We start from the raw sequence: 99,917 nt of genomic DNA on the forward strand, positions 1-99,917 counted from the left end.
TTTCTTTAACAAGCTGTAGTGATGATTTTCTGGAAGAAAAGAAAGATTATGCAGGGATAAATGATGTGGATGTGTTTAAGTCCCCTGTATTGGCTTCACAATATGTAGATTATGTTTATTTCAATTTTTTGCCAGCGAATAATGCTTCTATTAATACATGGGATTTAGCCTCTGGGGGGAATAATGAATTTTCTAAGACAACTGAAGAGTTGTCTGGAGAGTCTAACTGGAACAAACCATGGGCTTCAATTTCTCCATTAAATGCACATTGCTTGACTTATATTGGAATTAGAATGCCTGAAAGTATTACTAATAATCCTTATACCCGTATTAAACAAATTAATGTTTTTCTGGACGGAATTGATAAATTTGGGATGGCAGATGTTGACAAAAATCCATTGAAAGGTCAAATGTATTTTTGGAGAGCTTTTCAATATTTTGATTTAGTAAAATTATATGGTGGTGTACCACTTATTTTAAAACCACAAAATCCAATTGTCCAGGAAGGATCAACTGAAAATGAAGTTCCAAGAAGTTCTACTTCTGAATGTATTGAACAAATCATTTCTGATTTAGATAAGGCACAAGAATTATTAAAAAATGTTGCATGGTCTAATGCAAATTGGGGAAGGATTACAAGTGAAGCAGCAGCAGCTTTTAAAGGTCGTGTCCTGTTGACCTGGGCAAGTCCAATTTTTAACCCAACTGATGATGTACAGAGATGGAAACGTGCTTATGATGCTAACCTTGAAGCAAAAACACTTCTAGAAGCGAAAGGAAAAGGTCTTTTTACTACAGGAGGTACAGCAAATGGTACAGCTTGGGGAAATATGTGGTTTACAGAGGTCAACAATCCTGAAGCAGTAATTGTTTATGGATTTAATAATTCTGCGACATCTAATCTTCAAAAGAATAATGGATGGGAAAGAGCTGCTCGTTCTAGAGCATCTGGTGGAAATGGTGCAGTATCTCCAACTAAACAAATGGTAGATGCTTTTCCAATGGCAGATGGGAGAAGTATAGTAGGAAACTCTGCTTATAATCCGGTATTGTTTTATAAAAACAGAGATCCAAGATTTGCAAAAACTTTTGCTTATAATGGGGCAATTTGGAAATATGCTGAAAATTCAGCCTTTAAACAATGGACCTATTCATGGTATTCTAAAGCACCTACAACTGCTGCTCCAAATCCTGATAAAACAACAGAATCGTTAGGAGCCAATTCTAGTGGAATATATATTAGAAAAGCGACTAATGAAGGAGCAAGTAATATGACTGGTTACCTAAATAGTGGTACAGATTATATGGAAATGCGTTTTGCTGAAGTAGTCTTGAATTTAGCTGAATGTGCAATCGGTATTAATAACTTGGCTGAGGGTAAAACATTAATAGAGTCTATAAGGATTCGTGCAGGAATTACGAATGGTGACGGTCATTATGGATTAGCAGATGTTACTTCAAGAGATCAACATTTTGCGGCAGTTTTAAATGAAAGAAAAATAGAATTTGCTTATGAAAATAAGCGCTTTTATGATTTACGAAGATGGATGCTTTTTGATGATTCAAAAGGAACTTGCACGAGATTGGGTATAGCGCCTCTTAATGGAACAAGAAGAACAGGTTATTTTATTGTTGCGAAAAAAACAGATGGTGCAAGATATATTGCAGGTACAGACCCTTTCCTCGCTAATGCCTCAGGTGTTGCTCCAATAGTGAACAGAGATCCTGTTTTCCCATACACAATTCCGGCAACAGGAAAAAATCCAGGAACAGTAATTGCAAACTATGACGCATATTTGGAATATTTGTATACAAATTATTTTGATATAGTGGAAAGAGACAACTTAGATCCTACTACTAACGATTGGAAGTTTACCTGGTATAAAGAATATTACTATTTCGGATTATACCAGTCATTATTAGATTCTTCTCCATATTTAGAACAGACACAAGGATGGGGAGGTACGTTTGATCCTCTAAAATAAAAATCATTAAATACAATAACAATCACCTGTATTCCTTCAAAAAGATACAGGTGATTTGTTTAAACCGAATTACCAAATTAAAATTAACATGAAAAAATCTGCATTATTTATCTTGACACTGCTGGTTTTGGGAAGTACAAAGTCTTTCGCTCAATATCCTAAAATTTCACCTGAAGTAAAAAAACGTGAAGACTCGATCAAATCGGCTGCTGAAAAGTTGTCTAATGATGCTTGGGAACGCGCAAAAGTCATTGTAGAGAAAGAAGCAGCGCAAGGCAAACCATTTGTTCCATGGGCGGGCCGTCCTACTGATTTACCACAGGCAAACATTCCTGCTTTTCCAGGTGCTGAAGGAGGAGGAATGTATTCTTTTGGTGGTCGTGGCGGTAAGGTAATTACCGTAACCAGTCTAAATGACCGTGGACCGGGAACTTTGCGTGAAGCTTTAGAAACAGGTGGTGCAAGAATCATTGTTTTTAATGTTTCGGGGATCATTAAATTAAACAGTCCGCTTATTGTTCGTGCGCCTTATGTAACCATTGCCGGACAAACAGCTCCTGGTGACGGAATTTGCGTGGCTGGAGAAACTATCTGGGTTGATACTCATGATGTGGTTATTCGTCACATGCGTTTCCGTCGTGGAGAAACCTTTGTAGGACGCCGCGATGATGCTATTGGAGGAAATCCGGTCGGAAATATCATTATCGATCACGTTTCGGCAACCTGGGGATTAGATGAAAACATGTCGTTTTACCGTCACATGTATGCGGATGGTACCGGTAAAGCAGATGTAAAACTACCAACTGTGAATGTAACTATTCAAAATAGTTTGTTTGCTGAAGGTCTGGATACGTATAATCATGCTTTTGGAAGTACTTTAGGAGGTGAGAACTGTTCGTTTATGCGCAATTTATGGGCAAGTAATACAGGTAGAAATCCTTCTATTGGCTGGAACGGAATTTTTAATTTCTGGAATAATGTTATTTATAACTGGGTAAACCGTTCTATCGATGGCGGAGATTACACAGCTTTATATAATATTCAAAACAATTACTTTAAACCTGGACCGGCTACTAACAAGGATGAGCAAATAAGTTACCGAATCTTAAAACCGGAATCAGGCCGTAGCAAATTGCCTTACTTAGTATTTGGCCGTGCTTATGTGAATGGTAACGTTGTCGATGGAAACGAAAAAGTTTCTAAAGACAACTGGAATGGCGGCGTACAAATGGAAAACAAGAAAGGCGAAGAAATGAGTTTTGCCGAAGCTTCTACTTATTTTCCTAAAATGAGAGTAGATGAACCATTTCCGATGCCTTGGCACCGCGAAATGATGTCTGCTGAAAAATCGTATGATCACGTTCTTGAAAACGCCGGAGCGACTTTGCCTCTGCGTGATGTGGTAGATCAGCGTATCATTCGCACTGTGAAAAACGGAAAAGCGGAATATGCAGAAGGGTTAGACCCGGAATCATTTTATCAGTTTGAACACAGACGTTTAGGTAAAGATTCATACAAATTAGGCATCATCACTGATATTTCACAAGTAGGTGGTTATCCTGAATACAAAGGAACTCCTTATATCGATTCTGATAAAGACGGACTTCCTGATGCCTGGGAGAAGAAACATAAGTTAAATCCAAATGATGCTTCTGATGCAACTATGGATTCTGATAAAGATGGTTATACGAACATCGAAGAATACATCAACGGAACTGATCCAAAGAAAGCAACCGACTGGAAAAACCTAAAAAACAATCGTGAAACTTTAACTTCTGCTTTGTTGAATTAAAATTTTGAAAGTCTCAGGTCAAAGTGGTATTAATTTTGAGTTGAGACTTTTATTAAAAATAAAAAATCATGTCACTAAAAAAAATAAGTTTAAGTCTGTTTTTTGTTCTGATTGCTTTATGCAAAGTCAGCGCACAGCAATACGCAGATCCGGAGTATATCAAAGTTACCAATGAAAGAGCTGCAAAAATAGTTGATAAATTGGCTTTAGATAATAAAGAAAAAGAAACTGCTGTAACGAATATCATTGCACAACAATTTCGTGATTTAAGTAAAATCCATGATGATAGAGATGCTGAAATCAAAAAAATAAAAGACGACAGCAGTTTAGCCAAAGAAAAACAAAATGAGAAAATTGACAAACTGAAAGCTAATGCTGATAAATCGATTGCCAAACTGCACAAGTCCTATCTGAAAAAATTAGGAACACAATTGAACGGTGAAAAAATCACTGAAGTAAAAGACGGAATGACTTATGGAGTACTTCCAATTACGGTTACGGCTTATAATGATATGATCCCTACTTTGACTGAAGTTCAAAAAAAATATATTTATGATGCTTTGGTTGAAGCTAGAGAACACGCGATGGACGGCGGTTCATCCAAAGAAAAACATGCGTGGTTTGGTAAATACAAGGGAAGAATCAACAATTACCTATCTAAAGAGGGTTATGATTTAACTAAAGAAAGAGAAGGCTGGAATAAACGTATTGCAGAAAAGGAAAAGAATAAAAAGAAGGATTAGTCATGTCTTTTTTTATAAGTGTAATTTTAACATTTTTAAATTAAACCTTTTGTGTGTTGCGGTGTCAAACTATTCTAACTCATAATTTCATATCTTATACCCATGCGAAACAATTTTCAAAAGACCACCCTTAGAAGAACAATTATGGCAGTTTCGTTTTGTTCTCTTTTTTCGTCAGCATATGCCCAGTATCCAGATATTCCAAAGTCGGTTCAGGATAAAACCGATGCCGTAATGAAAGCTGAAAGTGAGCGTTTGGATCAGATTTGGAAAGCCAGTGAACACATCATCAAGGCTGAAGAATTACAGGGGCGTCCTTATGTGCCGTGGGCGGCATTGCCTACCGATTTAGTTCATGCTGATATTCCTGCTTTTCCCGGTGCAATGGGAGGCGGAGCCCAGACACCAGGTGGACGTGGCGGTAAAATATTTGTTGTAACAAGTTTAGAAGACACTGGAAAAGGAACTTTTCGTGAAGCACTGGAAGCTGTTGGAGCCCGAACTGTAGTATTTAATGTTTCCGGAATTATTCGTCTTAAAAAACCAATTACGGTTCGCGCGCCTTACATCACTATCGCAGGACAAACTGCACCGGGTGACGGAGTTTGCGTTGCGGGCGAATCTGTTTTATTAGATACACATGATATTATCATCCGTTATATGCGTTTTCGCCGTGGAGAAACTGAAGTGACCCGCCGTGACGATGCTTTGGGAGGAAACGTTATCGGAAACGTAATTATCGATCACTGCTCAATAAGCTGGGGACTTGACGAGAATATTTCCTTATACCGCCACCAGTTTCAGGCAAATGAAAAATCAAAATTAGAAAAACTGCCAGCTGTTAATGTGACGATTCAGAATACCATTTCATCAGAAGGTCTGGATACTTACAATCATGCTTTCGGAAGTACTATCGGCGGTTTAAATAGTATGTTTATCCGCAATTTATGGGCTGATAATATTTCGAGAAATGCGTCGGTTGGAATGTACGGAAGTTTTAACTTTGTGAATAATGTGGTTTTCAACTGGTGGAACCGTACCCTTGATGGTGGTGATTACCGTTCGCAATACAATATTATCAATAATTATTTCAAACCGGGACCAATTACGCCAACAGATCAGCCAATCCGTTACCGAATCATCAAACCGGAATCAGGTTCTATCAGTCCGAAAAGATTCGGAAAGGCTTTTGTGGATGGGAACTTTATTGCGGGTTCACCTGAGGTAACAGCCGATAACTGGAACGGAGGAGTACAATTAGAAGATTTATCGCCTGAAATAACCAAAGACTTTTTGGCACAAATTAAACAAAACAAAGCTTTTCCAACGCCACCAATCTCTATTATGAAAGCGGATAAGGCTTATGATTTTGTACTGGAAAATGCAGGAGCAATTTTGCCAAAACGTGATGCAGTCGATGAAAGAATCGTGAAACAGGTTCGCACCGGAAAAATAGAGGTGAAAGACGGTCTGGAAAATACAATCGGAAAAGAATTTATCAAGAGAAGATTACCTGCAGATTCATACAAAAAAGGAATCATTACACATCCAAATCAGGTTGGAGGTTATCCGGAATACAAAGGAAAAGCCTATAAAGATTCAGATAATGACGGAATTCCGGATGCGTGGGAAAAGAAATACGGTCTGGATCCAAAAGAGGCTTCGGATGCAAATAAAGATTCAAACGGAGACGGATATACTAACTTAGAGAAATATTTCAACGGAATCGATCCAACTCAAAAAACAGACTGGACAAAACCTGAAAATAATAAGGATACTTTATCGAAAATTTTATTACAGTAAAATTTTAAATTTCGATAATAAAATAAGCTCAAAGTTTGTCATTTCGACCTTTTGGGAGACTCGAGCGATAGCGACAGACGAAGTAAATCACACACGTATATCGACAAAGATTGATGATATACTTTGTAGAATTTCTAGTGTGATTCCTCCTTCGCTTCGTCAGAATGACAAAACAGAGCGGTGAGGTTCAATCAAAAATAAACTCATTCAAATAATATTTTAAAGTGAATTTGAATCAACTCAAAAATATCATAACAAAACAGGATTTACTCGTTTTATCCTGTTTTGTTATTTTCTTTAGTGCCAATATCAGTAAGGCACAAACCACATTTCCCGATATTAAAAAATCCAAAGAAGGAAAACTGGAACGTACAGCTGATGCAAAAGGAAACCAGATTCCTGACTTTTCGCACGCGGGTTATAAAGCTTCTTCGGTTGCTATTCCAAATATAGCAATCAAAGTTTTTGTACCATATATTCAGGGTGATGCAACAAAAACAATTCAATTCGCAATAGATTACGTTTCTAAATTGAAAGCCGATAAAAACGGTTTCAAAGGAACGGTACTTTTAGACAAAGGAATCTTCAAAGTTTCGGGCGAAATTTATATAAAGGAAAGTGGAATTGTACTAAGAGGAAGCGGTTCAGGAAATAACGGAACCCTGCTTTTAGGAACTACAATTAATAGAAAAGCGATTATAAATATTAGCGGAATCAACAACCGCGTGTTTAATGAAACTACTCAAATAGCGACAAATTATACCCCACTCGGAGCAACTGTTTTAACGTTAAAAAACGCAACGAATTTCAAAAAAGGTGATCACATCCTAATCAATACACCAATCACTAAAAAATGGATTGATCTTTTGTCAATGAATGATTTTGGTGGAGAAAGCGGTTGGATTGGATGGAAAGCGGATGATTTCGTGATTAGTGCCGACAGGGAAATTACAAATGTTCAGGAAGATAAAATTACCATTGATGCCCCTTTGACAAATGCTTTAGACGAAGAATTATCAAAATCAACTGTAGTAAATTACATTTGGTCAGGCAGAATTAATAACGTTGGTATAGAAAACCTGACTCTGAAATCAGAATATGATACAACAAATCCCAAAGATGAACAGCACAGATGGACAGGGATTTCTGTTGAAAATGCTGAAGATGTTTGGGTACGACAAGTCAATTTTGAACAATTTGCAGGTAGCGCCGTTTCGGTTTTAAAAACAGCCAAAAAAATTACTGTCGAAGATTGTCTGGCGCTAAATCCAATTTCGGAAATTGCAGCGCATAGAAGAAATACGTTTTATACAGAAGGTCAGCAGACTTTATTTCAAAGATGCTATTCTGAATTTGGATACAATGATTTTGTAGTTGGAGGTTATGCCACTGCTGGGCCAAATGTCTTTTTGCAGTGCGAATCACATCTGCCATACAGTTTCAGCGGGTCTGTTGGGAGCTGGGCAACCGGAATCCTTTTTGACGTTTCACTGATTGATGGAAACGCCATCAGTTTCAAAAACAAAGAACAGGACGGAAGAGGTTTAGGGTGGAATGTTGCCAATAGCGTCATTTGGGAAACTTCGGCATCCAAAATAGAAAATTACAATCCGCCAACTGCCAGTAACTGGGCGTTTGGAGTCTGGGCGCAATGGGCAGGAAACGGACACTGGAAAGACGTGAACAATCACATCAGTCCGAGAAGTTTATTTTATGCTTTACTGGAACAGCGTCTTGGTAAATTGCCAATGGATGCACAGATTATGGACTTGGGCACAGAACCTTCTTCAAGTCCTACATTGGAACAGGCGACAGCATTAACAGCCGAAGCCTATAAATTAAATGAAACTTTAAAAGAGTTTATCACTAAAGCATCAGCCCGAAATCCTATTGCGGTTGATTATGCCAAAGCGAAAAGAATTGACGAAGTAAAAGCAGTTGCAGTTACTAATAGAAATACAAATAAAATAGTCCTGACCAACGGATTATTGACTTCCGAAAAAGGTGTTATCACCGGAGAAGTGGTTGATGTGCCGTGGTGGAGAGGAAGTTTGCGTGAATCAGAAGTTTCAAAATCAAGACCGCATATTACACGATTTGTGCCCGGACATTATGGTTTGGGGCTTACCGATAATCTGGAGGAAACCGTAAATTATTTGGTAGAAAATAATAAATCAGCGATCGATCATAATTACGGACTTTGGTACGAACAAAGAATGGCAGATCACGAACGCATCCGCAGAATTGATGCCGATGTCTGGGCACCATTCTACGAACAGCCTTTCGACAGAAGCGGTCAGGGAATTGCCTGGGACCATCTGAGCAAATATGATCTGACGAGATACAACGCCTGGTACTGGAACCGATTGAAAACTTTCGCTGAATTAGCGGGACAAAAAAATAAAATTCTTTTAAACGAAAATTATTTTCAGCATAATATCTTAGAAGCAGGAGCGCACTGGTCAAGTTCACCCTGGCGTCCGGCCAATAATATCAATACAACAGGATTGCCGGAACCACCGCCTTATGCAGGTGATAAAAGGATTTTCCTTGCCGAACAATTTTATGATGTAAAAAATGCTGATATCAGAAAACTGCATGTAGCCTTTATCGAAAAAAACATTGAAAATTTTGCAGCCAATGCCAACGTTCTGCAGCTCACAAGTGCCGAATATACGGGTCCTTTAAGCTTTATGCAATTCTGGATTGATGTGATAGCCAATTACGAAAAGACACACCAAAACGAATCGAAAATAGCTTTGAGTGCTACCAAAGATGTACAGGATGCTATTTTGAATGATGAAGCAAGAGCTAAAACTGTTGATGTTATTGATATCCGATATTGGTATTATAAAGAAGACGGAACGCTGTATGCTCCCGAAGGCGGAAAAAATTTGGCACCACGCCAGCATGCACGCAAAATGAAAACCGGAAAAGAAACAGACGATCAGGTTTACAGAGCAGTTCGCGAATACCGTGAAAAATATCCGGAAAAAGCAGTCTTATATTCAACGATGGGAGCACCACGATTTGGATGGCCGGCATTAATGGCAGGAGCCTCTTTGGCAAATGTTCCAAAAATTGAACTTTCTGCCTTTCATTCTGCCCTAAATGGTATGAAGTTTGCAGAAGGAACTACTTTTTCAGATAAGCTTTGGAAGCTGGAAAACAAAGGCAATGCCTATCTTTTTTATCTGAAAAATGATCAGGATGTTTCAATCGATTTGTCAAATCATAAAGGAACTTTTGAAGTATATACAATCAATGCTTCAAATGGAAATATCACAAAAAAAGCAAATATCAGCGGAGGAAAACAAGTGGTAATTCCACAAGCTGAAATTAAAGAAAAAGTACTTTTCGTAGTGAAGAAAAATTATCACAGATAACAGAGAAAATAAGCGATAAAGATTAAAAAAAAATCTGCGGAATCTGCGAGAAAAAATAAAACACAATTCAAAATAAAAATAAAATGAACCTGAAATATCTATTTGCCCTGAGCATAAGCTTTATGTTGACAGTACAAAGCGGATTTTCGCAATCTGCAAAATCAAAAGCATTACCAAAACTCAAAGTTTCCGAAAACAAACATTATTTTGTTACCGAAGACGGAAACCCTTTTTTTTGGCTTGGTGATACAGGCTGGCTTACATTCGGAAAACTGGACAGAGCAGGTGTAGAAAAATATCTTCAGGACCGAAAATCGAAAGGATTCAACGTAGTTCAGGTAATGGTTTTGCATAATGTAAATGCTGTAAATGCGTATGGAGATCAGGCATTAATGAATGATAACCTGTCTCAGCAAATTACGTCACCGGGCAACGATCCAAAGGATGCTCCCGAATACGATTACTGGGATCACGTAGATTATACTTTGGATGTAGCACAAAAAAACGGAATCTATCTTGCCATGGTTCCTGTTTGGGGAACTAATATTAGTAGTTCTAAAAGTAAAGTAACGAAAGCTGATGTTGAAAAATATGCAAAATTTTTAGCCAGTCGATATAAAAACAGAACCAATATTATCTGGCTGAATGGTGGCGATACCTACGGAGATAAATTTCAGGACATCTGGAACGCACTCGGAAGTACTTTAAAAACCAGTAATCCGGATCAGCTGGTAACTTTTCATCCTTTCGGAAGAACTGATTCTTCTGAGAATTTTCATAACGCAAGCTGGCTGGATTTTAATATGTTTCAATCCGGGCACAGAAGATACGATCAGGATTCGGTGAAAACTAATTTTAAAGAAGACAATTATAAATTCGTTCATAGAGACTGGGAACTTAAACCAACCAAACCAACCTTAGACGGAGAGCCATCTTATGAAGGAATCCCGCACGGTCTGCACGACACCTTACAGCCAAAATGGACTGCTAACGATGTAAGACGCTACGGTTACTGGTCGGTTTTTGCAGGCGGGGCAGGTTATACATACGGGCATAATGCCGTAATGCAAATGTTCAGAAAAGGCGACAATCCGGCCTACGGAAACAAAGAATTATGGACATCAGCCATCAATGCACCTGGAGCAGGACAAATGGTACACATTAAAAACCTGATGTTGGAATTTCCGTATTTAGAAAGAGTTCCGGATCAGTCATTAGTTGCCAATCAGGGCGAGAAATACGATTATCAGGTGGCAACAAGAGGAAATGATTATGCTTTGATTTACACTTATACAGGACGAAAAATTACCGTGAATATGGGTAAAATCGCAGGAGATAAAGTAACCGCAAGCTGGTACAACCCAAGAAACGGCAAAAAAACAAAGATTGGAATTTTTGATAACAAAGGAACTAAAGAATTCCAGCCTTCCGGCAAAAAAGAAGACGGAAACGACTGGGTTTTAATTTTAAGTTCAAAGTAATTAAACACAATCTTGTCATTGCGAGGAACGAAGCAACTTCACTAACAATAAGCCACAAAGTTTAAATTTATAATGTGGTTGTTTCGTTTCTCATGACAAAAAACAATAAATATCTCTCGCAGATTTGGCAGATCAAGCAGATAAAATCCCGCACAATCTGCAAAATCTGCGAGAGCCAAAAATAAACAACACTATGAAAATCAAAAACATCATAATATTACTCTTCTTTTTCACAGGACTAAACACCGCTTTCGCAAATGACGGCTGGCTAAATATCCTGAACGAAGGAGGAAACAACAAAGGAATAAAATGCACCGAAGCCATTCAAAAAGCTATTGATAAAGCATCAGCCAACGGAGGCGGAACCATATTTTTCCCAGCCGGTGAATATTTAACAGGCGCTTTAAAACTAAAAAGCAACATCACCATTCATTTGGATTCAGGAGCGCTTTTGAAATTCTCAGAGAATTTTGATGACTATCTTCCGTATGTAGAAATGCGTTACGAAGGAATTGTGATGCAGTCGTTCTCCCCATTATTTTATGCTAAAGATGTCGAAAATATTACCATTAAAGGAAGAGGCGTAATCGACGGTCAGGGAAAAGCATGGTGGAATGAAGTGTACAGAATCGAAACTGCCAAAGGTCCGATTCCGGAAACGAAATACCAAAAAATGTGGATGGAGCAAAACAAAGGAATCGTTTATGAGCCGTATTACAAAAGAACGATTGACAAACACTTTTTCAGACCTTCTTTTTTTCAGGCTTACAATTGCAAAAATATTTTAATCGAAGGCGTGACCTTCAAAAATTCGCCTTTCTGGACCATAAATCCTGAATTTTGTGACAATGTAACCGTAACCGGAATCTCGATTTTCAATCCGCATTCGCCAAACACAGACGGAATCAATCCTTCGTCCTGTACCAACGTGCACATTTCAAACTGCCACATCAGCGTGGGCGATGACTGTATCACCATCAAATCCGGACGTGATGCAGACGGCCGTAAATACGGAAAAGCAACCGAAAATGTAACCATTACCAATTGTACGATGTTGAGCGGTCACGGAGGTGTCGTAATCGGTAGCGAAATGTCGGGCGGAATCAAAAAAATTACGATTTCCAACTGCGTTTTCGACGGAACCGATCGCGGAATCCGTATCAAAGCGGCTCGTGGCCGGGGCGGAGTTGTCGAGGATATTCGCGTGAGCAATATCGTAATGAAAAACATCAAGGAAGAAGCTATTATTTTGGATTTATTCTACGACAAAGACAATCCGGTTGAACCTGTTACAGAGCGTACGCCGATTTTCAGAAATATCCAAATCAGCAACGTTACCGGCGGAAACGTCAATAAAGCCGGATTCGTTCGCGGAATTGTTGAAATGCCAATCCAGAACATCACGTTCTCAAACATCAATATGGACGGTAAGGAAGGTTTTACCGTAAACACGGCAACTGATGTAGAATTTCACGATGTAAAAGTCAATGCAACAATTGGTTCCTCTTTCAAAATTCTGGATGCCAAAAACCTGATTCTGGACAATGTAGGATCTTCAACGCCAATCAAAGGAGTTCCGGTTATCAAAATAGACAACGCCTCGAATATCATGATCAACAACAATTTTCCGTTCAACGCCACCGATGTTTTCATCGAAGCAAACGGGAAGGATACAAAGAATATTTTCCTTAAAAACAATGTGTTCAGCAACGTAACCACAACCGTTAAAAAAGGAAAAGACCTGGACAAAAAAGCAATTTCAGAATAAAACAATTAGCGTTCCTGCAAGGTTTTCAAAACCTTGTAGGTATTTCGATTTTAAATTTTAGAAGCAGCAACATTAGGCATTTTTAGAAATATCGTCCCGCTCTTCGTTGCAATCTTGTGTGCCGAACCCCGGCACACAAGGATTTTCACTTCGATCGGGGCTAAAGAGAATGATTCGGCTTTTTTGTAAATTAAGAGGAAACGTCTAATCCTGCAAGGTCTTTTTTTGACCTTGTAGGTATCCACATAGCTCTGTGTTTTATAAAAAGTGAAACGCCTTTTTAGACAAACAAAATCTATGTTTCTATGTGTTAAAAAATATTGAACACCTACAAGGTTTTGGAAACCTTGCAGGAGAAAAACATAAAAATGAAAAAAATATTCATCACATTAACGCTTTCACTCTTTGCAATAAGTTATTCCCAAAAGAAGAAAGAAATTTTCCTTTTCACCTCTTTCAGGGAACCCGCTACTGAAGGTTTGTACCTGGCGTACAGCGAAGACGGTTACAACTGGAAAGGTCTGGAAGGATCATTCCTAAAACCCGAAATTGGCGCGAGCAAAATCATGCGTGATCCGTCCATCACAAAAGGAGCTGACGGAACTTATCATATGGTCTGGACGACAGATTGGAAGGGCGGAAACGGGTTTGGATACGCCAATTCTAAAGATTTAATTCATTGGTCGGAACAACAATACATTCCGGTAATGAAACACGAACCCGAAGTCGTAAACGTGTGGGCGCCCGAGATTTTTTATGACGATGTAAAAAAAGAATACATCATTATCTGGGCATCCACAATCCCATTCCGATTCGAAAAAGGAGTAGAAGACGAGAAAAACAACCACCGAATGTATTACGTAACGACTAAGGATTTCAAAACCTTTTCTGATACCAAATTATACTACGATCCAGGTTTCAGCGTCATCGACTGTGTCATCGTAAAAAAAGGTAAAAAGGATTACGTTTTAGTGCTGAAAGATAACACAAGACCCATGCGAAACATAGAAGTAGCTTTCGGAAAATCACCTTTAGGCCCATTCGAAAAAAGATCAAAACCCTTAACAGAGTATTTATCAGAAGGGCCAACGGTTGTAAAAGTCGGTAAAAACTGGTTGTTGTATTATGACAATTACGGATCCAAAAATTATAAAGCCTTAAGCACTACCGATTTTGTAAAATTCGAAGATGTTTCCTCAAAAATAAAATTGCCGGAAGGACACAAACACGGAACGATTACAACAATTTCCGAAGCCGTTTTAAAAGGATTGATAGAAAGAAAATAAAAAATAATCTGCTAAATCTGTTAAATCTGCGAGAGTAAATTTTTTCACGCAGATTTGGCAGATTGAGCAGATAAAAAGTTGAAAACAATGATTGCATTCCAAAACATAAAAACCAATATCGTATCAGCAACAAGCCTTTTGTTGAGCTGTGTCGCAGTCAATTCGGCGCTAGCCCAACAGGACACTATACGATATACAGGCAAAACCCTTTCCAATATCGATTACCACCACGGGCAGTTAAGTCCGGCAGTCGGCGTTCACGCAACGCAGATTATGCGCGCCAGCCGTGAACATCCCGAAAAAGCAGATGGATTTGGCTGGACGTACAACCACCAGTCGATGATGGCATATTGGAACAATACTTTTTACCTGCATTATCTGAGCGACCCGTCAGGCGAACACATTCCGCCGAGCCAGACTTTTATAATGACTTCGAAAGACGGGGTAACCTGGACAAAACCAGCGGTGCTTTTCCCGATTTATCATGTTCCTGACGGATTCAAAAAAGAAGGAGTAGAAGGCGTAGCCAAAAACATAGATGCCATCATGCACCAGCGTATGGGGTTTTATGTTTCGTCTGATAACAGATTATTGGCGATAGGTTATTACGGAGTCGCATTAGACAAAAAAGACGATCCTAATGACGGAAAAGGAATTGGACGTGTTGTGCGTGAAATCTACAAAGACGGAACTTACGGCCCAATTTATTTTATCCGATATAATAAAACCGGAAACCCGTTGCCAACGACTTTTCCATTTTATACCAAAAGCAAAGACAAAAAGTTTATCAAAGCCTGCAATGAATTACTTTCTAAACCATTGTTAATGCAACAATGGTTGGAAGAAGCCGATCGTGATGACGAATTGATTCCCTTAAAAAAACAATACAAAGCCTTCAATTATTACCATTTGCCAAACGGAAACGTAGTTGGTTTATGGAAGTTTGCTTTAACATCTTTGAGTAAAGACAACGGGAAAACATGGGAATACATACCGGTAAGAGCGCCGGGATTTGTAAACAGCAATGCGAAAATCTGGGGACAAAAAACTTCAGATAACCGTTATGCTACTGTTTACAATCCGTCAGAATACCGCTGGCCACTGGCAATTTCAACCAGTGATGACGGACTGAATTACAAAGATTTATTATTGGTTCATGGCGAAATTACACCAATGCGTTACGGCGGAAATTACAAATCAGCCGGCCCGCAATATGTTCGCGGAATCCTCGAAGAAAACGGAACTCCGCCCGACGGAAAACTTTGGGTAAGTTACAGTGTGAACAAAGAAGATATTTGGGTGGCTTCGGTACCGGTTCCGGTGACCAGCGAAGTAAAAGACAATGTTAACGATGTTTTCAATAATTTGCCAAACGGCGAAGAATTAAAATTATGGAACACCTACGATTTGTCCTGGGCATCCACAAAAATCGAAAAGAAAGCCGACGGTAAAAAAGTACTGACTTTAAGAGATCAGGATTATTTTGACTATTCCCGTGCGGAGCGTGTGATTCCGTTTGCACAAAAAATGGAAGCGACTTTCACCGTAAAACCGGAACAAAACAATCACGGTTTATTGCAGGTGGAATTCCAAAACAAACAAGGATTGCCTGCGATTCGTATCGTTTTCGATAAAGACGGGGAAATAAAAGTAAAACACGGAGCCCGTCATGGCGGATTAGGGAAATACGAAGCAGGAAAAGACTATACAATTACAGTTAAACTGGATGTAACTTCCCGTTCGTACACCGTAAAAGTGAATGACGGAAAAGAAACCAACAAAATTTTCTATGCTCCGGTTGATGGAATTTCACGCATTATGTTCCGCACAGGCGATCAGCGTTACACCCCAAATCCGGACACCGAACCTGACACGCCGGATTTCACAGATTTACCGGATACAGGAAAATTAATTCCGGAAGCGGTATTTAATATTGAATCTTTGATAACGAAAAAATTAAATTAAACAATTAAGACCAATAGGCTTTTTATACAATATTGTCATTCCGAAGGAGGAATCTCAGCAAGTAGTTCGACAAACAAAGTCCTCAACGTTGCGGAATAGCGAATGAAGATTTCCCCTTCGCCGGAATGACAACAAAGAGGCCTTGGCATGCTAATAAACTGTTTGAATACTTTTATAAAAAAATAAAATCTGCTCAATCTGTAAAATCTGCGAGCAAAAAAATAAATATGAAGAATTTAAAAAACATATTTTATCTCTTTTTACTGTTAGTAACTTTCATTTCTAATGGACAAATTTCTGCTGAATATTTGACGTGCGAAATGGCAGAAAATCCATTAGCGGTAAATACAAACCAGCCAAGATTGAGCTGGCAATTGGTCTCAAAAGAATTTTATGCCACGCAAATCGGCTATCAGATTTTAGTTTCATCTTCGGAAGAAAAACTAAAAAATGGCGAAGGCGATATCTGGAACAGCGGAAGAGTAAATTCAGAGAAAAATCTTCAGATTATTTACAGCGGAACTCCGCTAAAAAGCGAAACCAAATATTTTTGGAAAGTCAAAGTGTGGAACCAAAAAGGTAAAGCATCCAATTGGAGTAAAATAGCTTCGTTCAGAATGTCACCTTCTGCATCAGATTTGAATCCAGTCTGGATTGGAGCTATTACAAAAACCAACAGTCATTTGCCGCAGAAATTACCACACCGCCACTTTCAACAGACAGAAAAAAGATGCTTTGATCAATGCTTCGGATTCGTTGTCACGCAGGAGTATTATGCTTCGCAAACCATTTTCGGTAAACAAAGAAATCAAAGAAGCGGTAGTTTACATTTCAGGTTTAGGACATTATGAACTGTCAATTAACGGAAAGAAAATTGGCAATAGTGAATTTGCGCCTTTGTGGACAGATTACGATAAAACCGTTAATTTCAATACTTATGAATTGACTGCAAAAGAACTTCAAAAAGGGGAAAACGCAATCGGCGTGCTTTTGGGCAACGGAATGTACAACACACTTGAAGCAAGATATACCAAGTTTTTTGTGAGTTTTGGCCCGCCGACTTTGTTTTTCAAAATGAAAATTACTTACAAAGATGGTTCTGAGGAAATTGTAAAATCTGATGCAAGCTGGAAGTACAGCAAAAGCCCGATTACCTACAACAGCATTTTTGGTGGAGAAGATTACAATGCCAATTTAGAGCAAAAAGGCTGGAATTCGAAAAGTTTCAACGATATCAATTGGAAAAAAGTGGTTGTTCAGGAAGCCCCAAAAGGCGTTTTGAGACCACAGACAACAACACCAGTTACGATCCAAAAACGATACGAAGTTAAGGAAGCCAAAGAGCTGAAACCTAACTTTTACATTTTCAATATGGGGCAAAACCTATCCGGATTTACGACCATAAAAGTCAAAGGAAAAAAAGGGCAAACCGTTCGCGTTTGGGTAGGCGAGAGCCTGAATGAAGACGGTACAGTGAGTCAGGGAAAAACCGGAAAACCGTATTATTACGATTATACGCTGAAAGGCGAAGGGATTGAAGAATGGCAGCCGAAATTCAGCTTTTACGGGTTTCAGTACGTGCAGATTGAGAACATCAATTATAAGAAAACCAAGGACAAAAATCTGCCAACTTTGTTGGATTTGAAGTCGAATTTCATTTATAATTCGGCTGGTGAAGTGGGAACTTTTGAATGTTCTAACGAGATTTTCAACAAAACCCATTGGCTGATCAATAACGCTATCAAAAGTAATTTCCAAAGTGTTTTCACCGATTGTCCGCAACGTGAAAAATTGGGCTGGCTCGAAGAAATTCATTTAAACGGCCCTGGATTATTATTCAATTACAATCTCCAAAGTTTCATTCCTGCGACAATGCAGAACATTTCAGATTCACAGCGCGAGAACGGATTAATTCCGAACATCGTTCCTGAATATGTGATTTTCGGAGGCGATTTCACCGATTCACCGGAATGGGGTGTAACCGGCGTAATTTTGCCGTGGATGTATTACGAATATTACGGAGACGCTTCGTTAATCGAAAAATATTATCCCGTAATGAAAAGATATGTGGATTATTTAGGCACAAAAGCTACCAATCATATCCTTTCGCACGGTTTGGGCGATTGGTATGATTATGGCACACACGCAGCCGGATATTCCAAAAACAGTCCGATTTCGCTTTCGGCGACTTCACATTATTTTTATGGAGCCAGTTTGGTTGCAAAAGCTGCCAGATTATTGAATAAAACAGATGATCTTGCAAAGTACGAAACTTTGACTTCTGATATTAAAAAGGCTTTTAACGATAAATTTTTCAATGCTGAGACCAAACAATACGGCACCAGCAGTCAGTTTAGTAACGCCGTTCCGGTTTTTATGGATATCGTAGAACCGCAATACAAACAGGCGGTGATGCAGAATTTATTGGCCGAAATCAAAGACAAAGGAGACCGACTGACGACTGGCGATGTGGGAAACCGTTATTTGTTTCAGGCATTGGCACAAAACGGCGAAAATGAAACGATGTACAAAATGAACAATCATTACGATGCACCTGGTTATGGTTTTCAGATTAAATTTGGTTTGACCACTTTAACAGAGCAATGGGATCCGCGCAAAGGAAATTCGTGGAATCACTTTATGATGGGGCAAATCGAGGAATGGTTTTACCAAAGCCTTGCCGGAATTTTACCTGACGAAAAAAATCCTGGTTTCAAACATTTTTTCATTCAGCCGGAAGTGGTGGGCGATATGACTTTCGCGAAAGCGGAATATCAATCGATCTACGGAAAAATTGTCTCGGCATGGGAGAAAAAAGACGGAAAATTAAGTCTGAAAGTGGAGATTCCTGCTAATACATCTGCGACGGTAAAATTGCCAATTGCAAAGAATTCAGAAATAAAAGTCAACGGAAAACCGACTAATAATTTGAAATTAGGTTCAGGAAAATATATAATAGAATGTAAATTGTAAATTTCCTGCAAGGTTTTTAAAACCTTGTAGGTATCACAAGAATTTACAATAAATGGATTGCCTCCAGCTTTAGCTGGAGATTAAAAAGATTAAGACAACACGGCTTTAGCCAAATTAATAAGTTAGGCTAAAGCCAATTTAAAAACAATTTATTTCCCTCCAGCTAAAGCAGGAGGCAACTCAAAAATGGCTTTGATATAAAAATGAAAAATTTAAAAAACATAACATTTGCTTTTTTGGTTTCAATCTTCACATTGACAATGGCAAACGCACAATGCACATCCGATACCAATTTCAGAAAACCCGTAACTGAAACCATCCAAAAAATTGAAACCATTTTTAAGATAAAAGTTATAGACGACCGCGGTTTACTAAAAGGAAAAGAACTCGATTATGCCGATTGGAGAATTGAGCAGGGAAATTTAGAAGTTTCTCTGGCAAATGTTTTAGTACCTTTTGAATTGACTTATTTCAAACAGCCAGACGGAAAATACCAAATCAGAAAATATGAAAACCACAAAGTTTCAGTTGAGAAAGGAAAAGAACGTCTGGATTATCTAACGACTTTGTATTCCAATACAACACAATGGGAAGCACGCAAAAAAGAAATAAAAGCCTGTATGATTACGTCTTTTGGTCTGGACAAAGCACCGCCAATGCCAAAATCAAAACCTATTTTAACACCAAAAAGAATTTACAAAGACTACAGCGTCGAGAATATTGCGTTGGAAATTCTTCCAGGCGTTTACACTACCGGTTCGATTTACAAACCGTATCCGTTAAACAAAAAATCGGCGATTATCTTAACACCTGACGGACATTTCGGCGACGGAAGATACAGAAAAGACGAGCAGTACCGTTGTGCCATAATGGCCAAAATGGGAGCCATTGTTGTAAGTTACGATTTGTTTGCCTGGGGCGAATCACTGCTTCAGTTCCCAACAGAAACACATCGTAACAGCATCGCTTCGACTGTTCAGGTGTTAAGCGGAATCCGATTATTGGATTATTTAGCTACTCAAAAAAATGTGGATATGGCACGTGTGGGTGTGACCGGCGGTTCGGGAGGCGGTTCGCACACGATGTTTTTAGGCGCTTTAGACGATAGGGTTAAGGTTACCGCTCCGGTGGTGATGGTGTCTTCGCATTTCTCTGGCGGATGTCCTTGCGAAAGTGGCCGCGGAATCCACCTTTGTGGCAACGGAACCAATAATGCCGAAATATCAGCGATGATGGCGCCAAAACCGCAATTGATTGTTTCCGACGGAAAAGACTGGACTTTGGCCGTTCCCGAATTGGAATTCCCTTTTATCCAACGCACCTATGATTTGTACGGTAAAAAAGACTTAGTCGAAAATGTACATTTAGCCAGCGAAGGACATGATTTTGGAGTTTCAAAACGTATGGCGCTGTATCCGTTTATGGCAAAATATTTAGGTCTGGATCTGAACAAAGTTAAGAACGAAAAAGGCGATATCGACGAGTCAACTTGTGTGATTGAACCGTATGACAAATTATATGTTTTTGGCAACAAAGCCGAAAATTTGCCGAAAAATGCCCTGAAAGACATCAATAAATTATATGAAATGTTCGGAGAAAAAAATCTGAAGGTTTATGAGATTAAGAAGTAAGAAAAAAATAGACACAAATTAAATTCACACAATATTGTCATTCCGAGGGACGAGGAATCTCCGAAAGTAGCTCCGCAATCAAAGTCCACAACCTTTGTCGATCTTGCACCGGAGATTCCTCCTACGTCGGAATGACAAAACAGGACGGTTTAGACAAGACAAAATACTTGTTTCAATTCGTATCAAAAGAAATAAAATATGAAATTAAAAAGTAAAATAATCGCAATCTGTTTCGGAATTACTTCCTTAGCCACAAATGCGCAAACCAGAAACGAACTAAAATTGTGGTACGACAAACCCGCCACCATCTGGAATGAAGCTTTGCCTCTGGGTAACGGTCGATTGGGCGCAATGATTTTTGGAGATCCCGCTGTAGAGCGCCTACAGTTGAACGAAGAAACCATCTGGTCCGGTTCGCCAAACAGTAATGCGCACAGCAAATCATTGGAGGCGTTGCCAGTTGTCCGCAAATTAATTTTTGAAGGAAAATTTAAAGAAGCACAGGATTTGGCAACCAAAGATATTATGTCGCAAACTAATGACGGCATGGCGTATCAGACTTTCGGGAGCGTTTATATTTCGTTTCCCGGACATCAAAAATATACCACTTATTATCGTGATTTAGATATCGAAAACGCTACGGCAAAAGTCAAATATACCGTAAACGGAGTAGAGTTTACCAGAGAAATATTGACCTCCTTTTCAGATCAGGTGATTGCAGTGAAACTCTCGGCTTCTAAACCGGGACAGATAACCTGCAATGTATTCATGAACAGTCCGATTGACAAAACCGTTCCTTCGACGGAAGGAAACCAAATTATTTTGTCGGGAGTTGGAACTAATTTTGAAGGTATAAAAGGAAAAGTGAAATTTCAGGGAAGACTGGAAGCAAAAAATAAAGGAGGAGAAGTTTCAGCAAACAACGGAATCCTGAGCATCAACAAAGCCGATGAAGTGACGCTTTATATTTCAATTGCGACCAATTTCAAAAACTATCAGGACATTACCGAAGATGAAGTAGCGAAAAGTAAATCGTATTTGGAGAAAGCTTTACCAAAAAGTTTCGATGAAATTAAAAAAGCACACGTTGCCTATTATCAAAAATTCTTCAACAGAGTGGCTTTAGATTTAGGTTCGAATGAAAATGCTAAGAAACCAACCAACGAAAGAATCCGTGATTTCAAGACACAATTCGACCCACAACTGGCGAGTCTGTATTTTCAGTTTGGACGTTATTTATTGATTTCAAGTTCACAACCGGGAGGTCAGCCTGCCAATTTACAGGGAATATGGAACGATATGGTAACACCGCCCTGGGACAGTAAATACACAACAAATATTAACGCCGAAATGAATTACTGGCCTGCAGAAGTAACCAATCTTACCGAAATGCATGAGCCTTTTATCCAAATGGCAAAAGAGCTGAGCGTGACGGGAGCAGAAACTGCAAAGATGATGTACAATGCCAAAGGTTGGGTACTGCATCACAACACGGATATCTGGCGCGTGACGGCTCCGGTTGATCAGGCGGCTTCAGGAATGTGGCCAACGGGTGGTGCCTGGGTTTGTCAGGATTTGTGGGAACGTTATTTGTACACAGGGGATAAAAAATATCTGGCAGAAATTTATCCGATTATGAAAGGGGCCGCCGATTTCTTTTTGGATTTTATGATTACGGATCCAAACTCAGGTTATTTGGTGGTAGTACCGTCAAGTTCTCCTGAAAACACACACGCCGGTGAAGATGGAAAATCTACAATCGCATCAGGAACTACGATGGATAATCAGTTGGTTTTTGACTTGTTTTCGAATGTAATCAGAGCTTCGAAACTGGTTGCTCCGGATGAAAATTATACCAAAAAATTAAGTGAAGCATTGGCAAAAATGCCTCCAATGAAAGTCGGAAAACACAATCAGTTACAGGAATGGCAGGATGATTGGGATGATCCTAAAGACAATCACCGTCATGTTTCACATTTGTACGGCTTGTTTCCGAGTAACCAAATTTCGCCAATTAAAACACCAGAATTATTTGAAGCAGCAAAGCAATCTTTGATTTACAGAACAGACGAATCCACAGGATGGTCAATGGGCTGGAAAGTGAATTTATGGGCCAGATTATTAGATGGAAACCATGCTTACAAACTGATTCAGGATCAATTGCATTTGGTAACCGCTGACCAAAGAAAAGGTGGTGGGACCTACCCAAATATGCTCGATGCGCATCAGCCGTTTCAGATTGACGGTAACTTTGGATGTACTGCAGGAATTGCCGAAATGCTGATGCAGAGTCAGGAAGATGCCATTCATTTACTGCCTGCTTTGCCAACGGTCTGGAAAGACGGAAGGATCAAAGGTTTGGTAACCCGAGGCGGATTTGTAATTGATATGACCTGGAAAAATAATAAAGTTTCGACTTTGAAAGTATATTCAAAATTAGGAGGAAACTGCCGATTGAAACTGGAAAACACTTTGAAAGCAGATAAAGGAATCGTACTTAAAAAAGCAAAAGGTAAAAACCCGAATCCGTTGTTTTATGATGTTGAAGTAAAGAAACCGATTATTGATAAAGAAGCAAAATTGCCTAAAGTGCAGTTGCCAGCTTACAATGTTTACGATGTGGAGATGAGAGCTGGGCAGACGTATAGTTTTTCTGCGAATTAATAGTCATTGCGAGGGACGAAGCAATCTCATTTGCTATATCCGTTTCTATGAGTTACTAGGTTTGCTTAGAATAGTGTGATTGCTTCGTTCCTCGCAATGACTGAACGTAATCAAGTATCCGCGTGAGTGATGGCAGTGGAGCTCTCCCGATTTTTCATCGGGAAGCGGGAACGTACAGCAGGACCCGAAGTTGCGAGAAGGAACGACGAAGCAATCTGGAGGGGCACGCCCAAAAAAATGATTAAATTGTTAAACCATATAAGTTCATTGAGGCTAAACTTACATTTTCTTATATAACTTATATGGTGAATTAAAAATAAATTAAAATGGTTACAAATTTTAAATACAAAATAATTGCTTTCGTAGTCCTGATTGCCTGTTTGAACAGCAGTTGTAAATCGGGTGCGGGGCATTCTCAAAAGGGGAAATCTGTGGTTTTGGAGCAAAAAAACTTCAAGCATTACGTGGATTATTTTAATACCATGGAAGATGAGAATTTGAAATTTGCGATTCCGAATGACAGTGCGTGGGCGTGGATGGAAAAAAACATTCCGTTATTTGAATGTCCACAGCAGAATTTTGAGGAGATTTATTATTATCGTTGGTGGACTGCCCGAAAACACATTAAGAAAACGCCACTAGGTTTCGGAATTACCGAGTTTTTAGTAGATCGTTCGTATGCCGATAAATACAATTTGATTGCTTGTGCGGTGGGGCACCATATTAATGAATTTCGCTGGGTGCAAGATCCGCAGTACATTGAGCAGGATGTGAAAATTTGGTACCGTGGCAATGAAGGAAAACCGATGAACAAATTGTATAAATTCAGTAGCTGGACGGCCGATGCGCTGTACAATCGGTATTTGGTGAATAAGGATGAGAAATTCTTATTGGATATGTACCCGGATATGGTGACGGATTATGCCGTTTGGGAAAAAGACCGTCAGCGTAAAGATGGTTTGTTTTGGCAACACGATGTAAAAGACGGAATGGAAGAATCGTTGAGCGGCGGGAGAAAAGTACAAAATGCAAGACCAACGATTAACAGTTATATGTTTGGAAATGCTGTAGCGATTTCAAAAATGGCATCGATGAAAGGCGACAAGGAAGTAGAAGCTAAATTTAAAGCCAAAGCCGATGTTTTACAACAATTGGTAGAAACCAAATTATGGAATCCGAAAAGTGAATTCTTTGAAACGTTTACCGAAAAAGATACGCTGGCGCAGGTTCGGGAGGCAATCGGATTTATTCCGTGGTATTTTAACTTACCACAAAAAGACAAAGGTTTTGAAAAAGCCTGGGAACAGATTAAGGATGAAAAAGGGTTTTCGGCACCTTTTGGATTGACAACGGCAGAGCGCAGAAGTCCGCGTTTTAGAACTCACGGAACTGGAACCTGCGAATGGGACGGAGCGATTTGGCCTTTTGCAAGTTCACAGACTTTGACAGCTTTAGCAAATGTTTTGAATAATTACAATCAGAATTTCGTTGCGAAAACCGATTATTTCAAGCAAATGGATTTGTATGTGCAGTCGCAATATTACCGAGGAAAGCCATACATTGGAGAATATTTGGACGAAACAACCGGTTATTGGTTGATGGGCGACAAAGAAAGAAGCCGTTATTACAATCATTCGACTTTTAACGATTTGATGATTACGGGATTGGTTGGTTTACGCCCAAGAGCGGATGAAAAGATTGAAGTGAACCCGTTGATTCCACAGGAAAAATGGGATTGGTTTTGTTTGGATAATGTGTTATATCACGGGAATATTATCACGATTCTTTGGGATAAAACTGGGGAGAAATATGGTAAAGGAAAAGGTTTCAGAATCTTTAAAAACGGAAAGGAAATTGCTGTTTCTGAAAAATTAGAGAAATTAGTGACGAATTAAATTTTACTGTTTTTCCGTCTATTTTGTCATTCCGAGGAACGAGGAATCTCCGCAAGAAACTAACACAAAGCTTATTTAACATGTCGAGCTACTAACGGAGATTCTTCCTTCGTCTGAATGACAAAAATGAGAAAAAAATCTGCTTGATCTGCTAAATCTGCGTGAGAAAAAATTATAGCAAATCAGCTTAAAAAATATAACAATGAAAAAGTTTTTTTTACATCTTACATTAATCATTACACTTTTTACATTTTCGGCGAAAGCCCAAACAAAAATCAGTGTTACAAATCTCCAATGTGAAATGCTGACAAATCCGGAAGGAATTGATGTGCTGAAACCTCGTTTGAGCTGGCAGATAAAAGCAGATGTGAATGATGTAAAACAAACGGCGTATCAAATATTGGTCGCTTCGACTTTAGAAAATCTGAATGCGAACAAAGCCGATTTATGGGACAGCGGAAAAGTAACAAGCAACGAATCAGTTAATATTATCTACAACGGAAAAGAGCTGGGAGACCGACAAAATGCATTTTGGAAAGTAACCGTTTTTACCAATAAAGGTGAAATCAAATCGGCTGTAACTGCTCATTTTAGCATCGGAATTTTAACCTATGCCGACTGGAAATCGACTCGCTGGATTGGCTATGAAAAATTATCGAAAGATGATAGTGTTTCGCAGTATTCCAGATTGTCAGCCCGTTATTTGCGAAAAGAAATCAATCTGAAAAAACAGGTCAAAAGCGCCAAAGTTTATATTATGGGGATGGGCTTGTACGAGCTGTACATCAACGGAAATAAAATTGGCGATCAGGTTTTGGCACCCGTTCCGACGGATTATACCAAAAACGTAAAATACAATGTTTTTGACGTGACTTCACAATTGAAAGAAGGCAAAAATATGCTGGGAACGATTTTAGGAAACGGACGTTTTTTTGCGATGCGTCAGGATTACAAACCCTATAAAATTAAATCATTTGGTTTCCCGAAAATGGCTTTGCAGTTGTTTGTCGAATATACCGATGGAACCAAAGACATCATCCGCACAGACGATACCTGGAAACTAACCACCGACGGACCGATTTTGTCGAACAACGAATACGACGGCGAAGAATACGATACCCGCAAGGAAATGAATGGCTGGGCTACCACCAATTTTGACGATAAAAACTGGGTAAATGCCCGATACGTTCAGGAACCGGGCGGTTTTTATGAAGCGCAGATGTCGCCGTATATGAAAATAATGGGAGAGGTAAAACCGATTTCTATTAAAGCGACTGCCAAAGGAACATATATTTTGGATATGGGTCAGAATATGGTAGGCTGGTTGCAACTGAAAGTAAAAGGGAAAAGCGGTGACCAGATCACAATGAAATTTGCTGAATCTTTGCAGGCTGATGGTTCGTTGTACATTGCCAATTTGCGTGATGCCAAAACGACTGATGTTTACACGCTGAAAGGCGAAGGCGAGGAAATCTGGGAACCCCGGTTTATATTTCACGGTTTTAGATTTGTAGAAATTTCAGGTTTTCCGACCAAACCAACATTAGATAATTTCGTTGGAAAAGTAGTGTATGACGATTTAAAAACGACAGGTACTTTCGAATCTTCGAATGCAACGATGAACCAGATTTTCAAAAATGCCTGGTGGGGCATCAGCGGAAATTACAAAGGAATGCCAATCGACTGTCCACAACGAAATGAGCGTCAGCCTTGGCTGGGCGACCGAACTACAGGTGCTTATGGCGAAAGTTTTTTATTCAACAACCAAACGTTGTATGCTAAATGGCTTGATGATATTAAATACTCTCAAACGCAGGATGGAGGATTGCCGGATGTGGCGCCGGCATTTTGGCGTTATTACGGTGATAATGTGACCTGGCCGGGAACGTATATCACGGTGGGCGATATGCTGTACCAACAATTTGGCGATGCAGAAGTAATCAAAAAGCAATATCCGTCTATGAAAAAATGGATGGTGTATATGGAGGAAAATTATCTACAAAATGATTTAATGGATAAGGATAAATACGGTGACTGGTGTGTACCGCCGGAATCGCTGGAATTGATTCGTTCCAAAGACCCTGCCCGTTTGACTGATGGACAATTGCTGTCGAGTGCATTTTACTATCAGCTTTTGACAATCATGAAAAAGTTTGCCAAAATCGCAAATGCCGAAGCTGATATTGCACATTATGATGATTTGGCAACAAGAATAAAAAAAGCATTCAATGCCAAATTTTTTAATGTTGACAAAAACACTTACGCCAATAATACGGTTACGGCTAATCTCTTGCCTTTGGCTTTCGGAATGGTTCCTGAAGATGTAAAAGACAAAGTATTCCAAAATATGGCTCACGAAGTTGAGGTAACCAAACAAGGTCATATCAGTACAGGAGTTATCGGAACGCAATTTTTGATGCGAACACTGACGAACTTTGGAAGAGGAGATTTGGCTTTCAAATTAGCTTCAAATAAAACGTATCCAAGCTGGGGCTTTATGGTCGAAAACGGTGCCACAACCATTTGGGAATTATGGAACGGAAATACCGCAGACCCATCGATGAATTCACAAAACCACGTGATGCTTTTGGGTGATTTATTGATCTGGTACTACGAAAATATGGCGGGAATCAAAAGTAATCCCGAAACTCCGGGTTTTAAACAAATTATTATGAAACCGGATTTTAATGCGGGACTGACTTTTGTAAATGCATCTTACGAATCGATTTACGGACTAATAAAAAGCGACTGGAAGAAAACCAAAAACACTTTAGAATGGAAAATTACCATACCAGCCAATTCATCGGCTGTGGTGTATCTGCCAACAGCTAATGCTTCATTAGTAACCGTGAATAAACAAAAACTGATTCAATTCTCATCTTCTTATAAAACAGAAAATAACAACATTGTCCTGACTTTACCATCGGGATCATATATCTTGAATGTAAAGTAAAATACCCAATAAAACAGGACGGTACAGGTCACTTTGCTATTTTTTTAGTGTTATTTTTACACTTAATAAAATTTTATATTCGGATATTTATATAATTCATTGAAAATAAACATTGTAAATATTTAAAAGAAATAAATAATGAAATTGAAACACATAACAATTGTCTTTTTTGGACTGCTACTTTTAGGAAGCTGTAAATCGGCTTTGGAAAAAAAGACATGGAAAGAAGGAATTTTGGTAGATGAATTCATTTACGAAAAAGCACCTTATCCGTCGTGCCATTCCGTAACGATTGTGGAAGCAACCAATGGGGATTTAGTTTCGGCCTGGTTTGGAGGATCACACGAAAGACATCCGGATGTTTGTATTTATTCGGCTATAAAACCTAAAGGAAGTGATAAATGGGGTGAAGCCATTAAAGTAGCTGATGGTGTGATGCCAGATGGTACAAGATTTCCAACCTGGAATCCGGTTTTGTACCAAATTCCGAACGGAGATCTGATGTTATTTTATAAAATCGGTCCAAAACCTTCTGAGTGGTGGGGCGTTTACAGAACTTCTTCTGATGGAGGAAAAACCTGGTCTGATAAAATTGATATGCCAGGTAAAGATTTTCTGGGGCCAATTAAAAACAAGCCGGTTTTATTAAGCAACGGAACATTATTACTTCCTTCAAGCACCGAAGGAAATGGCTGGCATTTGCGTATGGAATCCACTCCGGACTTCGGAAAAACCTGGGTGATGGGCGATACCATTTCGAGAGGCAAACAAAAAATAAATGCTATTCAGCCAAGTATTTTGTTTCATAAAGACGGAAGCATTCAGGCAATCGGGAGAACCAAAAACAGAGCTATTTTCAGTACATTTTCTAAAGACAACGGAAAAACGTGGTCAGATTTAGAATTAATCGGATTACCGAATAATAACTCGGGAACAGATGCTGTAACGCTTAAAAACGGAAAACACTTATTAGTTTACAATCATGTTTTGCCTCCCGGAAATGAAGCTAAAGGTCCAAGAACACCTTTAAATCTTTCTATTTCAGACGATGGAATCAATTGGAATGCGACTTTGGTTTTAGAAGATTCAAAAATCAGCCAGTATTCGTATCCTTCCATCATTCAGAGTTCAGATGGAATGGTGCATATCGTATATACCTGGAGAAGACAAAAACTGAAATACGTAAAAATTGACCCGGACAAACTGGTAGCACTTCCAATCAAAAACGGAATCTGGCCTGGACAGGAAGGCGTTGAAGTAAAAGCTGTTAAAGCCGAGGAAGAATAAGGAATTCACACAGAAAGAATTTTAATCTCCATAATCTGCTAAATCTGCGAGAGTAATTTTTCCCGCAGATTGAGCAGATTTAACAGATTGTTTTTAATCTGCATTAATAAAATAATAATTATGAAGTTAACAAATTTTAAAAGAAGCATGTTTATTGCAATGCTGGTTGTTTTATCAGGAACATTCAGTAATGCAGTTTCAGCACAGTCCGGTAAAAAGCAAAAATACAAAGTTGCCGTTTGCGACTGGATGATTTTAAAAAGACAAAAACTCGGTGCCTTTGGTTTGGCAAGCGAAATAAAAGCAGACGGAATCGAACTGGATATGGGTGGTTTGGGAAAAAGACCAACATTTGACAGCAAGTTAGGCGACCCGGTTGAAAGACAAAAGTTTCTCGATAAATCAAAAGAAACAGGTGTCGGAATCAGTTCTATCGCAATGTCCGGTTTTTATGCACAGTCTTTCGCCAAAAGAGATTCAATTAATTTGATGATTAACGATTGCGTTGCAACAATGAAAAATATGAAGGTAAAAGTTGCGTATTTACCATTGGGAACTGAAAGCGATTTGAAGAAAAATCCAGAGTTGCGACCAATTGTAGTAGAGCGATTAAAATGGGCAGCTAAACAAGTGAAAAAAGTAGGCGGAATTATCGCTATCGAAACTTCGTTGAGCGCTACAGAAGAAGTAGCTTTATTGAAAGAAATTGGTTGTAAAAACATCAAAATATCATACAATTTTGCCAATGCGGTGGATAATGGCAGAGATATTGCTGAAGAATTAAAAATTTTAGGGAAGAAAAATATCGGGCAAATTCATGCTTCAACAACCGACAGAGTTTGGCTGCAAAACGATGAAAACGTTGATATGCCAAAAATCAAAAAAACCTTAGACGATATGAACTGGAAAGGCTGGTTAATCGTGGAGCGTTCCAGAGACGTAACTATGGTTCGTGATGTAAAAGCCAATTATGGAGCTAACGTAGCCTATTTGAAGAAAATTTTTCAGAATTAAAATAAAAAAATCTGCTAAATCTGCAGTATCTGCGTGAGAAAAATTAGCACGCAGATTTAAAAAGATTCAGGCAGATTCTTAACAGATTTTTTAATCTGTGACAAAACAAATACGATTATAATTTGCGAAAATTTACTTCGTCAGTTCGCTGTCGCTCGTGTGCGCAATTTGTGGTCTAAAAATAAAAATACAATGAAATATTTAAGCATACTTTTTTTAGGATTAATTACCACTTTTGCATCAGCACAGAACATCACCATCGTTCGTGATGCCAATGCACCAAGAGCAAAATATGGAGCTGAAAAACTATCCGAAACAGCAACAGCAAAAGGACTTAAAGTAGTTTTTGCAGACAAAGCACCGAAAAAATCAAAAGACAAAGTAATTATAATTGGCGAAAAAGGAACAGACTTTTGGAAGCAAAACACCAAAACCGCTAAAATCGACGACAGCAAATTAACTAAGAAAGAAGGCTTTCAGATCCGCACACAGAAAAACATCATTTTCATTGAAGGAACCGATGCAACCGGAGCATTGTACGGAGCATTGGAATTGTCGGACCGAATCAGAACTTCCGGTGAAATCCCATCCGAAATTAATATTGAAGACAGTCCCGAAATGGTGTTAAGAGGAACATGTATCGGAGTGCAGAAGCCGGTTTATCTTCCGGGCAGGGACGTTTACGAATATCCGTACACACCGGAATCTTTCCCATGGTTTTACGACAAAGAACTCTGGACAAAATACCTGGATATGATGGTCGAGAACCGACTAAATTCCCTGTATTTATGGAACGGACATCCTTTCGCTTCTTTGGTAAAACTAAAAGATTATCCATTTGCTTTGGAAGTAAGCGAAGAAGATTTCAAAAAGAACGAAGAAATTTATAACTATCTAACTGTAGAAGCCAACAAAAGAGGAATCTGGGTGATTCAGATGTTCTACAATATCATTGTTTCCAAGCCTTTTGCGGAGCATTACAATATCAAAACACAGGACCGTTCACGTCCAATTACGCCGGAAATCGCCGATTACACTAAAAAATCAATCACTGCTTTCATCGAAAAATATCCAAACGTTGGATTGTTAGTTTGTTTGGGAGAAGCGATTAATACCATCGATGATGATGTTGAATGGTTTACCAAAACAATTATTCCCGGAGTTCAGGACGGACTGAAAGCTTTAGGAAAAAAGCAGGAACCGCCAATCATCCTTCGTGCACACGATACCGATGCACCATTGGTAATGGAAAAATCGCTTCCGTTGTACAAAAACCTGTACACGATGCACAAATATAATGGTGAATCATTGACGACTTACACGCCTCGTGGGCCTTGGGGAGAAATTCACAAAAAGTTAAGTTCACTGAATTCGGTTCATATTTCAAACGTACATATTTTGGCGAATCTGGAACCTTTCCGTTACGGATCTCCTGACTTTATTCAAAAAACGGTTCAGGCAATGCATACCGCTCACGGTGCCAACGCGCTTCATTTGTATCCGCAGGCATCCTATTGGGACTGGCCTTACACGGCTGATAAAACCGACAAACGACTGCTGGAAATGGACCGTGACTGGATTTGGTACAAAGCCTGGGCAAGATATGCATGGGAAAGCAAAAGGGACAGAACCGCCGAAATTCAGTTTTGGGACAAGCAATTGGGAGATAAATTCGGAACCGATTCTGAAGGTGCCAACAATATTCTGAAAGCTTATGAAGAAGCAGGAGAAATTGCCCCAAAAACCTTAAGACGCTTCGGAATCACAGAAGGAAACCGCCAGACTTTATTATTGGGAATGTTCGAAAGCCAGCTGGTAAACCCGGCGAAATGGAGAGTATATCCGGGATTCCATGAATCTTGCGGACCTGTTGGTGAATTGCTTTTGGAATACGCTAAAAAAGAATGGAACAAAGAGCCGCACGTAGGTGAATTGCCAACGCAAATCATTGCCGAAATTACACAACACGGAAAATTAGCGGTTGAAGCCATCGATAAAGCCGAACCAAAAGTTACTAAAGACAAAGATGAATTCCTGCGTCTGAAAAACGATATGCATGCTTACAAAGCCTTCGCCGATTTCTTTTCAGAAAAAGTAAAAGCAGCCATTCTGGTATTGCGTTACAGCTATTCCAACGATATTGCCGATCTGGATAAAGCACTTCCACATCTTGAAGAAAGCATCAGACATTACGAATTATTGGTAAATCTGACCAAAGATCACTATTTGTATGCCAACAGTATGCAGACAGCACAACGCCGAATCCCGATTGGAGGAGACGACGGAAATAATAAAACATGGGCAGAGTTATTGCCTCATTATGAAAGAGAGCTGGCCAATTTCAAACGAAATCTGGATCTTTTGAAATCATCTAAAGATGGTAAAATCGTAACCAAAGAAGGCAAACCGTGGAAAACCGCTGAGGTAACTTTGCTAAGCGAAAGCAAAGGAACTTACGCTGTCAAAAACGGAACAAAAGTGTACGGAACGCCTATTTCAGAGTTCACGAAAGTAGCTCCGGAACTGCAAAACCTAAAAGGAATTGCTTTCGATGAAACATTGCAAAACGAAAACGGAACGCACCTGAAATTCAAAAACACCAAAGCCGTAAAACTGGTGGTGGGTTATTTCAATTCCGATCAGAAAAGATTTTTGTTTCCGCCAAGTTTGGAAACAGACGCAGCCGGAAATGCTCACGGTCAGGCCGAAGTAATTTTGGCAAGTGCGATGAATTTAAAAGAATTGCCAAGGATCAATATTCACACTTACACTTTCCAGCCGGGCGAAAACAAGCTCGATTTAGGCAAAGGAAGAGTACTGATTTTAGGCTTCATCGACGCCGATCAAACCATCACCACACGTGATGTAGGTTATATCGATGCAGGCGAAAAAGGAGCAGTAGACTGGTTGTTTTATTAAAAGAAAAAATATTTCACGCAGATTTTGCGTATTGAGCAGATCAAATTAACTGCACTATCTGCTAAATCTGCGGGAGAAAAAAAATAATGATATTTTGGGCGTGTCCCTACGGGTCGGGCTTTCGGCTTTATCTTTTATTTCGCTATCGCTTCATAAAAGGATATCGCCTCTATCCCTCACGCACACCAGAGTTGATAAGATATTTATTTCCTGCAAGGTCTTTTTTGACCTTGTAGGTATTTCAAATTAAAAATTATACCTGCAAGGTTTTGGAAACCTTGCAGGATAGTAAATAAAATAACCAGCTTAAATGACCTTATATAACTTATATGGTTAAAAAAAGGTTTAAAAAGTATGAAGAAAATAGTTTTTTTTATTTTTTGTTTTTTTGTAGGTGCTTGCTTTGTATGGAGTCAAAGCAGCAAGGGGCAGGCGAAGTTTCGTAAAGAAGTTTCGCTGAATTCCTCCTGGCAAACCATTGTTCTGAATCAGCTTCCGGAAAAGGAAGAAACTTTTGTGCAAAATCCAAAAGTCGATACACAATGGCAAAAAGTAAATGTACCCCACAACTGGGATCAGTATTACGGTTTTCTAAGAACCAAACACGGTAATTTACACGGAACTGCCTGGTATCATAAAACACTGCAATTAGACAAAAAAGACAGTTTCAAAAGACTTTTCCTTTTTTTTGAAGGCGTAAGTTCGTATGCAACAGTTTGGGTAAACGGCAAAAAAGTCGGAGAACACAAAGGCGGAAGAACTACTTTTACAGTCGATATTACAAAAGCCGTTTCTTTCGAAAAAGAAAATCATATAATAGTAAAGGCATCGCATCCGTCATTCATTGCTGATTTGCCCTGGGTTTGCGGAGGCTGTTCCGGAGAATGGGGATTTTCCGAAGGCTCCCAGCCGATGGGGATTTTCAGACCTGTAACTTTGGTTGTTACTGATGATGTTCGAATAGAACCTTTCGGCGTTCATATCTGGAATGACAAAACTACTTCTAAAGAAAAAGCGATTCTGAACGTTACTACCGAAGTCAAAAACTACGGGACTTCAAGCCGAAATCTAACTATTGAAAACATTCTTTTGGATAAAAGCGGAAAGAAAGTTGTTGGTATAAAAAGTGATATCAAAAACACTTCAGGCGAAATAAAACAAATAGCACAGACCCTTCCTGAGATTGCAAATCCAAAATTATGGTCGCCGTCTAATCCGTATTTGTATCAATTGGTAACGACCATTTTTGAAAACGGAAAGAAGATTGACGAACTAAAAACACCTTACGGAATCCGTTGGGTAAGCTGGCCGGTAAGCCGTGACGGAAAAGACAATCGTTTTTTCATTAACGATGAACCACTATTCATCAACGGAACCTGCGAATACGAACATTTAATCGGGAACAGTCATTCGTTTTCGAATGAGCAGATTCATTCGAGAATCGAACAAATAAAAGCCGGAGGTTTCAATGCCTTTCGCGAAGCGCACCAACCGCATAATTTAGAATACCAAAAAGAACTGGACGAAAACGGAATCTTATTCTGGAGTCAGTTTTCAGCTCATATCTGGTACGACACACCCGAATTCAAAGAGAATTTCAAAACTTTATTGCGCGAATGGATTAAAGAACGTAGAAACAATCCATCAGTCGTAATGTGGGGACTGCAAAATGAAAGCACAATTCCGAAGGAATTTGCTGAAGAATGTACCAAAATCATCCGCGAAATGGATCCAATATCGGCTCAACAACGTATCGTGACTACCTGCAACGGAGGCGAAGGAACCGATTGGAATGTCGTTCAAAACTGGTCAGGAACCTATGGTGGCGATCCGTTCAATTATGATGTCGAAATGAGCAAGCAACTGCTGAACGGCGAATACGGTGCCTGGCGTTCACACGATTTACATACCGAAGGCGAATTCGACCAAAAAGGAATTTTGAGTGAAAACCGTTTTTCTCAATTAATGGAAATCAAAGTCCGCGAAGCCGAATCGGTAAAAGACAAAATCGCAGGACAGTTCAACTGGCTTTTTGCCTCGCACGAAAATCCGGGACGTTCGCAAAACGGCGAAGGTTTTAGGGATATCGATAAGGTTGGACCGGTAAATTACAAAGGACTTTTCAGTATTTGGGGTGAACCTTTGGATGCATATTATATGTATCGCGCCAATTACGTTTCGAACAAAACCAATCCGATGGTGTATATCGTTTCACACACCTGGCCGAGTCGTTGGGATGCGCCGGGAATCAAAAACGGAATCGATGTCTATTCGAATTGTGATGAGGTAGAGTTGTTCAATGATGTGAATAAATTATCTCTCGGAAAACTAAAAAATCCGGGAATCGGACAGCATTTTCAGTTTAATAATGTCAATATTCAATACAACATTTTGTATGCTGTTGGTTATGTAAACGGAAAAGCAGTTGCCAAAGATTATATCGTTTTGAACAGTTTGCCGAAAGCGCCAAACTTCAATGCTTTAGAAACCAAAAAAGAAACGATTCTAAAACCTGCAAAAGGCTACAATTATATTTACAGAGTCAATTCCGGAGGAAGTGAAATCAAAGATTCTAACGGAAATGTTTGGAATGCTGATGTTCACAAAACCGGAGAAAATACCTGGGGTTCTTTGTCGTGGACAGATAATTTCAAGCTATTACCTGATTTTTATGCAAGCCAAAGAAGTACTTTTGACCCAATTATAGGAACCAAAGACTGGAAATTATTTCAAAGTTTCAGATACGGAATCGATAAACTGCGTTACGAATTCCCTGCTCCGGATGGAGAATATTTGGTAGAATTGTATTTCACAGAACCATGGTACGGAACCGGAGGCGGACTCGACTGCAAAGGCTGGCGTTTGTTTGACGTAGCCATCAATGAAAATGTCGTTTTAAAAGATTTAGATATCTGGAGTGAAGTCGGACACGATGCTGCTCTAAAGAAAACATTTGTTGTAAAAAGTAATAACGGAAAAATCACGATTTCGTTTCCAAACGTAAAAGCGAGTCAGGCCATCATTTCGGCAATTGCCATTGCAACCAAAGACAAAACTATAAAAGGAGCTCCGGCATCGCCTCGAAATATTCAGAATGTTGCAGGAAATTCAGAAGCTAAAATCGGTTCGTGGCTGGATATTAATTCGAAACAATATTCAGATTCAGAGGTTGTTTTTACGCAATTGCCTTCGGAAGTTTATGGAGCGGATTATTTGCAGACTACATCAAAATCTTCTGGTGCTTTTATAACCAAAGAAGATTCTGAAATTTATCTGTTTAGTACATCAAAAGATTCGATTTCGGGTTACAAAAAGTTGACGGAAACGGCTAAAAATTCGGATAAAGTTGAATTTTCGGTTTTCCATAAAAAAGTAAAAAAAGGAGAAAAAGTGCTTTTTGAAAATAGCACAATAGCTGTCGTTCCAACTTATGATATGGGCGAAAAAGACGATTCAAGACCTGTTGTACTTTTAGAAGCCGAAACCGCCAAAACAACCGGAACCGGAATCGAAAATGGCAATTTCAAAAAAGCCGATTATATCGAATTCAAGGAAAAAACAAACAACAGCGTTCAGTTTGAAGTGAAACCGGGCGTTGCCGGAATTTACCTGATGCGTTTCCGTTTTATGAACCGAAATGAAACCCCGTTGAAAGTCAAATTCAAAATGGAAGACGCTTACGGAATTATGATGCGAAATGATACGATTGAGTTTCCGTCTGCAACAGAAAAATGGAAAGTCCTCAATACAACTTCCGGTGGTTACATCAACGCAGGAACGTATAAAATCACGATAGAATCTGATGATATGAAAGGGCTACTCCTGGATAATTTCGAGTTTCAATAATCATCATTTTTGTCATTCCGACGAAGGAGGAATCTTCGTTGCCAGATCGACAAAGGTTGACTTTTGATTGTGGAGTTATTTGCGGAGATTGCTTCGCCAATTCGCTTTCGCTCGTGTCCTCCTTCACCGGAATGACAAACTGGACGTAATTGGATTATAATAATAAGTTTATGAATAAAAATATTTTACAAAAAATTACAATCGCTTTAGCAATACTGCTTTCAACAGCAAGTTTCGCACAAACCAAAAAAGCAAGAATCGTTGAAGATTTCAATAAAAACTGGAACTTCAAATTAGGCGATCATCCACAAGCCATCAATGCGAATTTCAGCACTGCAGATTGGAGAAATCTGCAATTGCCACACGACTGGAGTATTGAAGGCGCCTTCAATAAAGATCTTCCAACAGGAACCAAACAAGGATTTTTGACGGCAGGAAAAGGCTGGTACCGCAAGACATTTGTCTTGCCGAAAGATTGGGCGGACAAATCGATTTCAATAGAATTTGACGGAGTTTTCAAGAACAGCGAAGTATTTATCAACGGTCATTCGCTGGGAATTCGACCTAGTGGGTACATTTCTTTTGCTTATGAAATGACTCCTTACCTGCATTTCGGAAAACAAGAAAATGTTATTGCCGTAAAAGTCGATAACGATGCACAGCCCAATTCCAGATGGTACACAGGTTCCGGAATTTATAGAAACGTACGTTTAGTGGCTGTCGAAAAACTCCACGTAGCACATTGGGGAACGTATGTAACCACTCCAAAAATCAGCAAAGAAAAAGCATCGGTACATTTTGAAGTGACCGTAGAAAATAAAGCAAATACTGAAAAAGAATTCAAGTTTGTTACTTCCATTGTTGACGCTAAAAACAAAGAAGTAGCTAATACAACGTCAACAGAAAAAATTGGCGCCAATTCCAATTCTAAAAAAACACATAATCTGGAAGTGAAAAATCCAAATTTATGGGATACTGAAAATCCGTATTTGTATAAAGTGCTTACCAAAATTTACGAGAATAAAAAATTGGTTGATACTTATGAAACACCATTAGGAATTCGGTTTTTCTCTTTTGATGCCGAAAAAGGATTTTCTTTAAACGGAAAACCAACCAAAATACACGGAGTCTGTCTGCATCACGACAACGGTGCTTTAGGAGCTGTAGAAAATATTCACGCCGTTCGCAGAAAACTGACTTTACTGAAAGAAATGGGCTGCAATGCCATCAGAATGGCGCACAATCCGCATTCGCTGGAAATGATGCAATTGTGCGATGAAATGGGCTTCATTGTTCAGGACGAGGCATTTGATGTTTGGAAAAAAGCAAAAGTAAAGAATGATGCTCACAAAGAATGGGATGCCTGGTACAAAAGAGATTTAGAAGATTTGATTTTGAGAGACCGCAACTATCCGTCGGTGATGATGTGGAGCATCGGAAACGAAATCCGTGAACAATTCGACAGTACCGGAATTGCGATTACTAAAGAATTGGCGCAAATCGTAAAAAATCTGGATACCACTCGTCCGATAACAAGTGCGTTGACAGAGAATGTTCCGGAGAAGAATTTCATTTATCAGTCGGGTGCTTTGGATTTATTGGGATTCAACTACAAACACGAAGATTACGCAACCTTTCCAGCGCGTTTCAAAGGACAGAAAATAATTGCTTCCGAGACTGTTTCAGCTCTCGAAACCCGTGGACATTACGATCAGCCTGCGGATGTGATCAAAGCCTGGCCGGTTAAATACGGAGAGAAATTTGATGGCAATGCAGACTGGACGGTTTCGGCTTACGATAATGTAAAATCATTTTGGGGTTCGACGCACGAAGAAAGCTGGAAAGCGATAAAAAATTCTGATTTCATTGCAGGTACTTTTGTGTGGACTGGTTTTGATTATATCGGCGAACCCGACCCATATCCATTTCCGGCACGCAGTTCGTATTTCGGAATCATCGATTTGGCTGGACTTCCAAAAGATGTCTATTATATGTATCAAAGCGAATGGTCGAAGAAAGCCGTTTTGCATATTTTTCCGCACTGGAATTGGCAAAAAGATCAGGAAGTCGACGTTTGGGCATATTACAACAATGCCGATGAAGTGGAATTATTCCTAAACGGAAAATCATTAGGCAAAAAAGCCAAACAAAATGATGATTTGCATATTTATTGGCGTGTAAAATTCGAACCCGGAACGATAAAAGCTATTTCAAGAAAAGACGGAAAAGTGGTTTTAGAAAAAGAAATTCATACCGCTGGAGCAGCTTCCAAAATTGATTTGAAAGTAAATAAATCAACCATAAAAAATGATACTTACGATTTGGTTTATGTAACGGTTTCTATTGTTGATAAAGACGGAAATCTGATTCCGAATGCCGATCATAAAATAGATTTTGAAGTTACAGGTGGAGGAAAATTAGTGGGTGTTGATAACGGTTATCAGGCGAACCTGGATTCTTTTAAAGCGAGTTCCTGTAAAGTCTATAACGGAAAATGTATTGCTATTATTCAATCCAACGGTAAGCAAGAAAATATTCAGTTAAAAGCTTCTGCAGAGAATGGAATGTCATCTACAGTAATTGTAAAAGTAGAATAAGCACTTCACGAAATAATTGTAATTCAAAACTCCATTAGCGATAATGGAGTTTTTTTGTGGAATCCCGTTTGTTATTTGGGCATATCCCTACGGGTCGGGCTGTCCATTATATCTTTTGTTTTCCTAAAGAAGGAAAACAAAAGGATGCCATTTCCATCCCTTATGCGGGCTTGGTTTCAGAAGATGTTTAGGGTTTAAATTGATGTTTGATAATTGTAGTAAAAATAATGTTATATATTTAGGGATAAACTATTTGCTATAATTTATACTATTTAAATTTGGGAGTACTTTGTGCTAAATTATAGTAAAAAAGGCTAAATTGCATAACTAATTTATCAATAAAAAATGTACAAAAGAGAATACGAACCTCTACTGGAAAATGGGTTTAAGGAAATTGCTTTGTGGCAGTTAGATACTTTTTTCTTGGAACCTTTTGGAGAAAATGATCAAAGAAAGGAATTGATAAATCGCTTAAATGCTTATTTGAGTGAGTTCTTATATTTGGGTTTGAATGCAGAACTTTGGATAGATGGTTCATTTTCAACTCATAAACCAGAACCAGAAGACATAGATGTTGTGTTTTTATTAGATGTAAGTGAAATAAATAATTTGAAGGACAGAAAACTAAAGTTATTTGAAGAATTATTTCAAAATAGAAAAATTGTTAAGGCCAGATATTCAGTTGATGTTTATTATATAGATAGAAACGATGAAATTGAAAAACAAAAATGGATAACAACTTACGGATTTGATTCAAGGAAAATAAATAGTAAAGGAATATATAAAATACAATTATCAAAAGATGTATAGTATAGAACGGATAGAGGAATTATTAGCAAATTCAGAAGATACTTTACTGAAATATGAGAATTTGCTTAAGGACAATCCAAATAGTTTGTTCAATAAAGGTATGGTAAAAAATACCCTAGAACAAATGGTAGAATTGCGTTCTAACCTTGCTTTCGAAAAACAGAAAAGAGAAAAAGAAATTATTGATATACGCTTAAAAGGTAAAGTTGCAAAAGTAGGAAAGCTACCTTTGGATTTATTGGGAGAGTTTGCTAAAAGTTTGTCTGACTGTATTATAGAATCATCTAGAAAATATCAATATGGTAATAAAGGTGGAGCTAAAATATTAACCTCTATTAAAAACACTGTAGATTTACGCTTCGACAGATTAGTTCCGGGATCAACACATATTTTAGTTACGGGTAATAATAGTCCTGATTTATTTGGTAATAGCATGATTGAAAATGCTTTAATCAATACTTTTGAGTTATTAAATGTGCATAACGATTCTGAATTAATGGATAAATCTGAAAAATATGGTGGAGCTGGAATTAAAAAATTAAACAAAATATTAAACTTGAGTATTAATAACCATTTAGAATTTGATTTAGAGTGGTCTTCACCAAACTCAAAAGTTTTTAAATGGGAAGGAAATTTTGATAGAATAAAGCAACTTAATAATTCTATTTCAAAAATAGAAACCATTACTCCAGAGGAGATTGAAATTTCTGGCACATTAGTTATGCAAAGTTTAAAAGGACAGCTTGAAATTGAAGATAATGATGGTAAACTTTTTAAAGTTTCATTTCCAATGTCTTTTTTAGAGAAGATAAAAGAATTCCAAATTGGAGAAGATTTTTCTGCAACAATTATTAAAAACACTCTTAAAAATAGTATCACTAAAGAAGAAAAAGCATCATTTGAATTGACAACAATAAATTCTTAAAGGGATTAATAAAGTAATATAATTTGTAGATATATTTACAATTATTGAATCAATATTGAGATGAAATCTTTTTAAAAAACATTATTATACTGCGCTTTTTACATTGTTTTATGTTTATTAAATATTCCTACTTTTCATCTATTTTAAGATAAAAATATATAAATGATGAAAAAACGTCACTCTATAATTTTTCTAATTTCAATCCTCCTAATTTCCTGCGAACAAACGCAGATAAATTTGAACGAAATAAATGGAAAACCCTTGATGATATAAATTACAATCATCGTGAATTTATGATTCAGGATTTAAAAGCAAATTATTTAAAACCCGGAATAAAATATAAAGAAGTAGAGAAGTTACTTGGAGGAAATTATAATGAACGTTCAGAAGATTCAATCCAGCTTCAATATGAAATTTATACTGATTTCGGAACCGATATTGATCCTGTAGAAACCAAAACGTTTATTGTAAATTTTACTTCCGATTCCGTTTTTGTTAATACAAGAATTGATCATTGGAGTAAATAATCCAAATTCATAGTGATCTAAAATATTTAAGAATGTTTACAACGAGGACTAATTTAATCAGTTTTAAAACCTCGTAAAATGTTTTTAAGGTAAGTTTAAAAATAGGTGCACAAGAAATATTGATATATTTTGTATATTTGGAAAAATAATTATTCCACAATTATGAAATCACAAACAGCATTGCTAATTGACTTGGCGAAAAAACTTGAAAAAAGACAAAGCTCTAAAGAATCAGCTATTAAATCTTTGAGTTCTGCTGGTATTGTTACTAAAGAAGGAAAAATGACTAAATCTTTTCCTAATTTGGAACGAGTACTATCTGTTGCTGAATAGATGTACAGTTCGAGGTCTAATCTTTTAATTGGATTTCATGGTTGTGATGAATCTGTCGCACAACAACTTCTTACCAAACCTAAAAACATAAAAATTAGCGAAAAACCATTTGATTGGCTCGGTCACGGATTTTATGTTTGGGAAAACAATTACGACAGAGCTTTACAGTGGGCTAAAGACAAAGAGAAAAAAGGCATGATTAAAAAAGCTTCTGTAATTGGCGTTGTATTTACATTAGATTATTGTCTTGACTTGATTGATAGTGAATTCATTAAAATGCTTTCGGTTTATTATGAATTGATGCAAAAGGATTTTCATAGCATCGAAAAAGAACTTCCAAAAAATAAAGATGTAAAAGAAGACGAGCACAAGGATTTACTGATACGTGAATTAGATTGTGCTGTAATTCAGTATCTCCATCAAAAAATAAAGGAAGAAATAGAGCAGGATGATACAACTTCATTAAAAGAGTTTGACTCCGTAAGAGGTGTTTTTACAGAAGGAGGTCCTGCATTTCCGGGTGCTGGTGTACAAAAGAAAAGTCACATCCAAATATGCATTCGCAATATGGACTGTATTAAAGGATTCTTTTTGCCTCGAAAATAGTTGTCATGAGCCCACTATCGCATATCGTATCAGAGTAATGAAATGGCTGTATTTGCATTTACAATCTATTCAAAGTCAAATTTTAATTTCTTAAAGTCACTAATTTTTCAGGATTCTTTTACTTAAAACCTCAAACCTCACTCCCCTTCAGTCATATCAATAGTTTTTGGATGCAAACTAACAAGTTGTAAAACAATCGCAGTAACCACTACAAATAAAAGCAATACAAAAACGTGTCTCATTCCCCCATTATCAGCAGCTTTTCCTAAAAATTCCGTGATAACAGCTCCGGCTGAAATACCTACGAAATTCATAATTCCGTATCCGGTAGCACGGTAGCGAGGCGCAACAAACTGACAAAGAATAGGCATATTGTTGGTATCGTATATTCCAAATCCAAGTCCGAAAAGGATAGCGCCAAAAATAATAGCTGCTGTGTCGCAGCAGTAGCCAAATAAAAACAAAGCGGGAATGGTAAGAAATAGTCCAATGGCGCTGGTGTAAATCCTTCCTTTAAGATGTTTCATCACCCATCGGTCTGAAACGGCACCACCAATTAAAACACCAAAAAATGATGACATCGAAATGGTTACCGTTGCAATTGGTCCCGCCAAAGCCATGTCCAAATGTAACGTTTCGGTAAATAAAGTAGGCAACCAATTTTTTGCAGCCCAACCCGGTAAACTTGGTGAAGCGAAATAAAACAATAAAACCCAAAAGGAGATATTGCCAAATAAGATTCCCAATCCCTTGAACATCTGTCTAAATTCAGTGCTGACAGATGATTTTTTTGTGGGATCAAAAAAGTAGGTTTTCTTTTCCTGTAAAAAAAAGATCAGTACCAAACTGTAAAGTACACCAAGTAAACCTACGGAGTGAAAACTGAAATGCCAGGAAAAATGCTTAGAAATAGTGGCTCCAAAGCCACCCAGCGCCTGTCCTAAATAAATTCCGGTGGTATGAATAGCAATAGCAAAAGAGCGTGTTTTTTCCTGATGGTAATCGGCAATTAAAGATAAGGCAGCGGGAATATAAAAAGCTTCGCTAAAACCCATAATCCCACGCAAAATATAAATCTGATTGAAAGTGGTAGCATAACCCATCGCCATAGTAACCCCTGACCAGATAAAAAGACTTGCTATGATGATTCTTTTTCGGTTAAAACGATCCGCTATAATTCCGGAAACTGGGCTCATCAGTGCATATATCCAAAGGAAAATAGCCATTAAAAGACCGAAATTTTCAGCTTTCGCCAATTCAGGAATGTCATCCATCATCGCTGATTTCATAGTGGAAAGCATTTGTCGGTCTAAATAATTCAATAAAGCCACAAACCACAACAAGCCTACAAGAATCCATGGATAGGATTTTTTTTCATTCAATTTTGCAATCATTTTCTTTTTTCAAAATAATGGGCGAATATACGAATTCAAACACAACAGGAAATAATTGTTTTTTGATCTGATTTGTTTACAATGTTTGCTATTCGATTGGTACTTGTTTTCTTTTTTGAATGTTTATAAAAAGGTAAAATGTTGTTTTTTGGCCCCGATCGCAGTGAAAATCCTTTTGTGCCGGGGTTTGGCACATAAGATTACTTCACTATACTTCTATTTTCAGCGGAGTTTAGTGAACTTCGTTTGCAACGAAGAGCGGAACAATGTTTACTGATAATGCCTAATCTTTCTGCTCCTGAAATTAAAATATCGGATTCAGGTTATTAACTTGACTTCAAAATAAATTCACAATACAGTACACAGCAGGACACTTACTCACTATAAATTCATTTATTTAGAATTTCTTAATAAAATGTAGGACAATGGAAAGAGTATTTGCGGAGTATCTTATTGAAACCCCTTATGAGGTAGAACAGGCGGCAGCAGTTTTGGCGGGTGAGCAGTCATCGGGCACATTTGTGTCGGTGCCGGGTGAAACCGAAGAATTGAAAAAACGCTTTGCTGCACGTGTTGAGGCTATTCAATTATTGGATGTTTCTGACGAACCATCCATTCCGGGAGGAAGTATTCCGGGGAAAAAATACCAGAAAGCAAGAGTAAAAGTAAGCTGGTCGATAGAGAATTTCGGTTATAACCTGCCGGTTCTGATCAGCACTTTACAAGGAAACCTATACGAAATCACACAATTTACGGGTTTGAAACTCATGGATTTTGAAGTGCCGGATTCTTTCGCAACTCATTATAGCGGACCAAAATTCGGAATCAAGGGCTCTAAACTATCTTGTGGTGTAGGAGACCGACCAATGATTGGTACGATTATAAAACCAAGTATAGGGATGAGCGTTGATGAAACTGCGGCTTTGGTAAAATCGCTGATTGATGCGGGAATTGATTTTATTAAAGACGATGAGCTGATGGGATCTGCGGCTAATTCACCTTTTGACGAAAGGGTAAAAGGAATTATGAAAGTCATTCGCGACAACGAACAAAAAACAGGTAAAAAAGTAATGTACGCGTTCAATATCAGTGATGAAATTGACGAAATGCAGCGAAAATATGATTTGATTCAGCAGGAACAAGGAAGCTGTGCGATGATCAGCATCAACAGTGTCGGGCTTTCAGGAACAAAAAAAATCTGCGATAGAGGAGAACTAGTTATCCACGGCCACAGAAACGGCTGGGGAATGCTGAACCGTCATCCTTTACTGGGAATTGAATTTCCGGCTTACCAAAAAATTCAGCGTTTGGCAGGAGTTGATCAATTGCACGTCAATGGAATCCAGAATAAATTTTGGGAATCCGATGATTCGGTGGTGACTTCGATAAAATCCTGTTTAAAACCCTTTTTGGGAGGATACGAAATATTGCCTGTAGTCTCTTCCGGACAATGGGGAGGACAGGCTGTTGAAACGTACAGAAGAACCCAAACTACCGATTTGCTGTATATGGCCGGCGGCGGAATTTTGGCACACCCAATGGGACCAAAAGCCGGAGTAAACGCATTACAGCAGGCATGGCAAGGAGCCGTTGACGGTTTGTCTGTCGAAGAATCGGCACAGAAATACCCTGAATTTGCCGAATCGGTTAAAAAATTCTCAAAGTAATGAGTTTAAAAAATAAATTGCTGTTGGCCTTTTACGGCGACGATTTCACAGGATCTACGGATGCTTTGGAATTTTTGACGCTGGCCGGTGTAAAAACAATACTTTTTCTTCAAAAACCGAATCAAAAAGACATTGACCGTTTTCCCGGAATTCAGGCAATAGGTCTGGCCGGAAAAAGCAGGTCGATGTCAACATCGGAAATGGAAACAGAACTTTGTAATGCCTATGAAAATCTGAAAAGTTTTGCCCCCAATCACTTTCATTATAAAGTCTGTTCCACTTTCGATTCTGCACCACACGTAGGGAATATCGGAAAAGCAATCGAAATCGGAAGCGAAGTTTTTAACCAGAAAACGGTTTTGGTTTCGCCATCAGCACCCCATTTGGGAAGGTTTTGCGTTTTCGGAAATCTTTTCGCCCGAATGGGAACTATCGGTAACGGAGAAATCTACCGTATCGATCGTCATCCATCCATGAGCAAACATCCGGTTACTCCTGCCTTAGAGGGCGATTTGACTATTCATTTGGCAAAACAGACAAATAAGTCTATAAATCTTATCAATTTGACTACAATTGAGAAGGGTGTTTCTGCGGTTTTAGAAGAAGTTGATAATAATCAGGCAGAAATCCTGTTTTTTGACGGTTTCAATCTGGAACATCTCAAAACAATTGGAAGTGTTTTTAATCAACTGGCAAACGAAAAAACATTATTTTCTGTAGGTTCATCAGGAATCGAAATGGCGCTGGGATTAGACTGGAAAAGCAACAATGTTATAGCAAACGAAACAGCATTTGAACAGGCAGGAGAGGTTTCTCCTTTATTGGTTTTATCAGGAAGCTGTTCTCCGGTGACCTCCGGTCAAATTGAATATGCATTGAAAAATGGTTTTTTAGAAATTCCATTAGAAAGCAAAGCAGTTGTTAGCGAATATCAAAATGAAATTATAGAAAATGCTGTTTCTGAAATCATCAGGAATTTCAATAACGGAAAAAGCACAATTTTACATACCAGTGCAGGTTCAAACGATCCGCGTATTGCCGAAACCGAAGCCTATTTTTCAGCTAAAGGTTTTTCGGAAAACGAAATTCAGAAACAATGCAGTACTCTTTACGGTAGTGTTTTGGGAAGAATCACCAAAGAAGTTTTAAAGGCAGTTCCGCTAAAGAGAATCCTTTTTGCAGGTGGCGATACATCAAGTTACGCAGCATCCGAACTGGATATTTTAGCATTAGAAATGATTGCGCCAATCGCACCAGGAGCGCCTCTTTGCAAGGCAATTTCGGACAACAAATGGCTTAATGGAATAGAAATGAATTTTAAAGGCGGTCAGGTAGGCACCGCAGATTATTTTATAAAAGTATTAAAAGGAGAAAAATTATGAGCGCAAAAACGTTAGGTTTTGTACACACATCGGCCACTTTGGTTCCGTTGTTTCAGCAGTTAAGCAGTGAATTTTTAAATGGGGCAGAAACCTTCAATATAGTAGATGACAGCTTGATTAAAGATGTAATTAAAAAGGGAAAATTAATGCCAAACACAGCTGCGAGAGTAGTAAGTCATGTTAAGCTTGCTGAATCCGCAGGTGCAGATGTCATTTTGGTTACATGCTCGTCTATTGGTGTAGCGATTGAAACCGCTGCAACATTGAGTACCGTTCCGGTAATTCGTGTAGATCAGGCTATGGCGGATGAAGCAGTACAGATCAGCAATAAAATAGGTGTAATAGCAACATTGCCAACTACATTAGAACCTACAAGTGATCTGGTAAGAAGAAGAGCAGAACTTGCAGGCAAAAACGTAACGATTTCTTCTAAATTATGCGAAGGTGCTTTTGAGGCCTTAATGAGCGGAGATGCAGAAAAACACGACGAAATGGTTGCCAAAGCCCTAAAAGATTTGATGAAAGAGGTTGATGTAATTGTTTTGGCACAGGCTTCAATGGCAAGAGTAGTTGATGGTTTAAGTGCCGAAGAAAAACTGGTGCCAATTTTAGCAAGTCCCGCCATAGCAATGAAAAAACTGGCAGAACTTTATTTCTAAAAAAAAAATCACCATATAAGTTATATAAGTTTATTTAAGCTTTACGCAAAAAGAAAAACTTACATTTACTTATATAACTTAGATGGTTTAAAGAAAAGTTTTGAATAAAATAACATGTTTTAATACTCATTTGTATGCGTAAATATTTTCTTTGGGCTGCCCCGGTATTTTTTATTGTAGCCGGTTTGAGCTGGTTGCAGCAATCGGAAATCATCTGGAAATTGGGACTTATCTTTGGATTTTCGAGTATTGCCATTGGAGCAGGACACGTGAAAATAATAAGCGGTTATCAATATACGTTCTGGATTATTACTGCGGTTTGCGCCGGGTTAATCTATCCGGATTTTTTCCTGCACGTGGGCGGTTTTGATATGCGAAATAAATGGCTTATTCTGATTATTATCCAGATGGTGATGTTCGGAATGGGAACCCAGATGAGCATTGAGGATTTTACAGGTATCAGAAAATCAGGCAGGGGAGTGCTTATTGGACTGCTGGGACATTTTACCATTATGCCGCTAGCAGGCTTTATCATTGCCACAACTTTTGGTTTTGAACCGGAAATCGCTGCCGGGATTATTCTGATAGGTTCCTGCAGCAGCGGACTGGCTTCTAATGTGATGACTTATATCGCCAAAGGAAATCTTGTTTTGTCCGTTACCGTAACCGCAATTTCAACTCTGGCAGCACCAATTATGACCCCTTTTTTGATGAAAATATTTGCCGGGACTTTGGTTGAGGTTCACTTTTTCAATATGATGATGGAGATTATCAAGATTGTTCTTGTGCCTTTGGCGGCAGCCATGATTCACGATATTTTAAAAAACTATGGGAATCTGGCCAGAAAAAGAATCTATTTGTTAACGATTTTGTCTGTATTCTGGCTTGTGATCTTTATTTTTATTCGAAAATCTTTCTACGTTATTGATGATAGTACAGCATTTCATGTCTTCGAAATTATCAATTTTACCTGTGGGGCTTTCATTGTAGGCGTCTTGTATCATTGGCTTTACAAAGCCTATCCAAAAATCGATGCGGTTATGCCTTATTTCTCGATGTTCGGAATTATCTATTTTACTTTGGTCACCACAGCTGCAGGAAGAGATAATCTCATACAGATTGGATTTCTATTGTTCCTTGCTTCAGTATTGCACAACGGAGCAGGCTATTTTTTCGGTTATTGGCTCAGCAGATTAAGCGGTCTTGACAAAAAAAGCAGTCAGACGATCGCTTTCGAAGTGGGTCTTCAAAACGGGGGAATGGCCTCCGGACTCGCCGGTTCTATGGGGAAACTGGCGACTTTAGGATTAGCATCGGCAGTTTTCAGTCCCTGGATGAATGTTTCGGGTTCCCTCCTCGCTAATTACTGGCGAAAAACAGGCAATCCTGAAGACGAAACTCAACCTGATACTCATTAGAAAAAATCAATAACTCCATTTTACCGATGGAGTTTTTTTATGGGTTTAAGTTTGGTAATTTGGGCATAACCACAAGGGTCGGGCTGTTCATTATATCTTTTGTTTCCTAAAGAAGGAAACAAAAGGATGCCATTTCCATCCCTTATGCTTAATGATTTCATTAGAAATTTAAGCTTATTTTAAATTTGGAATAACGACAAAGCGATATCCGTAAATTAATTAAAGTCAATATTGTTGAATTATTTCTGATCCTGATGATTTTTATTTTAAACAGATAAGTTTGCTAAAACAACGCAACTAAATACTTTGATTTACATCTGTATAGATAAACCATAACTCAAAAATTATGAAAACCAAAATTCACTTTATTGCACTTGTACTAATCAGCAGTTTAATAGTATCGTGTTCGTCTGACGATGAATTAAACTATCAGAATGATTTCCAAAAAAGCCAGAAAACCTGGCTGGATTTTAAAAACTCATCAAATAACACTTATAAGTATGTTGTATACAGTGGTTCTGTTTTTCTGAATTATGGTTGGGAAACAACCATAACGGTATCAAATGGAAAAATAATCAGGCGTCATTTTAAATACACAGGAAATACTGAAAATATTCCTGATAGTGTACCATTAGAATGGACTGAAGAAGAAAATCAGATAAACACTCACGAAAATTCAGTTGCGGCGGAGGCTTTAACATTAGATCAAATCTACACCAAGGCAGAAAAAGAATGGCTTATCAAAAGGAAAGACGTCTCTGTGTATTTCGAATCCAAAAATAATGGTTTGATTTCTACTTGTGGTTATGTTCCTAAAGGATGCATGGATGATTGCTTTTTCGGTATCAGAATAAAAAGCATACAGTCTTATAATTTTTTAAATAAAGCAGTTCGATGAGAAACTGTAAAAATGGAAAGCCATCAGCAGAAAAAGTTGCCTCAAACGCAGAGATGTTTGATTTAATTGAAGCTTAATTATTGTTAAAAAAGGTGTTTCTTTTTTTATATTTCAATATAAATAATTGATTTTAAATATTTTGGATGTATTTTTTTTGTAACTTGTTTCCTGTTTAACCTATAATCTAAAAATCATGAAAAAATCTAACTTATTTATTTATGGGATTGTATTACTAACCATATTAATGGTTTCATGTAATGATCGTAATAAACTGGTGAACTCGTGGAAAATTACCGCAGTAGAAGCAAAAATGCCACTTTCGGATTCTGCAAAAACTGCAATTCTGGCCAACGGAATGTTGACTTTTACAAAAGATGGACACGTAACAGGTTTTCTCCAGAGAGAAATAACAGATGGTACTTATGCTTTAACAAAAGGAGGGAAGAGCCTGGTGATTAAAGATGAAACAGGAACGCCTTATCCATGCGAAAGCACAATAACTGATGATAAACTGATATTAGAAAGCAGGGAGATGAAAATTACACTGGATAAAATATAAACAGCAAAACAGAAATTTTAATTGAAACTCCATTTTTTTTAATGGAGTTTTTTTTTAAGAATATAAATTTATACCAACAAACTTAAACCGAGTAGCAGAAAAGATGTTAATTAATTAAACTCGTTGGGTGAAATTGAACAAAATAGCTTCAAGCATTAAACCTAATTTGATCTGCGAAAATCCTTTAAAATCTGCGTGAAATACTTTTGCGTATTAATTTTTCACGCAGATTTACAGAGATTAAAGCAGATTTAGACAGATTTATATCAAGCTGATACGCTAGAATTGGAAAAGGAATAATTTTACCCAACGGGTTAATTAACTATTTTTATAACTTCGGCAAAAGCTGTCAGATGTCAAATTAGTACAGAAAGCTTATCACAAAATAGTATCAAATATTTAAATACAATACAATAAGAAAAATGACTTTACTCGAAATTGTCTTAATGATTATAGCTTACACCTTAATAATTGTTACTATTTTCCTGCAATTAGTTTGCTATAAAAGAAACCTTGAAACCTTTGAAACGATTGCTTTTACATTTTCATTACTATTACTGATTATTGCTTTGACAGTTTCTTCTTTTTTAGAACAAATCAGTCATATCAAAACTACTGATGCCTTTATATTACTAACGATGGTTTTAGTAGGACTAACAACTCCTCTGAATGTACTAAGAGAAAGGCAGTATGCTGTAAAATCAGTTTTTAAAAAAATATTTATTGGTCTTTCAGCTTTTTTGTTCATCTCTGTTATTGCAGCCTGGTTTTTTAATTTCCTGCCTTATATGCAATATGTGGTCACTTTGTTCTTAGGATTTTCGGTTGTATTGTCCATGATTCTCATCAGAACCACTAAACCTCATAAAAGAATAATGCACAGAGAGAAAACCGAACGGATATTTGCTATTGCTTTTATGATACTTGTACCGCTTTCGTTGATAATGAACTATTATTATAAGTCATCCAACGCCGAATTGAAAATTGGTTTTACGATTCCTTTAGTATTCATTCTTTTGTCAGGAAGTAAATTTTTGGATGATTTACAGCGTCTTTCTCTCATGAATCCGCAAATTGAACCTAAAGAACAGAATTTTAAAAATTATGGCTTGTCAGAAAGAGAAAAGGAAATCGCAATGCTTTTAGTAAAAGGCAAAACGTACAATGAAATTTCTGAAGCATTGTACATATCTCTGCCAACTGTTAAAACACATGCAAGCAATATTTATCGAAAGTTTGGAGTAAAAAGCAGGGCAGGATTTACTGCTATTTTAATCAGTTAATCATTGTTTTTTTGTTTTAAAAAGACTCATACTTTTGTATGATTTCTGGTTTTTTGGACTATTTCATACTATTACCCGATTGTCGCCCGTAATTGTGAAATCTATTTTCGCTTCAAATTTATATCACAAAAAATATGAAGCGAAAAATTTTAATGTCAATCCTGACAAGTATTACAATGTATACATGGGCGCAGGAAAATCCTTCGGAGGAAGCCAAAAAAAAGAGGCTGGATTTTGCCAAAACCTATTTTGAATTAGGAGGAACTTTTTTCCCCTCTTTTACAGGAAAAAGTATGGTAAACAATGAAGTTGAAACCTTCAAAAATTCGGCTTCCTTTAATCAATATCTTACCTGGGGCGGATTTCACTTTTGGGGGCATGCAGAATTATATGTAACTTTTCCGCTTAACCAGACAGATTTCAAAAAAAATGATCAAAATAGTTTTGAGCATAAGCATTCTGTTGTAACCGGGGCAAGATTTTTTCCGTGGGTGTATCAGGAAAAGAAAATTATACCTTATGTGGGTGTCAGCTGGGGGGCATTGGACTTTCATCAAAAAAGTAAACCTAATGAAGATCAGCCTTTTATTTCAAAAGATTTCATGATGAATTATGATATAGGGGTGTTGTATGGTTACAGAAATTTCTCTTTGCGGTTGGGGTTGAATTATTTTCCGGATAATAAATGGCAATATCCAATTGATAAAACGAATAAAGAAGAAATCAAAACACCAAATTTTGCTTTTCAGTTAGGACTGCTTTATTCTATGGATACGTCCAATAATGTAGATAAAGAAACAAGGGACAAATGGAATAGCTATCCTCGTTTATCCAAACAGACTCTCGGTTCTTTTAAATTTGGAGATTTCTTTGTGGGAGTAGGTCCTTCTATGTCCTTTTCACTTTCAAAATCCGAATATAACGAAAGCCAGTTTCCGTATCTGAAAAATAAAATAACTTCAAAAAATTATTTTGATATTGCTGCAGGTTATCATTTTTATAAAGCCGGAATATTTACCGCATTGTCATTTAGAAACCCAAAATTTGAAACAGAGGGATATGGTTCAAAACAAGAAATTAAGAAAACTTCACTGGCATTAGAAGGCAATAAATTTTTAACAGATTACACAGGATTTGCGCCTTATATTGGTATAAACTTAGCGTACGATAAATTAAAATACACTGAAAATGCAGACAATTTAAAACAAGAGATTACCTTTAATAAAATTGAACCGGGACTTACTATTGGCTGGGATATAAGGCCAGGTAAAAATGATGAAGCATTGATATTAAGGACAAATTTTCGCTGGTATCCTTTTTCTGAATTTGAAGTTGACGGAAAGAAATTTAAATTCAGTCAATTGGAATATAACCTCATTCAATTGGTTTTTTATCCGGAGAAACTAATTAATAAAAAGAAATAAAAATCTACATTTAAAAAAAACCTCCAAAGGCAGTTGATTTTGGAGGTTTGTGATTATATAGAAAATAGGAAATTTAATCCCATTGATTGCTTTTTGAAACCGCAATATTACCTGCTCCAGTAAAGAACAAAGTAATTGCGCCAAAGAAATACAGACCAATCAGTTCTAGAGCCCATCCTCCGTGTTCTCCCATAGAAAATATTTCAGTGCTGTGAGCCATTAAAACAGCAAATAAACAATTGAAAGCAAATATGGCGGCAGCTATTCTGGTTCTGAAACCAATTAAAATAGCAATAGGGGCAAGTATTTCACCCACCAGTACACCATAAGCAATAAACTCAGGAATTCCTTTTTCTGCAAGCATTGATTTTATAAATTCTAAACCTCCGCTGAATTTGGCAATGCCATGCAGGAGCATTAAAACGCTAATTGTGACACGCAGTATCAATAAGCCTAAATCGTTGTTTTTTCTCATAATTTGTTAATCATTAGAAGTTAATAGACTCAAATATATTGAATAGTTTAATTGATCCCAAATTTCTGAATATCTAATCTTTTTGTTTTCTCTTAGGTTATAGTGTTGATTCTTTGTTTATTCATTCACGAATCTACTTTTATAAAGTTTGTAAAATCCTAAACTGATGATAGAAAAAACAATTAGAGTAATAAATAGATAAAAAATATATTTTTTGATATACTCATCTTTATAATTACATTGATTATTTGAGTCGCAAAAAAACCTCTCATCATATAAAAAGTATTCTTCAGGACATCCGAATATTCTGCAATTTTTCATTTTTACTACGTCAATAGTTTTGTTTCCATTTAGTATAATATTCTTATAGGTTTGTAAATTCATTTTACTATTACCAATAAGGGCAACACAACCGGTTTTCATACCATCTTTAAAAAGTGCTAAATAGTAACTACCACCACTATTTTTTACAAGCACAACTTTGCTAATGGACTCAATTTTAATCTTTTTTACTAAAATATACTCATTAGGCAGGCAAACATTTAGCATATTTCGCGCAACCAAAGAAAATATTGTTAAGATAAATATATACAGGATAACAACGACAGTTTTTAATGTTGTTCTATTTTTCATAGATTTAGAATGTCAATTTTTTCTTATTCAGATTGTCTAAGCTTTTTGTCTAATCCTCAGCTTTTGAACTTGATACTTAATTTTTCCTCCCCACAGGTTTTCGGATTGATCCTTGATCCCGAACTTATGCGATTTGTTTCGTAATACAAAAAAACCTCCAAAGTCATTGACCTTGGAGGTTTGTTAAAAATTGGTGGGCGATGAGGGGTTCGAACCCCCGACCCCCTCGGTGTAAACGAGGTGCTCTGAACCAGCTGAGCTAATCGCCCTATTTTACCAGGTTGCTATCATTTTGTGATTGCGAGTGCAAATATACGCGAGTTTTTGAGTTCTGCAAAGAAAATCAATTAAAAAATAAAACTTTTTTAAAAATAATTTTTATCTCCTTGTTTATGAATTTGTTATTAAAATAGTTTTCCGGAACTTCTTAGACAGAAAAGAACTGTTTTTAATTCAGAGGCAGTTCGGCCACTACAAAAGTGCTGCCGCCAGCGTAAATTAAATCATTTTCGGCAGCATTTTTCTTTGCTTCCGCGAAAGCGATTGCAACCGAATCGTACTTTTCTCCCTCTAAATCGTATTTTTCTGCTGCATTTTTTAAGGTTTCGGCGGGTAAACCTCTCGAAGAATCCGGACTGCAGAAATAGTATTGCGCCTCTTTTGGAAATAAAGGCAGAATAGCATCTAAATCTTTATCATTGACAACACCCAAAACAATATGCAGTTTTTCATACTTTTCATTTTGAAGCTGTTTCATTACAACAGTCAGCCCATGTTTGTTGTGTGCCGTGTCGCAGATGATTTTTGGGTTTTCGCCCAGTTGCTGCCATCTTCCCTGCAGACCGGTATTTTTTACAACATGCAATAAACCTTCTTTTAATTGCTCAGTCGAAATTTTAAAATCAGTCTGATTGTTTAAAATTGAAATCGCCTGCTGAACCGTTTTTTTATTGTGAAACTGATAATCGCCGATTAAGTCAGATAAGTAAATCTGATCAATCAAGTCAGACGCGAAAGAAATTGGAGCGTTGTTTTCTTCGGCTTTTGCTAAAAATACCGGTTTGGTTTCAGATGTATATTCGCCAATAACCACCGGAACATTTGGTTTGATAATTCCTGCTTTTTCTCCCGCAATAGCTTCCAGGGTGTTGCCTAAAAACTGGGTATGATCTAAGCCAATATTAGTAATTACCGAAACCATAGGTGTAATAATATTTGTAGCATCCAGTCTTCCGCCCAGTCCAACTTCGATAATGGCAATATCTACTTTCTCAAAAGCAAAATAGTCAAAAGCCAGACCAACCGTCATTTCGAAAAAACTCATATCATTTGCTTCAAAGAAATCTTTGTGTTTTGCAATAAATTCAATAACAAAATCTTCTGAAATTTCCTTTCCGTTTATTTTGATTCTTTCCCTGAAATCTTTCAAATGCGGTGAAGTGTACAAACCAACTTTGTATCCTGCTTCCTGCAAAACCGAAGCTAGCATGTGAGACGTAGATCCTTTCCCGTTGGTCCCTGCAACGTGTATGCATTTTATCTTGTTTTGAGGATTGCCTAAATGTGCTGCCAGCAGCCTAATGTTAGTTAAGTCTTCTTTGTACGCCGAAGCCCCCTGAAGCTGATACATGGGCAATTGATTAAACATCCAATGGGTTGTTTCCTGATAGTTCATTTTTGAATAAAGTAGCGGTTAATTGAAATAATTTTCGATTTTATTAGTTTAATAATTGAGCGAAAATTATCTTTATTGCAAATTTCAAATATTTTTTAGAATTAATTATTATAAACAAGAATTAATATATGTTTAGCTTCATTCAATTACAAACAGATACCATCGCAAACGCCGCATCTAACGTAGTTATCGAACAAGTTGCACCCAATACCGAAATTTCAGTTTTAGGATTTATTTTAAAAGGAGGTGTGTTTCTTATCCCAATCGCAATTTTGTTATTTTATACCATTTACGTTATCATTGAACGCTATTTATATATCACAAGAGCATCAAAAACAGACAATCGTTTAATGCAGGATGTAGGAGATAAACTGCACGCCGGAAATATCGAACTGGCGAGATCTATTGTAGAAAGAAGCAATACGTCTGCAGGAAATATTTTGAAAGAAGGGGTTTTGGTTATCGGACGTCCAATTGCTGAAATAGAGTCAAATATGGACCGCGCTGCTGATATTGAAATTGCTGAAATGGAAAGGCATTTAGGTCATCTGGGACTTATTGCCGGTATCGCGCCAACGCTTGGATTTGTTGGAACCATTTCCGGAGTAATCAAGATTTTCTACAGCATTTCTGTAACAGAGAATATTAGTATCGGAAACATTTCCGGCGGATTGTACGAGAAAATGATCAGTAGTGGGGCAGGACTTATTGTAGGCATTATTGCCTACAGCGGATACCATATCCTGAATGGTAAAATTGACGATTTTGCCCTCAAAATTCAGAAACAGATATTAGAATTTGTCAATATAATTCAAAGAGCATAAGCCATGTCTATCAAGAGAAAAAGAAGATTTCATGCTGAGGTGGCAACATCGTCGTTAAGTGATATTATGTTTTTCCTGCTGTTGTTTTTCCTGATTATCTCAACGCTTGCAAATCCGAATGTAATCAAAATGACATTGCCGAAAGCAAAATCGAACGAAAAAACCAATAAACAGCTCATTAGTTTATCGGTTACCGAAGATAAAAAATTCTACATCGACAAGCAGCCTGTAGCTTTTGAAGAATTAGAAACCAGCCTGATGTCTAAAATTGGAGACAACAAGGAGCAAACCGTTGTAGTTCGTATTCCGTTTAATTTACAGGTTCAGGATCTGGTAGATGTATTACAAATAGGAGTGAAGAACAATTTGAAATTTGTGATTGCTACGAGTCCGAAGTAAAAGAATCATTTGGGCGTGACCACAATAAAAAAATGGGCTAATCAGCATGATGTTGATACGCCCATTTTTTTATTCCGGTCGGGCTATTCGCACTACTTCGGTAGTTAGCTACAAACGAAGTTCACTGAACTCCGATGAAAATAAAGATTAAGTGAGGTAATCCCTCACGCAAGGGAATTAAGTAATTATAAATCATTGCGAGGTACAAAGCAATCACATGATGCATATCACACAACACACCAACTGATAGTGAGATTGCTTCGTACCTCGCAATGACCAAACTCAACGAACCGAAAAAGACTTTCTGAAAATTCATCAGAAAGCCTTTTTTGATATGATTAATTAAATCCGTGTTAATTCGTGAAATTCGCTTTTTAATTCAAACTAAAATTATAAATAATCTTTCCAACCTGTTTTGCCGGAGCATTACTGTCAGCATCCCATTTGGTATTCATCGCTGCAATTTTTGCCTGGTCTAATAAACATCTGGCTAAGTTAGTGGTTCCTTTTATTCCAGGTGTAGCACTGATTGTTTTGCCACTTTGATCCACTGTAACTTCAACGACTACTTTTCCTGCTTCATTACAGGTATATTTTGGTGCCGGTTTGGACAATGCTCTGCGATTTCCTAAAGAATAACCTGATCCACCGCCTGATCCACCACCGCTTCCTGCTCCGTAACCGCTTCCGGCACCAATGCCGTTTCCGGTTCCATTACCACCTCCGGTTCCTCCACCAGAACCTCCTGAACCATAATATCCGCCAGAACTTAGACTTCCGTTAGCTTTTCCTTTATTTCCTGCCACTTTATCATCGCCGTCTCCGCCTTTGTTTGAACCTTTTAAAATGCTGGATAAGGCATCATTTGTTGAGTTGGAAACTTTAGGTTTTTCAGGAACAGGTTTTGTAACCGGTTTTTCTACGGGAGTGGGTTTTTTAGGTTTTTCTTTTGTTGGAATAACAACATCGTTATCTGCGGTTGTGTTTTCCTGAGTAATGATTGCTTCTTCTTCAGGGGTTGCTTTTGCAGGAGCTTGTTTTACATTGTTTTTTACATCCAGAACTTCACTTTTATAATTGGCACCAGAACCTAAATCGCTGTCTCCAAAATTTACAGTTACTCCGCCACCACCGCCTCCTTCTGCAAGTGCAACATTATTTTCAGGATTATAAGGAGGCCAGAAACGTATAAAAAACAGCAATAGCAATAATACTGCGTATATAGCTGCAGAGATTAATAATGATTTCTTTTTGTCTGAAGAATCGGTCAGGGTCATTTTGATTCTGAATTTTGTAATTGTATTTAATAAAAACGCCTAAAAGTAGTAAAAATTGTTGAGAGTGGAAGTGGAAAATTTAACCGCAAAGGTCGCTAAGGTCTTGTCAAAGAAAGCAAATATTTCCCGCATTGATTAAAATCATACTTTTTGTCATTTCGACGAAGGAGAAATCTTCGTAAGTAACTCCGCAACGAAAATCCAATCTTTGTGGAGCTTCTAGTGGAGATTTCTCCTTCGTCGATATGACATAAAATGAGAAGAAACTTTGTGCCCTTTGCGTAAGAATTTTGCGAGCTTTGCGGTTAAATCTAAAAAAAATGAGCCAAAAATTAATTTGACTCATTTAGAATTTGTACGGACTTATACTAATTGTTTCAGTGCAATCTCAAAAGCAGTTGCACTAATATTTGTTTTTGACGAATTCAAAGCATGCGCTTTTATAATCGCATTTTTTATAATTTCTGAAGTATCATTAAAAATAGCCTCATCCGTCATCTGAACTTTTTTCTCCATAAAATAAGCAAAAACCCTCGCCATTCCGCAATTCGAAATAAAATCAGGGATCAAACTTACTTTACGGTCAACTTCTTCCATAATGGATCCAAAGAAAATTTCCTTATCAGCAAAAGGAACATTCGCTCCGCATGAAATAACTTCTAAGCCGTTTGCAATTAAACTGTCAATTTGAGCCTGAGTAACCAGTCTTGAAGCAGCACAAGGAGTAAATATTTCTGCCCCAATCGTCCATATTTTAGAGTTGATTTCTTCAAACGGAATCATATTATCTGCAATTAATTTGTTTCCGTCTTTGTTTAAGAATAATGTCCTGATTTCTTCAAAAGTAAAACCTTCTTCTTTGATTAATCCTCCGTCACGATCAATAATACCGATAACTTTTGCACCCATTTCGGCCAGATAAAAAGCAGCAGCTGAGCCTACATTTCCAAAACCCTGTACAATGGCTTTTTTATCTTTTATATCTCCGCCATAGGTAGCGTAAAAATGGCGTACAGCCTCAGCAACGCCAAAACCGGTTATCATATCGGCTACGGTATATTTCCGGGTTACATCCGGTGAAAATTTAGGGTTTTCGATAACTTTTATAACGCCCTGGCGTAATTGACCAATCCTGTTGATTTTATCAGCTTCCGTTGGTTTAAAGTGTCCGTTAAAAACACCTTCCTGAGGATGCCATACGCCACATTCTTCGGTCATTGGGATCACTTCATGAATTTCATCTACATTCAAATCGCCCCCGGTTCCATAATAGCTTTTTAACAAAGGTGAAACTGCGTTGTACCAGCGTTGCAGCACTCCTTTTTTGCGGGGATCGTTCGGGTCAAAATTAATTCCGGATTTAGCGCCTCCAATAGCAGGACCTGAAACAGAGAATTTTACTTCCATCGTCTTTGCCAATGATAAAACCTCGTTCATGTCAAGACCTTTTCTCATTCTGGTTCCTCCTCCGGCAGCTCCGCCTCGAAGTGAGTTAATGACAGTCCATCCTTCGGCTTCTGTTTCAGAATCTTTCCAGTTAAAAACGATTTCAGGTTCCTTATTTTCGAATTGCTGCAATAAATCTTTCATTTTGTTGAAATATGTTTAGTTTGTGTAAAAGTATGAAATAGAATAATGCGAATAATGTATTTTGAATCAATTTTCTTTTGCCAAAAAAAAAGCCGAAAAACAAATTGCTTTCGGCTTTAAAAATTTGTAAAATCAGGAACTACTATTGCCCTAATAAATTTTTCTTTAGTGTCTCATCTACCGGTTTGTCTGAAAGCCAGATTCCGAATAATGCTTTTTTGAAATCAAATCCAGGAATTTTTCCTTTAAGGGCTTCGTTTTTGAAAATATTCATGGTTTGATCCAAAGGATTGTAAGCTAATATAAATACATCTTTTTCGGTTATTTTGTCACTCAGAAATGTTTTTAACTGATCAATTCTTGGACGCAGTGACTGAAGTTTGTCTCCCGCTGATTTCTCAAAACCTGTATCCATCGCCTTGCCTAATTTATTGGCAGACACCAAAGCTGAAGTGATTTCAATTCGGATGGCCATTTCGGTATCGCTGTCAATAATGAATTGAGCATCCTGAGTCAATTGAGACAGATATAAAGCCTGAACGTAAACTTCTGTCCACATTTTTGATCTTCCCCCGGCACCATTAACTTGTAAAGTTTTATTGAAAACCTCAATTTTTCGGGGAACCGTAACGCCATTTACATCAAATTGCGATTGAGCAAACGCCGAATATTGTAATGTTAAAAGGAGTGTAAGCAATAGTAAAATCTTTTTCATAGTCTTTCTTGATAAATTGTTTAGTGTTTTTTGTTTTTTTGCAAAATTACTGCTAATTTCTAAATTCCAGCCCTTTATATTCGAAGTTTTTTGTGATATATTTTTGTTTTCTTCTTTCTTATTGAATTAAGGATCAAAATAGTAAGAGTATTTTTACCGCACATTTGTCTCTTTTTATTTCTTTGAAATTAGTCATTGCGATATATCTAACGAGGCTGTTATAATTTTTCTAATCAATAATTTTCTTCTTAAATTTTGAGTAAATTGCTGTGTAATTAATGATTAAATGATTTTTTTGTATTGTATTTGCGAAAACGTTATCGTATTTTTTAATTAAAGCCTAAAATACTATGCATGCATTGTTATTTGGTTTTTAAAATTTATATTTGAAAAGCTTTTTTTAGGAGATTAAGGAAAGCTTTAACAACTAAAGAACCACTATTATGGATTTTAATTTAACAGAAGAGCATTTAATGATTCAGCAGGCAGCGAGAGATTTTGCTCAAAACGAATTATTGCCTGGTGTAATTGAGAGAGACGAGAAACAAATTTTTCCAGCTGAACAGGTAAAAAAGATGGGAGAATTAGGATTTATGGGCATGATGGTAGATCCTAAATATGGAGGTAGTGGACTCGATACAGTTTCATACGTAATTGCGATGGAAGAAATTTCCAAAGTTGATGCCTCAGCCTCGGTAGTGATGTCTGTAAATAATTCTTTAGTTTGTTGGGGTTTGCAGGAGTTTGGAACCGAAGAACAGAAACAAAAATATCTGACGCGTCTGGCTTCGGGAGAAATTCATGGGGCATTTTGCTTAAGCGAGCCGGAAGCGGGTAGTGATGCTACTTCTCAAAAAACGACAGCAATTGATATGGGTGACCATTATTTGGTAAACGGTACAAAAAACTGGATTACCAACGGAAATACGGCTTCTGTATATTTAGTAATTGCTCAGACGAAACCTGAATTAAAACATAAAGGAATAAATGTTTTGATAATGACCAAAGATATGCCTGGGTTTTCGGTTGGAACAAAAGAACAAAAAATGGGAATTCGTGGGTCAGACACCCATTCATTAATGTTCAGTGATGTTAAAGTTCCAAAAGAAAACCGAATTGGAGAAGATGGTTTCGGTTTTAAATTTGCGATGAAAACACTCGCAGGAGGCCGTATCGGGATAGCCGCTCAGGCTTTGGGGATTGCTTCGGGAGCTTATGAACTGGCGTTGAAATATTCAAAAGAGCGTAAGTCTTTCGGAACCGAAATCTGCAATCATCAGGCCATTGCTTTTAAACTGGCAGATATGGCGGTTAATATTGAAGCCGCACGTCATCTGTGCATGAAAGCTGCCTGGGATAAAGACCAGCATAAAAATTATGATGTAAGTGGGGCTATGGCAAAATTATTTGCATCACAGGTCGCTATGGATACGGCCGTAGAAGCGGTTCAGATTCACGGAGGAAACGGTTATGTGAAAGAATATCATGTGGAGCGTATGATGCGTGATGCTAAAATTACCCAGATATACGAAGGAACTTCAGAGATTCAGAAAATTGTAATTTCAAGAGCAGTTATTTCAGAATAATTTTCTCTTTTTTATGCTAAACCCTTTCGGCTTTTTTAGCTTTGAAAGGGTTTTTTACGTTTATTTTTTTTACTTTTCAGAAATTTTCCTTTTTAAATAGTATTACTCAAAATCATTTTTATGAAAAAATTATATTTTCTTCTGCCATTTGTTTTATTAGGATGCAAATCCCAAAATGTTTCAGTAAACGTGAAGGAATCAGCATCTGTATCGCAGCCGGTTGAAATAGCATACAAAGTTGAACAGAATGAAGTTTCTGATTTTTTAAGATACCTGTCTTCAGATGAACTCGAAGGAAGGGAAACAGGTACGGCGGGTATTGAAAAGGCTGCTGTTTTTCTGGAAGATTTTTTTGAGAAAAATAATGTAAAACCTTATTTCACTACGTATCGGGATATGCTCACTAATTTTAAGTCGCCGGCTTACAATATTGTGGGATATTTAGAAGGAAGCGATCCGGAACTCAAAAAAGAATTTGTGGTTTTGAGCGCGCATTACGACCATATCGGTCTGTTAAAAAATAAACAAGGTGATGTGATTAATAACGGTGCAAACGATGATGCTTCGGGAGTAACCGTGGTAGCAGAATTGGCTAAATATTTTGCGAAGACAAAATCAAATAAAAGAAGTATTCTTTTTGTGTTTTTTGCAGGGGAAGAAAAAGGATTATTAGGATCGAAAAGTTTAGTAGAGAAACTTAAAAAGAAAGACTTTAATTTATACGCCCAGCTCAATATTGAAATGGTGGGAGTACCAATGAAACGTGATTATCTTGCTTATATTACAGGTTTCGATAAATCAAATATGGCGCAGAAAATAAATGAATACACTGGTAAGAATACAATTGGCTTTTTGCCTAAAGAAGCAGAGTATAAATTGTTTTACAGATCTGATAATTATTCCTTTTACGATGTTTTCAAAAAGCCCTGCCAGTCTATAAGCACTTTTGATTTTGAAAATTTCGAGTTTTATCATCATCCTTCAGATGAATTTCAGCTGATGAATATTCCGCATATTACTAAATTTACACAGGAATTTTTGCCGGCTGTGACTCAAATTGCGACAACTCCAACACAGGAAATTACGATGACTAAATAAGTATTCCTTTTTATAAGATTTGACTATTTTTGCGGTATGAAATCTCCATTCTTCCAATGTAAAACAGTATTAAAAGAATGGCGATACCATATTCCATTAAAAAGCAAATAGCATCTTCATATGAAAAATATTATTATCACTGGAACCTCAAGAGGAATTGGCTATGAACTTGCATTACAGTTTGCAAATGCAGGATATAATGTATTAGCAATTTCAAGAAAAATTCCGCAGGCTCTTTTAGAACACCAAAACGTAACCTGTCTTTCAGTTGATCTGGCAAATGAATCACAACTCGATATTGTAAGCGATTTTCTTTCTTCAACATGGAAAAAAGTAGATGCTGTAGTGCATAATGCAGGCGCTTTATTATTGAAGCCTTTTGCAGAAACCACTCAGGCTGATTTTGAAAGCATTTATAAAGTGAATGTTTTTGCCGTAGCCAATCTTACCCGAATTTGTTTGCCGTATCTGGAAAAAGGAAGCCATGTCGTAACCATTAGTTCGATAGGCGGGGTGAGAGGCAGTCTTAAATTTGCAGGCCTTGCTGCTTATAGTTCAAGCAAAGGAGCTGTTGGTACCTTAACCGAATTATTGGCTGAAGAATACAAAGAAAAAGGAATTTCATTCAATGTTCTGGCGTTAGGTTCTGTTCAGACTGAAATGCTGAATGAAGCTTTCCCGGGTTATCAGGCGCCAATTTCTGCAGAAGGAATGGCAACTTATATTTATGATTTTACGCTTAACGGGAATAAATATTTTAATGGAAAAGTATTGGAGGTTTCTTCGACAAATCCTTAATTAATTATGAATTGTCAGGCTGAGCGGAGTCGAAGCCTTTTTTTCTTCTTTAAACTAATCAAAAACTCATAACTTATAACTCATAATTAAATTGAGCGAAACTCTTGCAAAATATATCCCCGAGCATGCCGTAAAGCCTGTTTTCGATTTGATAGTTGCCAATCAGGTGCATCTGAAAATTGTAAACGAACGCCAGACACGTCACGGCGATTATAGGAGAGGACCGAGTGGCAAACATGAAATTACGGTAAATGCGAGTTTAAATAAATATCGTTTTTTGATTACGCTAATTCATGAAATATCTCATCTAATCGCTTTTGAGAAGTTTGGACGAAATATAAAACCTCACGGGAATGAATGGAAATTTACTTTTCAGCGTTTGATGATTCCTTTTATCCGTCCGGAGATATTTCCGAGTCAGATTTTGCCACTATTGGCAAGACATTTTAAGAATCCGTCTGCAAGCAGTGATACAGATACGACGCTTTCATTAGCTCTTAAGCAATACGACAAGGAAAACGATAAAAATTATGTTTTTGAAATTCCGTATGGAAGTGTTTTCAGAATAAAAAATGGTAAGATATTCAAGAAGATTGCAGTCAGGACAAAACGTTTTGAATGTCTTGAAATTAGTTCGGGTAAATTATATCTTTTTAATCCGAATGCTGAAGTAGAGCTAATAAATGTTCAATAAAAAAATTCCAAATTCCAATTTTTACTAAGATTGGAATTTGGAATTTGGGATTTTAATATTGTAATTTAAAAAGTTTTACCCTTTCAAATAAGCTTCTCTTACTTTTTTAAACAAATTAGAAGAATAAACAAATTTCACAACTGCCTCATTTTCGGTTGTAAAGATTTCTTCTTTAGTTCCCTGCCAGGCTTTTAGCCCTTTCTTTAAGAAAACAATATTTTCTCCGATCTCCATTACAGAGTTCATATCATGGGTGTTGATTACCGTTGTAATATTGTATTCTTTTGTAATTTCCTGAATTAAGTTGTCAATCAAAGTTGACGTATTTGGATCCAGACCTGAGTTTGGTTCGTCACAAAACAAATATTTGGGATTGTTCACGATTGCACGAGCGATAGCCACACGTTTCTGCATTCCTCCTGAAATTTCAGATGGGAGTTTTTTGTGGGCTTCAACCAGGTTAACCCTTTCCAGAACAAAGTCAACACGTTCTTTGATTAGGGCTTTGTTATTATTGGTGAACATTCTTAACGGAAACGCCACATTTTCTTCCACAGTCATCGAATCGAATAAAGCACTTCCCTGAAATACCATTCCGATTTCGGTTCTCAGTTCTCTTTTTTCATCTGCATCCAAACTTGAGTAAACCCGTCCGTCAAATTCAATTGTGCCCGATTCAGGTTTGTGAATTCCTAATAAAGTTTTCAGTAGGACGGTTTTACCTGAGCCACTTTGTCCAATAATCAGGTTGGTTTTCCCGGTTTCAAAAACCGTCGAAACACCTTTTAAAACTTTACTGTCACCAAATGATTTCTCTATGTTTTTTACTTCGATCATTATCCTAATAATAATTGAGTTAATATGTAATTCAGAAGAATGATACAAACCGATGTCCATACAAATGAAACCGTACTTGCTTTACCCACTTCTAATGCGCCACCTTTCATGTAGTATCCGTGAAAAGACGGAATTGTCGCTAATAACATTGCAAAAATCAGTGTTTTAATGAAGGCGTATGTTATGTGAAAAGGGATAAAATCCATCTGGGCTCCTGAAATAAAATCTGCGCCGGTTGAGAATCCTCCGTAAGCACAAGCCATCCATCCTCCAAAAATGCCTAAAAACATACTGATTCCAATTACAAAAGGATACATTAATAAAGCTACTATTTTTGGGAAAACAAGATAATTTAATGAATTTACACCCATAACTTCAAGAGCATCAATTTGCTCCGTTACGCGCATGGTACCAATACTGGAAGTAATGTAAGACCCCATTTTTCCGGCCATAATTACCGAAATAAAAGTAGGGGCAAACTCTAAGATTACCGACTGACGTGTAGCAAAACCAATTAAATATTTTGGGATTAACGGATTAGTTAAGTTTAAAGCGGTTTGAATTGCCACAACCCCTCCAATAAAAAAAGAGATAAAACAAACGATACCGAGAGAGTCAATTATTAAATCGTCGATTTCTTTGAAAATTAATCTTTTCATTACAGACCATTTGGTCTGTTTGTTGAAAATTTCTTTCAGCATTAAAAAATATTTCCCTACCTGGGATAAATAACGAATTAACATCATAGTTTTACAAATATTGGCTAAGGTAAAAAGAAGTTACGAGTTTTGGGTAATGAGATTACTTTTTTCGGTTGTTTTGGCAATCAAATTAACTTTTGTTTCATTTTTTGAAAACGGTACTTTCTTATAAATTTAGCCTGTTCAGGGGTAACCAACAAAGGAGTTTTGGCGCTTTTTGCTTTCCAGAAACCTCTGATGTAATCCAGGAAGAGAAATGGTTTTTTCTTCATCATGGCCAGTTTTGCAGAAGCAATAGCTGTAATCCAAAAACCATATCCTAAGGTGTAAAATGCCTCTCCTTGTTTGTAACGGGCTGTTTTGTTGTAATTGGCACCGGTTGGTTTGAGGTGTTTTACATGTAAAGATTCGTCTGTAACAATTTTCCAGTCATAATATTTACACAATAATTCATCTACCGTATCCCAGCCCATTGCAGGGCGTAATCCTCCGATTTGCTGAAATGTTTCTTTTCGGTATGCCTTTAAAGCTCCGCGAATATGATCTTTGTCGGTCAGGTTTTCCAAAACCCAGTCACCGTTTTTTTCGATATAACAGAATCCGCCAGCCATACCAACTCTTGGGTCGGATTCGAAATGTTTGATGATGGTTTCGAAATAGTTGGGAGGAAAAATCAAATCTCCGTCTATTTTTACAATTATATCATAATCAGAATCCAGAGTTTCAAAACCTTTCTGAAAAGCCTGAATAACCTTGCTTCCCGGCATATGAATCGCATCTGAAGTTTTGTTGACAACTGAGATATACGGATTCTCTTTTGCAAAACCCAATACAACTTCTTCTGTTTTATCTGTTGAATTGTCATTGACAACCACAACTTTTGATGGTAAAACAGTCTGTGTAACCAAAGATTGCAAAGTCAGACCAATGAGATCCTGTTCATTGTGGGCGGGTATAACAATGTAATACTTCATTTTAAATTTACAATTTTAAATTTAAATTCCAAACTTTTAAAATTCCAAATTCCAATCAAAGCTAGTTCGATTGGAATTTGGAATTTTACTATTGGAATTTATTTAATCTTTTCAGCTGCCACAATATAATATCTCGGAGTAAAATATCGTAATAAAGGTCTTAATCCAAACTTTTTTACCGGATGTGTAAATTGTAAACGGTCGGTTATTTTCCACCCCGTTTTTTCTAAAAGCCAGTCCAGCTGCCAGTCTTCAAATTCGTGGTAATGTCTGTCCCACATGTCTGTTTTAGAACGATATGCTGGCGAAAACCATAAACGTAACGGAATTGAAATTAATATTTTATCACATTTTACGTTTTGTAAAATGGTGTATGGATTTAATAAATGTTCGAAAATTTCAAACGCCGTAAAAACAGTATATTCTTCTGTTTGTAGCGCCCTATGGTCGTTATCTAAATCTTCGCCTTTTGTGTTTTTTACCGTATAACCATTTTCTTCCATTATTTTAGAGAACGGATTTGGAACTCCAAAATCAAAAATGGTTTCTGATGTGCTAACGTGCTTTTGTAAAAACTCTAAAGTAAGTCTGAATCTTTTATTAGGAAACGTTTTTTCGTACATAGTCATTGCGAACGAATCTCTCGTTCATGAATTGTTAATTAGGTCGCAAATATACTAAAAAAGTATTCAGTGTTCAGTTTTTAGTATTCGGTTGGGGTGGTAAGTTTTAAATGAATATCTCGCAAAGACGCAAAGACGCAAGGTTTTAATTTCACGCAGATTATGCAGATTTAAGCAGATTTTTGAAAATCATTTTAATCCTTCCAATCTGTGGAAAAAAAAAGAAACTTTGCGACTTTGCTTCTTTGCAAGATTAATTTACTCGCTGTTAAAATAAAAACTTATTTTATTCTAGTTTAGTGTCTATAAACAAATGCATTAATGTTCATTCCTGCTCCAACAGAAGCAAAAATAACCACATCACCTTTACTGATTTCATGATTTTCCAGTTTTCCCTGAATTAAAAGGTCGTATAAGGTAGGTACAGTTGCAACACTGCTGTTTCCTAAATCATGTATGCTCATTGGCATGATATCCCTGGGAGCTGTTTTGTCGTATAATTTATAAAAACGGTCGATTATGGCTTCATCCATTTTTTCGTTTGCCTGATGAATCAGGATTTTTTTGACCTCGTCAATCCCGATTCCGCTTTTATCCAGACATTCTTTCATAGCCATCGGAACATTGCTCAAAGCAAATTCGTAAATTTTACGACCATACATTTTAATATATTTTACATCGGGATCCAGATCAGGATTGTATGATTTTCCGAAGAAAAGAAAATTGGCTTCATCATTTGCGAAAGTGGCGCTTTCGTAAGATAATAAACCGGCTTCGTCAGTCGAAGCTTCTAAAATGGAAGCTCCCGCACCATCAGAATAAATCATCGAATCACGATCGTGATCGTCAACCACTCTCGAAAGGGTTTCTGCTCCAATCACCAAAACTCTTTTTGCCATTCCGGATTTTATGAAAGCATTTGCCTGCAGAACTCCTTCAATCCATCCCGGGCAGCCGAAAAGAATATCATAAGCCACACATTTTGGGTTTTTGATGTCCAGTTTGTTTTTCACACGGGTTGCCAGACTCGGGATCATATCTGACTGGATTGTTCCCGATTTTACATCGCCAAAGTTGTGGGCAAAAATGATATAATCTAAAGTTTCTTTGTCGATATTAGCATTTGCAATTGCCTTTTCGGCTGCAAAAAAGGCTAAATCAGAAGTGATATGCTGGTCTTCGGCATAACGTCGGTTTTCGATTCCGGTAATGCCTTTGAATTTTTTTATTACTGTTTCGTTAGGATATCCAAAAGGAGTTCCGTCTTCATTTAAAAAAACATGCTTGTCAAAATCGGTATTTTTAACTTCTTTTTGCGGAATATAGCTTCCGATACCTATAATTTTTATTTTCATTTGTTTCTTTTTCCTATAAATTCAGGGCTAATTTATAAATAAATATATTATTAGAGGGATAAAAATTATTATGCATGCATATAATTATGAAATAATAATTTTTTAAGTAATAAAATGATTATTTTTTAATGATTTTTAAATTTTACAGCGATTTCAAACGATTGAAATGGTTAGGATTGATTAAAAAAAGTTTCAGGTTTCAGCTTTCAGGTTTTGTCTGAACTTAAATATTAAATAAAGGTATTCAACTCCACTCAGCTGAAATATATTTTAAATTACTGAATGTGTTTTTGTAATTTAAGCCTAAAAAAATAAAACCCGGCAGGTTTTTAAACGTGCCGGGTTTGTATAATATTGTGAGAAACTAATTTTAGTTCTCCATGTAAGCTTCAATAGGAGCACAACTGCAAATTAAGTTTCTGTCTCCGTATGCATCATCTACACGACGAACAGATGGCCAGAATTTATTTTCGGCAATATAATCTAATGGATAAGCTGCTTTTTCTCTGGAATACGGGAAATCCCAGGCATCAGAAGTTAACATGGCTAATGTATGCGGTGCATTTTTCAATACGTTGTTTTTGTCATCAGCGCTTGCATCTTCGATTTCTTTTCGGATTGAGATTAGTGCATCACAGAAACGGTCTAACTCAGCAAGATCTTCAGATTCTGTTGGTTCGATCATTAAAGTTCCGGCAACCGGGAAAGAAACCGTCGGAGCGTGGAAACCGTAATCCATCAAACGTTTTGCAATATCACCAACTTCGATACCGTTTTCTTTAAACGCGCGGCAATCCAAAATCATTTCGTGAGCCGCTCTTCCGCATTCTCCGGTATAAAGAATTGGGTAGTGACCTTCGAAACGGGATTTCATGTAGTTAGCATTCAAGATGGCGTGCTCTGTAGCGCTTTTTAATCCTTCAGCTCCCATCATTGTGATGTAACCATAAGAGATTAAGCAAACCAAAGCAGATCCGTAAGGTGCAGATGAAATAGCTGTAATCGCTTGTTCACCACCTACATTTAAGATTGGGTTTGTTGGTAAAAATGGAACCAGTTTTTCGTTCACACAGATTGGTCCAACCCCAGGTCCGCCGCCACCGTGAGGAATAGCGAAAGTTTTGTGTAAGTTCAAGTGACAAACATCAGCACCAATTGTAGCCGGATTTGTTAATCCAACCTGGGCATTCATATTAGCACCATCCATATATACTAATCCGCCATTTTCGTGGATTAATTTTGTAATATCGATGATAGTAGATTCGTAAACTCCGTGAGTTGAAGGATACGTTACCATTAAACAAGATAAATCGTCTTTGTGCTCAATGGCTTTTTCTCTTAAATCTTCTACGTCGATGTTTCCTTCCGGAGTTGTTTTGGTAACGATGATTTTCATTCCGGCCATAGCTGCAGAAGCAGGATTGGTTCCGTGTGCAGATGAAGGAATCAAACATACATTACGGTGACCTTCTCCACGTGAAATATGATAAGCACGAATCGCCATCAAACCGGCATATTCTCCTTGTGCTCCAGAGTTTGGCTGTAAGGTTGTTCCGGCAAATCCGGTAATTACATTTAATTGTTCTTCCAGTTTTTTAAGCATAGTGATGTAGCCTTCTGCCTGCTCGACTGGTGCAAACGGGTGGATACTGTTCCAGTTTGGCATTGATAAAGGCAACATTTCAGAAGCAGCGTTCAATTTCATTGTACAGGAACCTAATGAAATCATCGAGTGATTCAATGATAAATCTTTACGCTCTAATTTTTTAATGTAACGCATCAACTGGCTTTCTGAATGATAATTGTTGAATACATCATGCGTTAAGAAATTAGAAGTTCTTTCTAATGAAGCAGGTAATTGACTTGCATCAGTCAATTCAGAAACTGTAAAAGTTTCTTTTCCTAAAGCTTCAGCAAAAATGGCAACGATTTGGTTGATGTCGGCAATTGAAGTCGTTTCGTTTAACGAGATAGAAATTGTGTCAGCATCAGCATAGAAAAAGTTTACTTCGTTTCTTTCTGCAACAGCTTTTACTTTTTGAGCATCAGCTTTTACCAAAATAGTATCAAAATAAGCCGTGTTGGTTTGGTAAACTCCTAATTTATTTAAAGCTTCAGCAGTAGTAACTGCCGACGCATGAACTTTGTTTGCAATGTATTTTAAGCCTTTCGGTCCGTGGTAAACCGCATACATTCCGGCCATAACTGCCAGTAAAACCTGAGCAGTACAAATGTTTGAAGTCGCTTTTTCACGTTTGATGTGCTGTTCACGTGTTCCTAACGCCATACGTAGAGCGCGGTTTCCGTTTACATCAACCGAAACTCCAATGATACGGCCCGGCATAGAACGTTTATACTCATCTTTAGTGGCAAAGTAAGCAGCGTGAGGACCACCGTACCCCATTGGCACACCAAAACGTTGTGTTGTTCCTACTACTACTGCAGCTCCCATTTCTCCCGGAGAAGTTAAGGTTGCTAATGATAAAATATCAGCAGCAAAGGCCACTTTGATTTCGTTTTCTTTTGCTTTAGTAACAAAAGCACTATAATCGTTTACCTGCCCATATTTTCCAGGGTACTGTAAAATAGCTCCGAAGAATTCATTTGAAAAGTCAAATGTCTCATGGTTTCCAACAACCAATTCAATTCCGATTGGAGTCGAACGTGTTTGTAAAACGGATAAAGTCTGAGGAAGAATTTCTTCAGAAACGAAGAATTTATGTGTATTATTTTTCTTTTGATCTCTTGTACGAACATCAAATAATAAAGTCATAGCTTCTGCAGCAGCCGTCCCTTCGTCTAGTAAAGAGGCATTGGCAATTTCCATTCCGGTCAATTCGATAACAGTAGTCTGGAAATTTAAGATTGCTTCTAAACGTCCCTGTGCGATTTCAGCCTGGTAAGGTGTGTAAGCAGTGTACCATCCCGGATTTTCAAAAATATTTCGTTGAATTGGTGCAGGAACGATAGTTGGGTGATATCCCAAACCGATATATGATTTGAAAACTTTATTTTTTTTGCCTAATTCCATAATATGAGCAGCATACTCATATTCAGTCATTGCGGGCTCAAGGATTAAATCATTTTTTAAACGAATTCCATCAGGAAATGTTTCATAAAGTAATTGGTCCATGTTGTTTACACCAATTGTTTTGAACATGTGTTCAAGGTCATTTTCTCCTGTTCCAATGTGTCTTAAAGCAAAAGCATCTGTTCTCATTTTGTAACTTTCTGTATTTTTAAGAGAATGTAATTTGCAAAGCATAGTTCCGATGCAACGGTAATCTATTACAAGGTTTATTACATTTTATAGTAAATGTGTTGTTTTTTTGTGGCGCAAAATTAAGTATTATTAATAATTTAATAGGTATTTTTAACTTCAATTTTTATGAATTTTTCAACCAATAGGAAGGTTTGTTAACAATTGATTAGATTTAAGGCATGAAACTACTGAAACAGCTATTCGATTTTTACTTAAACAGCAGTATCCACGTGGCTTTATCGTGCTATGCTTTGGTACGGATTACGTTTCATGTATTTCATATTCAGTACGATGAACCCATGGCTTTGTTTGTTTTTTTTGGAACAATTGTGGGGTATAATTTTGTTAAATATGATGCGTTGGTCAGGGTTAGACGAAATCCAATCGGAATCCAGCTGAAAATTATTGCTGTTTTGAGTCTTATTTCGGTAATTTTTGTGGGCTATTATTTCTTCCAGTTGAAGCGGATTACCCAAATTTTTTCTGTCGGTATATTTGCTGTTACGGCACTTTATACACTGCCTTTTTTCCCGAACAGAAGAAATGCAAGAAACTGGGCCGGTGTGAAAATTTATATTGTAGCACTTTGCTGGGTGGGGGCTACTCTGGTTCTGCCTTTAATTAATGGGGGAGCAGGATTGACATCTGATTTTTTTATAAAGTCAATTCAGCGTTTTGTTCTGGTTTTTGTACTGATTTTGGTTTTTGAAATTATTGATTTAGCGAATGATGATCCGCATTTGCAAACCGTTCCGCAGACAATTGGAGTAAAAAGAACTAAACTTTTGGGTTTCTTATTACTGATTCCGTTTTGGTTTTTAGAAATTTTTATTTCCACATTTAATTATCGTGATGCTGTAATAAATCTGATTATGGTTATAATGCTTATGTTTTTTATTGCATTTGCAAATCCTGATCGTTTGAAATATTATACTTCTTTCTGGGTCGAAAGTTTGCCGGTTCTTTGGTGGCTTATGATTGTATTTTTGTAGCGCCTCTTTAAATATTGACTTTTTTTCATGAGTGTGATTGCCTTAAGTATGGCTCTTTTTCCTCTCTCATGACCAGAAATTCCTTTTCTGTAACATTTTTCTCATTTTTATTGACTGTCTAATATAATTTTAAGCCAGAAATAAAAAGTTAGCACTATTACTTCTTAAGTCATTTAGTTTGGCTTGTAGTCTTTTTGAAAACTTATTTTCTGAAAATTTATTTCAAACAGTAAAATAAAAAAGTGGAGCAGATCCCACTGAAAAAAACGAGGCGGTTCTGAAAAGCCTTACGAGTAAGAAAAATATTAATTGAAAAGTTATGTCAGATTTATTAGCAGGTGCTTATTTAGCAAAAGGCACAATCGGAAATGTTGGAACACCTGGCGCTCCAGTTGCATCATTTAGTTTAGTAGTAGTACCATCACAGCATTCTGTATCTGGTACAGTAGTTATTACTCAGGCGATACAGGGTCCTGATAGTCATATCGTTGTTCCGGTAACAGGAAAAATATATGCAACCGGATTTGGAAAAGTTATACAGGTTGTTAGCTTAAAAGGTCAATATGTTCATTCATTTCCTCCGCCGGCAATTGGCTCCTTGCTGGCTGACTTTGACGCTCATTTAGCAGTCGATAACGAATGGAACGGTACAGGAGGTTTTTCATATTATGGACATAATGTTGAAAACGTTCCGGTAAAAGCTGTAAATCAGGCTGAATTAGTGTAAATATTTCAGCAAAATGCAATTACTTATACTTAAAAGGCTCGTTTAATGACAAGCCTTTTTTTTGAATTTTAATTAATAGAAAAGTTTATTCGTGCTAAACTATAATAAACACTAACGATTATACTTTTTTGGGGGAAAGTTAATTCGTTTTGTGGAAATTAAAGTTTGTGGCTTTTAAAATTAGTCTATAAATTTTCTGCTATTTTTTTGAGAGTTTTATTTCTTTCCATTAGAAAATGAATCAGATGATTTTTTAAAAACAAAGCATCGAATAATTTCCCGATAATGCCAAACGGAGTTTCATATTGCAGTTGATCTGTCATTATGGTAACTCCGTTTATTTCTTTAAAAAAATGTTCATGTCTGAAAGATTTGAATTTGCCTTCTACCATTTCATCCACAAAATAATCATAAAAAGTCATCACTGTAATCCGGCTTTTGTGCGTAAGGTAAAAACCGAAATGTCTGCCGCGCCAGGTTACTGTTTCATTGAAACTGATTAAACCTGAAGTCACACCAGCAATTGCTTTTTCTTTTGAAGGAGCTGCAGATTGCTGATGAATATCTATATTTCTTGATACATCAAAAACGGTTTGTTTTGGTGCTTTTATTTTTGTTGTGAGGTTTATGATTGTCATTAATTTATGTTTTTTTACTCAAACTTGTCATTTTCGACGAAGGAGAAATCTTCGTTAGAAGCTCGACAAAGATTGATGATTTTGATTGTGGAGGTGTGAATTGGAGTAGTAACAAGTTCTTTAAGGGATTAAATTTCTAAATGTTTCATCTATACTCCCAAACTTAAATTCAAAACCATTTTCCAATAATCGTTTCGGAATCACATTTCGGCTTTTTAAAACCAGTTCTGCTTCTGTCCGAATAAAGAGGGAGCCAATTTCCAGTAAAAATTTATAGTTGCCTTCGCATTCAAACTCAAATGTATAAGGTGAATATTGACTAATTGTCGGATAAGTATAGTTTGAATTACTCCTTGAATTAGGATTACTATTTGCTTTGATGTATTTGTTTATTGCTTTGGTGTCCATTCTAAACCTCGTTTTGTCAAAAGTATAGAATGATTTACTGTTAGACAAAAAAACAAAAAAACCGAAGCAGAAATACTTCGGTTTCAAAATATGTAATAGTCTAAAAATATAAAAAAATCTACAGCAATCCCGCTCTCTTCAGTAAAGCTTCAGGTTTTGGTTCCTGACCTCTAAAACGCTTGTACAAAGTCATAGGATGATCTGTTCCTCCTTTTGAAAGTACATTGTCTTTGAATTTTTTTGCAATTTCTTCATTAAAAATTCCATTTTCCTGAAAATATTCAAAGGCATCAGCATCCAAAACTTCAGCCCATTTGTAGCTGTAATATCCCGATGAATATCCACCCTGAAAAATATGTGAAAAAGCGGTACTCATAGCATTTTCTTTTACATCCGGATATAATTGTGTGTTAGCAAATTGTGCTGTTTCGAATGCTTTTAAATCAGTAATTGTGGTCGGATCCTGCCCGTGCCACGCCATGTCTAAAAGTCCAAAACTTAACTGACGCAGAGTTGCCAAACCTTCCTGAAAACTCGCACTTTCCTTGATCTTCTGTACATATTCAATCGGAATAATTTCTCCTGTTTCATAATGATTGGCAAACAAAGCCAAAGCTTCGGGCTCGTAACACCAGTTTTCCATAATCTGACTTGGTAATTCTACGAAATCCCAGAATACAGAGGTTCCGGATAAACTCGGGTATGTTGTGTTTGCCAGCATTCCGTGTAACCCGTGACCGAATTCGTGGAATAAAGTCGTTACTTCATTAAAAGTCAATAATGAAGGTTTTGTTTCTGTTGGTTTTGTAAAGTTGCAAACGTTCGAAATATGTGGTCTTTCGTTTACGCCGTCTTTTACATATTGTGATTTGAATGAAGTCATCCAGGCACCGTTTCTTTTTCCTTTTCTTGGGAAGAAATCAGCATAGAAAATCGAAACTAAATTATTTTCAGCATCTCTAACTTCATAGGTAATCACTTCTTCATGATATTTGTCGATGTCGAAAACTTCGGTAAAAGTCAACCCGAATAATTTATTGGCAACAGTAAAAGCACCTTCTAAAACTTTTTCTAACTGAAAATACGGTTTCAGCTTTTCATCGTCTAAATTAAAAAGCTGTTGTTTTAATTTTTCAGAATAATAAGCGCCGTCCCATTTTTCTAATTGCTCGATTCCGTCCAGCTCTTTTGCGAAAGCGGTTAATTCTGCAAATTCTTTTTGAGCTGCAGGTTTTGCTTTTGCTAATAAATCATTCAGGAAAGAGAAAACTTTCTCAGGGCTTTGCGCCATTCTTTCTTCCAGAACAAAATGAGCGTGTGTTTTATAACCTAATAAGTTCGCTCTTTCATGACGAAGTTTGGCGATTTTTATCACGTTTTCTTCATTGTTGAATTCGTTCTTTTGGAAACCTTTTGATCCAAAAGCAATGGCCATTTTTTTGCGCAGTTCACGATTGTCAGCATAAGTCAAAAACGGAACATAACTTGGATAATCCAAAGTAAAAATCCAGCCTTCTTTTTCCTGATTTTTGGCTAATAATCTTGCGGCTTCGATGGTTCCTTCCGGAAGACCAGATAAATCTTTTTCATCCGTTAAATGCAGTTCGAAGTTGTTGGTTTCTGCCAGAACATTTTCGCCAAACTGCAAACTTAATTTAGATAATTCTTTGTCGATTTCGCGTAAGCGGTCTTTTTTATCTTCGGCAAGATTAGCTCCGTTTCTGGAGAAACTCTTGTATTTTTTATCTAAAAGTGTGGTTTGTTCCGGGTTGAGGTTCAGACTTTCTTTTTGATCATAAACGGCTTTTATTTTAGCGAATAATTCGGCGTTTAATGTGATGTCGTTTCCAAACTCTGCTAACAAAGGAGAAACTTCCTGAGCGATTTTCTGCATTTCATCATTTGTTTCTGCCGAATTCAGATTAAAGAAAATACTCGAAAGACGATCCAGAACATCACCCGAAAATTCCATTGCCAGAATGGTGTTTTCAAAAGTCGGTGCTTCCGGATTGTTTACTATTGCATCAATTTCGGCTTTAGCCAAAGCAATTCCTTCCTGAAAAGCCGGAAAATAATCTTCGATTTTTATCTGTGAAAAAGGTGCAGTGTTATGTTTGGTATTGAAATATTGTGTTAAGATGCTCATGATGTAGATTTTTGTCCTGCAAGGTTTTTAAAACCTTGTAGGTTTAAAGTTTAAATTATGGTTTGAAGTTTTCTAAATTTTGAAAGTTGTTCCAAAAACGAAGCAATTCTAAGTTGTTGTTTTCGATTCGGTAAAAAAGTGAAATATGTTTGGTGATGACGATTTTATAAACGCTTTTATAATTTGTTTTAAGAAATAAAACATTGTCATTTTTTAAAAGTGTAATTGTGGTATTTACTTTTTCAATGAAATTTCGAGCAACTTTCTCAGACCATTCAGCTTCCAGATAATCGATGTTGTTCCAAAAGTCTTGTTTAGCTTGTGGAGACCAAATTACATTCATTATTTAAAGTATTTTGAATAACGATTTTTGGTTTCTTCCATAACAACATCATGTGAAATACCTTCATTATTATCTAAAGAATAAATAGCCTCATTGATTTTGCTTTTTTGTTCTTTTAAAAGACTTTCTTTAGATCGAATGAACTCGACAATTTCCTGAATTAAGTCAGGATTATCAATGTCTAAAACAATTTTAGCCAGCTCTATTTTAGAAGTTTGAATGTTCATTTTACTTTTTTCTCAAAGTTAAGTTTTTCTTTTAGAAATTTTTATAAGGATTAGTTAATTCTTGAATCGAGCTATTTCACAAAGATGCACCAAGAAAAAAAACACAGAGTTTCGCAAAGTTTTTTTAAATTATTCTTTGCGAAGCTTTGTGTTTATTTTTGTGAATCTCTGTGGAATTAACTTATTTCTTTAAACCTTCAGCCGCTTTATTAACTGCCGCTTTCAATTCTTCTTTATAAGCAAGAATCGTATCCAAAACTTTTTTGTCATGGCTTCCGATGATTTGTGCTGCTAAAATACCGGCATTTTTAGCTCCGTTTAAAGCTACCGTCGCAACAGGAACTCCGCCCGGCATTTGCAGAATAGATAAAACAGAATCCCATCCATCAATAGAATTGCTTGATTTTACAGGAACTCCAATTACTGGAAGTGGAGACATAGAAGCCACCATTCCTGGTAAATGAGCCGCACCGCCTGCACCGGCAATAATTACCGAGATTCCGCGATTGTGTGCGTTTTTACTGAAATCGAATAATTTCTCCGGCGTTCTGTGTGCCGAAACGATATCTACTTCAACTTCTACATTAAATTGTTTTAATATGTCGATTGCATCCTGCATGACGGGCATGTCGGAGATGCTTCCCATTATAATAGCTACTTTGCTCATGTGTGTTTTTTTGTTGTGTTTTGTTTCAGGTTTAAAGTTTCAGGTTTATTGAACTGAAATGATAAATATTGTTTGTTTAAGATTGTTTTATGGCTTTATAAATTAAAAATATAATTCCAAAACTTAATGCAATTAAGAACAATATTATAAGTAAGAATCCAATAAAGCTTATAATCCTCTCACCAAGATATTCATTTTTATCGGTAAATTTTTCAACGCATGTTTTAATTGAATTTGGAATTCCGCCTGCCTTTGAAGTATTATCGAGTAAATCAAAAAAATCCAGAAATCCCATTTCTAATGTTTGTTTTAAGTTAAGAAAACTTCAACTAAGGACTAATCACTAACTACTAGGGACTAATTACTAATCACTCTAATCGTATTCTTAACTTCCTGCGCAATTCTTCTCGCTTCCGCCATATCTTCATTTACAATCGTCACGTGACCCATTTTTCTAAACGGACGCGTTTGCTTTTTACCGTAAATATGAGGAGTAACGCCATTCCATCCTAAAATGGTTTCGATGTTTTCATACACTACATTTCCGGAAAAACCTTCAGCACCGACTAAATTGACCATAATTCCGGCCACTTTGCTGTCTGTGTTTCCTAGTGGAAGATCTAAAATAGCACGTAAATGATTTTCGAATTGTGAAGTATAACTGGCTTCAATAGAATAATGACCGGAATTGTGCGGACGCGGCGCTACTTCGTTTACCAAAATTTCGTCGTCCTGCGTCTGGAACATTTCAACTGCTAAAAGACCAACGTGATTGAAGTTTTCTGAAACTTGTAAAGCGATTGCTCGGGCTTTTTCAGCTACTTTATCATCGATTCTTGCCGGGCAGATAACGTACTCCACTTGATTCGCTTCCGGATGAAATTCCATTTCGACAACCGGATACGTTTTCATTTCTCCTGACGGATTTCTGACTACAATTACTGCCAATTCGTTTTTGAACGGAACCATAGTTTCTGCAATGCATTCTACATTTGGCAACGTATCTAAATCGGATACTTGACGAACTATTTTTACACCATTTCCGTCGTAACCAAATTCGGTGCATTTCCATACAAAAGGCATCTCGACTCCGCTCGATGTGACAGCAGATTTTAGTTGATCTAAATTTTCAAATCTTTCGAATGGTGCGGTTGGAATATCATTTTTAGCGTAAAATTCTTTTTGAACGCCTTTATTCTGAATTCCTTTTAAGGTTTTAGGAGATGGATATACTTTTAAACCTTCATTTTCTAATTGCGTTAAAGCTTCAAGATTTACCAATTCGATTTCAAAAGTCAAAACATCGACTTGTTTTCCGAAATTGTAAACAGTGTCATAATCCATTAAATCGCCTTGAAAAAACTTGTTGCAGGCAATTTTACTGGGCGCTTCGTCACTTGGATCCAGAACATAAGTTTGTATGTCAAATTTTCTGGTGTCAAACAAAAGCATTTTGCCTAATTGTCCGCCACCTAATATTCCTAATTTAAAATCAGAAGAAAAATAATTCATTGTTATTATAGTGTATTAAGAAATTCATCCGGTGTGAATACATTGATTTCAGAAAATTTAAAATCTTTCAAATCTCTGGTAATAATGCAATCCATTGAATTTATTGATTGAGCTGATGTAATTTGAATGGCATCTTCAAAATCTTTATGATTGGATTTTAAGCTTTTTTTTAAAATGGATTCTGTCACGGCTATTATTGAAATTGTATCTAGTAAATCTTCAATAATAGAACGCAGCTCTTTTTGATCAACTACTTTTTTTGCAATATAATGCATGGTTGCAATAGAATGCGATGAAGAATATATAGTAATTTTATGTCGTTGACAATAATCAAAAATTGAAATCGCATTTTTCGAAAATGGAAATCTATTTGCAACAATATCAACTAGTATATTGGTATCAAGAAAAATATTTTTAAAAGCCATATTTTTCTCTATAGTGTTCTTCTTTTACTTTTTCTTCGTCAAAATCTGGCGGCAATGTAATTCTTCCGATAAGTTTTTTAACTTTTGGATGAATATCATCGTAGGTTTCTTCTTTTTCGGTCAGATTTTTAAAATAACTCTCAACCAGTTCAGATAAACTTCTGCCCGTTTTTTTAGCATACGATTTTGCCTGCTCGATAACTTCTTTTTCTAAAGATAATGTGAGTTTAGTATTCATATACGTAAAGTTTTTACAAATGTACGTAAAATAATTATTTTGATCGAATTGCAAATTTAATTTTTCCGCCACGAATTCACGAATTTGTAATTATATAAATTCGTGAATTCGTGGCTAAAAAAATCTTTCCAATCCTTTTAATTTGGTAAAAAAATCATTTCATTTTCTTCAAAACTTCTTTTGCAACGGCTTTATACGCTGCCGAATGATATCCGAAATCTTTATCAAGAATAATTTTCAGTTCAGGATGAATCCAGTCGTACTGTTTTCCTAAAATATATAATGTCCTTATCGAGTAGGCCTTTGTGGCGACTTTTGCATCATTAATCAGCCAGTCAAAACTCGCTTCTATGCAATCCTGCAGGTTTTCTTCGGATAAACAGATTTTGTTTTTCTCTTTTTTATAATGTGACTTCACTAAAAGCTGAACGATTTTTGCAATTGGCCTAAGTGAACTTTCATCTTTCAGAACCTTCAAATTCGAACAGAAAAAATCAAGATGCGGCTGCAGCCAAAGTAACTCTTCATAAGATACAAACTCTAAAATCCAGCAGGCTTTATGACTGTTTTTGTCCGAAGGTGTAAAACAGATTGAAACTAATTCACCGAAAAGCGCAGGATTTTCTAAAATGTCCTGTGCCGTTTTGAGACGGCTTTCCCGATACGCATTTACATAATTCAGTTTTTCCTGTAGTTCAGAAAGCATTTTTAAGTTTAATTTTGATTCAGCCCCTAAAATAAATAATTTAAGGAAATGATTCCATAGTAATTTACAGGAAGTCCCGGATAATAATATCTTGGAGATGAAGTTCCAACCGGAAGTGCATTTGGTAAAATCAGAGAGGCATATTTTTCATTGGTCAGATTATTGATGCCAAAAGCCAAATTGGTATTGAGATTTTGCAGAATTTCAAAACGATAACCGGTTTTAAAATTAATGACGGAATAAGAATCCGAAAAAGCGGAATTCGAATCGTTCATCGGAAGTTCATCCACAAATTGATAATCGGCGTTCAGGTAAATTCCTAAACGGGTATTGAAAACCAAACCCGCATTTATTTTATTGGATGGGACTCCCGTTAATTTATTTCCGGAATAATCATTTCCGTTATCTAAAAATTCTTTAAACTCGTATTTTCCAACAGAACCTCCAATGTAAGAGTTCAGGTTTAAAAAGGAATTCATTTGCCAATTGTGTTTGAGTGTAATTTCGATTCCTTCATGCAGTGTTTTTCCGGCATTCACACCTTCATATTGGTCATCGCCAATTCTTTTCGCAACTAATAAATCCTTTATTTCCATTCGGTAAGCAGCAAATTCGGTATAAAGGTTTTTGTTGAAAAAGTAAAATTTCCCTCCAATTTCAAAGTTGTATCCGTTTTCAGGTTTGATATCAGGATTAATGGTACCGTTGCTTGTTAAAGTTTCTTCGGTTGTGGGTAATGAAAATCCACGGCTTGCTGAAAAATATAGGGTTTGTTGCTGATTTGGTTTGAACAGTAAAGAAAGTTGTGGCGAAAAGATTCCGTCATAGGTGTACTTTTCAGTTGCGGTTTTTTGCGGAAGAAAGTTCGTGAGTTCAAAATGGGTTTCATTATAATTTAAACCAAACTGAAGCTCGAATTTTTCAGAAAGCAACGATCGGATTTGCGAAAAAATATTGTAAAAATGCCTTCTCTGATCAGTTGCTGTCAATTGATTTCCCTGAAGGCTTCCTTGTCCGTTATTTTGTTTGTATAAATTTTCAAAAGTGTTACCGTTGTACTTTTCGGTAAAATATTCCATTCCGAAAATGAATTGATTTTCCAGTTTTCCAATTTCGAAGTTTCCTGAAAACTGCGTTCGCGCTCCGGTTGCAAAAGTATATTGCCGTAAAATGTCAAAAGGGCGAGGTTCATTGCTGTCTTTATAATTGATAAAAACAGAAGTCGAATTATTCAGATTGTCATTGATTTTGAAATCATAAGCCAGTCCGCCCAAAGTCGATTTGTACTCTTTAAAACCTTTTGAAGCCACCCAGGTCGGCGCTCCGGACTCCGGATTATTATCGTAAGTCTCTTTGTTAACAGAACTCGGAATATAGCCTTTCAGATAAGTATAATTGGAGAAATAAGTAAGTTTGCTGTTTTGTTTTCTGAATAATTCTCCCGCAAGCGTAATTCCTTCACGTTTGTAAGCACTGTTTTCTCGCCATCCATCGGATTTCAGATTATGATAACTTAAATTCAGGCTTGATTTTTTTTCATCCAGACTATAATTCAAACTGTTTTTCAATAATCCAAAAGAACCAAATACAGAACTTATTCCGGCAGTTTGTCCATTATTTTTTGAAAGCTGAGGTGAGATCAAAATTGCTCCGCCTAATCCTGCTCCGTAAATACTGGAAAGGGGGCCTTTAATAATCTCAATCTGGTTCAGGTTTTCTAAATCAATGTCATCAATCACCGTTTCGCTGTTTCCCGAAGTCAGCGGAATACTGCCGTAAAAAGCCCTTATTTTGTTCGTCCCATAAGGCGTTCTGGCTCCAATACCGCGAATTGAAATTCGGGTTGTGGTAAAATTCGAAGACTGCATAAAAACACCCGGAATTGTATTAACGACATTCGTAATATCAGTTGCGTTATTCTGCAATAAATCTTTTTTGGAAAGAATCCCGATTGAAGCCGGTGCATTCTGTAAACTGTCATTGATATGAAAAGAGCTGATAATAACTTCTTCGAGTTTTTCCGGTCGAACAGCATCAGCAGATTTGCCTTTTTCTTCCTGAGCAAAAGTGTTTTGGAAAACAATTACGACAAAAAGAAAGAGGCAATATTTTTTAAAAAGCATACAAAGGGTTTGTTTTTTGAGTGTAATTTTAACACATAGAAACATAGTTTTGCCATGCGAATAAAGGTATTTCACTTCTACAATACACATAGCTATGTGTTTTTTAAAAAAGTGAAACGCCTTTTTTAAGTTCCAGAAATACTATGATTCTATGTGTTTAAAAAATTTGCGTAAAGTTTGGAATTTGGAATTTATCCCGATAATTATAAGATTGGAATTTACTTATTCGCCTTAACCTTCCAAATCGTATTTCCGCTATCATCATTTACCAAAAGTGATCCGTCATTCATAACTGTTACCGCAACCGGACGTCCGTAAACTTCGGCTTTGTTTTCATCAGAAATAAATCCTGTTAAAAAATCCTCTGGTTTACCTGATGGTTTTCCGTCTTTAAAAGGAACAAATAATACTTTGTAACCAGAAATCTTAGAACGGTTCCAGGAGCCGTGCTGACCTACAAAAGCCCCATTTTTATATTTAGCAGGGAAATCATCCTTGGTGTAGAAAGCCAACCCTAAAGAGGCGGTGTGCGATCCAACCGGAACATCGGGAACAATTGTTTTTTCAACCAAATCTTTTCTTTGGCCTTTCATTCTCGGATCAGGAATATTTCCGAAATAAGAATAGGGCCAACCGTAGAAGCCGTCTCTTTTTACGCTCGTAATATAATCCGGAACCAAATCGTCTCCCAGCTCATCGCGTTCGTTCACTGCAGTCCAGAGTTCCTTTTTATTGGCAGGATTCCAATCCATTCCAACCGGATTTCTAAGTCCCGAAGCGTAGATTTTTTCGCCTGTACCATCAGGATTAATTTCTAAGATAGCGGCACGACGGATCTCTTTGTCCATACCATTCTCTCCATTATTACTTCCGGAACCTACAGAAACATAAATCTTACTTTCGTCAGGGCTTGCCAGTAAATTTCTTGTCCAGTGGTTGTTGTAGCCTCCGGCAGGAAGTTCAAGTATTTTTGCGCCTTTAGTCTCTAATTTCAGAGGATTGTTTTTATAAGGGTAGCGGTATAATCCGTCAGTGTTGGCAACGTAGAAAAAGTCTTTCAAAACCAGCATTCCAAAAGGTTTGTTTAGTCCGGTAATAAAAACTTCACGGGTTTCAAATTTTCCGTCCTTGTCCTTGTCACGCAAAACTGTAATCTGGTTTTTGCTGGCTCCTGTTCCGCTTTCTACCACAAAAACGTCATTATTTGGAGCTATGTAAGTCCAACGCGGATTTTCAAACCCGTCTGCAAATTTCGTAACTGTAAAACCTTCTGGCGCTTTTGGTGTTTTTCCTTCGGGCCACCCAATGACTTTGCTGTGCATTGTTTTAGATTCGGTTGCATAGGGAGGTGGGAGTGTAATAGCTCCAATGGCAGTTTTTACCACATTGCCGGGTTGTTTTGCAAGTGCTTCTTTTTCCTCTTTTTTTACCTGGCCGTTACAGGCTGTCATTACAGTTAAGAAGGCCAGGGATAATAATTGTATAGCAGTTTTCATAAATTGGATATTAAATTTTTGCGAAACAACAATTTACTTAAATTTACGATAGCAGGCAAAAACCATTTGTAAATATTAACTGATATTTAACATTCGTAAAAAAGTAATTTTCTCATTCGATTTTGATGTATTCTGTTTGATAGTAATTCTGTATCTTTGTCCATTATTTTAAAGAAGAAAATAATGATACAACTTCACGATAAACAATTTGTTCCATTTATTTCAGCTAAAGAAATTGATTTTGCTTTATCCAAAATAGTGGCGCAGATAGAAGATGATTTTGGAGATGATACTCCCATTTTTGTTGGTGTTTTAAATGGTGCATTTATGGTTGTAGCAGACTTTCTAAAAAAATATAAAAGTCCATGCGAAGTTTCATTCATCAAAATGGCATCTTATGAAGGAACACAAAGCACTAATTCGGTTAAAGAATTAATCGGAATCAATCAGGATCTTTCAGGAAGAACTGTTATTATAATTGAAGATATTATCGATACAGGAAACACAATCGAGGAATTAAAACAGAAGTTTAAAGAGCAAAATGTAAAGCATTTTAAAATTGCAACTTTGTTTTTTAAACCGGATGCTTATAAAAAAGACATCAAAATAGATTATGTCGGAATCAGGATTCCAAACAAATTCATTGTAGGCTACGGTCTGGATTACGATGGCTTAGGGAGAAATTTACCCGAAATCTATAAGTTAGCAGAATAATTATAAACAAAACACAACTATATATTCATTTTAAACTTCTTAAAAAAAGAAGCGCAACAATTACATTCATTATGATTAACATCGTTTTATTTGGAAAGCCTGGAGCAGGAAAAGGAACTCAGGCAGAATTTTTAAAAGAAAAATACAATTTAACACACCTTTCAACAGGAGATATTTTTCGTTTCAATTTAAAAAATGATACTGAATTAGGTAAAAAAGCAAGAGGTTTTATGGACAATGGAGAATTGGTTCCTTGCGAATTAACTACCGAAATGTTAATTGATGAAGTAAAAAAACATCCTGATACTGCCGGATTTTTATTTGACGGATACCCAAGAACAATCAATCAGGCGGAGGCTTTAGATAAATTTTTGCCAACAATTGGTTCAAAAGTTACCGCTACAATTGCTTTAGAAGCTGATGATGAAATTTTGGTAGCCCGTTTGCTTGAAAGAGGTAAAACAAGTGGAAGAGCTGACGATCAGGACGAAGATAAAATTCGGGTGAGATATCAGGAGTACAACGAAAAAACAGCTCCGTTAATTGGATATTACAAAGAGCAGAATAAATTTCATGCCGTAAACGGTATCGGAACAATTGAAGAAATTACAGAAAGATTAACGTCAGTTATAGATAATTTGTAGAAGCTTTTCCCAGCTGTACGTTACAAGTCCTCGCTAAAAAAAACTATTTTTCCAAACCATAAAACGAGCTTCCTCCGGTCGCTGTTTTCTGGCAGGAAAAATTAGTTTTTTTACCTCCGGGCTTTTCTCTTCCATCTGGGCTATAACACGATCAGGGTTACAAATTACATTAACGACTATTATATAACGAACAAGCCACAAATTGGAAATACTAATAATATTTTTTCTAATACTGTTAAACGGAGTTTTCTCGATGTCAGAAATTGCATTGATTTCGGCTAGAAAAAACAGACTTGAAACTGCTGCTAAAAAAGGAAATAAAAGTGCTAAAACAGCACTTGATTTGGCCAATTCCCCAAACAAATTTTTGTCAACTGTACAAATCGGAATCACCTTAATCGGAATTTTGACGGGTATTTATTCCGGGGATAAAATCACATCTGATGTTCAGGTTTTTGTCAGCGGATTTGAAGTTCTAAAACCGTATGCTAATTCAGTTGCAGTTGGAATTGTGGTAGTTGTATTAACTTTTTTCTCATTGGTTTTGGGAGAGTTACTGCCAAAAAGAATTGGTTTAAATTATCCTGAATCCATTGCCAAAATGGTGGCTATGCCAATGAAAGTGATTTCAATTATCACGGCACCATTTATCTGGCTTCTTACCTCGTCAACCGATTTTTTATTGAATATCCTTCAGATAAAACCAACTGCCGACGGAAAAGTGACCGAAGAAGAAATTAAAGCCATCATCAAAGAAGGAACCGAAGTAGGCGAAGTTCAGGAAATTGAGCAGGACATCGTGGAACGTGTATTTCACATTGGAGACCGTAAAGTAAGTTCGTTAATGACACACCGAAAATCAGTAGATATGCTGCCGTTAAATACTGATAAGACCAAAATCAAAGAGTTGGTGGTTCAGGATTTGCATGCAGTTTATCCGGTTTACAATAACAATTATGATGATATCGTGGGAGTTGTAACCTTAAAAAATATTTTTGCCAATATCGAAAATGATAATTTTGATCTTGCTACGATCATGACCGAAGCACCTTATTTAATGGAACAGACCACTGCTTACAAAGCGCTGGAAAATTTCAAAAAAACAGGCGTTCATTATGCATTAGTTTCAGATGAATATGGCGTTTTTCAGGGAATGATTACGCTGAACGATATTCTTGAAGCCCTGGTTGGTGACGCATCTGAATTTTACAAAGACGAATTTCAGCTTGTAGAAAGGGAAGATGGGTCCTGGCTGGTTGACGGACATTATTCATTACACGATTTTTTAACGTATTTCGAATTAGACGAACTTACAAACGATTACGAAGTTAACACCGTAAGCGGAATGATTATGACTGAACTTTCACATATTCCAAAAGTAGGAGAAAAGTTAATCTGGCAAAAATTCGTGTTGGAAGTTGTCGATATGGACGGTGTGAAGATTGACAAAGTGCTTGTGAAAGCTTTAAAAGAGTAGAGAAAATTTTGTTTCACGTTTAAAGTCTACAGTTTCAAGTTGCGCAACGCATAACCTGGAACCTGAAACCTGAAACCTGAAACTTTACATAAAGAAAAAAAATGACAGAAGGAAATTTTGTAGATTACGTTAAGATATACGTTTCTTCCGGAAAAGGAGGAAAGGGATCTACGCATTTACATAGGGAGAAATTTATTGAAAAAGGAGGTCCGGACGGAGGAGACGGTGGTCGGGGAGGACATGTGTATTTAGTAGGAAATAAAGGGCTCTGGACGTTATTTCATTTGAAGTTTGCACGTCATATTAAAGCCGGACACGGTGGAGACGGAGGAGGTGATCGCAGTACCGGTGCTGATGGTGAAGATAAATTTATCGAAGTGCCTTTGGGTACTGTTGTAAAAGATAAAGAAACAGGAGAAACCTTGTTCGAAATTACCGAAGACGGTGAAAAAAGAATTCTTTCAAAAGGGGGAAAAGGTGGTTTGGGAAACTGGCATTTTAGAAGTTCAACAAATCAAACACCTCGTTATGCACAGCCAGGTTTGCCGGGTGTAGAAATGGATGTGATTCTGGAACTTAAAGTTCTGGCTGATGTTGGGCTGGTTGGTTTTCCAAATGCAGGAAAATCGACATTATTATCTGTACTGACTTCTGCAAAACCAAAAATTGCCGATTATCCTTTTACGACTTTAAAACCAAATTTAGGAATTGTAGCATACAGGGATTTTCAGTCATTTGTAATTGCAGATATTCCGGGAATTATTGAAGGAGCTGCAGAAGGAAAAGGGCTTGGGCATTATTTTCTGCGTCATATTGAGCGTAATTCAACTTTGCTGTTTTTAGTTCCGGTTGATACACCGGATATTAGAGCTGAATATGATATACTGGTTAATGAGCTGACGAAGTATAATCCAGAAATGCTGGACAAAGAGCGTCTTTTGGTAATCTCAAAATGCGACATGCTGGATGATGAGCTAAAAGCTGAGCTCAAAGCCGAATTGGATGTGTCCTTTAAAGATGTTCCCTATATGTTTATTTCATCTGTTGCGCAGCAAGGTCTGACCGATTTGAAAGACAGACTTTGGAAAATGCTTAATGAGTAAAATAATATTGAATTTTATATAAAGGTGTTCTGTACTGCAGGACATCTTTTTTGTTTGTAATAAAATGTTAAATCCGCAAAAAATCAATAAAAAAGAGACTTCTAAATTTGATTTTCAATGTAAATTGAGTGTTATGATTGTGAAAATGAATTATCTTCGCATCACTAATTCAAAATGTTATGATGAAAAGAATAGTCTTATTTTTAACGATGTGCCTAATGGCATTTCCTGTAAGAGCCGACGAAGGTATGTGGTTCTTAATGTTTATCGAAAGATTAAACCATAGAGACATGCAGAAAATGGGTCTGCAACTGACAGCGGAAGAAATCTACAGCATCAATCACCACAGTTTAAAAGATGCCATTGTACAGTTTAACGGTGGTTGTACTGCTGAAATCGTTTCTAAAAGTGGTTTGGTTTTAACCAATCACCACTGTGGTTACGACGCAATTGCAGAACTTTCAACTGCTGAGCAAAATTATCTGAAGGACGGTTTTTGGGCAAAAGAAAAAAGTGCCGAGTTAAAGCCAAAGTCGTTGTACGTTCGTTTCTTTGTGCGTATGGATGATGTTTCCAAAAGAATTTTGTCAAAAGTAAATGCTTCAATGACAGAAACCGAAAGAAACAAAATTATTCAGCAGGAAATTGCTCTGATCGAAAAAGAAAATAACGAAGGCGGAAAATATACGGTTTCCGTTCGTCCTTTCTTTCAGGGAAATGAATACTATTATTTCGTTTATCAGGATTATAAAGATGTTCGTTTAGTAGGAACGCCGCCTGAAAGCGTAGGTAAATTTGGAGGAGACACTGACAACTGGGAATGGCCTCGTCAAACAGGAGATTTCTCAATGTTTAGGGTTTATGCTGACAAAGATGGTAATCCGGCAGAATACTCTAAAGACAATGTGCCTTTACAGCCAAAACACTATTTACCTGTAAGTATTAAAGGAGTAAAAGAAAATGATTTTGCTATAATCTTGGGTTATCCGGGTAGAACAAATCGTTGGATGCCTGCCGGAGGAATCGAACAAAATATAAAATATGCTTATCCTGCCTGGGTTGAAGGTGCAAAAACCGGAATGGATGTGATGAAAAAGTATATGGATAAAGATGCTACAGTTCGTTTACAATATGCATCTAAATATGCATCGACTGCCAATTACTGGAAAAACCGTCAGGGGATGATCGATGCTTTAACAAAAGCAGGAACAGTAGATATAAAAGCGGCACAGGAAGATAAATTCTACGAATGGGCAAGTAAACCTGCTAACAAAGAAAAGTATGAAAATATAATTCCAACAATCAATGATTACTATAGAGAGACGAATTTAAAAGCCACTCACGATAATTATCTGATACAGCTGCTGCGTACTTCTGCTCTTGCAACAGCACCGGCAAATTTAGGAAATGCGTTAATTGCATATTCTAAAGAAAATGATGCTAAAAAAGCAGAAATGCTGCCAAAGATCAACGCCATGGTTGAAGATATTTACGGTGAGTTTTATGCTCCCTTAGAAAAAGAGGTATTGACAGCACAATTAAATTTATACGCTTCAAAAGCGGCCGAATATGGTTTAGCTCCACAAATTGCTAAAATGAAAGCAGCTAACAACGGTGATTTTACTGCTGATATAGCAAAAGCAACTGAAACCAGTTTTTTTGCCTCTAAAGAGAAAGTTCTGGAATACCTGGCAAGTCCAAAACCTGCCGCGCTTCCGTTGGAACCTTTGTATATTATCTCTTCTGATTTATTAGCTAAATACCGTGCAAAAACACCGGATCAGGCAAAAGCGGATGACGGTTTTGCAACTGCTTACCGTTTACTGGTGGAAGGTTTAAGAGAATCTAAACTGAATGCAGTTAAATATCCGGACGCCAACTCTACTTTGAGACTGACTTATGGAAAAGTTCGTGCATTGCCTACTGACTCTCGTAATGATGCTAAAATCAACAATTATACAGATATGGCTAGTATGGTGAAAAAATACAAAGCCGGAGATGCTGAATTTGATTTGCCAAAACGTTTATTAGAATTAAACAATGCAAAAGATTACGGTCAGTATGCAGATAAAGCGGGTTACATGCCAGTCAACTTCCTTACAGATAACGATATTACAGGAGGAAACTCCGGTTCGCCTGTTCTTAACGGAAAAGGAGAATTGATCGGAATTGCTTTTGACGGAAATATTGAAGCGATGGCAGGAGACGTAATTTTCGACTCTAAACTGCAAAGAACAATCAACGTTGATATTCGTTATGTGCTTTGGATTATTGACAAATATGCAGGTGCTAAAAATATTATAGACGAATTGACAATTACAAAATAATCTCAATTTATTTATAAAACTAAACCCGACAGTGTTTTAAAACCTGTCGGGTTTTTTGTTGTTCTATTTTTATTAAGGAGAGATTCAGCACTTTTGTTTGATTTACTTTGTAATAACATAAATAATATTCATATAAATTACTAATTTACCTTTAAAAGCAAAATGATACATTTTATAATTCCTTATTTTTGAGTTATGAGAAAATTTCTGCAGCTTCTTTTTTTGCTTGTGCCAATTTTGATTTGGTCACAATCGAATTTTGAAAAAGCCGAAAAGTTATTTCATGCCAAAAAATACAACGAAGCCCAGTCTCTTTTTGAGGGAGTTTTAAAAACTAAACCTTCAGATATAAAAACCCTTGAATATTTGGGAGAAATTGCAGCTCATCAGAAATCATGGATGAAAGGGGCAGAATATTTTAAGAAACTAAAAGAGTTAAAACCCGCCGAGGCTGATTATTTTTATAAATATGGTGGTTGTCTGGCGATGAGAGCCAATGAGGTTAACAAACTGAAAGCTTTTGGAATGGTAGATGACATGAGAGAAGCGTTTGAAAAAGCGATTGTTCTCAATCCAAAACATATTCCGGCACGTTGGGCCCTGATTGAAATTTATCTTCAGCTGCCCGGAATTTTAGGCGGGAGTGAATCAAAAGCAATATCTTATTCAAACGAACTGGCAAAAATTTCACCTGTTGACGGTTATTTGTCCAAAGGAAGAATTGAGGAATATTTTAAAAGATATGATTCGGCAGAAAAAAATTATAAAAAAGCACATGAAATTGGCAATTCAAAAGTTACATTTCAAAAATTATATAATTTATATTTGAACAAGTTAAAAGAGCCCAAAAAAGCTCATGAACTAAAACGAAAGTTTGACTCAAAATAATCAAATCTCTAATACTGAATTCTGAAATCAATTAGAATTTAGAACTTAAAAATTGAAATTTTAAATGAAAACACATTTCATCGCCATAGGCGGAAGTGCGATGCACAATTTAGCATTAGCATTGCATAACAAAGGATATCAGGTTACAGGAAGCGATGATGCTATTTTTGAACCTTCAAAATCAAGATTAGAAAAAAAAGGAATCCTTCCTGCAGAAATGGGCTGGTTTCCTGAAAAAATCACCTCAGATATTGATGCTATTATTCTCGGAATGCATGCAAAAGCAGATAATCCCGAGTTATTGAAAGCGCAGGAATTAGGCTTGAAAATTTATTCGTATCCGGAATTTTTATACGAACAATCTAAAAATAAAACCCGTGTTGTAATTGGCGGTTCTCACGGAAAAACGACCATTACTTCGATGATTTTGCATGTAATGCATTATCACAATATCGCAGTAGATTATATGGTAGGAGCACAGTTAGAAGGTTTTGAAACTATGGTACATTTAACCGAGGAAAATGATTTTATGGTTCTGGAAGGTGATGAGTATTTATCTTCTCCAATCGATCGTCGTCCGAAGTTTCATTTGTATCAGCCAAATATTGCTTTGATTTCAGGAATTGCCTGGGATCATATCAATGTGTTTCCAACGTATGAAAACTATGTGGAGCAGTTTGAAATTTTTATTGGTAAAATTACAAATGGCGGAATCCTGGTTTACAACGAAAATGATCCTGAAGTGAAGCGAGTTTCAGAAGCAGCAACAAATCCAATTCGTAAATTACCTTATCATACGCCAAATTACACTGTTAGTGTTGGCGTAACACTTTTAGAAACTCCTGAAGGCGATATGCCAATCGAGGTTTTTGGAGCACACAATCTTAATAATTTAGCCGGAGCCAAATGGATTTGCCAGAATATGGGAGTTGACGAAGCCGATTTCTACGAAGCAATTGCAAGTTTCAAAGGTGCATCAAAACGGTTAGAAAAAATTGCCGAAGGAAAAGGAAAAGTGGCTTATAAAGATTTTGCACATTCACCAAGTAAAGTAGCAGCCACTACAAAAGCAGTAAAAGAACAATACCCAGACAGAACTTTGGTAGCTTGTTTGGAGTTACATACCTACAGCAGTCTGAATGCTGAATTTTTAAAAGAATATGAAGGAGCACTTGAATACGCAGACGTTGCCGTTGTATTCTATTCGCCTGATGCAGTAAAAATCAAACAACTGGAAGAAGTAACTTACGAACAAATTGCTAATTCTTTTAATAGAGAAGATTTAATTATTTATACCAATCCAGCCGAATTCAAAGAATATTTATTCAATTTGGACCTTGAAAATTCAGCGCTTTTATTGATGAGTTCAGGAAACTACGGAGGTTTGAATTTTGATGAAGTTAAGACTTTAATTGAGTAAATTAATTAGTTAATTCAGATAATTTGATAATGTGCCAATTGCTATGCAGTTGGCATTTTTTTTAAATTATCTAATTGACACATTATCTGATTCTCTAATTTAAATTTGTGTATGTATAGTGTCCCACAATTTTATATTCAAACAAACAGTCTTCTAACACCTGTCCGCCTCCAACATTATGAACAATTAGGTTGCGTTTACCATCATCTGACTTTTTACTGGTAACTATTCCGATATGCGGAAGTTTGTTGTTGATCATCCAGGTCACGATTTCCCCTGTTTTATAATCTGCTGCATCTTCAGAAACAGGTAATTTTGCTCCTTTTCTTTCAAAGAAAACCTCAAGGTTAGGAACTCTTCTGTGGTCGATATTAGTATCTGTTTTTGTCATTCCCCATTTTTTTAAATTAGGATAAAGTGGAAAATTAGCATTCATATCTTCATGAACTTCTTTTTGCAGATCGATTCCCAGCTTTCGATACGCTCTGATTACTACATCTGTGCAGACACCTTTACCTTCCGGAATATCACCGTTTGGATACTTTATGGCAAAATAGGCAGGATCATATGTTATAGATGGGTCGATTAAAGAAATTGCTGCTTCAGATAATTTTTCTTCAAAAGTTTTTACCGTAGTTTTTTGGATACTAGTAAAAGTTAACTTATTGGTTTCTTTTTGGTTGCAGGAAAATATAATTAATAAAGTTAATGCGATGCAGATTGATTTCATTCTTTTTGTTTTAAAATTAATGATTATCAAAATAATAAATCGTTTTTCATGAATGATTTTTCTTATTTTTAAACACTTTTCTTTTAGTCGAATTATCCAATAATGCAAACCCAATGGAATCAACGCATTTCCCAATTACAAACTGGTCTGAAGACGACCGCCCTCGCGAAAAATTAATGCTCAAAGGTAAAAGTGTTTTAAGTGATGCCGAATTGATTGCAATTCTGATAGGCTCAGGTAGCCGTAATGAATCGGCGGTTGCTTTGAGTAAAAGAATTTTAGCCAGTGTAGATACATTGAATTCTTTAGGCAAAATGTCTTTGGGGCAACTAACCAATTTTAAAGGGATAGGGGAGGCAAAGGCAATTGCAATTATTGCAGCTCTGGAACTAGGCAGACGCCGAAGAGCTGAAGATGTAGTTGAATTGTCAAAAATTACATCCAGTAAAATTGTTTTTGAAATCATGCAGCCTGTTATCGGAGAACTGCCGCACGAAGAATTTTGGGTGCTTTTTCTGAATAATTCCAATAAAGTTATTTTAAAGTCGCAATTGAGTAAAGGCGGTATTTCAGGAACTATTGTAGACGTACGTTTAGTCTTCAGGCTGGCTTTGGAAAATGGGGCGACAGGCTTAATTTTGTGCCACAATCATCCTTCCGGAGGTTTAATTCCGAGTGATGCTGACAAGCACATAACAAGAAAAATAAAGCAGGCCGGAGATAGCTTAGATGTTAAAGTTTTGGATCATCTTATTATAACTGAAACAAAATATTATAGTTTTGCTGATGAAGGAATTTTATGAGTTATGAATACAAATATTACCGATGTCTTTTTTGATCTGGATCACACACTTTGGGACTTTGACAGAAATTCAGAATTAGCTTTTAACCGAATTTTTGAGAGTAAATTTCCTGAAATCAATTGTCAGGATTTTATTCAAAAGTATATTCCAGTAAACCAGGCTTGCTGGAAATTATATCAGAACGACAAAATTACACATCAGGAATTGCGTTATAACAGGCTGAAGCATTCTTTTGATGCTTTGGATTATATTATTTCCGATGAAGATATCAATCAGATTGCAAATGATTATATTGACTTTTTGACAGACAACAATCATCTTTTTGAAGGTGCAATTGAAGTTTTGGAATATCTGAAACCAAAATACAGGCTGCATATTATAACGAATGGTTTTGCCGGCGTACAGGATAAAAAATTAAACAATGCCGCCCTTTCTGGTTATTTTAGTACGATTACAAATTCAGAACTGGCTGGTGTAAAAAAGCCAAATAGTATTATCTTTGATTATGCTGTTAATCTGGCGAAGGCTTCAAAAAAAAACTGTATCATGATTGGTGATTGTCTTGATGCGGATGTGAATGGCGCTTTAAATGCGGGTCTGGACGCTATTTTTTTTAATGATAAAAAGGTTGTAGCCCCTGAAAATATAAAACAAATAAATAATTTATTAGAACTCAAAAAATATTTATAATTATGAAAATCAGACTTTTTTTAATAATGCTTTTTATTTCTGCTGTAGGTTTATCACAGTCAATTAATGATTATAAAGCGGTAATTGTTCCTATTAAATTTGATTTCTCAAAAGGAATCAATCCTTATCGGTTGTCCACTATGACAAAGGCAAATTTAATTAAAGCAGGATTCGAAGCTTATTATGAAAATGATCAGCTTCCGGCAGAATTACTTAATAGATGTGACCTTTTATATGCAGATGTAAAAAAAGATAATGCTTTTTTAGTCACAAAACTTTTTGTAGAGTTCAAGGACTGTTTTGGAAAAGTGGTTTATACTTCTGAAACCGGAAGAAGCAAAGAGAAAGAATATGAAACAGCGTACAGAGAAGCACTGGATATGGCTTTTACATCTGTATATGGCCTGAATTATAAATATAGTGGTAAAGCTGCTATAACAACTTCTGGTGTTGCATCAGTTTCTGGTGCTGCATCAACTACTGCTGTGGCAACCCCTGCAGTTGCTGCTGCGGTTTCTACGCAGGTTGCTACACCAGCTGCAGATGTGTCAGATCCTAATTTGTTATATGCTCAACCAACAGAAACAGGTTTTCAGTTAATTGATAAAACCCCAAAAGTAGTTATGAAATTAATGAAAACATCTCGTCCGGATTCATTTATTGCTATCAAAGACGGCATTCAGGGAACTTTAAATGCAAAAGACAATCAGTGGTTTTTTGAATATTATAAAGATGATAAATTAGTTTCTGAGAAGATTTCAGTTAAATTCTAATATACATTTGGTTTAATAACCGTATTTATCTTTCCAGCGGTTCTTTAAAAATTCACGGTTGCTATTCTCTCTGGAATTCTGACCTGGATTGTAAAGAACCGTTTCTTTTATGGCATCCGGTAAAAACTCCTGTTCTGCAAAGTTATTGGCATAATCATGTGAGTATTTGTAATCTTCGCCATAGCCCAGTTCTTTCATTAATTTTGTGGGTGCATTACGCAAATGAATCGGAACGGGCAGGTCACCTGTTTGTTTTACCAGTTGCTGAGCATTTCCAATTGCCATATAGGATGCATTACTTTTTGGGGAAGTAGCCAGATAAATTGCACATTGACTTAATATAATTCGGCTCTCCGGATAACCAATAGTAGAAACAGCCTGAAAGGTATTATTTGCCATAATAAAAGCCGTAGGATTGGCATTTCCAATATCTTCGCTTGACAGGATCAGCATTCTACGGGCAATGAATTTTACATCTTCGCCGCCCTCTATCATTCTGGCTAACCAGTATACAGCACCATTAGGATCGCTTCCTCTTATTGATTTTATAAAAGCAGAAACAATGTCATAATGCTGTTCACCAGTCTTGTCATACAAAACCGTGTTTTGCTGCACAAGTTCAAGAACACGATCGTTTGTAATTATGATTTTATCACTGGCAGAAGCGTTAACGACCAATTCAAAAATGTTTAATAGTTTTCGGCCGTCTCCGCCAGATAATCTGATCAGAGCCTCTGTTTCTTTCAGAATAATATTTTTAGACACTAATTCTTTATCGGTTTTTATTGCACGATGCAATAATGCTTCTAAATCAGATTTCGTAAAAGCATTTAAAATATAAACCTGACAACGCGATAATAATGCCGGAATCACTTCAAAACTTGGATTTTCAGTAGTAGCGCCAATTAATGTGATCCAGCCTTTTTCTACAGCTGCCAAAAGAGAATCCTGCTGCGATTTACTAAAACGATGGATCTCATCAATAAACAAAATCGGATTTTTAGCTGTAAAAAGTCCTCCGCTTTGTTTTGCTTTTTCAATCACATCGCGAATGTCTTTCACACCTGAATTTATGGCACTTAAAATATAAAAAGGACGTTTGGATTCCTGTGCAATAATTTGTGCCAGGGTAGTTTTTCCTGTTCCGGGTGGTCCCCAGAAAATTAACGACGGAATAATTCCCTTTGAAATTTGTTGTGTCAGGGAACCGTTTGAACCAACTAAATGACTTTGACTGATGTAGTCTTCTAATTTCTGTGGCCGAATGCGTTCTGCTAAAGGTGCTTCCATTTTACAAAATTACGAGTTTCAATTTTAATTCTAATTTTTTAGGAGCTAATTCCTGCTGTACGCTATATCTTTTTTGGTCTCGTAAAAAAAAAACGAGACCAAAAAAGGATGCCGCTTCCATCAGGGCTATAAATCGTAGACTGGGATATTTCTGTTTTGCTGACAAATTATCAGTAAAATTGTAATTGGATAGTTTTTTGATGGACGTTTATTAAATTCAATTAAAAAATGAACGATAACCATTTTAAATTTTCAACCGCTGTTATTGGGCTTCCGGTATTCTTTGTTCTTTTACTTTGGATTGTCTATTGGATCCAGATCCGGTTTGATTTTGATTTTTATAAATACGGAATATATCCTCGTGATTTTTCAGGTTTACAAGGCATTTTGTTCAGTCCCTTTATTCATGAAAACTTAGAACATTTATATAATAATTCGATTCCTTTGTTGGTTTTACAGGCGGCATTACAGTTTTTTTATCCAAAGCAATCTTTTGCAGTTATAGGATTCGGAATTTTATTTTCCGGTTTGATAACCTGGATTATTGGCAGGGAAAATTATCATATTGGAGCAAGTAGTCTGATTTATGTTTTGGTAAGTTTTATGTTTTTCAAAGGAATTCAATCCAGATATTACAGGTTAGTAGCACTTTCTTTTGCTGTGGTTTTATTTTATGGAGGAATGATTTGGTACGTTTTTCCGGATGTAGATCAAAATATTTCTTGGGAAGGACATTTAGCCGGCTTCATAACAGGCTCTGGAGTATCCTTGTTTTATAAAACTCCTGAATTTACAAAACCAGTTGTATATGATTGGCAAAGGCCCGATTTTGATCCTTCACAAGATGCTTTTATGAAGCACTTTGATGAAAATGGTAATTTTGTAAATACTGAAAAACAAGAAGAAGATATTATTTCAGCTTATTTTGTTTCTGATGTTTTAGTTAATTAATTCAAGTTGCTAGTTGGGATAGCATAAAAAAACAAAGCAGAGGTTAAGTAAATTTGTTTTGCGAACCAAT

Annotated in this window: 81 protein-coding genes and 1 tRNA gene (1 of these 82 only partly in view); 52 read left to right on the forward strand and 30 right to left on the reverse strand. The window is 36.9% G+C overall.

Going from position 1 to position 99,917, the window contains the following annotated elements:
• From GXM17_RS11980 to GXM17_RS12095, 25 genes are all read left to right on the forward strand, one after another.
• Positions 1-1,985, forward strand: the 3' portion of a protein-coding gene (locus GXM17_RS11980) for a RagB/SusD family nutrient uptake outer membrane protein (protein WP_163399571.1). The gene continues 52 nt to the left of window position 1, outside the view; only the last 1,985 of its 2,037 coding nucleotides appear in the window; the start codon falls outside the window, past its left edge; it ends in the stop codon at positions 1,983-1,985.
• Positions 1,986-2,073: 88 nt separating this feature from the next.
• On the forward strand, positions 2,074-3,777 hold the full coding sequence (locus GXM17_RS11985; protein ID WP_163399572.1) for a pectate lyase family protein: 1,704 nt from the start codon (positions 2,074-2,076) through the stop codon (positions 3,775-3,777).
• Positions 3,778-3,845: 68 nt separating this feature from the next.
• Positions 3,846-4,520, forward strand: a complete 675-nt coding sequence (locus GXM17_RS11990; protein ID WP_163399573.1) for a DUF3826 domain-containing protein — start codon at positions 3,846-3,848, stop codon at positions 4,518-4,520.
• Positions 4,521-4,622: 102 nt separating this feature from the next.
• Positions 4,623-6,323 carry a polysaccharide lyase gene (locus GXM17_RS11995; RefSeq protein ID WP_163399574.1) on the forward strand — a complete coding sequence of 567 codons (1,701 nt, stop codon included), beginning with the start codon at positions 4,623-4,625 and terminating at the stop codon, positions 6,321-6,323.
• A gap of 224 nt (positions 6,324-6,547) precedes the next feature.
• Positions 6,548-9,709 (forward strand): DUF6298 domain-containing protein, encoded by a 3,162-nt coding sequence (locus GXM17_RS12000; protein WP_163399575.1) that lies wholly within the window; start codon positions 6,548-6,550, stop codon positions 9,707-9,709.
• Between the two features lie 83 nt (positions 9,710-9,792).
• Positions 9,793-11,190 (forward strand): glycoside hydrolase family 140 protein, encoded by a 1,398-nt coding sequence (locus GXM17_RS12005; protein ID WP_163399576.1) that lies wholly within the window; start codon positions 9,793-9,795, stop codon positions 11,188-11,190.
• Between the two features lie 193 nt (positions 11,191-11,383).
• A complete protein-coding gene (locus GXM17_RS12010) occupies positions 11,384-12,958 on the forward strand; it encodes a glycoside hydrolase family 28 protein (protein ID WP_163399577.1) in 1,575 nt (524 codons plus the stop codon).
• 368 nt (positions 12,959-13,326) lie between these two features.
• A complete protein-coding gene (locus GXM17_RS12015; RefSeq protein WP_163399578.1) occupies positions 13,327-14,244 on the forward strand; it encodes a glycoside hydrolase family 43 protein in 918 nt (305 codons plus the stop codon).
• A gap of 87 nt (positions 14,245-14,331) precedes the next feature.
• Positions 14,332-16,209, forward strand: coding sequence for a sialidase/neuraminidase family protein (locus GXM17_RS12020; RefSeq protein WP_163399579.1), 1,878 nt, complete (start codon positions 14,332-14,334; stop codon positions 16,207-16,209).
• 227 nt (positions 16,210-16,436) lie between these two features.
• Positions 16,437-17,060 carry a glycoside hydrolase family 78 protein gene (locus GXM17_RS21800; RefSeq protein WP_244307390.1) on the forward strand — a complete coding sequence of 208 codons (624 nt, stop codon included), beginning with the start codon at positions 16,437-16,439 and terminating at the stop codon, positions 17,058-17,060.
• A complete protein-coding gene (locus GXM17_RS12025; protein WP_244307391.1) occupies positions 16,984-19,182 on the forward strand; it encodes a glycoside hydrolase family 78 protein in 2,199 nt (732 codons plus the stop codon). Before GXM17_RS21800 ends, GXM17_RS12025 begins: the two co-directional genes overlap by 77 nt.
• 203 nt (positions 19,183-19,385) lie before the next feature.
• The gene (locus tag GXM17_RS12030; protein WP_163399580.1) at positions 19,386-20,813 is read left to right on the forward strand and encodes a glucuronyl esterase domain-containing protein; all 1,428 of its coding nucleotides are present in this window, start codon (positions 19,386-19,388) and stop codon (positions 20,811-20,813) included.
• A 198-nt stretch (positions 20,814-21,011) separates the two neighbouring features.
• On the forward strand, positions 21,012-23,477 hold the full coding sequence (locus GXM17_RS12035) for a glycoside hydrolase family 95 protein (protein WP_163399581.1): 2,466 nt from the start codon (positions 21,012-21,014) through the stop codon (positions 23,475-23,477).
• A gap of 326 nt (positions 23,478-23,803) precedes the next feature.
• The gene (locus GXM17_RS12040; RefSeq protein WP_163399582.1) at positions 23,804-25,372 is read left to right on the forward strand and encodes an MGH1-like glycoside hydrolase domain-containing protein; all 1,569 of its coding nucleotides are present in this window, start codon (positions 23,804-23,806) and stop codon (positions 25,370-25,372) included.
• 202 nt (positions 25,373-25,574) lie between these two features.
• Complete coding sequence (locus GXM17_RS12045) at positions 25,575-28,325, forward strand: glycoside hydrolase family 78 protein (RefSeq protein ID WP_163399583.1); 2,751 nt, start codon at positions 25,575-25,577, stop codon at positions 28,323-28,325.
• 138 nt (positions 28,326-28,463) lie between these two features.
• The gene (locus tag GXM17_RS12050; protein ID WP_163399584.1) at positions 28,464-29,612 is read left to right on the forward strand and encodes a sialidase family protein; all 1,149 of its coding nucleotides are present in this window, start codon (positions 28,464-28,466) and stop codon (positions 29,610-29,612) included.
• A 120-nt stretch (positions 29,613-29,732) separates the two neighbouring features.
• Positions 29,733-30,626, forward strand: a complete 894-nt coding sequence (locus GXM17_RS12055) for a sugar phosphate isomerase/epimerase family protein (RefSeq protein WP_163399585.1) — start codon at positions 29,733-29,735, stop codon at positions 30,624-30,626.
• Between the two features lie 192 nt (positions 30,627-30,818).
• On the forward strand, positions 30,819-33,545 hold the full coding sequence (locus tag GXM17_RS12060) for an alpha-d-galacturonidase (protein WP_163399586.1): 2,727 nt from the start codon (positions 30,819-30,821) through the stop codon (positions 33,543-33,545).
• Between the two features lie 354 nt (positions 33,546-33,899).
• Entirely contained in the window at positions 33,900-37,391 is a 3,492-nt protein-coding gene (locus tag GXM17_RS12065; protein WP_163399587.1) for a malectin domain-containing carbohydrate-binding protein, read from the forward strand.
• A 170-nt stretch (positions 37,392-37,561) separates the two neighbouring features.
• Complete coding sequence (locus tag GXM17_RS12070) at positions 37,562-39,988, forward strand: glycoside hydrolase family 2 TIM barrel-domain containing protein (protein WP_163399588.1); 2,427 nt, start codon at positions 37,562-37,564, stop codon at positions 39,986-39,988.
• A gap of 345 nt (positions 39,989-40,333) precedes the next feature.
• Positions 40,334-40,798, forward strand: a complete 465-nt coding sequence (locus GXM17_RS12075) for a DUF6932 family protein (RefSeq protein ID WP_163399589.1) — start codon at positions 40,334-40,336, stop codon at positions 40,796-40,798.
• Positions 40,791-41,723, forward strand: coding sequence for a hypothetical protein (locus tag GXM17_RS12080; protein WP_163399590.1), 933 nt, complete (start codon positions 40,791-40,793; stop codon positions 41,721-41,723). Before GXM17_RS12075 ends, GXM17_RS12080 begins: the two co-directional genes overlap by 8 nt.
• 293 nt (positions 41,724-42,016) lie before the next feature.
• The gene (locus GXM17_RS12085; RefSeq protein ID WP_163399591.1) at positions 42,017-42,250 is read left to right on the forward strand and encodes a hypothetical protein; all 234 of its coding nucleotides are present in this window, start codon (positions 42,017-42,019) and stop codon (positions 42,248-42,250) included.
• A 162-nt stretch (positions 42,251-42,412) separates the two neighbouring features.
• Positions 42,413-42,583, forward strand: coding sequence for a hypothetical protein (locus GXM17_RS12090; RefSeq protein ID WP_163399592.1), 171 nt, complete (start codon positions 42,413-42,415; stop codon positions 42,581-42,583).
• The gene (locus tag GXM17_RS12095) at positions 42,584-43,189 is read left to right on the forward strand and encodes a hypothetical protein (RefSeq protein WP_163399593.1); all 606 of its coding nucleotides are present in this window, start codon (positions 42,584-42,586) and stop codon (positions 43,187-43,189) included. It begins immediately after the preceding gene.
• Positions 43,190-43,326: 137 nt separating this feature from the next.
• On the opposite strand, the gene GXM17_RS12100 is transcribed toward GXM17_RS12095, so the two are convergent.
• A complete protein-coding gene (locus GXM17_RS12100; protein WP_163399594.1) occupies positions 43,327-44,583 on the reverse strand; it encodes an MFS transporter in 1,257 nt (418 codons plus the stop codon).
• A 425-nt stretch (positions 44,584-45,008) separates the two neighbouring features.
• On the opposite strand from GXM17_RS12100, the gene GXM17_RS12105 reads away from it, so the two are divergent.
• The 4 genes from GXM17_RS12105 (at position 45,009) to GXM17_RS12120 (ending at position 49,709) form a co-directional block, all read left to right on the forward strand.
• Positions 45,009-46,250, forward strand: a complete 1,242-nt coding sequence (locus GXM17_RS12105; RefSeq protein ID WP_163399595.1) for a ribulose-bisphosphate carboxylase large subunit family protein — start codon at positions 45,009-45,011, stop codon at positions 46,248-46,250.
• Positions 46,250-47,632, forward strand: a complete 1,383-nt coding sequence (locus GXM17_RS12110) for a four-carbon acid sugar kinase family protein (protein WP_163399596.1) — start codon at positions 46,250-46,252, stop codon at positions 47,630-47,632. Before GXM17_RS12105 ends, GXM17_RS12110 begins: the two co-directional genes overlap by 1 nt.
• The gene (locus GXM17_RS12115) at positions 47,629-48,291 is read left to right on the forward strand and encodes an aspartate/glutamate racemase family protein (RefSeq protein WP_163399597.1); all 663 of its coding nucleotides are present in this window, start codon (positions 47,629-47,631) and stop codon (positions 48,289-48,291) included. The genes GXM17_RS12110 and GXM17_RS12115 overlap by 4 nt, the downstream gene beginning before the upstream one ends.
• A 134-nt stretch (positions 48,292-48,425) precedes the next feature.
• Entirely contained in the window at positions 48,426-49,709 is a 1,284-nt protein-coding gene (locus GXM17_RS12120) for a bile acid:sodium symporter family protein (RefSeq protein WP_163399598.1), read from the forward strand.
• A gap of 20 nt (positions 49,710-49,729) precedes the next feature.
• On the opposite strand, the gene GXM17_RS12125 is transcribed toward GXM17_RS12120, so the two are convergent.
• A complete protein-coding gene (locus GXM17_RS12125; protein WP_163399599.1) occupies positions 49,730-49,870 on the reverse strand; it encodes a hypothetical protein in 141 nt (46 codons plus the stop codon).
• A 185-nt stretch (positions 49,871-50,055) separates the two neighbouring features.
• Here GXM17_RS12125 and GXM17_RS12130 point away from each other — a divergent pair, with 185 nt between their 5' ends.
• From GXM17_RS12130 to GXM17_RS12145, 4 genes are all read left to right on the forward strand, one after another.
• On the forward strand, positions 50,056-50,607 hold the full coding sequence (locus GXM17_RS12130) for a hypothetical protein (RefSeq protein ID WP_163399600.1): 552 nt from the start codon (positions 50,056-50,058) through the stop codon (positions 50,605-50,607).
• 193 nt (positions 50,608-50,800) lie between these two features.
• Positions 50,801-51,166, forward strand: a complete 366-nt coding sequence (locus tag GXM17_RS12135; protein ID WP_163399601.1) for a hypothetical protein — start codon at positions 50,801-50,803, stop codon at positions 51,164-51,166.
• A 422-nt stretch (positions 51,167-51,588) separates the two neighbouring features.
• Entirely contained in the window at positions 51,589-52,449 is an 861-nt protein-coding gene (locus GXM17_RS12140) for a response regulator transcription factor (protein ID WP_163399602.1), read from the forward strand.
• 134 nt (positions 52,450-52,583) lie between these two features.
• Positions 52,584-53,873: a hypothetical protein gene (locus GXM17_RS12145; protein WP_163399603.1), complete on the forward strand. Its 1,290-nt coding sequence runs from the start codon at positions 52,584-52,586 to the stop codon at positions 53,871-53,873.
• A gap of 73 nt (positions 53,874-53,946) precedes the next feature.
• Here the strand turns inward: GXM17_RS12145 and GXM17_RS12150 are convergent, their stop codons facing one another.
• The 4 genes from GXM17_RS12150 to GXM17_RS12165 all read right to left on the reverse strand — a co-directional run bounded on the left by GXM17_RS12150 (position 53,947) and on the right by GXM17_RS12165 (position 56,656).
• Positions 53,947-54,348: a DoxX family protein gene (locus GXM17_RS12150; protein WP_163399604.1), complete on the reverse strand. Its 402-nt coding sequence runs from the start codon at positions 54,346-54,348 to the stop codon at positions 53,947-53,949.
• A 117-nt stretch (positions 54,349-54,465) separates the two neighbouring features.
• On the reverse strand, positions 54,466-54,981 hold the full coding sequence (locus GXM17_RS12155) for a hypothetical protein (RefSeq protein WP_163399605.1): 516 nt from the start codon (positions 54,979-54,981) through the stop codon (positions 54,466-54,468).
• A gap of 191 nt (positions 54,982-55,172) precedes the next feature.
• Positions 55,173-55,250, reverse strand: a tRNA-Val gene (locus GXM17_RS12160).
• A 179-nt stretch (positions 55,251-55,429) separates the two neighbouring features.
• A complete protein-coding gene (locus GXM17_RS12165) occupies positions 55,430-56,656 on the reverse strand; it encodes a bifunctional folylpolyglutamate synthase/dihydrofolate synthase (RefSeq protein WP_163399606.1) in 1,227 nt (408 codons plus the stop codon).
• A gap of 128 nt (positions 56,657-56,784) precedes the next feature.
• On the opposite strand from GXM17_RS12165, the gene GXM17_RS12170 reads away from it, so the two are divergent.
• Together GXM17_RS12170 and GXM17_RS12175 are read left to right on the forward strand one after the other, a co-directional pair.
• On the forward strand, positions 56,785-57,480 hold the full coding sequence (locus GXM17_RS12170) for a MotA/TolQ/ExbB proton channel family protein (protein WP_163399607.1): 696 nt from the start codon (positions 56,785-56,787) through the stop codon (positions 57,478-57,480).
• Positions 57,481-57,483: 3 nt separating this feature from the next.
• On the forward strand, positions 57,484-57,879 hold the full coding sequence (locus GXM17_RS12175) for an ExbD/TolR family protein (protein ID WP_163399608.1): 396 nt from the start codon (positions 57,484-57,486) through the stop codon (positions 57,877-57,879).
• A gap of 374 nt (positions 57,880-58,253) precedes the next feature.
• On the opposite strand, the gene GXM17_RS12180 is transcribed toward GXM17_RS12175, so the two are convergent.
• From GXM17_RS12180 to GXM17_RS12190, 3 genes are all read right to left on the reverse strand, one after another.
• Positions 58,254-59,156, reverse strand: a complete 903-nt coding sequence (locus GXM17_RS12180; RefSeq protein ID WP_163399609.1) for an energy transducer TonB — start codon at positions 59,154-59,156, stop codon at positions 58,254-58,256.
• Between the two features lie 363 nt (positions 59,157-59,519).
• Positions 59,520-60,746, reverse strand: a complete 1,227-nt coding sequence (locus GXM17_RS12185; protein WP_163399610.1) for a Glu/Leu/Phe/Val dehydrogenase — start codon at positions 60,744-60,746, stop codon at positions 59,520-59,522.
• A 142-nt stretch (positions 60,747-60,888) separates the two neighbouring features.
• Positions 60,889-61,461: a chalcone isomerase family protein gene (locus GXM17_RS12190; protein WP_163399611.1), complete on the reverse strand. Its 573-nt coding sequence runs from the start codon at positions 61,459-61,461 to the stop codon at positions 60,889-60,891.
• A gap of 443 nt (positions 61,462-61,904) precedes the next feature.
• On the opposite strand from GXM17_RS12190, the gene GXM17_RS12195 reads away from it, so the two are divergent.
• The 4 genes from GXM17_RS12195 (at position 61,905) to GXM17_RS12210 (ending at position 65,637) form a co-directional block, all read left to right on the forward strand.
• On the forward strand, positions 61,905-63,047 hold the full coding sequence (locus GXM17_RS12195; protein ID WP_163399612.1) for an acyl-CoA dehydrogenase: 1,143 nt from the start codon (positions 61,905-61,907) through the stop codon (positions 63,045-63,047).
• A 120-nt stretch (positions 63,048-63,167) separates the two neighbouring features.
• Entirely contained in the window at positions 63,168-64,145 is a 978-nt protein-coding gene (locus tag GXM17_RS12200) for a M20/M25/M40 family metallo-hydrolase (RefSeq protein WP_163399613.1), read from the forward strand.
• Positions 64,146-64,265: 120 nt separating this feature from the next.
• Positions 64,266-64,943 carry an SDR family NAD(P)-dependent oxidoreductase gene (locus GXM17_RS12205; protein WP_163399614.1) on the forward strand — a complete coding sequence of 226 codons (678 nt, stop codon included), beginning with the start codon at positions 64,266-64,268 and terminating at the stop codon, positions 64,941-64,943.
• Positions 64,944-65,034: 91 nt separating this feature from the next.
• On the forward strand, positions 65,035-65,637 hold the full coding sequence (locus GXM17_RS12210) for a SprT-like domain-containing protein (RefSeq protein WP_163399615.1): 603 nt from the start codon (positions 65,035-65,037) through the stop codon (positions 65,635-65,637).
• A 75-nt stretch (positions 65,638-65,712) separates the two neighbouring features.
• On the opposite strand, the gene GXM17_RS12215 is transcribed toward GXM17_RS12210, so the two are convergent.
• From GXM17_RS12215 to gcvP, 6 genes are all read right to left on the reverse strand, one after another.
• Positions 65,713-66,474: an ABC transporter ATP-binding protein gene (locus tag GXM17_RS12215; RefSeq protein ID WP_163399616.1), complete on the reverse strand. Its 762-nt coding sequence runs from the start codon at positions 66,472-66,474 to the stop codon at positions 65,713-65,715.
• Positions 66,474-67,220: an MlaE family ABC transporter permease gene (locus GXM17_RS12220; RefSeq protein WP_163399617.1), complete on the reverse strand. Its 747-nt coding sequence runs from the start codon at positions 67,218-67,220 to the stop codon at positions 66,474-66,476. Before GXM17_RS12220 ends, GXM17_RS12215 begins: the two co-directional genes overlap by 1 nt.
• 80 nt (positions 67,221-67,300) lie before the next feature.
• Positions 67,301-68,149 carry a glycosyltransferase family 2 protein gene (locus tag GXM17_RS12225; protein ID WP_163399618.1) on the reverse strand — a complete coding sequence of 283 codons (849 nt, stop codon included), beginning with the start codon at positions 68,147-68,149 and terminating at the stop codon, positions 67,301-67,303.
• A 98-nt stretch (positions 68,150-68,247) separates the two neighbouring features.
• Positions 68,248-68,772: a methyltransferase gene (locus tag GXM17_RS12230; protein ID WP_163399647.1), complete on the reverse strand. Its 525-nt coding sequence runs from the start codon at positions 68,770-68,772 to the stop codon at positions 68,248-68,250.
• Positions 68,773-69,068: 296 nt separating this feature from the next.
• The gene (locus tag GXM17_RS12235; protein WP_163399619.1) at positions 69,069-70,127 is read right to left on the reverse strand and encodes a 3-oxoacyl-ACP synthase III family protein; all 1,059 of its coding nucleotides are present in this window, start codon (positions 70,125-70,127) and stop codon (positions 69,069-69,071) included.
• A gap of 370 nt (positions 70,128-70,497) precedes the next feature.
• Complete coding sequence (gene gcvP / locus GXM17_RS12240; RefSeq protein WP_163399620.1) at positions 70,498-73,347, reverse strand: aminomethyl-transferring glycine dehydrogenase; 2,850 nt, start codon at positions 73,345-73,347, stop codon at positions 70,498-70,500.
• 221 nt (positions 73,348-73,568) lie between these two features.
• Between gcvP and GXM17_RS12245 the strand changes: the two genes are divergently transcribed.
• The gene (locus tag GXM17_RS12245) at positions 73,569-74,381 is read left to right on the forward strand and encodes a UbiA prenyltransferase family protein (protein ID WP_163399621.1); all 813 of its coding nucleotides are present in this window, start codon (positions 73,569-73,571) and stop codon (positions 74,379-74,381) included.
• 319 nt (positions 74,382-74,700) lie between these two features.
• Positions 74,701-75,108: a DUF1842 domain-containing protein gene (locus GXM17_RS12250; RefSeq protein ID WP_163399622.1), complete on the forward strand. Its 408-nt coding sequence runs from the start codon at positions 74,701-74,703 to the stop codon at positions 75,106-75,108.
• Positions 75,109-75,293: 185 nt separating this feature from the next.
• On the opposite strand, the gene GXM17_RS12255 is transcribed toward GXM17_RS12250, so the two are convergent.
• The 13 genes from GXM17_RS12255 to GXM17_RS12315 all read right to left on the reverse strand — a co-directional run bounded on the left by GXM17_RS12255 (position 75,294) and on the right by GXM17_RS12315 (position 86,037).
• Positions 75,294-75,746: an SRPBCC family protein gene (locus tag GXM17_RS12255; RefSeq protein WP_163399623.1), complete on the reverse strand. Its 453-nt coding sequence runs from the start codon at positions 75,744-75,746 to the stop codon at positions 75,294-75,296.
• Between the two features lie 120 nt (positions 75,747-75,866).
• Entirely contained in the window at positions 75,867-76,154 is a 288-nt protein-coding gene (locus GXM17_RS21950; protein ID WP_341872906.1) for a DUF1731 domain-containing protein, read from the reverse strand.
• A 118-nt stretch (positions 76,155-76,272) separates the two neighbouring features.
• The gene (locus tag GXM17_RS12265) at positions 76,273-78,300 is read right to left on the reverse strand and encodes a M3 family metallopeptidase (protein ID WP_163399624.1); all 2,028 of its coding nucleotides are present in this window, start codon (positions 78,298-78,300) and stop codon (positions 76,273-76,275) included.
• 55 nt (positions 78,301-78,355) lie between these two features.
• Positions 78,356-78,643 carry a type II toxin-antitoxin system RelE/ParE family toxin gene (locus GXM17_RS12270; RefSeq protein ID WP_163399625.1) on the reverse strand — a complete coding sequence of 96 codons (288 nt, stop codon included), beginning with the start codon at positions 78,641-78,643 and terminating at the stop codon, positions 78,356-78,358.
• Positions 78,643-78,870, reverse strand: a complete 228-nt coding sequence (locus tag GXM17_RS12275) for a hypothetical protein (RefSeq protein ID WP_163399626.1) — start codon at positions 78,868-78,870, stop codon at positions 78,643-78,645. The genes GXM17_RS12270 and GXM17_RS12275 overlap by 1 nt, the downstream gene beginning before the upstream one ends.
• 181 nt (positions 78,871-79,051) lie before the next feature.
• On the reverse strand, positions 79,052-79,537 hold the full coding sequence (gene purE, locus GXM17_RS12280) for a 5-(carboxyamino)imidazole ribonucleotide mutase (RefSeq protein WP_163399627.1): 486 nt from the start codon (positions 79,535-79,537) through the stop codon (positions 79,052-79,054).
• Positions 79,538-79,613: 76 nt separating this feature from the next.
• Positions 79,614-79,832 (reverse strand): hypothetical protein, encoded by a 219-nt coding sequence (locus GXM17_RS12285; RefSeq protein WP_163399628.1) that lies wholly within the window; start codon positions 79,830-79,832, stop codon positions 79,614-79,616.
• Positions 79,833-79,894: 62 nt separating this feature from the next.
• Positions 79,895-81,049 (reverse strand): 5-(carboxyamino)imidazole ribonucleotide synthase, encoded by a 1,155-nt coding sequence (locus GXM17_RS12290; RefSeq protein ID WP_163399629.1) that lies wholly within the window; start codon positions 81,047-81,049, stop codon positions 79,895-79,897.
• Between the two features lie 5 nt (positions 81,050-81,054).
• A complete protein-coding gene (locus tag GXM17_RS12295; protein ID WP_163399630.1) occupies positions 81,055-81,474 on the reverse strand; it encodes a type II toxin-antitoxin system VapC family toxin in 420 nt (139 codons plus the stop codon).
• Positions 81,464-81,712: a DUF6364 family protein gene (locus GXM17_RS12300; protein WP_163399631.1), complete on the reverse strand. Its 249-nt coding sequence runs from the start codon at positions 81,710-81,712 to the stop codon at positions 81,464-81,466. Before GXM17_RS12300 ends, GXM17_RS12295 begins: the two co-directional genes overlap by 11 nt.
• Positions 81,713-81,866: 154 nt before the next feature.
• Positions 81,867-82,418, reverse strand: coding sequence for a hypothetical protein (locus GXM17_RS12305; protein WP_163399632.1), 552 nt, complete (start codon positions 82,416-82,418; stop codon positions 81,867-81,869).
• Between the two features lie 26 nt (positions 82,419-82,444).
• Positions 82,445-84,541, reverse strand: coding sequence for a TonB-dependent receptor (locus GXM17_RS12310; protein WP_163399633.1), 2,097 nt, complete (start codon positions 84,539-84,541; stop codon positions 82,445-82,447).
• 218 nt (positions 84,542-84,759) lie between these two features.
• Entirely contained in the window at positions 84,760-86,037 is a 1,278-nt protein-coding gene (locus GXM17_RS12315; RefSeq protein WP_163399634.1) for a PQQ-dependent sugar dehydrogenase, read from the reverse strand.
• A 183-nt stretch (positions 86,038-86,220) separates the two neighbouring features.
• Between GXM17_RS12315 and hpt the strand changes: the two genes are divergently transcribed.
• From hpt to GXM17_RS12350, 7 genes are all read left to right on the forward strand, one after another.
• A complete protein-coding gene (hpt, locus tag GXM17_RS12320) occupies positions 86,221-86,751 on the forward strand; it encodes a hypoxanthine phosphoribosyltransferase (protein ID WP_163399635.1) in 531 nt (176 codons plus the stop codon).
• A 71-nt stretch (positions 86,752-86,822) separates the two neighbouring features.
• The gene (locus GXM17_RS12325; RefSeq protein ID WP_163394005.1) at positions 86,823-87,395 is read left to right on the forward strand and encodes an adenylate kinase; all 573 of its coding nucleotides are present in this window, start codon (positions 86,823-86,825) and stop codon (positions 87,393-87,395) included.
• Positions 87,396-87,597: 202 nt separating this feature from the next.
• Positions 87,598-88,872 carry a hemolysin family protein gene (locus GXM17_RS12330; RefSeq protein WP_163399636.1) on the forward strand — a complete coding sequence of 425 codons (1,275 nt, stop codon included), beginning with the start codon at positions 87,598-87,600 and terminating at the stop codon, positions 88,870-88,872.
• A gap of 101 nt (positions 88,873-88,973) precedes the next feature.
• Positions 88,974-89,975, forward strand: coding sequence for a GTPase ObgE (gene obgE / locus GXM17_RS12335; protein ID WP_163399637.1), 1,002 nt, complete (start codon positions 88,974-88,976; stop codon positions 89,973-89,975).
• Between the two features lie 182 nt (positions 89,976-90,157).
• Positions 90,158-92,302: a S46 family peptidase gene (locus GXM17_RS12340; protein WP_163399638.1), complete on the forward strand. Its 2,145-nt coding sequence runs from the start codon at positions 90,158-90,160 to the stop codon at positions 92,300-92,302.
• A gap of 195 nt (positions 92,303-92,497) precedes the next feature.
• Positions 92,498-93,190, forward strand: coding sequence for a tetratricopeptide repeat protein (locus tag GXM17_RS12345; protein ID WP_163399639.1), 693 nt, complete (start codon positions 92,498-92,500; stop codon positions 93,188-93,190).
• 64 nt (positions 93,191-93,254) lie between these two features.
• Positions 93,255-94,610, forward strand: coding sequence for a UDP-N-acetylmuramate--L-alanine ligase (locus GXM17_RS12350; RefSeq protein WP_163399640.1), 1,356 nt, complete (start codon positions 93,255-93,257; stop codon positions 94,608-94,610).
• A 94-nt stretch (positions 94,611-94,704) separates the two neighbouring features.
• Here GXM17_RS12350 and GXM17_RS12355 read toward each other — a convergent pair whose 3' ends face one another.
• A complete protein-coding gene (locus tag GXM17_RS12355) occupies positions 94,705-95,340 on the reverse strand; it encodes a DUF1287 domain-containing protein (protein ID WP_163399641.1) in 636 nt (211 codons plus the stop codon).
• Positions 95,341-95,453: 113 nt separating this feature from the next.
• Between GXM17_RS12355 and radC the strand changes: the two genes are divergently transcribed.
• Genes radC through GXM17_RS12370 form a run of 3 tightly spaced genes read left to right on the forward strand, consistent with a single transcriptional unit; the run spans position 95,454 to position 97,606 of the window.
• Entirely contained in the window at positions 95,454-96,143 is a 690-nt protein-coding gene (gene radC / locus GXM17_RS12360) for a RadC family protein (RefSeq protein WP_163399642.1), read from the forward strand.
• Between the two features lie 3 nt (positions 96,144-96,146).
• Positions 96,147-96,833, forward strand: coding sequence for a YjjG family noncanonical pyrimidine nucleotidase (locus tag GXM17_RS12365; protein WP_163399643.1), 687 nt, complete (start codon positions 96,147-96,149; stop codon positions 96,831-96,833).
• Positions 96,834-96,835: 2 nt separating this feature from the next.
• Positions 96,836-97,606: a hypothetical protein gene (locus GXM17_RS12370; protein WP_163399644.1), complete on the forward strand. Its 771-nt coding sequence runs from the start codon at positions 96,836-96,838 to the stop codon at positions 97,604-97,606.
• 12 nt (positions 97,607-97,618) lie between these two features.
• Here GXM17_RS12370 and GXM17_RS12375 read toward each other — a convergent pair whose 3' ends face one another.
• Positions 97,619-98,896, reverse strand: coding sequence for a replication-associated recombination protein A (locus GXM17_RS12375; protein WP_163399645.1), 1,278 nt, complete (start codon positions 98,894-98,896; stop codon positions 97,619-97,621).
• A gap of 228 nt (positions 98,897-99,124) precedes the next feature.
• On the opposite strand from GXM17_RS12375, the gene GXM17_RS12380 reads away from it, so the two are divergent.
• Positions 99,125-99,847 (forward strand): rhomboid family intramembrane serine protease, encoded by a 723-nt coding sequence (locus GXM17_RS12380; RefSeq protein ID WP_163399646.1) that lies wholly within the window; start codon positions 99,125-99,127, stop codon positions 99,845-99,847.
• Positions 99,848-99,917: the final 70 nt, after the last annotated feature.

The sequence above is a fragment of the Flavobacterium fluviatile genome (assembly GCF_010645065.1).
Lineage (GTDB): Bacteria > Bacteroidota > Bacteroidia > Flavobacteriales > Flavobacteriaceae > Flavobacterium > Flavobacterium fluviatile.

Coding starts and splice junctions, on each gene's coding strand:
- obgE (WP_163399637.1), top strand. CDS start 88,974: ATGACAGAAGGAAATTTTGTAGATTACGTTAAGATATACGTTTCTTCC.
- hpt (WP_163399635.1), top strand. CDS start 86,221: ATGATACAACTTCACGATAAACAATTTGTTCCATTTATTTCAGCTAAA.
- GXM17_RS21950 (WP_341872906.1), bottom strand. CDS start 76,154: ATGGACACCAAAGCAATAAACAAATACATCAAAGCAAATAGTAATCCT.
- GXM17_RS12355 (WP_163399641.1), bottom strand. CDS start 95,340: ATGAAATCAATCTGCATCGCATTAACTTTATTAATTATATTTTCCTGC.
- radC (WP_163399642.1), top strand. CDS start 95,454: ATGGAATCAACGCATTTCCCAATTACAAACTGGTCTGAAGACGACCGC.
- GXM17_RS12285 (WP_163399628.1), bottom strand. CDS start 79,832: ATGGGATTTCTGGATTTTTTTGATTTACTCGATAATACTTCAAAGGCA.
- GXM17_RS12315 (WP_163399634.1), bottom strand. CDS start 86,037: ATGAAAACTGCTATACAATTATTATCCCTGGCCTTCTTAACTGTAATG.
- GXM17_RS12365 (WP_163399643.1), top strand. CDS start 96,147: ATGAATACAAATATTACCGATGTCTTTTTTGATCTGGATCACACACTT.
- GXM17_RS12005 (WP_163399576.1), top strand. CDS start 9,793: ATGAACCTGAAATATCTATTTGCCCTGAGCATAAGCTTTATGTTGACA.
- GXM17_RS12345 (WP_163399639.1), top strand. CDS start 92,498: ATGAGAAAATTTCTGCAGCTTCTTTTTTTGCTTGTGCCAATTTTGATT.
- GXM17_RS12250 (WP_163399622.1), top strand. CDS start 74,701: ATGTCAGATTTATTAGCAGGTGCTTATTTAGCAAAAGGCACAATCGGA.
- GXM17_RS12105 (WP_163399595.1), top strand. CDS start 45,009: ATGGAAAGAGTATTTGCGGAGTATCTTATTGAAACCCCTTATGAGGTA.
- GXM17_RS12025 (WP_244307391.1), top strand. CDS start 16,984: ATGCTTCGCAAACCATTTTCGGTAAACAAAGAAATCAAAGAAGCGGTA.
- GXM17_RS12295 (WP_163399630.1), bottom strand. CDS start 81,474: ATGGCTTTTAAAAATATTTTTCTTGATACCAATATACTAGTTGATATT.
- GXM17_RS12040 (WP_163399582.1), top strand. CDS start 23,804: ATGGTTACAAATTTTAAATACAAAATAATTGCTTTCGTAGTCCTGATT.
- GXM17_RS12245 (WP_163399621.1), top strand. CDS start 73,569: ATGAAACTACTGAAACAGCTATTCGATTTTTACTTAAACAGCAGTATC.
- GXM17_RS12030 (WP_163399580.1), top strand. CDS start 19,386: ATGAAAAATTTAAAAAACATAACATTTGCTTTTTTGGTTTCAATCTTC.
- GXM17_RS12020 (WP_163399579.1), top strand. CDS start 14,332: ATGATTGCATTCCAAAACATAAAAACCAATATCGTATCAGCAACAAGC.
- gcvP (WP_163399620.1), bottom strand. CDS start 73,347: ATGAGAACAGATGCTTTTGCTTTAAGACACATTGGAACAGGAGAAAAT.
- GXM17_RS12055 (WP_163399585.1), top strand. CDS start 29,733: ATGAAGTTAACAAATTTTAAAAGAAGCATGTTTATTGCAATGCTGGTT.
- GXM17_RS12375 (WP_163399645.1), bottom strand. CDS start 98,896: ATGGAAGCACCTTTAGCAGAACGCATTCGGCCACAGAAATTAGAAGAC.
- GXM17_RS12110 (WP_163399596.1), top strand. CDS start 46,250: ATGAGTTTAAAAAATAAATTGCTGTTGGCCTTTTACGGCGACGATTTC.
- GXM17_RS12230 (WP_163399647.1), bottom strand. CDS start 68,772: ATGTACGAAAAAACGTTTCCTAATAAAAGATTCAGACTTACTTTAGAG.
- GXM17_RS12145 (WP_163399603.1), top strand. CDS start 52,584: ATGAAGCGAAAAATTTTAATGTCAATCCTGACAAGTATTACAATGTAT.
- GXM17_RS12235 (WP_163399619.1), bottom strand. CDS start 70,127: ATGAAAATAAAAATTATAGGTATCGGAAGCTATATTCCGCAAAAAGAA.
- GXM17_RS12300 (WP_163399631.1), bottom strand. CDS start 81,712: ATGAATACTAAACTCACATTATCTTTAGAAAAAGAAGTTATCGAGCAG.
- GXM17_RS12090 (WP_163399592.1), top strand. CDS start 42,413: ATGAAATCACAAACAGCATTGCTAATTGACTTGGCGAAAAAACTTGAA.
- GXM17_RS12190 (WP_163399611.1), bottom strand. CDS start 61,461: ATGAAAAAGATTTTACTATTGCTTACACTCCTTTTAACATTACAATAT.
- GXM17_RS12115 (WP_163399597.1), top strand. CDS start 47,629: ATGAGCGCAAAAACGTTAGGTTTTGTACACACATCGGCCACTTTGGTT.
- GXM17_RS12265 (WP_163399624.1), bottom strand. CDS start 78,300: ATGAGCATCTTAACACAATATTTCAATACCAAACATAACACTGCACCT.
- GXM17_RS12175 (WP_163399608.1), top strand. CDS start 57,484: ATGTCTATCAAGAGAAAAAGAAGATTTCATGCTGAGGTGGCAACATCG.
- GXM17_RS12150 (WP_163399604.1), bottom strand. CDS start 54,348: ATGAGAAAAAACAACGATTTAGGCTTATTGATACTGCGTGTCACAATT.
- GXM17_RS12060 (WP_163399586.1), top strand. CDS start 30,819: ATGAAATATTTAAGCATACTTTTTTTAGGATTAATTACCACTTTTGCA.
- GXM17_RS12010 (WP_163399577.1), top strand. CDS start 11,384: ATGAAAATCAAAAACATCATAATATTACTCTTCTTTTTCACAGGACTA.
- GXM17_RS12095 (WP_163399593.1), top strand. CDS start 42,584: ATGTACAGTTCGAGGTCTAATCTTTTAATTGGATTTCATGGTTGTGAT.
- GXM17_RS12275 (WP_163399626.1), bottom strand. CDS start 78,870: ATGAACATTCAAACTTCTAAAATAGAGCTGGCTAAAATTGTTTTAGAC.
- GXM17_RS12205 (WP_163399614.1), top strand. CDS start 64,266: ATGAAAAATATTATTATCACTGGAACCTCAAGAGGAATTGGCTATGAA.
- GXM17_RS12310 (WP_163399633.1), bottom strand. CDS start 84,541: ATGCTTTTTAAAAAATATTGCCTCTTTCTTTTTGTCGTAATTGTTTTC.
- GXM17_RS12225 (WP_163399618.1), bottom strand. CDS start 68,149: ATGAAGTATTACATTGTTATACCCGCCCACAATGAACAGGATCTCATT.
- GXM17_RS12075 (WP_163399589.1), top strand. CDS start 40,334: ATGTACAAAAGAGAATACGAACCTCTACTGGAAAATGGGTTTAAGGAA.
- purE (WP_163399627.1), bottom strand. CDS start 79,537: ATGAGCAAAGTAGCTATTATAATGGGAAGCATCTCCGACATGCCCGTC.
- GXM17_RS12290 (WP_163399629.1), bottom strand. CDS start 81,049: ATGAATTATTTTTCTTCTGATTTTAAATTAGGAATATTAGGTGGCGGA.
- GXM17_RS12195 (WP_163399612.1), top strand. CDS start 61,905: ATGGATTTTAATTTAACAGAAGAGCATTTAATGATTCAGCAGGCAGCG.
- GXM17_RS12100 (WP_163399594.1), bottom strand. CDS start 44,583: ATGATTGCAAAATTGAATGAAAAAAAATCCTATCCATGGATTCTTGTA.
- GXM17_RS11995 (WP_163399574.1), top strand. CDS start 4,623: ATGCGAAACAATTTTCAAAAGACCACCCTTAGAAGAACAATTATGGCA.
- GXM17_RS12045 (WP_163399583.1), top strand. CDS start 25,575: ATGAAAAAGTTTTTTTTACATCTTACATTAATCATTACACTTTTTACA.
- GXM17_RS12065 (WP_163399587.1), top strand. CDS start 33,900: ATGAAGAAAATAGTTTTTTTTATTTTTTGTTTTTTTGTAGGTGCTTGC.
- GXM17_RS12155 (WP_163399605.1), bottom strand. CDS start 54,981: ATGAAAAATAGAACAACATTAAAAACTGTCGTTGTTATCCTGTATATA.
- GXM17_RS21800 (WP_244307390.1), top strand. CDS start 16,437: ATGAAGAATTTAAAAAACATATTTTATCTCTTTTTACTGTTAGTAACT.
- GXM17_RS12135 (WP_163399601.1), top strand. CDS start 50,801: ATGAAAAAATCTAACTTATTTATTTATGGGATTGTATTACTAACCATA.
- GXM17_RS12170 (WP_163399607.1), top strand. CDS start 56,785: ATGTTTAGCTTCATTCAATTACAAACAGATACCATCGCAAACGCCGCA.
- GXM17_RS12080 (WP_163399590.1), top strand. CDS start 40,791: ATGTATAGTATAGAACGGATAGAGGAATTATTAGCAAATTCAGAAGAT.
- GXM17_RS12125 (WP_163399599.1), bottom strand. CDS start 49,870: ATGAAATCATTAAGCATAAGGGATGGAAATGGCATCCTTTTGTTTCCT.
- GXM17_RS12305 (WP_163399632.1), bottom strand. CDS start 82,418: ATGCTTTCTGAACTACAGGAAAAACTGAATTATGTAAATGCGTATCGG.
- GXM17_RS12165 (WP_163399606.1), bottom strand. CDS start 56,656: ATGAACTATCAGGAAACAACCCATTGGATGTTTAATCAATTGCCCATG.
- GXM17_RS12340 (WP_163399638.1), top strand. CDS start 90,158: ATGAAAAGAATAGTCTTATTTTTAACGATGTGCCTAATGGCATTTCCT.
- GXM17_RS12180 (WP_163399609.1), bottom strand. CDS start 59,156: ATGACCCTGACCGATTCTTCAGACAAAAAGAAATCATTATTAATCTCT.
- GXM17_RS12130 (WP_163399600.1), top strand. CDS start 50,056: ATGAAAACCAAAATTCACTTTATTGCACTTGTACTAATCAGCAGTTTA.
- GXM17_RS12215 (WP_163399616.1), bottom strand. CDS start 66,474: ATGATCGAAGTAAAAAACATAGAGAAATCATTTGGTGACAGTAAAGTT.
- GXM17_RS12140 (WP_163399602.1), top strand. CDS start 51,589: ATGACTTTACTCGAAATTGTCTTAATGATTATAGCTTACACCTTAATA.
- GXM17_RS12270 (WP_163399625.1), bottom strand. CDS start 78,643: ATGAATGTAATTTGGTCTCCACAAGCTAAACAAGACTTTTGGAACAAC.
- GXM17_RS11985 (WP_163399572.1), top strand. CDS start 2,074: ATGAAAAAATCTGCATTATTTATCTTGACACTGCTGGTTTTGGGAAGT.
- GXM17_RS12120 (WP_163399598.1), top strand. CDS start 48,426: ATGCGTAAATATTTTCTTTGGGCTGCCCCGGTATTTTTTATTGTAGCC.
- GXM17_RS12050 (WP_163399584.1), top strand. CDS start 28,464: ATGAAATTGAAACACATAACAATTGTCTTTTTTGGACTGCTACTTTTA.
- GXM17_RS12220 (WP_163399617.1), bottom strand. CDS start 67,220: ATGATGTTAATTCGTTATTTATCCCAGGTAGGGAAATATTTTTTAATG.
- GXM17_RS12015 (WP_163399578.1), top strand. CDS start 13,327: ATGAAAAAAATATTCATCACATTAACGCTTTCACTCTTTGCAATAAGT.
- GXM17_RS12380 (WP_163399646.1), top strand. CDS start 99,125: ATGAACGATAACCATTTTAAATTTTCAACCGCTGTTATTGGGCTTCCG.
- GXM17_RS12255 (WP_163399623.1), bottom strand. CDS start 75,746: ATGACAATCATAAACCTCACAACAAAAATAAAAGCACCAAAACAAACC.
- GXM17_RS12370 (WP_163399644.1), top strand. CDS start 96,836: ATGAAAATCAGACTTTTTTTAATAATGCTTTTTATTTCTGCTGTAGGT.
- GXM17_RS12350 (WP_163399640.1), top strand. CDS start 93,255: ATGAAAACACATTTCATCGCCATAGGCGGAAGTGCGATGCACAATTTA.
- GXM17_RS11990 (WP_163399573.1), top strand. CDS start 3,846: ATGTCACTAAAAAAAATAAGTTTAAGTCTGTTTTTTGTTCTGATTGCT.
- GXM17_RS12070 (WP_163399588.1), top strand. CDS start 37,562: ATGAATAAAAATATTTTACAAAAAATTACAATCGCTTTAGCAATACTG.
- GXM17_RS12185 (WP_163399610.1), bottom strand. CDS start 60,746: ATGAAAGATTTATTGCAGCAATTCGAAAATAAGGAACCTGAAATCGTT.
- GXM17_RS12035 (WP_163399581.1), top strand. CDS start 21,012: ATGAAATTAAAAAGTAAAATAATCGCAATCTGTTTCGGAATTACTTCC.
- GXM17_RS12200 (WP_163399613.1), top strand. CDS start 63,168: ATGAAAAAATTATATTTTCTTCTGCCATTTGTTTTATTAGGATGCAAA.
- GXM17_RS12325 (WP_163394005.1), top strand. CDS start 86,823: ATGATTAACATCGTTTTATTTGGAAAGCCTGGAGCAGGAAAAGGAACT.
- GXM17_RS12085 (WP_163399591.1), top strand. CDS start 42,017: ATGATTCAGGATTTAAAAGCAAATTATTTAAAACCCGGAATAAAATAT.